This window comes from Paenibacillus sp. MZ03-122A (assembly GCF_024213325.1).
In the GTDB taxonomy this organism is placed as follows: domain Bacteria; phylum Bacillota; class Bacilli; order Paenibacillales; family Paenibacillaceae; genus Paenibacillus; species Paenibacillus polymyxa_B.
This window is the reverse complement of sequence record NZ_JANAVI010000016.1, coordinates 1-103,527: the sequence shown is the minus strand read 5'-3', so window position 1 is coordinate 103,527 and position 103,527 is coordinate 1. Positions and strand designations below refer to the sequence as shown.

Genomic DNA, 103,527 nt, shown 5'->3' with positions numbered 1-103,527 from the left:
GTTGGTTTGCCTTTTCGTTTACTTCCTTATAAGTCAGCTGTTTATCTTCAAACACTACAGCAATATTATTGGGTGTCTTTTCTACCTGCTCTTCAAACAGTTGATGTATAGTCTTATCCTTAGGATACCGGACCTTTGTATCGTTAAAGTCATATAGTATTTTCTGCTTTTCTTCCTGTGAAAGCATATCAATTTCTGACAACCTTTTTCCAGGATAAACCGTTATCTCTTCCAGAACATTAAGGTAATGGGCTGCAAACCTTTCTACAGTCTCTTTCTTGAACAGCCTTGTGGCATATTCCAAATCAAATGCAATACCTTCCTGGGTTTCCCGAGCATTTAATGTCAAGTCAAATTTGGATATTCTAAATTCATTTGTATAGGGTATAAACTTAAGCCTATCTATCTTCAATTCTGATGAGCCGGTATTTTGCAATACAAACATAGTATCAAAAAGAGGATTCCTGCTCATATCCCTCTTTACATTAAGCTTTTCCACCAGTTCTTCAAACTGGTAGTCCTGATTTTCATAAGCCCTTATAGAGTTTTCCCTTACTTCCTTTAGAAACTCAGCAAAGGTCTTTTCTCCCTGGGGATAGTTCCTCATGGCTAAAGTATTTACAAACATACCTATTATGTCTTGTAAATCTGTATGAGGTCTTCCAGCTATAGGGCTTCCCACTATAATATCTTCCTGCCCCGTATACTTAGACAGCAGTATGTTGTATGAAGCAAGCAATGTCATGTAAAGAGTAGCCCCATTATCCCTTGCAAGCTTAATAAGTTTTCCCGTAAGCTCACTGCCTGCTTCAAAACGGATAAAACCTCCGTCAAAGCTTTGAACCGCAGGCCTTTGGTAATCTACTGGCATATTCAGCACAGGAATTTCTCCATTAAATTCCTGGAGCCAGTATTCCTCCTGCTTCTTTATTTTGTCCCCAGCAAATAGTTCCTTCTGCCAAACAGAATAGTCCTTGTACTGTATACGGAGGGAAGAAGGGTTATTTCCTCCATACATATCCATGAACTCATGTACCAGTATATCCATGGACGTACCGTCAGATATGATATGGTGCATGTCAAACATCATGACATGCTTGTCTTTTCCCGTTTTCACAAGGCCTACTCTTAGCAGCGGAGCAATTCCAAGATCAAACGGCTTTATAAATTCTTTTACGATTTCCCCCACTTTTTCTTCGTCAGATTCTAGATACACTACACTAAAACCCACAGGATCATTGATCTTCTGGACGGGTTCACCCTCTATGAAATGGAAAGATGTTCGAAGGGTCTCATGCCTATTTATAAGCTGTTGGAAGGTCTTCTGAAAAAGCTCCAGATCAATACTGCCTTCAACCAGCAAGCTGCCTGGCATATTGTATGCTGTCCCTGCTCCTTCAAACTGATTTAATATATACAGCCTTCTTTGGGCTGATGACATAGGGTAGTATTCCATCTCTTTAGCAGTTTGGATGGATTGATATATACTCTCCTTTGCTTCCTTCATATACCTTGCTATTTCCGCTATAATTGGAGCCTTAAATATTTCCTTAAGAGGCATGTCTATATTGAACTCTTTGTGAATTCTCGCTACAAGGCTTGTAGCCTTTAAAGAGTGTCCACCTAACATAAAGAAGTTGTCATTTCTTCCTATCTTCTTAATTCCAAGGATGTCTTGCCAAATCAGTGCAAGCTTCTCTTCAAATTCGCCTATAGGCGCTTCATACTCTATTCCCGTATTTATATTACCTTCGGGTTCAGGCAATGCCTTCCTGTCTATCTTGCCATTAGCTGTCAATGGCATTTTTTCAAGCTGCACAAAGTATGATGGTACCATGTATTCGGGCAGTTCTTTTAAGAGATGCTCCCTTAGTTCTGATATTGTCAGCTCATTTTCTCCCGCTATATATGCACACAGGTATTTACTGCCCTGATGGTCTTCCTTTGCAATCACCAAAGATTCCTCAATTGAAGGATGCTTTAGCAGTTGTGCTTCTATTTCACCAAGCTCTATCCTAAAGCCTCTTATCTTTACCTGGTGGTCTATTCTACCCAGGTATTCCATTTCTCCATCAGATAATAACCGGACCAGGTCTCCAGATCTATATAACCTCTCTTCCGGCTTGTACGGATTTTGAACGAACTTTTCCTTTGTAAGCTCCGGTCTTCCAAGATATCCTCTGCAAACTCCGTCTCCTCCTACACAAAGCTCTCCGGCTACTCCAATGGGAACAACTTTCATGTTCTTATCCATTACATATGTTGTAAGGGTTGGTATAGGCCTTCCTATGCTGCTCACATTAGATCTAATTTCTTCCTCTTCTATCTCTTTATATGTGACATGCACTGTTGTCTCGGTTATTCCATACATATTGATGAGTCTAGTCTGCGGGTACTTCTTTCTCCATTCCTTCAACAATGCAGGCTTTAATGCTTCCCCTCCGAATATGACATATCTTATCTTAAGTTCTTTTTCTTCATATGATACTTCTTCATTGGCTATATTATAGAAGGCTGAAGGTGTCTGATTTAATACGGTCACCTTCTCATTCCTTAGAAGTCTCAGATACTCTACATTGCTGCGTGCTGTCATTTTAGGAACTACCACCAATCTGCCCCCATATAACAACGCCCCGTACATCTCCCATACGGAAAAATCGAAACTCATAGAATGAAACATAGTCCATACATCATTTTCGTTAAAATCAAACTGCATTTTACTGTTAAATAACAGCCTTACTATGTTTCTATGCTCTATCATTGCCCCTTTGGGTTTACCTGTAGAGCCTGAGGTATATATTAAGTAAGCTAGATCGGAAGGTTTATTTACCTCCGATAAGTTATATTGTTCATCTGAATATTCCTGCTCATCTTCTAAATTTATTACTGTACCTATTGATGTATATTTGTCTATAAAATGTGATTGGGTCAACAGGATCACTGCCCGGCTGTCTTCCAGCATATGACTTATTCTTTCCTCAGGATAATCTGGATCTATGGGAAGATATGCCCCCCCTGCTTTTAATACCCCTAGGATTGCTACTATCATCTCAAGTGAGCGTTCTGCCAGAATACCTACGATACTGTCCGGTTTGACTCCTTTAGCCCTTAATACATGGGCCAACCCATTTGATTTTTTATTGAGTTCACTATATGTAAGCTTTTTACCCTCAAATACCACAGCTACATGATCAGGGTTCTTCTCTGCCTGCTCTTCAAAAAGCTGATGGATAGTCTTGTTTTTAGGATACTGTGCCTCTGTAGCGTTAAAGGTATATAGGATTTGCTGTTTTTCTTCCTGTAACAGTACATCAATTTCCCACAACCTTTTTTCAGGGCATGCCGTTATCTCTTCAAGAACGGTTAAGTAATGGGTTCCAAACCTTTTTATTGTCTCCTTCTTAAACAGCCTGGTACAATATTCAAGGTTAAATGTTATACCTTCTTGACCCTCTACCACTTCAAGCATAAGGTCAAATTTTGCCTTTCTGCCTTCCAGCCAGTTGTTGTATTGTTTGAAGTTTATACCCGATGCTGCAAATTCTGTCTTGTTTGAAGTGCGCAGTGCAAACATAGTGTCAAAAAGAGGATTCCTGCTCATGTCCCTCATGAGATTAAGTTTTTCTACAAGTTCTTCAAACTGGTAGTTCTGATTTTCAAAAGCCAAAAACGCATTTTCCCTTACTTCCTGCAAGAATTGGACGAAGGTCTTTTCTCCCTCAGGATAGTTCCTTATGGCCAAGGTATTTATAAACATACCAATGATACCCTGCAGGTCAGCATGGGGCCTTCCGGCTACAGGACTTCCAACTATGATGTCTTCCTGTCCAGTGTATCTGGACAGGAGTACGTTATATGCAGCCATCAGTACCATGTATAAGGTAGCTCCATTATCTGTTGCAAGCTTATTTAGTTTGACTGAAAGTTCAGGGTTTATTTCAAAGCTTACAGCATCTCCTTCAAAACTTTGTACCGCCGGTCTTGGATAGTCAGTAGGCATATCCAGTACCGGTATATCACCCTTAAATGTCTGGAGCCAGTATTCTTCCTGCTTCTTTATTGAGTCTCCGGCAAACATCTCCTTCTGCCATACAGAAAAATCCTTGTACTGTATCCGTAGTGGCAAAAGGGTCTTCCCTTGGTACAAATCCAAAAACTCACTCATAAGTATATTGACTGATATACCATCTGATACTATGTGGTGCATGTCAAACATCATAACACGCCTGTCTTCGTTCGTTTTTACAAGTCCTACTCTCAGTAATGGAACTTGGCTAAGATCAAAGGGCGTTATGAATTCTTTGACTATTTCTGCTGCTTTTTCTTCATCCAGTTCCAGGTACGTAATACTGAAATCCACGTAATCATGAACCTTTTGTACTGGTTCACCCTCAACCATATGAAATGATGTGCGCAGAGCCTCATGTCTTTTTACTAGCTCCTTGAATGCCTGTTCGAAGCGTACTGCATCAATGTTTCCTTCCAGCAGTACGACGCCTGGCATGTTATATGCAGTACCTGCTCCTTCAAGCTCGTTTAGTATATACAGCCTTTTCTGGGCAGATGACATAGGGTAAAATTCCTGCTCTCTGGCAGAAGGTATTCCAGAAAAGGCATTTGGCGTATATTTTGAAACATCTTTTCCTTTTTCTTTTAGCATCGTCTCAAATAGCTTTCTTTTTTCTGGAGAAAGAGATTCTATTCTTTTCATCAAATTATCCATAACTTCGTCCCTCTTCTCTATTTCATCTCTTTTAATTCCTATTTATAGATTTTCAATCATGCTTAAAATTTCTTCGATTTCCACTGTATCGTTAAGTCTATTTTTAATACTTTTTGCTATTGCCGAAATTGTAGGACCCATAAACACTTCTTTTAATGCAAATTCTATGTCAAATTCTTTATGAACCCTTGATACAAGATTGGTTGCCTTTAATGAGTCTCCTCCTAATTCAAAGAAGTTATCATTTACTCCAATCTTCTGGACTCCAAGGATTTGGCTCCATATCAGTACAAGCTTCTCCTCAATTTCACCGAATGGTGCAGCATAGTCTACCCCTGTATTAATATTTCCATCAGGGGCAGGCAGGGCATTTCTATCTACCTTGCCATTCGCTGATAAAGGCAGTTTTTCCAACTGTACAAAATATGAAGGGATCATGTAGTCTGGCAGATCTTTGGAGAGATACTCCCTTAATTCCGGTATTGTCAATTCACTTTCTCCAACTATATATGCACAGATGTACTTGTTCCCTTGGGGGTCTTCCCTTGTTGCTGCCACAACTTCTTTTATTGAAGAATGTTTTAGAAGCTGAGCTTCTATTTCTCCAAGCTCTATTCGGTATCCGCGGATCTTAACCTGATGGTCTATTCTGCCCAGGAATTCGATATTCCCGTCAGGCAGCCATCTTCCCAGGTCTCCTGTTTTGTACAGCCTTATCCCCTTTTCTTCTCTGAAAGGATCTTCAAGGAATACATGGGCTGTTTTTTCAGGGTCATTTAAATAACCCCTTCCTACACCTGTTCCAGAGACGCAGATCTCTCCTTTTACTCCGATAGGGCACAGGTTCATGTTTTTATCTGTTATATATAGATTCATATTTTGTATAGGCTTGCCTACAGGAATGTTCTCTCCTTCATGAGCAGCTTCCATAGTATATAGAGTAATATCGTCCGCTGCCTCTGCAGGTCCGTAGGCATTAACTACTTTAGTATTTGGACATAGGTCAAACCATTTCCTTACTATGCCGGATTTTACGGTTTCTCCCGTTATCAGCAAGTAATGAAGTTTTTCCGGTTTATTCCCTGTATTTTCCACATACTCAAGCATTAAAGCAAGGTATGAAGGTACCACCTCAAGGACCGTTATGCCATCTTCTATGATCCGATTCGTAAACCTTGCAACATCCTTTACTATTTCATCTGGATAGATGATAATTTGAGCTCCTATGGTTAGGGCTGCAAAGAACTGCCATACAGATACATCAAAGTATTGAGGCGAGTTCTGGGATATTATGCTGTTGTTAGTTATACAAAGTTCCTTTATTTCCGCATGGATGTGGTTTATCATGCCAAGATGCTCTATCATAGCTCCCTTTGGTACACCAGTTGAACCAGATGTATATATAACATAGGCCAAACTATTTATGTCTATATCTAGATCTAGGTTTTCGCCACTTTCAGCCTCAATCTCTTTTTCACACTGGTCAAGGTATATAATTCGGCCTTTATAGTTCTCACTAAGCTGCTGGGTCACATAATCTGATAAGGTCAACACATAGGCAGCTTTAGATTCCTTAAATATATCAAGCACCCTTTGTGTAGGGTATTTTGGATTTACAGGTATGTAAGCCCCCCCTGCTTTCCATATACCAAGTACCGATTCTACAAATAAGGGTCCCCTCTCCAGCATGACAACTACGGCTTCTTCTCTACCAGTGCCAGCCTTTAGCATGTACCTTGCTATCCTGTTTGCCCTTTGGTTGATCTGGCCATATGTAAATCTACGGCCTTCATACGCTACTGCTATATTGTCTGGACGTACTTTCGTCTGCTGCTCAAACAGGTGGTGTACCGTCAGGTGATGTTCAAATTCAACCTTCGTATCGTTAAAGCCGTATATTATTCGCTCCTTTTCTTCTTGGGATAACATATTGATTTCTGATAGTTTTTTTTCAGGGTTTGAGGTTATCTCTTCAAGGATATTAAAGTAATGCTGAACAAGCCTTTCTACCGTCTCCTTCTTAAACAGACGTGTAGCATATTCCATCCATAATATTGTATTATGACCATCTGGTATCAACTGGAATGTTAGGTCAAATTTTGATGTTTTACTTTCAACCGGATATTTGGAATACTTTAATTCACCACGATGTTCCATAATATGCTCATCAGAAGGAACAATATTAAACATAACAGTAAATAAAGGATTTCTGCTTGAATCTCTCTTTACGTTAAGTTTTGTCACAAACTGATCAAACCTGTATTCCTGATTTTCATATGCTTCTAAGGAGCTTTCTTTTACTTCTTCCAAGAACTCAGTAAAGGCCTTATTTCCCTCTGGGAAATTCCTTAATGCCAGGGTATTTATAAACATCCCCAGTATTCTTTCAGTATCAAAATGAGTTCTTGCCGCTATAGGAGTACCAATAATTATGTCTTCCTGTCCTGAGTATTTATACATTAGTGTATTTAATGCCGCAAGAAGTATCATATACACGGTGGCTCCTGTTTGGGAGGAAAGTACATTTAATTTATCCATCAAATGACTGTCTAAATCAAATAGCAACCTATTTCCTTCAAAGCTTTGAAGGACAGGCCTAGGATAATCTGTAGGCATATCAAGGATAGGAATTTCACCCTTGAACCTATTAAGCCAGTATTCTTCCTGCTTTTTGTAAACCTCAGTGCTAAACAAGCCATTCTGCCACTGGGCAAAATCCTTATATTGCACCTCCATTGCCGGAAGGCTTTCACCACTTAATATAGAAACTATTTCATCAAAAGTCCTGATTATTGAAGTTCCATCCGAGACTATATGATGTACATCAAGCAAAAGTATTTGCCTGCTAGCATGGATTTCTATAAGACCTACTCTTATTAAGGGTGCTTTGCTTAAATCGAACGGTCTTACAAATTCATCGATTATTTTCTCTACTCCGTCTTCCTCAGACTCAAAATATTCTATAGTAAAATCAACTTCATCTTGTATCCTTTGCACAAGCTCCCCATCAATCATCTCAAAGGATGTCCTAAATGCTTCATGCCTTTGTATCAATGTTTTTAATGCTTCCCCAAGGGCAACCCTTTCAATCCCACCTTCAAATAAAATTCCCACAGGTATGTTATACCCAATGTTGTTACCCTCAAGATTATTAATGATATACATCATCTTTTGTGCAGATGAGGTTTCATAGTACTCTTTTTCAGAAACTTTAGGTATTCTTTCAAGCTCAGCCTTACCCATATTTAGGGAATCCTGTTCTGAAATCTTTCCCGATTCGTATAGCTTTGATATCATTTGCTCGGAAAGATCGTATATGCTGGAACCCTTAAGAAGTTCTACTATGGAAACAGGTGTTTTAAAGGCAACCTCCATCCTGTTTTTTATTTCGGTGGCCATTAATGAATCCATCCCAAAAACAGTTAGTGGTTGTTTGGTACTTAGATCCTCAGGATTATAACGCAAAACCTTCGCTACTATTGTTTTAATATGCATTTCAACGATATTCTGCCTGCTCTGTATTGGAGATGAAATAATATCCTCCAGGATATCAACATCCACCTTTGATTTATTTATATTCTCTTGTTGTCCTGACTCATCTTGCAAAAGAGTTTTAAGCACATGTGGAGAACTCATGGGTGAGAACCATTTTTCCCCAAACGTTTGCCACGAGAGTATAGGTAGAACCACAGACTGTGCAACAGCTTCTCCAACAAGGTGCTCCATAGCCCTAATTCCCTTTTCTACCGTTACAGATTCTATGGATTTTTGTATATAATACTCCGGATCACGTTCCATAAACCTTGCAGCCATTCCAACCTCTGACCATGGTCCCCAATTGATACTCAGTGCAGGAAGTCCTCTCGATAAACGGTAATGTGCAAGTGAGTCCAAAAAGGCATTCCCAGTTGCATATGCTCCCTGGCCTGGTGAACCAAATACAGAAGCAACTGAAGAAAATAAAATAAAGAAGTCAATAGGCCGTCCCTCTGTCATACGGTGAAGGTTCCATGCACCATTTACCTTAGGCGAAAGGACCCTATAAAAAGTCTCATCTTTACTAACCTCAAGAAATTGATCATCCGTAATACCAGCAGAATGTACAACACCTCGAATAGGAGGCCTTTCTTCCTTATCAAAATCTTTAAAAAATCCAGCAAGCTTTTCCTCATCAGTTACATCCACTGATCCAATATATACTGTTGCCCCCTGGGACTCCAGCTTACGAACAAACTCAATCCTCTCTGCAAGGCTGCTGCCTGGCTCTACATTGTTCCATTCAGAACGTTTTGGAAATTCTCCGCGTCCAAGCAGTACCAGATGTCTTGCTCCCTTGGCAACCATCCACTGGGCTGTAATCATACCTATGCCACCAAAAGCACCTGTAATAACATAACTTCCATCGGGGCGAAGATGTACGGGTACTTGATGCTGCATATCAATCCGCAGTTTATCGATTCTTGCTGCAAGTCTATTCCCATTACGGAAAGCAATTTGGTTCTCTCCATTACCTAAGACTTCTTTTAACAGCATTTCCATTTCACCCGCATTGGCCTCTATGTCAAGGTCTACAAGGCCTCCCCAATTTGAAGGCAACTCATGGTAACCTATGACGGTGCCAAGGCCCCATACCAACGACTGTAAGAATGCAGAATTTGGAGTAGCCCTGTTGATCATTTGGGCTCCTCTTGTAATAACCCACAGCTTAAAATTTAATCCCAGATTTGTGGTTGCTTGTACCAGGTGTTTTAATACAAACAGGTTTTCAAAACAAGCTTTTTCTATAGCTGTATTGCTAACTTCCTGGATCTCAAGGATATTGAGGCTCCACATATATACAATACCTGTTAGCTTCGTTTTAATTTTTGAGAATTCATCAAACAACGCTCTAAGATCCTCAATGCTTCGAGGGTTTATATATATCTCACGCTCTTCATACTGCCAACCAAAATTCTCACCAGGATATACCATAAAGCATTCTTCTCCCCTTTTTTCAAGGAGATTTGCCAGTTCTTTTCCTGCTGCTTTATGATCCACAAAAATAAGCCATGCTCCAGAGTTAGCAGCAGCTGTGCGGGTATCAACTTCTTCACTTTTTAGAAGCTCCCAGTTTATCTCATAAAGATAATCCTTAACTCTTCCAGCATCAGACCCTCCACTATTTCCAAGTTCCTTAGTTCTTATGCCCAGTATTTCGGCGATTAGATTTCCGTCCTCACTATATAGACGGATGTTGGCGTTCAAATTATTATCTTTCCTATCTACCATCTGCGTATGACAAAGCATGACAGGCTCCGGCCTTCCATAAAGCTGCACCCTGTCTATTCCTACAGGTAGGAATGATTGGCCTTCGTTATTTTCATCTTCATTAAGTGGTGCAACTGCCGCAATGGTAACCTGGAAACAGGCGTCCAATACCGCCGGGTGAAGACCGTAGATAGAGCTATCAATCTCCAGTATTTTAGGGATCTCGATCCTGCCAAGAGCTTCGTTATCACCTTTCCATATCTTGTCTATACCTTGGAAATAAGGACCATAATGGAAACCCATTTGATAGAAGGTTTTATAACATACTTCTTTTCCGTATTCTTTGGTACAATTGCCAAGTATTTGAATCAACTCATCTTTAGCAGTGATCTTTATGTTTTGCCGTTTTCTTATTGTGCCGGATGCATTGCATGTCCAAGTCTTATCTTGTCCCGGTATCCTGCTTGAAATCTCGAATTTTGCGGTTTTTGGATCCAAAACCACCTGCACCACAGGTGATACTCCTTGATTTAAAAATAAAGCATTTTCAAACTTTATATCTTCAACTGTATAAAAACCCTCTCCAAAATAGCTTCTGGCACAAGCCATTCCCAGCTCTACATACCCTGCTCCGGGGAAAACTTCTATACCTTGTATTTTATGATCAGAAAGATACGTCATATAGGTAGTATTAAGTTCAATCTCCCATATAGGGCTGGAAGTTTTCAAACGGCGTCCTAAAAACTTGTGCTTATTTTTTCCCTGCCTAAATTCACTTGATTCCTGCGTTTCCATCCAGTATTTATCCCATTGCCATGGATAAAGAGGGAGACTTACAAACTCACCTTGGTACCGGTAAATCTTGTTCCAATCTATAGGGTATCCCAGTGCATATAGATTCCCTAAGTTCTCCAGTATTGAAACCTGTTCGTTTTCATTTCTTTTTATAGAGAACAACTTCTTACCTTCAACGTTTTTAGCTGACAGACAATCAGAAATAGAAGCTGCTAAAACAGGGTGAGGGCCCACCTCAATAAATAAGTTATAATTCAACGAAATCATTTCATACATTGCTGCTTCAAAACGTACCGGCTCTCTTACATTTTTATACCAGTAATGTCCATCACACTCTGTACCCGTCAGCATTTTCCCTGTAACCGTGGAATATATCGGTATCCCGGCAGGCTGGGACTTTATTCCTTTTAATGCCTCCAATAGCTCCTGCTCATATGGTTCCATTTGGTAACTGTGATACGCTACATTGACCTTTAAAAGCCGCGCAAAAACCCCCTTATCCTGCAACTGTTTTTGGATCTGCTCAAGGGCATCAGGATCACCTGACAAAGTTACCGAATTTGGGCTATTGATTGCTGCCATTGAAACACCTTTTATATTCTCATCCAGCAGGGCCACAACTTCTTTTTCTGGTAAACCTACCGCCAGCATTGTGCCCTTGTTTACTGCTTTTTGCTGTGCACGGCTTCTGTGAATACTTACCAACATGGCATCTTCAAGGCTGTAAATTCCTGCAACATATGTAGAAGCCACTTCTCCAACACTGTGTCCTACCACCGCATGGGGTATAATACCCAAGGATTTCCATACTTCAGTCAAACCCACCTGAACAGCAAAATTGGCAGGTTGAGCAAACTGGGGCTGGTCCAGACGTGAATTCTCCTCATCGGCGAGAAGTTCCTCCAGTAGAGACCATCCAGCATACTGACGTGTAAGTTTATCACATTTTTCTATCATATTTCTAAACACAGGGTCTTTTTCAAGGAGCTGTCTGCCCATAGCCCACCATATGGGCCCCATACCTGTATATACAAAAACAGCTTTATTGTACTTTCCTGCCTCAACATTTCCCGCAGACATCCCCTGGCGTGCTTGTCCTTTAATATACGCTTCCAGGTTTCCTGCAAGTTCTTCCTTTGAAGATGCCGAAACCGCTAGTCTATAGTCATGATGGGTGCGCTTTTTGCTCATCATGCTTCCAATATCATATAAAGAAATACTTTCTCCACTTCCATTAATAAAATCAACATACTTTTGCGCATAGTTTTTTAGCGCCTTTTCTGAGCGCGCAGATATGGGAATCATATATGGCCATCCGGTATTTACATTAACTTCAGGAGTACCCTCTTTTTGGAGATCTGTAGCTTCCTCCAAGAGGATATGGGCATTTGTTCCTCCAAAACCGAATGAATTTATGCCAACCAATGCGGGTTGCGGCAAAGGCTCCAGGGTCTGAGGAATTCGTATACATAAATCGTCAAAGGGAATTTTAGGGTTTGGATTCTTAAAGTGCAGATGTGGAGGTATTTGCTTATGCTTTATGATTAGTGAAGCTTTTATCAGTGCGGCAACTCCTGCAGCGGCCTCAAGGTGGGCAATGTTTGTCTTAACAGATCCGACAATACACTTTTTATCTTTTGGCCTGTCTGTTGAAACCACTCGTGCTATTGCATTAGCCTCAATAGGGTCTCCAACCGGAGTGCCGGTGCCGTGAGCTTCAATATATGTTATATCTGAAGGTGATATTCCTGCCTTTTTGTATACCTCCTTCATTAAGTTTTCCTGAGCCTGCCCGTTTGGAACAGTAATCCCGTCTGTGTGGCCGTCCTGGTTTACACCCGATCCACTTATTACGGCATAAATCCTATCTCCGTCTTCGATAGCATCTGACAGGCGTTTTAAAACCACAACGCCGGCTCCTTCTCCTCTTGCATAACCGTTTGCACTGGAATCGAAAGTTTTGCACCGTCCATCGGGAGATAAAAAACCACCCTTACTTTCCGCTATGGTATACTCAGGTGTAGCTATAACACTTACTCCGCCTGCTATTGCGAGATTACATTCATTATTCAATAAACTCCCGCATGCAAGGTGTGTTGCAACCAAAGAGCCCGAACACGCTGTATCTACAGACAAACTTGGACCTCTGAAATCATATATATATGAAATCCTGTTGGACAACATTGTCATCATCATACCCGTTGCCGAATGTGTATCTAAACTTTCAACCGATTCGTTTTTAAATTGTATTGCTTGATAGTCAAGGGTGAAGCCCGCTACAAAGACACCGGTATTGGTTCCTGCTAGCTTGGCCGGATCCAAGCCTCCATCTTCCATTGCTTCCCATGATGTCTCCAGCATCAGTCTTTGCTGTGGATCAAGAAAGGCCGCTTCCCTTGGAGAAATACCAAAAAACAAAGGGTCAAACTCATCTATTTTATCTAAAAATCCACCATGACAGGTGTAATGCTTGCCTGGCTTTGATTTGTCAGGATCATAAAACTTTTCTAAATCCCAGCGGCCTTCGGGTAAATCGGAAGTCATATCTTTTCCCGCAGTCAATGCTTCCCAGAACTCCTCAGGCCCCCTTATTCCTCCTGGCAAACGGCATCCTATTCCTATAATGGCGATTTTATCCATAACTTTCGACCTCCAATACTTTATTTATATTCTCTTGAATAGCTTGTCTGATAATTGAACAACCCTGCTGCAAAAGTTCAAGCTCGATGGTTAACGGAGGCATAAGTTTTATAACACTGTCTTTTCTTCCTGCGCTTTCGATGATTAAACCGTTTTGGTAACATTCCTCTACTACTTTTTGCGTGATTCGCTCATCCTCCACATTGGAAAAATCAATACCCCAAATCAAACCTGCACCCCGAATGGTCAGGCCCTTATGTAATGACAAAATCTGCTTGGTTAAATATTCTCTTACAAATGCTTCCTTATATTTCACAGACTGTTCCAAATTATTCATTTCCCAATATTCCAACGCAGCTGTAGCTCCAATGAAAGCAAGCTGGTTTCCCCGGAACGTACCGTTATGCTCACCAGGCTTCCAGACATCAAGTTCCGGTTTCATCAGCAGAATAGACATGGGAAGGCCATACCCGCTGATTGACTTGGAAAGCAGTACAATATCAGGGATCATCCCGGCACGTTCAAATGAAAAGAACGGTCCGGTGCGTCCGCAGCCAACCTGAATGTCATCGCAAATCAGTAGAATACCGTGTCTGTCGCTAAGTTCCCTCAGCCTAAGCATCCATTCGGGTGAAGCTATATTTACGCCGCCTTCCGCCTGAATGGTTTCAAATATAATAGCCGCCGGTTTTTCGATTCCCGAGTGACCGTCGTTTAGAACGGCTTCCATGTATTCAATAGTATCGAATGAGTCAATTGGACTCTCGGAGTATGGGAAAAAGGTAACATCGGATAATGCTATGCCGGAGGAAGATCTTTTCTGAATGTTGCTGGTAACAGCCAGACTCCCCAGCGACATTCCGTGAAATCCTCCCATAAACGCAAATATACCAGTCCGTTTAGTGATCTTTCGGGCAAGCTTCAGCGATGCTTCTACAGCGTTTGTACCTGTAGGCCCGCAAAATTGAATTTTATAGTTTAACTTTCGGGGTTCCAATATGATCTGCGAGAATTTTTCGATAAATTCACGTTTCGCTTTTGTGTACATATCAAGCCCATGAGTAATACTGTCCGATTCAAGATAAGCGAGTATCTTTTGTTTGATGTATTCGTTGTTATGTCCATAATTTAAAGCTCCTGCTCCTGCAAAAAAATCAACAAATTTCTTTCCGGATTCTGAATAAATCAGTGCACCTTTAGCCCGGTCAAACACATCGTAGAAGTTTCTACAATATGCTCTTACGTTGGATTCATACTGCTCAAAAATTTCCATACTCATAATTCCTCCCTTAAACTGAAGTTAGTGTTTAAACACTAACTTCAGTTTATTTTTCCGGCCCAATCCACATCCATGTTCTCTCCCGGCTTGTGGTGGATGTGCATCGTTGCCTTTGTCCTCCCCCGCCCACTCCCGGTATTACTTACAAAACTGGGTGTACATGTACGGTAGGATTGTAAAACCTGCAAGGGTGGAAAATAAATAACATCTTAGTTCTTACCGCCATAGCCCTTATAAGTAGCGTAAACTGCATCTGCATATTGATTGGCCAGAATAGGACGGCCATAAGAGTCTGTAGCTCCCGGATACCAGTTATCTCCTCCGTTATAGTATAATAAGCCATTATATATGTTGCCGAATCTAGTAATCTTTTCATTTAAAATCAGTCCGCCCAAGCATACCTGATCTTGTTCACTGCCGTGATTATAAGCACGGCCAAATTTTGAACTGAATTGAGATAAATAAGCATTACGTGTGTTTGGTTCTACCTGCATCAATCCGTCGCCGGCTGATGGACTGCCTGGTAAGCCTGCTCCAAAGCTGCTTTCCTTTTTGATCACAGCACTCAGCAATAAAGCAAAATCTCCGCCTTTACCGAATTTATCGCCCGCATTCATTGTGTATGTCCATATGTGGCTTGGAACTTCGGAAGGCTTTGTTACTGAAGGACCTGTTGGTGGCGTTGTTGGCGGTGTTGTAGGTGGCGTAGTTCCGCTGCCGCCTTTCTTCCATAAAGCAGGAACATTGGATGGTTCCCAGCCTACAAGGGAAGTATGTGCCTGAAGACAGGTATAAGTACTTCCACTATATGTTACTGTATCATTTACCGCATATGCAGTATTTGGACGTTCATACAATATTTATACCATAACGAACATTGTTCGTAAAGAACAATGTTCGTTATGTGTTAGAACACCTACATGTTCTAACTTTAGAACTCTCATCTTTTTCGCGCCTCCAAAAGGCGGAATTTAGGAGAAGAGGATATCTTGGTGTCGTGTGAAAGTATATCGCAACGCTCCACTACCCGCCGGATATATATCGCTAGCTCCAGAAGTTTGGGCTTACCGGACGCGCTGGGGTTATGGCGGCAGCCGCAGGACCGATCGATGAGGATCGGACGGATTGACGCGGCATCAATGCGTCAAAGTCAAGAGGCCGCTGAAGAGCTTTCGTAAGCTTTTTTCTGTTGCGGACGGAACCACGAGGCAGCAAGAGCGAGTAGAGAAGTCCCTATTAGTGCGATGATGACCCAGCGGTAACCGTGAATGACGAAAGCAAAATCAACGGCAGAAATCACATTGTTCTTTCCGGAATACAGCACGTTCTTCAGGTGGGCTGGCAGCGCTGCGCCGACGATGGTTAAAGAAAGAGCCGTACTCAGCACTTGACCCAAGTTATATAGCATGGACCGCAGTCCATTCGCCACCCCGCGGCTTTGCTCCGGAACGCTTGACATGACCTCCGTCGTATTGGGGGTAAGGAATAAACCGGTCCCGACCCCGATTAACAACATGCCGCAAGCGGTGACCCCGTAAGAGAAATTTCCACCGACCACGAATAGGAGTAGTAGTAGTCCTGCTATAGAAATAAGAATTCCAAGTGAGGCCAGAACTCGAATGGCCGCCTTCTTAGTCAACATGCCAGCAATCGGAGAAATGACCAACATCCCTATCGTAATTGGAAGGATCCTTAGACCGGCATTAAGCGCGTTTTGGTGGAAGGCAAATTGGTAATAGAGAGCGAAGAGCAGAGCAACCGCCGTACGGGCAAAAGAATTAAAGAATGTAGCGATGTTCCCCATACTGAACGTCCAGCTTTCAAAAAGGCTTAAATCTAGTAGAGGTGATGCTGAACGATGCTCATGCCATAAAAATATAGTAGTAAATATGGCGAATATCGCAAAACCTCCGATCACCTGCTTGTCTCCCCAGCCCAGTTCTCCCCCCTTGGATAAAGCAATGATTAGACCCGCTAAAGCGACAAAGATCATGATGCCTCCATATCCGTCCACTTTTTTATGGAGCTGCGCTAGGGGCTTCACCCTTAGAATCCAGAGCCCCCAGATGAGAGCAATGATCCCGAAGGGAACATTAGACCAGAACACCCACCTCCAGCCTCAGGCGGTCGTGACCACGCCGCCGACGACCGGGCCAAGCACCTGCGCGACGGAAGCGGACAATAAATTCAGACCGAGACCGGTGCCCAGCTGCGATTGGGGAAACGCATCGGTAATCAGCGGTGTTGTGTTCGTCACTACGAGCGCTCCTCCGGCAGCCTGTACGATCCGAAGAAGGATTAGTACCTCTACATTAAAAGCATAACCGAGTAGTAAACTGGATACGGTAAAGATGGCCATTCCTATTAAATACATTCGGCTTCTTCCGAAAATATCCGAAATTTGTCCGAAGATTAAAATCAGGATAGTGTTTACCAGCATATAGGAAAGTAAAATCCAGCTGGAAGCTGCCGCATTCGCATGAAATTGCTGGCTTAATTCCGGCAATGCGACATTAAGCGTTCCGATATTGACCAGAACCAGGAACGCTCCGAGACTGGTTACAGATAAGACATACCAGGGGTACATCCTATCGGACTTGGGACTTCTCTTTTGGGTCATAGAGACCAACCTCCTGAAATAAAAAAACGACCCCTGGAACCTGATAAATCCAAGGGCACATCTCCTTTGGGTTCAAACTTCAGCAAAGGCAGAAATGATTTCCTGTGTTGTCCGAACACGCCCGATGCGTGGAAAAATAAAATTTTTCACGTGATCGTGCTCGGCTTGAGAAAACCCGGTCATGGCATCGATCGCCAAAATCAGCTGATACCCATTCATAAACGCTTCCCGCGCGGTCGTATCCACGCCAAGCCCGGTAGCGATGCCGCATAAGACGATGGTGTCGATTCCCCGGCGACGCAACTGCAGGTCGAGCTCCGTTCCGTAAAAAGCTCCCCATTGCTTTTTAGTAATGATGTGGTCTGTTTCGGCGACCCGCATTTCCGGGACGATTTGATCCCATCCTTCAGGCAGATTCAGTGGTGGTGCAGGCGAATCCAACTTCGGTCTCGGGATATCCTTCAGATCTTTGCTAGATACCCGGACCAGGGCAACCATTGAGCCTTGCTCACGGAAAGCATCTGCCAAGGCGGCAGCGTTAGATACTACCTGCTCGGCGGAATAAGGGGCGTATTGATTACCAAGCCATTTTTGCAAATCAATGACAACTAACGCTGTTTTTTGCGGATCCAATAATTTTTCCATTCTATATGTTCTCCTCACCCTTTGGATTTGACCTGAAGTTTAAAATATTAAACATTTGGTCATTTGACTATGTCCGGCCTGCCTCTCTAGTAGCTCATCATTGTCTCCTAAGATACGCCGATAAGTAAGATGGAGCGCTCTTAGATTATGGGGTGTGAAATATGGCTTCCTAAGTTCAGGCCATAACTTCGATTGAATGCGAGTTAAAAAATTATACAGTCCGCTAGTTCGTATAGGGCCATCATTATGTTTTGAAGCCAGTAAACGAAGTTCCGTAAGGCCATCCCCACCCCACTCTCTTGGAAAAAATATAGGTTCTGATGGGGCAAAATGAATCAATTCGTTAAACCATCTTGCAGCATCGTTCTTCACTAGAGCGTGATGAACCCATTCATAGCCGTTTCGATCGGGTTGATTGCGAATGGTCTTGGTTTTGTGAAAACGAATCCAGGAATTATCCTGCGAATCTATAAATAAAGCATTCTGAAGCAAATTAACTATTTCATGAGGCCTTGCTGCAGTTGATAACATCAACAGGCAAGCCCGCCTATGACGAAAGTCCATCAGAATGTTCTCGTTAATTAAAGGAGTTTGATCGTTCATTAAGGTCTGCACAAGAATATAAGCTTTGGACATACTAAATACTCGTCCATGATCTTTTGACATAACACGTCTAGGTCTTGGCATAATCCGTTCTATGTTGTATGAAGCATTTGTAGTTCTTATAAGCCACCTAAGCCAATGTCGAAGCGCCACTCGGAAAAACGTCTTATCTTCTTGTCCCTTCATCTGGCCAAAAATCTCTGTGTATACTTCTGATATTGAATTCTCGCTTATGTCAGTAAGACCTTTTGATCGACATTTGATTGCAAAATACCGGATGTACTTGACTATCGCTTTCCAATAATTTATGCTGATAGTTTTTTTACCGTATCTGAAAAGTAAATTTCCTTCATCGTCGTAATAATCATCAGTTATTGAATCATTCACACGTTGCCTCAAGTAAGAAAATGCAAAGGTATAGAGACTCTCCTCAAACGGCGTTTGGGTTGGATATATTCCCGCGGCTATCCAGAGACTTCTTTCCGCTTCATCGCAAGGTATGACCGGTTTATTTTCAATCAAGGAATCTGTTTCTTTAGCTAACATCTTACCTAGGAGGGTTAAACTACTTCTATGATATTTAGCGATCTTACTTGCTTTTGCTAATACAGAGGAAGTAATAATATGATTACCCTCTAACCCTTCCTTAAGGGCGTAACCTGCGAACCATAAGCAAACTACAGTTCGAAGCAAAGGAATCCTTTTCTTTGCCTTTTGTAGTTGTTTTTCGCTATCCATCGGATACAATACCGGATAGTATTTATCGTAAAGCGCATCAAAGTACTCAAAATTCGGTAACTCGGGAAAAGGAAATTTATTGAATTCGGTCTTGGTTGGAAATACGATCTCTAAAGGCAAACTGATCCGTTGTAAAAAGGCAAGCAGTAATACGTAATCTCTTTGGGTGCCGGGTAACTTGAAAAATATTGTGGGTTGTACCAAATCCGTTAAGGAGCTTGATAAAATAGGTTCAACCCGTCCCCAAGTCTCTGCCGATCTGTATTGTTCATACTCCGATCTTGTCAGATGCTCTCTACTCTCGAATTGTCCCTTTCGCCTTACAGTAATGGGTCCAAATCTCAGGGATTGCCAAGCTAATATTTGCGACACGATTTCACCTCTTTCCAATCTAAGCTCAGACTAGTCGACTGATAACCTCTATTTGAATCTGTTCGTCACTATAGCCGAAATGCCGAATCATGTCCCCAAGCAACGCTATTTGCGTAGCTAATCCGGCCGCCTTGGCGTTTTTGGTTGTAAAATCCCGACTGCCTCGCATCATGTTCCACATGTCCTTGGTTAATCTGGCCAAAGTATGAAATGCCTGTGCTGCTTCACTTTTTCGTATGGCGAAATGATGACAGGAAAAACACTTTGCCTCAAAAAGGCAAGCCCCCTGTATTAAACATCTTCCTACACCTGTAGGAGCTGGAAGCCCGAATTTTGCAAAGAATTCATCTAAAGATAGCTCTTCAGATCCCAAAGCTTTTATCAATTCGTCAGGCTCAGTTTGTTCGCTGGCAAGTGCTTCGAAGATTCGCCAAATAAACCGTCCCGCAATCTCACCATCCTGATATTTCTTAATAGTAGCAAATAACAATGCTTGACGGGAGAGATTACTTCGTAAGTATCGATTCAGCATGGTTTGATTTTCATGACCTGCAGCAAGTCGTGCTAACTCACTGTTCCCGGTTTCGATTGCAATGTGAGTTATGAGATAGTGTCTGTAACCATGAGCCTTCCCTTTTTTATCTCCATGTCCAATAAATTCTGCTATCTTATCAAAAAACCTATATATTTGTCTTTCATTCAAAATCCAGGGATATTTCTCCAATAGAAAAAGATGCACATACGATGCATCCGCTCTTTCGTTCCGTATCGGTCGGAAGGCTTTATCGCTCGATCTTTTCTGTAAAAATTCGACCGCTCTAAGACCTGCAGAATCAATTATAGGAAATTGGTCGTTACGATGTTTAGCTTTCTCAATACCTGAATATGGGCTGTATAATCCTACCGCTGATGGAGCATTAGGCAATGGCAGCATACATTCTTCAGCCTGAAGATTGAGCAGATACGTTTTACGCACCGGTGATGAGGCAATAATTAACCAAAAAGCGCAACATAAAACTTCAACATCATCTTCGGGATGATAATTTTCAATTGCTTCCTTCATGAGCATCGGGAAGTTTGGGTCATCAAAAGCGAGGCCATCACCGGAATATGTTTCTTCTTGGGCCTCACGATGAATTCCAGAATATAAATCACTGGGCCAGTCAACGTATGTTGGAAAAAATGTATGAGAACCTTTCCCCCAATCAAAGAATAACTTTATGTGTAGAAGATTGTTCCCGGTATACTTAGCTGAAAACTCCTCTCCATCGTTATTCTTTGAAATGTAATCAAACAAATCGAGAAAATCTTCATACTCGAGAGATGAAGCATCCGACTCCCCGTGCTGGTCAAGCCATTTGAAAAATTTATGCAAAGCACTGCCCGCTTTACGAATATAATAGTCTAGCGAATTACTTCGTTTTAAATGCTCGCGAAACTCACGTGCGATATCCCCCCACTTTGGATGCTCACAGCAATCGTCAAACAGTATTCTTTGCCTACGTCTTCCTGGTTCATCCGAATATCCAAGCTCAAAAAGAATGTCCTTTAAACACTTGGCGTTATAACGTTTGTCGTTCGGACGCATTACATCCGCTAACGCTATATCTTCTTCCGTGAAATCGCCCAGCGGTTTCATAACACCTAGAAGGTGTATAGATAGTTTGTTGAACAAACCTATACGGTTTGAGTCTTTTTTGCGGATGTGTTCTGCTTCTGAATTTTTGAGGAGGCCCATTTTGACGGGGAAATCCGACAGATTAACACGACCTCTGGTTGACAGGTAACAAACCAAGTCGTTTCGACGATATTGTGCTACTACATCATTTCCCTTGCAAAAACCTGTATGCCAAGCCCAGAAAATGACATACCATAGGTCTCGACTGTCGCGATGCCGAAAGGTTGGTCTCTCTTCAGGCGGTACAGCTAACCAGTTATCCGGGGCCGGAAATGTAGTAAATAATTGAAGGACGGGATTTTTTATAGAAGAAAATACTTGATTCACATGATTCAAACGCAGCGTGTTTTTTAAAAATTTGCGAAATTCCGATAATGGAGTCCATTCTAGTGTCATTCCGAGTCCTCCTCATGCGCGTGGATTCCCTCTGAGATCTCCGCCTGTCGCATAAATACCCTCCCTAAATGATCTACTTTACCTTTTTCTGTGTCATTATTTGACTCAGGTATCCAATGAATATATGTATCGCGCGTAATCACGACAGAAGAATGCCCCAACCACTTGCTGATCTCTTCGATTGGTCTGCGATATCTTAGGAGAAGTGATGTCGCGAATAAGTGTCGGAAGGTGTGTGGATAGTAGGAACGTAGGTCTACGCTTCCCCCAGTTCGTTGAAATAAGTCATCAGCCAAATTATTATACTTACTGTAAACGCCTTTCTTACTTAATGGCTTCCCTTTTGAATTGTTTGACTCTGATACAAATAGATAGCCATGATCTTCACTTGTGTAATAAGACAAAAGTTCCCGCCGCTGAAGAAGTGCCCAATACAGAAGATCAGTGAACTCCTCTTGTGTTGGAAATCGGATATTTTTCCTGCTAAATGGATCAATTGTTTTGTGAGTTATCAACGCCACGTCCCTGCAGGAAGCCTTCGTTTTCCATCCCGTATCAATGACCCAATTCCCCCGCAACCCGCGTTCTTTTACAAACTGCAAGTTCCCGGAAAGAGACTCGGTTAATTCCTCTCTTGCTGTATGATACACGTTTAAGTTGGAAGGAATTGTTGACGGCTCAATTCGAATCTCAGCTGCTTCACCAGGGCGTAATCCAAAGTAACGCAATATCGCAAAGAGAAGAAGATCCAAAGCATTTTCATACGGATCGATCAATTCAAAGAACATGTCTGCTTCGGTCTCACTAAAGACCTTGTCGTGGTTAATGGGAGAGGCTTGCCTGCTCTTCCCTCCTCCAGGTCCTGCAGTACCGGAATCTCGAGCAATATTTTCCACATCAAACACTATCCGCACCCTACTACCCGCAGTACCCGCTATTAATGAATGATTATCTCTTATTTCTTTTCTCGGAACCTGCTCTAATGGCAGGTATTTAAATCTTGTTGTTCTATCACGCAAGAACTTCAGATATGCACATGCAGTATAGATGATCGGAGCAAGTGCACCAGACGGTACTCACACCAGTTGGTTTTCTTTAAATCGTTATGACTGCTTCGAATTACGGTTGATAGCTTCCCTTCTGCCATTGCATGTTTGTTAAGGGGGATATTCTTTAACATAGACCAATGAATCCCGTGAGTCGCCACCTTTAAATCTTCAAATGGCTTGTAACCTTTTGGAATACATCGAAGGTAATCCGCAAATCCCAGTAATATTACTTCAATAGGATACGGTCCACCTGCTTTTACTTCGATATTATGGATATGTTCAAAATCTTCCTCTAGCCTCCAGAACATCATGTAATCCAAGAACTTTTTCAGATTCTGGGCATGCCATGTAACCGTATTCATTTTTAGCTTTTCCGTTAATAATAGATTCATTAAAAATGTTGTAGCTTCATGATGAGTACTATGATTTGGTTTAACAATAGCGATCACTTGGGTACCTTCTACTTGATGTATGTAATGTAAACCATCAATGTTAAGGGATTTGTAGTATCGGGCATACCCAACCAATCGCATTGTTTCCCCCATTAGCTGTGCTATGCTCAGAAGCTCTTTATACACACACTCCCCCCCTCTCCCAAGCATTTTTATTCATTCCTCTGTATAAGTTGAGTATAGAGGGACCACCCCCACCTCAATTATGTTTCCATAATTTTCTTTAATTCTACACAATACGTTGCATTCTGACAACAATAATTCACCCCCTATCCATAGATAAGATAAGGGGTTTCGAGATTTACATTATTTACTTCCCATTTCTCCTTCCTCTTCTCCAAGATCATACCCTAATAAATAAAAATGATTTAAGAAAGAATAAAGTTCTTTGCCAGACACCTCTTGATTATTATTGGCTAGCTTCAAATGATACTTTATCACGTTCAACTTTTCTTCACTTTTAGAAGGGCTGAAATTGGCTTGAGTTACCTGCCTCTCAAATTCCTCCACATCTTTCGTATGCCGTGCCTGGTTCAATAGCCACTGTACATTATGAAAATCTGTTGCATTCAGTGGACCCGTGATTAGTGCAATAATGTCTTTTTCTTTATTAAAAATTTTAGGATTATTAAAATCACTCCACGCTGCTCGAATGACTTCCGAGAATATTTCATCTCCTTGAGTGATTTTAATCCTATGCTTGATCTGACCAAGTAACTTTCGCTTTCTCTTTGAAGCAGGCTCTTCTATTAATACAATAAAGTCATCAGTATTAAACCCATCAACTCTTCCTTGTAGTTTTATTTCAGTAATAGGCCAAGGAGGCAAACAAGGTGCAACTCCTCCTGTAAGCATTAAGATGACAAAAGAAGCTTGAACGTGGGCCTCAAAATGTCCTCCCCCGCCTCCCGTAGAAATCGGATTACTGAGTTGTTTATCCTTCATATTAATTTGTCCTCACAGAATACTTTGTTTTATAACTTATCAATCTTAACGTAAGTATAAGTCGCAAAACAGTTTTCATCAAATTGCGCTTGTTAATTTTAATATTCAATATTTTCCACAAATCCCCTGCCATCTCCAAGAATTTCAATACACCTCGAAACCGTTTTATCACAAACTCACGAAGTTTAGGGTTATTATCAGCCATTCCGAATTGGAAACTGCTTTGACAACGCTTGTATTGAGTCGTTCTTTTCGCATCTCAAAACCGAAAAGATCTATTTAACTAAACCTCAAACATTATTGGAGCTATAGCAGGATATCCAAAATTACGATTAGATTTACAACCATTGGCGCTTTCAGAAATGGGAAACGGTCGCAGCATAGGGTTGTTTTTTAGGGGTTGTCTACTTCACAAGGTTATGACCAAAATAGCGAATTTTAATGGGACAATGTTCTTGTCCTCGGCATCATCCACGTATTGTCCCATCAAATAATCTTTTTACCTAGCCAGCTAAGCGTTGTTTTCTGGAAATAAAAAAACTGATGATTGGAACCAGCACCTAAACCTTAAGCCTTGATATAAATACTGTAAACTCCTATTACCTGTCGGTTATATTTTACATCCACAAATAATTAACTGTCATCTAATGCGATATATTTTTTTGGAAATTTAAAATGACAACCTTCAGATGAGCGACTGAGCCTCTCCTTCTCGGTTCGGAACCAGGAGAACCGCAACTGCGTCGCGGGCAGCCGGCGCGCAAAGCCTCGTGTTACTGCTTCCGCAGCACCTCCAGCCTATCCTGCGGCCACCATCCAAGACTACGAAGAAAAAGAGAAAAGAGTTATAAGAACCAGAATCTTTCGAAATCCTTTGAATCTTATTAGATGAGTATCAAATCGGCAATGGGATCAAGTTCTTCTCCTCGAGTCGGGACAAGAACTTGTACCGTTAAAGCAAAAAAGGCACTATATTATCGACTTTCAATGGAACTATGTTCTTGTCTCCCGATTTATAGGTTTGCGACAGAAGACAACAGGCACGTTTCTTATTGTAAAATGTATAAAATCTTCAATTCGTCTATGCGCTTCTCAATACTTCCGATGATGATCCTAGATTATAGATCTTCCACTTTCAACTGTGAACGATCAAGCCCGTTATTTAAGGGTTGCTCCTATCGTGAAATGGTTCAATAACCCGAATTGCTTTGTTGGGAATGGGATAATATTCTTATCAAAATCGATAATGAGATAAAGTTCTTGTCATTTGGTTTTGACAAGAACTTTATCCCAAAATAAAAGAGCCGCGATTTTCGCAGCAATTAATGAAATGTTGTGTTACCGCTTTTGCATTCACATATTTCATAGTTTGATCAACAATATCCGCATTGGGTTTGGCCTCGTATTGTCGATATTGTATAAACATGGAATCAAAATGCTGGAACAATTATCACTAAAAAGATTCCGGATGATTTAAAAGAACTATTTAGACATTCAAGTGTTTCTTATATACCAAGTAAGCTAACCTGTTATGCTTAATTTGTGTAAGCATTTTAGCTTTTCTCTTCGAAACAGGTTCCTCAACAAAAACAATTAAGCCATCGGTATTAAACCCATCGATTTTCCCTTGAAGCTTTAATTCGACCACAGGCCATCGCGATAAACAAGGCGCAAATCCACCTGTAAGCATCAATGTAACAAAAGAAGCTTGGATATGAGCTTCAAAGTGTACACCGCCGCTCCCGGATGCAAATGGATTGCTCAGTTGCTTATCTTTCATACATATCAATTCTTTTATATGAGTAATATATTTTCAATTAAAAATTTTTACATATAGAAACTGGTAGTTTACAACAAAGAAGTCGCCAATCTGGCGACGCCTCTGCAGAATCTATAAGCTATTTAAATCAGTAGGCTCTAAGTTTTTTTGATGGTAAGAAATTGTGAACATAGCGAATATCTCCATCATTACTCAAAACGCTCATTCTGATTCTGTTCTCGTGATTGTTCCCATTCATGGACTCTGATAATTTCTTTCTTCAAAATCGGTTCTTTATTTTTGGCCCACTGTGAGACAACTGGATTTTCGTGAATCATAAGGCTTTCTAACAGTGGAAGGCGTTTTACCATTTTATCTGCTAGTGATCCTTCCCATTGATTTGGATGAAAGACATGCATAAATTCTTCTAAAATAACTGAAGGATCAGAATAATGATTGATCAGGAATATTGCTACGGGTGTCCATTGCAATTGATCGGCTACATGCATGTACGGTTCAATAGCCGATGCTATTAAAGGATAATGTGCTTTTCCTTTGATGTTACACCATTCAATAAATGTTTCATGGGGGATGCTTCTCAATGGACTCACCATCAATTGTCCACTGAATATCTGTTCGATGTAGTAATCTAATTCGTTATGATCTCCTATAAATACATCCAAAAATACAAACGGATGGGCCTCAACTAGAGATTTATAAATATAATCAAAGTTGGTGTAAAAAACACGATTATCTGCAATGGCAGTATAGAGTTTTACAGCTAGATGTTTTGCTTTATCAGCAGCATCTTTGTTTTGAAAGCATGATTTAACTATTTCTGATATTTGATATGAATCGCTATTAGTTTCTTGAGAAAAATCGTAACCTAAAACTAATTCTTGGCCCAAAGTGAGTATTCTTGGACTCAATTCATTATTGTTTTGGTGAAATTTCATATTAAAGATATCTATAGCAACGGCCAATCCATTCTGTTTAGAGCTAATTAGTCGAATTAACTCGCAGAATAAGTCTTCGTTATTTAGTTCAGATGTGTGTGTGTAAGCTAGATTCCCGTATAAGTAAATTGGTGCTTTCCCTAGCTGGAGGGATCTTTTTATACGTTCAATTCCATCTATGTCAATTATCACAATCTGAAGAATTGGGAAAACTTCCGAAAGTATCTCGTGATCTATTGCTTCATCTAGTAGTTCTTTAGTGCTGCTGTTATCAGTTGAAGTAAGATAATCCAGAAAGCCTTGTAGCAGTTGATAATTACGTTTATTGTGTTCGATCGTACTTAGTTTTTCAACCATTGTAGCCCATAGTTTTTTGGGATCATTAGTCCCTTTGGCCAGGCCTTGTCCTAATTGAAATACATTTCTTCCATTAGTACTCATGAGATGTATCAACAAGGCATTCAAGGTATCTTCTTGAGAACTAATTTTATAGCCAAAATCTTGCGATAAATCTCTAATCTTAGTCAATGCCTCTTCAGTATCTTTTGCTTCTACTATGTTAAGAAGACTTCCGTGATCGGGCAATGTTAGCAGCATTACTTCATCATATAAATTTTGGGGTCCCAGTAATGTAGCTAATGATTCAAGTCGAAATACAGCTTCTTTTGACATTTTGTCAGAATCAAACCCTATAGTGTTTTTAACAGCATACCAAGCCCCATACCATGGATTTTTAGCCGAAATTTCTCTCACAGCGGATTCTAACGCATTGTAAACTTTTGCTCTAGTCCATATCCCCCTGAATTTTCTACAGAGGATTGCCTTTATCTCAGTAGATATTATTTTTTCTGATAAAACTATTGGCACAGCATATTGAATGAATGTTTCATACCAAGATCTGATTTCATCATTAGATGTTGGATGGTACCCATAGTCTCGGACGTGAGCTCCAAAATCAAAGCTATTAATAGATGTAAAATGCCAAGCTTCTAGTGCTGCATCTAAAAGGGAAAGTCCTAATGCATTTTTTTGCTCTGAATCTGACTCAATTAGATTAGAAATGATTTTTAATCTTTGATCTACAGTAGCGTGTGTTCCAGAAAGATAAATGTAAAATAATGATTTTAATGTACTGCGTATCGAGTTTTTGTTCTCGTTAACATCTTCTGTTAAAGCAAAATGACATAATAATTGAACAGATCTATCAAAAAACTCAACATCATATGCTAAAGACTTTAACAAACTTGTAAAGTAACTAAAATTTTCATTATGACGGGAAAAGAAAGTTGAGTCTCGATCTTGATCTAAAATTTCCTCCATATGTGCTAGGACTAATTCGGGGTGAAGTGGTGCAACATTACCAAGCATAGTCACAGCAGCATTATCGAGTTTGCGAAAATCCTCCAACGGTCCCCCATCTGAGAGCCATTCTTGAGCAACTTTTCGAGCAGTTTGATTGTGATGAAGATAACCAAGCCTTCTGGAAAATGATATTAATAACCTCTTATTAGCACGCTTTTCAAAAACATCTCTTAGTAACGGGAGTGGAAAATTCTCTAATGAGCTCTGTGCTAACCTATTTGCTATAGCATGTGGTAATACAGCTCTCCACGTGCTCCGCTGCTGTACGAGATCTCTCCTCTTTAATTCGGCAACATTTTGATACAGTTCCAAGACACTCATTCCTGCTAATTCAGCAAGAATGGTCATTTCAATATTTCTTGTTGCTTCCGTCTCAATATTAAATGAATAGACGAGTGAACAGATTTCGGCAGCTTTAAGTAACTTTGAGTCTGAATCATGTCGTTGATGAAATAATCTATTAAATAATTCAGAATCCCTTAGGTGGGATATGTTTTCTCCCATCTTTATTGTTCTTGCTATGGCAACAGCAACACGTGCGTTCCCACCAGACATTTCTGCTATTTTTCTTGAGGTTACACTGTTTATATGCGTGAATTTCTTACAAATTACTTTTTCTAATAGCTCTATTGAAGAAGGTTCTAACCGGAAAACAGTTGTTTGTTCGGGCTGATCCTCTCTAACATCGTATTCAACTGTAATTAAACTAATGAGACTATTGTTTGAGTTTAATTTAGTTAGTTGATTATGTAGATCAGGAGGACAATTATCGACTATCAAGATTCCCCGTTTTCCAAGCGATTTAAGTCTTGCAGTAAAGGATTTAGGGTCAGGAAGTGGGGCATCTCCAAGATCTGTATAAAAAGCTAGTGATTTGTTTAGAGCTTTCTCACCAACTTGATCATCAAATAAAGCTTGAGCTAGGCGTGTTTTCCCCACACCTGACAATCCAATTAGCCGAACAGAACTACCAGGACGCTTTAAAATTGTTCTTAGTTCCTGAATACCTTGTAACAAATCCATTCCTTTTGCAGCAATACTTGATGAGTTAGACAAACGAGAGGTTCCATCCAATAGATATCCTCCATCATCACTCTCAGAATGGTCTGCCCAGTTATCAAATGATCGCCATCCTTGTAGAGGTTGTCCAATTTTGTCTCTAACCCATAAAATCATAGAAGGATGGCTTCTTACCCAACTGGCAATACGCTCACGATCATAAAAGTCAACTTTTAATTGTGAAGCGTTGGCATAATCTGAAATAGCATCTTGCATGGCTAATTTTCTGCTACTTAATGCAGAATCCGAAGTAGATCCCTGACTACTTATAATAATGTAAGCTCCCTTATTATCGGCTAAATCTCTTATTACTTCTCTTAGTATTCCTTTTGGCCGCATTTCATCCAAAATGTTGCTCCGAGGCATATCAGGTTTCTTCACTTGAAATGCCGTGTTTGATCTCGGGATGAAACCATCATTATCCATTATTGATTTCACTTCAACACGCACATCTATTCCGCCATCTTTAGCATTTTGATTACCTCCCCAAGTCACTCCTGCTGTCGTGATTTGTGCAGATGTCAGTTCTGCTTCACAAAGAAGGCCTACCAAGGATCTTAGGTCGGTATCATTAAGTTGAGCGATTTCATCACCTGTTATTTCAAGCATACTTATCCCCCGTTTTGTATACACATGTATAGACTTCTTGTGCTTATGACTTGTACTCAATCTATATATTACCATTGAAAATTCAACACTTCGAGAACTATGTTCCACGAAGAGAACATTCTTTTGGTAGTGACGGATTTTAATACTTACTTTGTTTTTCAACAGAAATAACTATCAACCTTTACCCGGTTTTATTGGGAACGGTCAACAATTTAGTTTACGTGGTATTGAGAGCAACCAAACACTATTAGCTCCAGTAATTCTTGCTGATTATATAATGATAATTAAAGCTCTTATGCTAAAATTAGGTATGTTTAATACTATCGAAAAAGAGGACCACATATGAAAATATACGAACGAGACTATACTTACCTTACCGATGAAGAATTGAAGCTGTGGGATGAGAAAAAGGAAGCGGAGAAGGTTGGGAAGTTGGGGGGGAAGTGGATACGCAAAAGTTTGTTCAGAGAGTACCCGAAAGCTGCACGCCATTTCATGAGCCTTTTTCCAAATAACTACCTAGACATTGAAGAATTGAAAAACGAGTCGGAGCTTAACTACTTATGCGAAAAATATGCTGAAATGTTAGATAGTCATGGAACGCCTGAGCGAACAGTTTTAAATTGGATTCGAGAGAATAAATCCTATTTCATAATCGCCTCCATTTTACAAAATTATAACTTTGGTCATCACGATGCCTTCATCTTTCCAGAGCTTAAGTTAGGTACAACTATCCAAGTTGATTTCTTGATAATCGGCAAAAATTCAGGCGGTTATGAATTCGTCTTTGTTGAGTTAGAAGCACGGTACGGGAAAATCACTTTGAGTGACGGTGATTTAGGCGATGCTTTCAGAAAGGGTATTCGTCAAGTAAAAGACTGGTCTGATTGGCTCGAATCGTACTATACATCTTTTCAAGAAGCTATTCTAAAGTACAAGAACGCGGCACAACAATTACCTTTAGAATTTATGGTACCCGACAGGACGAGAATGCATTTCGTCGTTGTTGCAGGCCGTCGGGCAGACTTTAACGAAAAAACTTACCGAACTAAGCGTCGTACCAAAACGGAACAAAAGATTGAACTTCTGCATTGATAATCTTTATGATACTGCTAAGGCAGTTGTTGGGTAAGCAACTTATTAATAACTGCCGATACGTCCACTTTTCTTACACATAAGCCGAATTAAGCTGTTTAGGTAAATACCAAATCAATAATGACACTATGTTCTTGTCCTTTCAGCAACCGGTACAAGTTTTTGTTGTCGACTCCGGACACTAACTTGTACCGATAAAACAAAAAAGCTGCTAAAATAGAGACTTTCGATGATTGGTTCGTCGGAAATGAGATAATATTCTTGTCAAAATCGGAAATGGGATAAAGTTCTTGTCATTTGGTTTTGACAAGAACTTTATCCCATAAAATAAAAAAGCCGCGATTTTCGCAGCAATTAATGAGATATTGTTTTTATCACCCGACATTTATTGACAACAAGTTTGCCGAATTAGAGATTATGACAACAAGTTTCCCCCTTTTCTTATATGACTTTTGTTGGAACAAGCCTAATAATATTTTTGAACTCCATATTTTTGGTATCATTCTTCTTGAAAGGTATAAACTTGTTGTCACTTTCCTCGTGAGGGGTAAACTTGTTGTCATTCTCTTCGGAAGGCATAAACTTGTTGTCACATTTTCAGAACAAAATTATTATTACAAGTAGTTATAAATTACTTTTGTTCTCTATCAAGGTTTACATCACTTATCCATATTATTAACCGCGTTTCGCATTTCTTCATCAGTTAAATGTGTATAGATCATTGTCGTTTGTATTGAAGAATGTCCTAACTGATTTTTTAATCTGGGTACATCATTATTCTCTAAGTGATAACGCGTTGCAAATGAATGTCTCAGAGAATGCACGGTTAAAGCTGGTTTTCCAAAAGCTGTAGCATATTTTTCGATCAGTTTCTCTATGGATCGCTGAGTTAAGCGTCTGCTTTTTCCTTTACGACCTATGGGAGCTGCAATAAACAAAAAGGGTTCGTTTTTTTCTGGGATATATCTAGATTCTCTGATCTGCAGATAATTTTCTAAATCCAGTAGAGCTTGCTTGCTGAAATACACATATTGTTCTTTATTACCTTTGCGTATAACCCTCACTAAAGCTTTAGTCATATCCAGATCTTCAATGTTAATGCCTGCTACCTCAGAGAGCCTAAGACCTGATCCTAAAATGAGGGAAACAATGGCTGTATCTCGTTCACGGTTAAATTGATGGAAATTGAAAATACGTTTATTCTCTTTATTGATTTCTCCGTAATCATGGGCTACAAATAGCCTAAACGATTCAAAATCGTCTTCTCTGAGAATTTTCCCATCAATACGATTGGCAATGGTTTCTTGGCTTTCTTTAACCACATTTAAATCCATTTTGGCCATAACATTGCGCTGGATATATGGCTTTAGGTCACTTGTTTCAGCCTTGTTCTGTAAGTAATCAAATAAGGATTTTAGTGATGACAATTTACGTTAATGGTTAGCTTAGTATTGCCAAGTTGATACTCCAAAAATGACAAGAAATTTTCCACTTCACGAATGGTTAGTTTCTCTAAAGTGACTAAATTAATGTTTTTGCGGCTGTCTGCGGTAAAGTTTTCTGTAACTAACCAATCAAAAAATATAATATAATCGTGACAATAATTAAGAAGTGTTGTAGGTGAAAGCTTGCGTTTTTTACTATCTATAAATTCCGTAACGAACCAAGGTAGTTCAGACAGTTTCTCATCAACGCGGTTCATATAGTGTAATTTCATTTGCTTATCCATATTTATACTAACCTCCTTATGTAATTATAATCTCTCAATAATTATTCATCAAATATGTATTTTACGTAATTTTAATATTCATCTTACATTATGGCATGGTAATTCGGAATATCCCTATGAATAGGAGAATTTTGTTTTTTTTGAGCACACGTTCAACCCAAAGTCTTTTGGCTTCTGCTTTATCTTGAGCTAGCTTGGTTCCACAGTTAAGAAAACCCGCCTAAGCATGGGTTAAAAAGTTCTAAGGCTTAACATCTGTTTTATCATTCTCTGCGATACCGAGTATTAATCTGACTTTACCCATCTATAGAATATAGATAGCATTTCACCTAGATTTCCTGGGCCCCCTGCAGAAAATAAACTGCTCTCGATATTGCAGTGAATCCAGTCATCATCGCTTCTCTCTATTATAAGCGCATTAAATTTTTTGTTTCTAGTTCTGTTTCTTTTAAATTAATTTTAATATGCCATCCTGGGTTATCAAGCGTTGTTATTTTTATTCGTTCTTGATGCTCCCAATCTTCATCGCAGTGTATATAATACCATTCTTGTAACCAAGTTAATATATCCAATCATTACACTCCTTATGGCTTACGTAAATTTTTCGTCACAGGCAAAAAGATTGAATTTTTGGATCATCATAATTACAAATTGCTAAAACTTTTATTTTATCAGTACTTCCATCCTCTAGTAAAACCTCACCATATTCACCTATTTCTGAATAACATATCAGTTTAGCACCTCAGTTTCATTAAGCATTTACTCATCTTGTTCTTTCTAAACTTTGATTTGTTGATTTTCACAGATTGATCTGTTCTAATAAAATTCCCTTGAGTATCCCACTCTTCTAAATGATAATTCTGCAATGAATGGATTTATTTCAGTTTAAGTTCCTTTCCCTAATAATTTTCTATATCGTCCATTGCATCTATAACTTAACATTTCTATACTATGTTTGCCTAAGTTGCTTCCAGTACTTTTCCTCGCGCTCTTCCTGAGAAAGCTTTTCACCATGTTATCCTGTCGTTCAAACAAATTTAATTATCGACCAAGCCCCTGTTCTGCCATAAAAAAACAACTCACCAGGAGTTGTTTTTAATATTCATGCTTCTTTGTAAGAACCCACGTACCTAATCTGTTTAAAATCTTTGGATAATCCATGGATAAATGTATTTCTAATGATCTTTAATATTCATTAGATACTCAACTAAGGTCGCAAAACCAATGATTGAGGAGAAAATTCTTCTTGATGCGCCTTCTTCATGACTTCGCTTTCCGGCCGACGTGTCCGGTTTGAAATTCTTATTTTGCCTGTTATAGATGCGAAGGACATTAGCTCTTGCTTGGTTTGCACCTTATCCGTTTCGTTGCACAGGCCTCTGCCAAGATTTTTAAAGCACACGGATAAAGATTGAAGGCAAAAAAATTCAACTCAGGAGTTATATATATCTCTATTCAGGTTCACAATGTCTTGGTGCGAATATCCCCCAGTAGCTGCCGATAGCTTCTCTATCACTTTATCGCGTTGGAATGGAGCTTTTTCTTTATTTGCTTTTTTTAATGCTTCGGTTAGTTCCTCTTTGGTAAGTTCTGTGCAGTACGCAGGGGTTCCTGGCTGTTGTCGCCACGAATCACTTAAAGATCCGCTATCTACTGGGTCGAAGCCGAGCTCATTTACTACGTTCATGGTTATTTGTTTATGCGACTGGTTATCACCAGCAATCGCTATGGCAAGTCGTCCACTGGTACCTTCGGGAGCTCCTTTATATTCTAACGTATAGGCTAATAAATTGTTGAAAGCTTTAGTGATAGGTCTCCCTAACTGATTTGATACCCAAACACTTTCAACCAACCCATTCTCAATTTCTTCAATTTTATTGTCTCTATACGGATAATAATTTGAAGTGTCAACAACGACTACTTCCTCCCCAACTTTATCTACAATGCTGCGAATGCTTGGCAGTGCGTTGAAAGGGATCGATATGACTAGAACAGCAATGTTTGTTATTACTTCATCTACACTCACTGGTGTACCTGCAAGTTCTTTTCCTTCTAGCCGTTCAATCCCGCGAGCATCTGCAATTTTGACATCATGTCCATTCTCAATTAATTTTTTTGCGATATTCGACGCGATGGGTCCTGCACCTATAATTCCAAATCTCATTTTCATTTCTCCCTATTCTAAAAGTTATTTTACGTCGCTGATCGGGTAGTAAGAAATTATTATTATTATTTATTTTAGACTTCCGTATTGGTAGGGAACTCCCATATTCTCTGTGAAACAAACTGCGGTCCTGCAAAATTGGGACAACCAGTTCCACAAAATCAGCAACTCCATCATAGGCTATATCCGGAACAACCGAGAAGCCGTCACATGCCTCTGCCAAAAACCATTCTTCCAAGAAGTCAGCAACTTGTAAGGGGGTTCCTGCAACTACCGGATGATAGTTAATGACTCCATAGGCAAGTACGTCTCGTATCGATAGCCCTTGTTTAAGCAGCTCTAAAGCTTTGTGTGAACGTGGATCCCGGGGGTTGGCATATGCATTTTTCAACAGGTAGGGTGCTAAAGGTTGATCAATATCTACGCTGTCCACCGATAGTGTTAAACCAACCATGGATCCAAGGTAACGTACCCTGCTAGGAATCTCATCAGGATTAAAACTCATAAGCCGTCTTCGCCGTTCCAAACCTTCTTCTTCAGTTGAACCTAGGGAAAACATAAAGCCTGCATATATCCTGATGTCATCGGGATTTCGGCCGAAACGAGCAGCACTTTGCCGAAGAGTTTGTCTCTGTTCACGGGCAGACTCTATATCATAAGGGTTTGCATAGACACCAGACGCGTACCTCCCCGCCAATTCCAAACCTTCTTCCCCTTCGCCTGCTTGGAAAATAACAGGCTGACCTTGCTCAGAAGGGGGGATTGGCAAAGGACCCCGAGATGCATAATACTGCCCTTCAAGATTTATAGGCTGAATTTTGTCCATGTCGGCAAATTCCCCACCTTTTACATCTAACGTCCAAGCGTCTGTTTCCCAACTCCCCCACAATGCCTGAACAATTTGGGTGGATTCGTGAGCCATGTCATATCGTTATTTGCGACTGGCGATCTGTGCACCAAATTTACCCTCAACTTGTAAAGTATATTTAGCGAACTAACTATAACATGGTGAAATTGAGGTATCCACCGGTGAACGGAGCTTTAATAGGACGGCCTTCATAATACCGATACATAGCCCCACCCACGGAATCACATATTTAGGTAAATTCGTTTGATTAGCTGCCTTAAAGATGGCCTCCCGTTGTTCCGCCGTCAGGATTTATTCGCATAAGAACGAACAGAGGTATGATTTTGAAGTAATTCAAGCGTATTATTCAAAGGATGGGGCTCCGTTTTTACTTAATACCAGCTGCCAACTCATCAACCACTTCTTGTACAGTTTGGATCTTTTTAATTGGTGTAATTCCAGTACCAACAGTGATAATACCACCTTCGCCGTTACCTTCAAGCATACCGATACGGATTACACTTGAACTACCCCCAACCTTAGCAATTTCTTCACGAGATGCGCCCTGGTTATCCATAGCCACCAATTTTTCAGCAAACGGTGTAGGCAACGAACGATAGTAAGCTGGTAAAGTACGGTACAACAACAAATCTGCTGCAGATGAATCCACTATCATTTGCTTTACTGATTGTGCTGCGGGGTTTTCAACAGTAGGAATAAAACGGCTTCCTAAAAAGACACCTTCTGCCCCCAATTCAAAGGCGCTGGCAACACCGCGAGCATCACCGATTCCACCAGCAGCGATAACTGGAATATCAAGCACATCAACGATCATAGGAGTTATTGTAAACGTACCAATGATACTTGTTGGCAATGTTCCACCCTCATCAAATCCAGTAACAACATAAACGTCAACACCCATAGCTTGAGCAGCCTTTGCATCTTCGATCGTTGGAGTCAAAGGACGATAAACAATCTTAATGCCCGCTTCCTTTAATGGGGTAATGATCTTTTCAGTCAATGTTCCTTCAACACCATTAAGAAGAATAACTTGAACACCTTCTTCAATGACAACTTCTAAAATTGGCCAAGTGAACTTCATATCTGCATCAGTAATCAAAGTTGTACCAAATGGTTTATCCGTCAGTTCCTTTGTTTTACGAATCTCGCGGCGCATACGTTCTGCGGTTTCCTCTGGAGAGGTTGTAATTGTCGTTTGACCGGCATTCGGACCAAGAATCCCTAAACCACCCGCATTACTCACGGCAGCAACAAATTCAGCATTCGTAATCCAACTCATAGGTCCTTGTAAAATGGGCTTTTCAATACCAAGAATTTCTGTTACACGATTTTTCATAATTATTATCCTCTCTTTAGCACCTTTATTGGCATAATACTGTAAAGCTTAATTGGTCTGCTCTCCGGGTTATGTTACAATAATCATTAGCTTGCTAATAATATTTGTATTAGTTAGCAGCCTTGGCACTATCATAAGTCCATACGTTTCATTTGCAAAGAAGGCAATTTAAATGAACGTAGTACATATTTTTGTACTTTTAGACTGGGAGCGATATCATGAGGGTATGTAATAAAGGATTTGAAAAAGAGTTTATTGATGAAAAAAGAAATATGTACGCAATAGCCTTTACGCAAAATGTACTTTCGGGGCGATGGAAATATTTCATTATCTGGTATCTGGAAGGGGAAAGACGCCGGTTTACCGAGATAAAAAATTTCCTGAGAGGCTTGTCGCAAGGCTCGCTCACCAAGCAACTCAAGGAGCTGGAGGACGACGGAATTATTCAGCGCGATGTGTATCCGGAAGTTCCGCCACGGGTCGAATATTCGCTGACAGAGAAAGGAAACAAACTGCTGCCTGTCCTAAAGAAGATGGAAGAATTCGGTAAAGCATATGGGGAGAAGCCTGAATTAGATGAAGGATAAAGGCTACCTCCTAATCAGCCAGCACATAAAATCTCGCCATCTGGACCAAATGTATGTTCAGGATTGCTCCTTCAGCCAGCCATTCTAGTCCACCTCAAAAGGAATGGCCTTGCCATTACTTCTAATTGCATAACATATCGAGTAACAGTAAGTTAAGCCAACCTTTGGGGCTAGGCCCAAAATATCGAACCTGGTCAAATCGGCAATAGTACCATGTTCTTGTCCATTGTGGGCAAAGGGACCAAGTTCTTGTCCTTTGCTTAGGACAAGAACTTGTACCGTTAAAAGACAAGAACTTGTACCTATTGGCGTTTTTTGTTCGCCCTCTTTACTTTATTTTAGCATAATAAAAAAAACCTTTGAAAGCGACAGAAATGGTCTAGTGTGTCCTGCATTCTTTCTTTGTCCCCAACTCTTCTAATGAAGCTATTTAAAACCCCTAACAATTAATGTTAGGGGCTAACTTCAAGTGAAACCAGTATATCGCACCCGTCGTGGCCAAAGAATACGTCCAATGATCCATTTATCATTTTACTTTTAAAAAGTGTATAACTCACTTTATTACCAAGGTAAAAGCAAAGCTTATCAAGAACATCGAAAAAAATCCTATTTCAAAATTATTCTTTGCATATTGATAAGTCTAACAAGGCAATTAATTAAAATCTTGCATTAAGTCATCAATCACTGCTTTTACAGTTCTAATCTCTTTAATTGGAGTAATACCTGTGCCGACAGTAATATAGCCATCCACTTTGTTACCCTCTAGCATTCCGATACGCAGACCACTTGCTCCGCCCATTGCTTTTGCTCTTACTGATCACCCCTTGTTCCACCAATTCTGCGAACCGTGCTTGTTCTGCGGGCAACTGTTCCGCAATTTCTTCCTGCGGTGCATCTGGTTGAATTTTGACATGAACGAGAAAACGCATGTTTCACTCCTCCTAATATGTTAATATACTGTAAAATCCAAATCTCATTTATTATAGTTTCACACGATCAATACCAATACTTTCACTACAAGCATCGAGTAGGGTATTTTTATTGAAATAAATGTGGGTACAGGGAAGGAACTCCTCCGGCAAGACCCTGCTGTACCTCCCGACTTGTAGCATCAGTCAACAATCTCGTAGAGGTCGGCTTCAATCCCATCGATTGCGGTTCTAGAGATGTCCTTTGGAGATGATTTAGGCGCATGGATGCCAGCTGTCATGTCCGTGTCCATAAACGCTACATGCAATCCGGCACCCCTAACGTTCTTAGCAGCTAATTCTAAGCGTAATGCTTTTGTTACTCCCCATTGAGCAGATTTTGCAGCTGAATATGCCCCTCCTTCGTCTATATTGATCCAAGATAATACGGATAGGATATTCAGAATCGAACCCCCTCCATTCTTCTCAATCACTGGTGCGAACGTGTGAATCATTGAAAGTGTACCAGAAACATGAGCGTCGAATTACAAATGAATATCATCCAGCTCACCTGTGAGCAGAGAAGCACCCGTTGCTGAACCAGCGTTGTTAATTAGAAGGGTAACATCCCCTGCGATCTCTGCTGCAGCTACCACAGATTTCGGAGCAGTAATATGAGTTATAGTGGAATAGCACCAGGCAGATCGACTGATTCTGGGTTCCTCGCACCAGCGTATACTTTAGCTCCTCTTGCTAAAGTTCAAGAGCTAGATGTTTGCCTAAACCTCGATTTGAACCGCTGATAATAGCAACTTGTTTTGAAATATCCATTTTGCTACACCGAATCATTTAATTAAATACATTTTTATCTCCCATCCAAATAAAATTGGTTCAGCTTCGTTTTACAAGTACCTGCCGTTCTCCTTTGCCATTTCGAATGACAAGCTGCTCTGACTATTCGGTTTGCTTGGAGTGACTGCAGGACTCACGGGTACTCTGTATCGACAAGGTCAGTTGTTGGTCTTCTTCTTTACCTGAACAGGTACGTTGAAATCATCGACGTTAATATGTCCAAACCCGCCTTTGGAGTGGTCAACCACCTTAATGTAAAGCTCCTCGCCGATATAATCCGACGCATCCCAAATCTTTCGTTGATATTCTTCATAATTGGTCGCTGTCTCTTTAAATAACTCTTTGCCGTCCGACGCCCGAACCAGCGTAACATACAAACGGTCTATATCCCGGCCGCCGCTGATAAGGAAGTTGATCTTACCGTTCCCACCAAGGACGAAATTTTGAGATCTTAGCGCTCCTGTCAAGCTGTCGCCGCCGGCTTGCTCGTTGAAGCCCCATAAATGGTAGCCGCCCGGAATTTTATGCGACGGGTTGAAGTAAATGGTGTCCCAGAAGAACTGGGTATTGGTCACATGGACATTCTGGAAGGCGTCTCCTTCCGTAATCCATCCTGTTAAGTCGCCTGTAGCAAAATCATGGTTAGGCAGCTCTGTAATATCCTTATACACGGAGTTATCCCAGTTATCGGGCACATAGACCGGAGCAGCCGGTTTACCCGTTAAGGCATTCATATCCCATACTTGCATAGACTTGACAGTGATATCGCCATCGGCCCAGATCTGCAAGCCCAAGGAGTCGTATCTGCCTACATAGACACGAGTTGTCAGCTTCTTCTTGTAATTTGCAAAGGCTTCAATGACCGAGCGATCGAGAAAGATATGGAGTTTCAAGTTCTCTCCGTCAAGATCTACATATCCTCCTTGAATGCCGTCCACACGCACATCCGGATCAATGCTGCTCTTGGTTCGATCCACATTGAATGTCCCATTCTTCTTGTCGTAGTAAATGAGCGTCTCTTCTTGGCCTTTTTCCGAGCGTCGCACCTTGAGACCGAATTTCTGGGCCTCAAGCGGATCAATCTCCATCACAATCTCTAGCATGTCGCCTTTGACATTTTTAATCAATTGATTGGCACTCTCCAAATTTTTGTCCGAAAAATCAACCCATTTTTTCCCTCGAAGGCTCTGCAGTTCTTTAATCGGTTCGACATGCAATTTATCATGCTTATCGAGACTTAGGGAAAACGGCAAAGATAAATTATGAGCCCATCCGGATTGATATTCGGCTTGCGGTGTTCTTACATTTTGCACCATGGAGAATACGACCGTTCTTTCGTCAGGTGTGACCAGACCGCTCTCTGCGGTTAAATAGCCGTCACCTACATCCATTTTGGAGGGTGCCTCCTGATCAGGAATAAATTTAAAGTTATCCCGGTCCCAGGTCCCGATCCAGTAAAAGACCTCAACATCTCTTTGCACATCGTTCGCTGGAGGAACATGTTCCGGCTTTTCATGGGGATTAATCATGAAAATATATTTTTGCTTGCCCGTACTATCCGTGCCTAACGGCAATAACACTGGCAGCTCCCATACCGTACCCAACTCCGGATAACGGCTTCTGTCACTAACGTATAATGGCCCCTTATATTCCCAATTGTACATATCGTCGGATACATACACCAAAGCTGTGCCGCTTCTAAAGTCTGGAAGGCCAGACGTCACTAACTGATACCACTTGTCCACCTCTTTGTCGTACCATACAAATGGATCGCGGAACTCGTTGTGAATGCCTTTTCCGTTCTGCTCCGTTACTGGTTTAGGATATTTCACCCATTTTTCCAAATAGGGATCGGACAAATCCGCCGGAGTTGCCAGCCCGGTTCTTTGGTTCGGCGACAGGGAGTCGTTGCCGGCGGTATAGAACAGAACGGGATTGCCGTTTCGATCATACGCTGCACTGCCTGACCACGTGCCGTCCGGATCAAGGGTGCCCGCTTCGGGCGCAAGAGCAGGTCTTACATTTTCCCAGTTCACCATATCGTCACTCACCCAATGCCCCCAGTGGATTTGATGCCAGAATGGACCTTGCGGGTTATGTTGATAAAATAAATGGTATTTGCCGTTATAGTAAATCGGTGCATGTGCTTCATTCATCCAGTTTTGCGGAGGCATCGCGTGGTACTGGGGACGGTGCTGATCTCCGTCAAACACACTTGGATCCTCATCAATGTCCGCATTCGGAATTTTCGGAATTGAACCTCCATGAAGCGCCTTCACGCTCTCATATCCAGCAAGTATCTCCTGGTTCGTAAGGGCTTTATTATGCAGCTTCACTTCATCTAAAAGCCCGCTGAACATATTGAAGGAGAACACCCCTGCTAACTCTACAGGTTTATTATTTTTCCCGATGATCAGACTTTCGGTAGATGGTGTGATCGGAACGTTGACGGGGGTTGCTTGGGAAGCCACTTCCTCACCGTTTAGATATAACTTAATTTTTCCATCTTCTTTACTAAAAGTAGCGGCCACATAATTCCACTTGTATTTTTCCAACGGGTGATCCTTTACCCATACCTGAATCCACTGACCGCCGATGCCTACTTGCATCGACCATGTACCGTGCCGATACATACCAAGAGAAAAGCCTTCCGCTTTATCCTGATCGGATTGGTTTACGATCGCAGATAGCTTGTTTCCGTCTCCCCACTCATAGCTACGCGGTGCAACCCATGCTTCGATGGTTAACGCGTCGCTTACAGGCACAGTATCGTTTGCATTGACCTCAATATAATTCGAGTATCCATCGAACAATAAGGCGCCGCCTTTTATTCCGCGCGGAGTCCATCTCGGATCCTTCGATGCCATATACCTGGCGTTGTTAAATACATAGTTCACATCGTGCTTAAGATTGTGTACATTCTCCAACACTTTCTTTCCTGCGCCTTCATCAAGGTTTAAGTAGAAACTGGTACCCACACCACTTGCTTGGAACCCATCAACGGCAATGCTGGCTTCATTGGAATGATCGATGACCTTTACATAAAGCTTCTTGTTGTAGTGTTCCTGTACTTTCCATGAGATTTTCTCGTTCGCGCTGACATCCCCGGTTTTCATAAGCAACGTGTTGCTGTTCGCATCGTAAAGTGCGACATATGCGTCTTCCGGTTTGAGGATATCCAAAATAGTGAAGTTAATTGTTCCGGTTCCCTGAAGCGTGAAAGTATTAGAGGTGATGGAGCGCTTACCTTGCACGGAGGATTTGGCATAGAAGTTCCCTTCTTTGCTCGCATGAGCTTCATCGGTCACTTCAAAAACATCTCCCTCAACCGTCCAGCCATCGAGATTTCCAGTTTCAAAGCTTGGATTATCGATTTCATAGCGTTTGAAATCTGGCTTGATATCCGTCGCAACCATTCCTTCAGCTGGCTCCGATTCATGGTACACGGAGAATGCGTCCGCAAAAATGATTCCCCAATCCGAGGTTGCATTATCGACGACCTCCACATACAGTTTCTTGCCCAATTGTGTGGAAAGATCCGCCTTGTATTGCACCATATTGGCAAGCCGCATGCCCTGCGCAGGATCCGGGAAGCCAACGTCGGCGAATGCGCTATTTCCGTATCGGGCAATAACTTGTCCCGTATCGACTTCCACAATATTTATAAATACCTTGTCTGGGTTCTTCGCACCGCCAAGCTTGAAGCTGATCCAGCCGCTTCCGCCCAGCTCGAAAGTGCTGGAACGAAGTACACCTGTCGCAGATTCGTCATACTTCCAGCCGTTTAAATGATAAGCGCCTTCCTGGTTATACGGTATTTTTTCCGCCCACCAAGTCGTTTCGTCTGTCACGCTATTCGGACCGAACGCATTGCCTTTGACAACGGTCCATCCCGTCAAATCTCCTGTTTCAAATCCAGGATTCCGGATTTGATAGACCGAATCCGTAACTGACAATCCCACGTCATTCTTAGGAATATTCTTGATTTGATAAACCGCATTCGTAACCGACGAGCCTACGTCATTTTTAGGAATGAGCGTGTTCCCAGCAACAGTTCTAGATTCGGCTACTGCGGAGATTCCTGGAACAACAAGCTCGAGCACCATAGCCCATATAAGCATTCCCGATATCCAATATTTTCTTATTTTCACCTTTCTCATTCTAGATCCTCCTTCGAAATTTCTTGCACTTTCAAACATCGATACTTCATTTCGAAATGCTCTCCTAGTACAAAGATGAAAGTCAAGAAGAAAGGAGAAAATATATGAAACGTTTCCAATTAGAGAAAAGCGAAGTTACTTGATCATTTGCTGCATGACCCCATTAGTAAGGAGCGCCTAAGCAATCGTCTTACCAAATGGACTGCATATCCCATATATCCAAGGATTTAACAAACGGTTCTCCATCTCCCCAAATCTCGAGTCCCAAAGCATCCATACGGCTCGGGTACACCCGGGTTGTCAGGCTTTTCAATCCGTTTGCATAGGCTTCGACCATGGAGCGGTCCAAATAAATATGAAGCTTCAGATTCTCCCCAAGTAGCTCCAGCTTACCGCCCTGAACCCCTCTGCACTTTTCTCCCGGATGCAGTGTCGTTTTCGACCGGTCGACCATGAGCATCGCTTGATTCCAATCATAATACAGCAGAGTTTCTTCCTCTCCGTCCGGCGTACAACGGACCTTGATTCCGAATTGTTTGGCGCTGCCGGGCTCCAATTCCAATTGAATCTCAAGCATGTCACCATGAACATCCCTGAGCTGTACATTAGTTTCAGCCAATGACTGGTCCCGAAGTGATAGCCGCTTGGCGCCACGCAGCGATTGAAGCTCCTGAATCGGCTCTATTCCCAGACGTCCGTCATCCCTCAAATACACGCTTAACGGCAAGCCGCCGTTATGAGCCCAGCCCGACTTATATTCCATCTCGGACGTCCGGTCGCCTTGGGCTATCGTAAAGACGATATTTCTGCCGGTCTTCGGATCAACCATTCCGCTCGGTCCGGTAAAATGGAAATCCCCGACGTCAATCAATTGAGGCTCTTCTTGATCGGGGATGAACGAAAGATTTTGCTTGTCAAGTTGCCCGATCCAATAGAACACCTCGACATCCGCTCCCTTCCCCACAGGGCTGACAAGCAGGAGATGTTTGTTCACCCCCTGCTTGTCACTGCCAAGGGGAAGAAGCACAGGGAGCTCCCAGATGGGTCCAAGGTAAGGAAACTTCTGAATATCTGCTTTAAAAAACGGCCCTTTATACGTCCAATTCAGCATATCCTGTGACGCAAATGCCAGTGCTGCTCCACCTTCGATACCGGACCCGACCAGAGCATACCAGCCGTCATCGTCCTTCCATACGAATGGATCTCGGAAATCCCCAAATGCGCCCATTCCCTTCTTCTGCACGATCAACGGCTCTGGATGTTTGACCCACTGAACCAGATCCGGGTTTCCGTCAAGGGTATAAGTGCTTCGGGCAAGCGCTACGCTCTGATTCGGAGAAGCGCTGTCATTACCTGCCGTAAAGAACAAGACAGGAAGTCCGTCAGCATCATAGGTTGCGCTTCCCGACCAGATCCCGTCCGGTGCGAGCTGATCCTTTTCGGGCGCCAGGGCCACGGGTAGATCACGCCAATGCACCAAATCCTGACTTACCCAATGTCCCCAATGGATCTGATGAAAGAACGGCCCCTGCGGGTTATGCTGATAGAACAAATGATATTGCCCGTCAAAATAGATCGGTGCATGGGGTTCGTTCATCCAATGGGCCGGCGGGCTAACATGATATTGCGGTCTGTGCCGATCAAGTAGCAGTGGCGTTCGGTCCAGCTTGATCTCGTCATAGTTTAATTGAGGCCGGTTACCTTCATGAAAGGTATCCAGCACATGCCGATAAGAAGCGGCCACTTCTTCCGCGCTCAGCGCCCGATTATAAATCTTGAGTTCATCAATGATACCGCTAAACATGTGCAGGCTGAACACTTCCGCCAGCAGGCTGCTATGGTTATTCTTGCCGATAAGAAGATCCGTGTCCGTCGCCTCAGCCAGGCGGGAACCACGAGGCACGGCTGCTGAAGCGATTTCACTGCCGTTCAAATACAGCTTGATTTCCCCTTGGTTCCCATCGAACACAGCATTCACGTATGACCATTCATTCTTGGACAGTTCATGGCCATCTGGCGACCAAAGTTCCTTCCAGTCCCCTCCTTCCAGCCCGACTTGGAAGGACCAGGAACCGTGTCGGAACATGCCAAGCAGATAACCTTGCTTGCGATCCAGGTTGTAGCGGTTCACGATGGCGGACAATTTGCCATCATCCCCCCATTCATAGGAGCGTGGGGCTACCCATACTCCAATGCTTAGCGCTGATCGATACTCTGGCTCGGTGTTCTGATTTCCCTCATCGAACGAATGCGCAATGTAAGTCGAATAACCATCGAACAGAAGCCCATTTCCAATTACCCCCTGTCTCCACCGTGGAGGGCAAGGTTTAGTAAACTCCGCTTGGTTAAATACGTACTGGATATTATCCTGGACTTGGGATACGCTCTCCAGAGCGCTTGTACCGGAATCTTCATTGAACGCCCAATACATGATCAATCCCCGATTATCGGTTGCATGGCTCATACTTCAACCCTCCTTAATGTCTGCTCCGTTGGACCATTGGGAATATGAATGGAGTTAAGAGCATGCATATGAAACGAGTTCAGTACAACTTCCCCTGATTTCGCACTTATCTCAATACGATCCATCGGAGCATCAGGGAATATTTGATCCGTCAGTGCAACCAAACCCTCATTCGCGTACACTTCAACCGCGTTGCGATCCAGCCAGATATGCAGCTTGATCTTTCCATTCTCCGGAACCATTCTAGCACCGTGCTTGCACGCAAACGACGGGTGGAAGTCAGTCAGGCCCGATTTCGAACGGTCGATGAATAGCCATTGGCGCACAGGGTCATATCCGATAATAGTCTCACTTTGCCCAGAGGACTTTATTTTGATATGAACCTCATCCCCGGAACGAATGTCGATATCCGCTTCAATCTCAAGCAGAACATCATTCATTTTTTGCGTAAACGGCACCGCCGGCGTAACCTTGACCTCATTCCAGCAGAGCGTTCCTTTTCGCAGCTGCTCTATTTCCCGGACAGGCATTTGAGTCAAAACTACGCCCTCGTCTCGGCTGGTCAATGATAAGACGCGAGGTAAAGTCATTGCGCCTCTCCAGGCTCCGGTAGGCGTTTGGTTGGCATATTTCCAGTTGCTCATCCATCCGATGATCACGCGCCGTCCGTCTTGCTCAGCTATATCCGACCAAGTGACCCCCGCATAATTGTCCCGGCCATAATCCAGCCACAGGATATGACCGGCCGGATTGTCATTGATGAACGTATTTCCGTCGAACTCTCCGATAAAGTATTGCGTACGTGAGCCTTCCGGACAGTTGGGATTATCTCCGATGCTTATGATAAGTACCCATTTGGAATGTCCGCTGTCATCAACCAGCAATTCAAAGAGATCAGGGCATTCCCAAACTCCGTCATGCGAGTCATCAATCTTTCCGAATTCGCCTGACAACGACCATTCACGCAAATTGTCGGAACGATAAAACCGAACGTGGTCTCCCGCGACAAGAGCCATAATCCAGGATTCACTTGGCGAATGCCAGAACACCTTGGGGTCCCGGAAGTCGACCAGATCATGCTCGTCGAGTATTGGGTTCCCCTCATATTTGTGCCAAGTTCGGCCTTTATCACTGCTGTAAGCCAGGCTTTGCCGCTGGCGAGGTTGTCCGGTCTCCGGACAGATGTCTGCATGAGTGAAGAGTGCGATCAATCCATGGGAACCATCGAACAGTCCGCTGCTATTATTCCAGTCAACCACACAGCAACCGGAGAAAATAGCGCCATGCTCATCCGGGAACAGAGCGATAGGCATATGCTCCCAATGAACCAGGTCTTGGCTTACGGCATGACCCCAGTGCATCGGTCCCCATTCATTGCTATAAGGATGGTGCTGATAAAACAGATGATAGACTCCCTCGTAATAGACTAATCCGTTCGGATCATTCAACCAATGGGAGTGAGGTGAAAAATGAAAACCCGGCCTAAATCTATCATCATCGTGCTGTTTATTTGTCTCGATTATCTGGGTAATTTCATCTGTCGTCGGCATAGATTGAAGAGCCCCTTTCCGTGTGGTTACTAATGCACCGCCAGCATTAGCAAAAGTTAGCATACCGATGATTTGCTGTTTGGTCAGCTGATTCAAAGAAACACCGGCTTTCAGTATCTTATATAACAAGCAGCCCAGAAAAGCGTCGCCGGCTCCTGTCGTATCAATGGCCTCTACTTGAAAACCCGGCACATATCCGTCATGACCCGCTAATCGGTAATAGCAGCCTTTTTCCGCTAAAGTTACGAAGATCCCGGCGATGCCGAATTGCTGTTGCAGCTCTAGCGAGCCTTTTTCCACATCAGTTTTACCCGTTATAAAGTGGAGCTCATCTTCCGATATTTTCAGGATGTCGGCATACTTCATGCCCCAAAGGATATTCTGTTTCGCTTCCTCTTTGCTCTCCCATAAAGCAAACCGGATATTTGGATCGAATGAAAGCAGGACTCCTGCCTCTTTAGCCTTCACAACTGCCGCTCTTGTTGCCGTACGGGTCATCGACAAAGAACCAAAGTGCAGTGCATGGCAGTTTTCAATCCTATCGAACGGGACATCCTGCGTGCGCAAGTATGTATCCGCTCCTGGTTTCCGGTAGAAGCTGAACGATCGGTCTCCGTTGTCATCCAGATGGACAAATGCCAGCGTTGTATTGGCTTCATCTGTAAACGAAAGCCCAGACACGTCGATGCCGACGTTCATCAAGGTATCGTGCAGCAAGGAACCGAATTGATCATCCCCAACTTTGCTAATCAATGTCGCTCTAGTTCCTAAACGGGATAGAGCAGCTGCTACGTTAGCCGGAGCCCCTCCAGGATTACATTCAAACTGCTCGTTGCCTCTCGCGGTACGACCTGATGGCGTAAAGTCTATCAATACTTCCCCAATGGTTATTACATCAAGCACAGTTTTCTCCCCACCTATCGTTTGATTATTTATTTTTTAAATTTGCATTATATCGGTCCAGCCCTTTTTGATAGATCTCCATTAATTCGTTCAGCCCCATCTTCTCGAGTGTCTTCACATAGCTGTCCCACTTTTCATCTACCTCGCCATCGACGATGAACTTGCCTCTTTGGGTATTTACATATTTAATAAGTTCTGGCTCGATCCGATTAATTTTATCTAGTTCATCCGGTTCAAAGAAGATGCTCGGATAGTTTTCCTTTTTCATATATGGAGTGTAATATTTTTCCAAATACTCAGCACGCTTCTGAGCTCGGGGTTCCATATCAACAACTTTTCCGAAGTCATCGAAAGTAATGACGCCCGGATTTCCTGTGCCTGGAGCCACTTTTTGACGGAATTCACCTGCGGAGACTCCTTTGGGAAGCGGCAGGTTCACCAATTTTCCTTTTTCGTCCTTCTTGAATACGACATCCAACGGACCCCAGTGAATTTGAGCCGCCATGTAAGGGTCATACTGTTGATCGATCCAACGCATCGTCATTGCCGGATAACGGTTCTCCTTTGTAATCACGAAGCTACCTCGTCCCGGTCCTCCGCCGTTGTTGCGACCAATCATTTGATCTCCATTTGGGCCTTTAAGCGGGGGCAGCAGAGCATAATCCTTACTACGCTCCGGTCCGACAACTTCTTCGACTTCCCACCAAACGTAGGAGCCGAGCGTTTCATCTGGTGTTTTGCCTTTTGCTAAATACTGAGCAGCGTCCTGGGTGAACGATTCACGGTCAATCAGGCCCTGCTTATACCAGTTATCATGAATATATTTTAATGCTTCCTTATATTGAGGTTGCGAAGCGGTAAAGATCACTTTACCTTCGCGGACAATCCGATGTTCCAAATTATCCGGAAGACCGAAAGCTCCGAATATGCCGGCAATGTCACTACACCACTGCATATGCATAAAGCTTAATGGGATTTCATCAGCCTTGCCATTGCCGTTCGGATCCTTCGTTTTAAAGGCAATCAAAGTCTGAGTGTATTCATCCAGCGTCTGAGGTACTTTCAGGCCCAGCTTATCGAGCCAATTTTTATTGATGATGTGAAAGAAGGGGTTGGTATCGAGCTCATTCTCTTCCCACGACGGCAGCCCATAGATGTGACCGTCTGGTGCTGTGATGGCTAGTTTAATGTCAGGCCGACGATCGAGAAGCGCTTTCAAATTAGGCGCATATTTATCAATTAAATCCTCCAGCGGAATGATGGTTCCGTCTTTACCGTAATTGATTAGATCGTAATCTGTGAATCCGGCTCCGTAAAATGCGTCTGGCAAATCTCCGCTGGCCAACAACAAATTTTTCTTCTCTGCAAAGTCAGTGTCTGGAATGTTTTCCCAGTCAATCTTTACGTTTGTTTGTTTTTCCAGCCGCTTAAAAATTTCCATTTTCGAGTAATCCGGCGCTAAAGCAGCTTTCGGGGAGACCATCTTTAAGGTCACCGGTTCTTTAACAATCGGAAGACCGGTTTTATTAAAATTCGCATCCTGATCCGGATTTACCATCTGATTTTTTGACTCGCCACCGCCTCCCGAACATCCGCTAAGTGCAAACACTCCGGCCAGCATTAGAATTCCAGCACTTTTGAATAATTTCATCGTACATAACCTCCTTTATGTCATTCCACAAGCTGAAAACTTCCCTTGCCCTTGTTATATATTTGTCTGAATGCTGGATCTATCGATTCTGTTGCACATTCCCCCTTTCAGGCACCATGACAATGTTAGCCTTTGATCGAGCCGATCATCACGCCTTTAACAAAGTATTTTTGCAGGAAAGGATACAAAATCAGCAACGGTAGACTGGATACCATGATGACACCATATTTGATAAGCTCTGTAACACGCATCTTCGCTGCGTAAGATTCCACGTCTATCATCATGCCCGAGTTGGCCTGATTCTGGACAAGAATGTTGCGCAGAACCAGTTGCAACGGATACTTGTTTTCGTCGTTCAAGTAGATCAAAGCGTCAAAGAAACCATTCCAGAAGCCGACAACATGATATAGTACCATTACGGCTATAACGGACTTAGACAAAGGCAATACAATGCTCCAAAAAAATCTGGTATTGGAACAACCATCGATTGAAGCTGCCTCCCACATTTCATCTGGGATGGTCGACTGAAAAAAAGTCCTTACGATAATGACATTAAACACACCTCCCGCTCCAGGAATAACAAGTGCCCAGATCGTATTCAGCATGTGAAGATCTTTGATCAGCAAATAGGTTGGGATCAGCCCTCCACTAAAAAACATGGAGATCAGTAAAAACCACATAATCGCCGATTTTCCCGCCAGTCCTTTACGAGCTAACGGGTAAGCTGCACATACGGTCACGGCTACTCCGATTAACGTTCCTAGACCCGCATATAAAATCGAGTTGGCATAACCAATCCATATAGATGAATCACTAAATATCCGCCCGTATCCATCCAGCGTAAAACCCTTTGGAAAAAACCATACTTCTCCTGAGTAGATGAGATTGGGGTCACTAAGTGAAGCAATCAGCACAAAATACAACGGGAATAATACAAGCAGCATAACTATGGTCAACATGAAGTAGTTGACGATGTCAAACCACATGTCTCCCTTGCTTTTTCTCTTTAATAATTGATTCAAAATGAACTCCCCCTTACCACAGGCTGGTTTCAGTCAACTTCTTGGCGATCCGGTTGACGGTGATTATCAGGATAATATTTACCACTGAATTAAACAGTCCAATTGCCGTAGAAAAGCTGTATTGTGCCTTTTGAATCCCGATTTCATAAACATAGGTCGGAATGATATTGGAAGTGGCATAATTCAAATCGTTCTGCATAAGGAAAGCCTTTTCAAAACCGATGCCCATAATGTTACCGAGTGCGAGAATCAATAAGATGACGATCGTCGGCAAAATGCTTGGAATATCCACATGCATTACGCGCTTCCATTTGCTTGCTCCATCCATTATCGCGGCTTCATGCAATTCTGGATTGACCCCTGCCAGCGCAGCAAGGTAAATGATGGTAGCAAAACCTGTCTCTTGCCAAACCCCTGATAAAATATACAAAGGACGGAACCAACCTTCGTCGGCCAAAAACATAATGGGGTCTCCTCCGAACAAGGTGATGATGTGATTCACGATTCCGCTGTTTGGAGACAGAAAAACATTAAGCATACCGACGAGCACTACGGTAGAAATAAAGTGTGGTGCGTATATTACAGTTTGTACAATTTTCTTGTATCTTTTGGCCAACATCTGATTCAACATAATCGCTATAATAATCGGAGCTGGGAAGCTAAACACAAGCGATAGAACACTGAGTGTAAGTGTATTCGTCATAATCGTCCAGAAGTTATAGGAATCGAAAAAATCAATAAAGTGCTTAAAGCCTACCCACTCGCTTCCCCAGATCCCCCGACTTGGTGAAAAATCCTTAAAAGCAATTTGTATTCCATACATCGGATAGTACTTAAATACGAGATAAATAATAATGATTGGCAGCAAAAACAGATACAGTTCATAGTCACGTTTGATCTGGTTCCATATTTTGCGATTTGGCTTGATCGTGGAATGATCCAACTCACTAGTTCTTGAATTCACCATTACACTCCCTTTCTTGTAAAAGTATATTTTCATTTTTGAAACGTTTCCAATTTATTATAAGAAAAACGTCAGTCGGTGATCCATACCATAAATCCACCGAATGAGCTGAAGTTTTTCCAATGTAAAAAACTTGCCTAAGATAACGGGAGACGATACATTTGCTGATTCAAACTTATTCCTTCGATCTTTTAACAGAGTAGTCTGATTGTAAAATGAAACGTTTCCAATTTTCTAAAAGAAAAGTCAAGTTTGCATATCCAGACTGTGATCCGACTTTACGAATTAATATCTTTACAATTAAAATCATGTAGTTTCGCCTTGTCTGAAGATAACGGGGAGACGATACACTTGCTGATCTAAAGTTATACCATCGATCTTTTGATACAGTAGTCTGATTGTCAAACGTGCCATCTCCTCCACTGGCTGCCTGATTGTAGACAATATCGGATGAAAATAACGATGATCCTGAATGCCGTCGTAACCGATGACCTTTACATCCTCTGGAATACGAATCCCCTGCCTACCTGCTCTTTCTATATATTTGGCGGCAAACATATCGGTAATAGCGAAAATGCCGTCCACATCCTGATGCTTAGATAGAAATTCGCCAAAATAGGCTTCGTCGTCCACAATAGGATCTGGTTTCTCGTATACAACATAGTCTACACCTAATTTTTTCGCCTCATCAATGAAACCTTTTCTTCGATTCATGGTTTCACTAAAAACGGAAGTTACACTTCCCATAAAAGCCGGTTTCTGGGCCCCTGCTTTAACAAGTTCCCTCAAAGCTAGACGGCCTCCCTCATAATTATCTGAGGTTACACAAGTGATTTTTTTGTTGAAATGCCTATCAATACTTAGAATCGGAATGTCATTGCTTACGCTATTTTCTATATCATTGTAAGTAATGCCGACAATACCAGCTACTTTGTTTTGCCGTAGCATATCCAGGTAATACAGTTCCTTTTCTGGCTTGCCTCCGCTATTACATAACATGAGCTTAAAGCCTTCCCGATCCAACTCATCCTCAATGTAATAAGCTAGTTCAGAAAAAAAAGGATGCCAGATACTTGGAAGCAGCAAGGCTACCATCTTGGATTTCCTCATTTTAAAATTTCGAGCGACTTCATTAGGAAAATAATTCAGTTCTTGTATAGCTTTCTCCACTTTCCTTCGTGTATCTGGTTTTACAGAGCCCGAGTTATTAATAACTCGGGACACCGTTCCCACAGCAACACCAGCTATCTTAGCTACATCTCTAATACTTGGCATTTAACCCCCCCATCTCTCTTATGGGAATTATAATAGCACTAAGTTGGAAACGTTTCAATTATTTTTTGAAGCGCTTTTTTTCTGACTTTTTTCATTGCCTACCCCGCATATGAATTTCGTGCCACCTGATTCAATCACACCTATTCGCTTTTTATTCTATTTTTTTACAAACTTACTCAATGTACTTTTCGAGGCGACACAAACATGTATGGCACGCTCTATAAAATTAAAACTTAATTATTCCAGATTAAGTTGATGCGAATTGTAGATCTTTATTACATTCATGCTTCAACCAATCGTCAACCTAAATCCGAAGAAAAACCGATTGTTCTGGCATCGCTCATGGCTATGGGTACCAATATAGGCTTAACAAAAATGGCTGATGCAACGCCTAGTATCTTAGAATCATTACGTCCGCTGAACCAAGGATAGCATAAAAGCCGGTTACACCCTTAACGTGTGAAACCCGGCTATTTTTGTACTCAGAATTCCTTAGCGTTGTAAATCTGCGTTATGCTGGTGGTACCCCTTCAAGATCGAAACATTCGCAGTATGTGTGTCCGCGACAGTAAGAATTGCCCTACCGAACTACGGATGGACGGAGCACTTAAGAATTAGCAAAAGAAACCCGAAGTCTCATAAAAGACGCGGGTTTCTCGTCAATCTGAGTAGCCTTTAGGACTACTTTTTATTTCCCAATATTAAACCAACCGGGCATTGCTTGAATTACATTCCAGAGTTTTTCTGGAATATTAAGCTGGTCGAGTTTTGAAACGTTCAACTTAGAATCTACCTCGGCTTCTCGTCCATTTGCGACCATTTCAACCCAAGTAGGATTCATAATTAACGCATGCCCAATGGCAACTAGCGGCAATCCTAATTCCACAGCTTTAAGAGCATCATCCGGTGTTATTATGGAACCAGCAGCCATCACAGTTACCTTACCGTTTGCTCTTTCAAGAATTAATTCAAGCCGTGTTTTTTCATCTTGACTATCTACTGGCTTTGAAGACACATTATCTAATGAAGCATGTATATAATCCAAATTCTGTTCAACAAGAATATCGATTAATTCATACGTGTCTTTCATACGTAATCCGTCCACTTTGGAGGATTCTTCAGGTGAAAATCGGTATCCTAAAATGAATGGTTTTGTAGCATGTTTTTCAATGACATTTTTGATTTCGTTAATAATCGCCAATGGAAAACGCAAGCGATTTTCAAGTGATCCTCCCCATTGGTCCGTCCGTTGATTCGTTGCTGGCGACCAGAAGTTTTGAATTAAAAATCCATGTGCCCCATGAATTTCGACGCCATCAAATCCGGCTTCTATCGCTCGTCTTGTTGTGTCTCCAAAAGCACGTACAATCGACAAAATCTCCTCATGTGATAGTTCTCTTGTTTCTGGAGTTGAACCTAAATTAGTAATTTCGGGTTGCAATGCACTCGCACTAACTGCATCCAATTCGGGCAAAGCTTTATTGCCAGCATGAAAAATCTGTAGGATCGCAGGAGAGCCTCCACTTTTCGCTGCCTCAGCTAATTTTCGTAAACTTGGAGTAAATTCATCATTGTACCCGGCGAATTCATTCGTAAAACCCTGTCCATTCGGTGTAACATGAGTACACCCTGTAATGACGAGTCCTACTCCATTCACTCTTTGTTTGTAATACTTTACTTCGTCATCCGAAATGGTAAGATCGTCATTGCTTGACCAGGTTGTCATAGGTGCCATAACAATTCTATTCTTCATTGTTATTCCACTTCTGAATGTGAAGGATTCAAATAACCTACTATATTTTTGATTCATTTCTTTAACCTCGCTATCATATTTTATTTTCTGTTTCAGTGTAGTTGGTTACCGTTACAGTAGGTCAAGGATTTATTTTTATATGATTACATATAGAATTGTTGTGCTTTCATTCTCTTTATGATATATATTTAGTTACAGTAACTGTAACTAAAGGTGGGACAAGTAGATGTTGTATTCAATGACATACGTAGTGGAGAATTTAAATGTATCTGCAAAAACACTTAGGTTTTATGAAGAGCAGGGGATATTACCAAATATATCTCGTGACGAAAAAGGCCGTAGAGTTTATAACCAACAACAAATAGATTGGATTTCTTTTATTCGTTGTCTCAAAGAGACAGGAATGCCTCTTTCAAAAATCAAGGATTACAAGGAACTTTATGAATTGGGAAATAGCACCTTTTTGCAAAGAAAGGAGATGTTGATACAGCATAAATTGGAACTTCAGAAGAAAATTGACGAAAGTTTTAAACACATGGAAGAAATAAACTATAAAATTGCCATGTATGAACTTCAGAAAGAAGAGGTTATGAAAAACCCTAACTATAACTTTAAATGTCACGGTCACGGCCTGGAGATTAAGACGGTGAATTAATGTAATGTATTTCCGCTAACGGGAAACGATAGTTCAATCTCCAACTAAGACTAGGCTGCCGATCAATGTCGGCAGCCTAGCTCTGTCTTTGCACATTAACGTAAACAACCCAACAAGATAAATGTAGGTTTATTCCATACGTTTGAGACGCTGGTATTTCTCCAATCATAGCGAAATTCCCAGAACTTATATTTAACATATTTATCCATCTACTTTGCCCTTGTGACAGCGACGCTGGTACTACCCCTTCTTCGGATGATTACACATAGGGATGCAGCCAATAATAATACACCCTTCTCGTTGTGTTATTAAATCAGCAATGTTTAGCTTGCTAAATATATTAAAAAAGATGGAGAACTCATGATAGATTATTCTCCATTTGTTGCATTAATTGTCTTAATATCAGCCGATCTTCCGTAGAAATGGATTGAAGTAGTTTTTCCTGCTGTTGTCTCCATTTGACCTCAACCGGTGTCTCTAATTCTTTGCCTTTGTCCGTTAGGAAAATGCGCATTATTCTTGCATCTTGTTCATCACGTTTACGATATATAAATCCGTTCTGCTCCAATGATTTAACCATGTTCGTTACCGTAGGCGGTTCGCATTTTAAGTGTTCACATAGTTGCATTTGTGTTACCCCATCACCCAACCACAGACGATACAGCAAATTATCTTGCCCTACATAAAGGTTAAGTTCCCTGAGAGATTCACTATAATTTCGACGCATTTGGGAGGAGATTCGATCTAACGACTGACGAATATCACAATCCACTTGATCTGTCATTAATTCATCATCCCTCGATTCGAATGTTATTTAGCGGGCTAACTATATCACGACGAATTTGATGTGTCAAATTAATTTATGATGAACTTCCTTCTGGTCAAAAAAGTTTCTTCCCTGCTTCATTTTTTGGCATATCCCTGTTTGTGGAGATAGTCCATCATTTGTGGCTGAATACTTCTTTGCAGATGATCATGGATGTGGTCACTCCATCCTTTTACTTTTTTCGCTGAGAAAGGGGCCTTTACAGGTCGATTTTCATAATACTTCAACATGGTCTTATCATAAGTTGCTAATTTCAGTTTATCGAGTGTTTGATACTGGTTTTCATGTAAAACCATGGATTTAGGCAACCTTGGCTTGAGTTCAGGTTTATTTCCAGATGGACTACCAATACATAGTCCCACCAAAGGAATCACATACTTCGGTAAATTCAAAATTTCAGATAATTCATTAATGTTACTTCTCACACCACCAATAAAAACGCCACCAAGTCCAATAGATTCTGCTGCGGTTAAAGCATTTTGCGCCATAAGCCCGGCATCAAATGAACCGATTAAAAGAAATTCTATATATTCAAGGTCAACTTCAGGGGCGATTTGATGATTCCGGTGGAAATCTGAACAAAAAATCCAGAACTCTGCGGCTTCTTCAATATAAGGTTGATTAACCGAAAGTTGCATCACCTTTCTTCGAAGATCTGGATCTGTAATTCTAATAATAGAAACGGCCTGCAAAAGACTGAATGATGATGTTTGATTAGCTACCTTAAAGATTTCTTCTCGTTGTTCTTGTGTCAGTGGTTGATTTGTGTAAGAACGAATGGACGTATGATTATGAAGTAATTTAAGGGTATTATTCATATGAATATCTCCTTCAATGTTATTATCATAAATAAAAGTGTTAGCAAAAATAGCAATGAGGTCTTAGTTATAGGTGGCCTCATATACTAACTCAATACAAAATTGCGTTACATTACAGACAATCCTCCATCAATTCATGATGAGCACCCGTAATATAAGAGGCTTCATCACTCGCAAGAAACAAAGCAAGGTTCGCTACCTCTTGAGACTGACCTAATCTTTTGATGGGGACTTGTTGTGCCCGTTCTTCAATTGCCTTTTCACTTAGAGCTTTAGTCACAATGTTTGTTTGTATAGGTCCTGGTTGAATTAGATTTATCCGAATTTGATCAGTGGCAAACTGTAGGAAAAAAATTTTTGAGATCTTCATCCGATGGTTTTAACAATTTCATCAATCACTTCTTGACACGTTAGAATTTGCTGAATACCACCAGCTGATTCGGATACACTAACGGTCCCATTAACCAGATCGCCATCTAACATTCCTATTTTGAACCCTTCTCCATAATATTTGTATGCTTCTGCAGGCTTTCCTTGATTAATGAGTTCTAACGCTTTTTTGCCCGCTTCTGTAGGAATGGTTCTCAAATGTCCTGTACCTGATTTAAATTCAATAAACTCTTCACTTTTTACCTTAATGATGGCTTTCTTTGTTTCCATACTAGCTGGATTTTCTTTGGTCACTATAAACCTTGTTCCCATATATACACCTTCTGCACCCATAGATAGTGCTGCTTTCGCTCTCCGACCATCTATAATTCCTCCAGCAGCAATAACAGGGATTTTTACAAGTGAAGTGATTTGTGGAACAAGGGAAAGCGTACTAATTTTATAATCACTCATATGACCACCAGCCTCATAACCTGTAACGATAAGGGCATCCACTCCTGTTTTCTCAGCTTCTAGAAGCTTTTCTACAGTCGGACTTAAGTCTCTGTAAACGACCTTAATGTCATGTTTTTTAAGTCGTTTCAGTTCACGATCGACCACATGTTGTCCAATGGCAATAACGTTTTTGACATTTTCTTTAACCAATACATCAAAAACTGTATTAGTAAAGGGGTCTTCTGTAGCCCCTCCCATTGGGAAAATGTAGTTTACTGCAAATGGTTTATTCGTTAATGCTTTAACCTTGCGAATTTCCTTCGTTAGTCGATCTGCCATATCCTCTGCACTTATTGCTTTTTCCGTTTGGCCAGCATTTGGCCCCAACACACCCATTCCACCTGCATTGGAAACTGCTGCAACAAATTCCGCGGAAGTGACCCATGTCATAGCAGCTGAAATAATAGGATACTCTATTCCCAGTAGTTCTGTAATTCGGTTTTTCATCAATGATTTCGCCTCTTGTTTAATTGATTTTTTTATTATTACTTCTTATACCTAGTTTCAGGGTAAGGTAGCCCTAAATTCCCCCGAAGTGTATCCTCCTCATATTCCTTTCGAAATATGCCTTTATCTTGCAATATGGGTACAACCAATTTAATAAAGTCCTCAAATCCTGCTGGATAATCTTGTATAATCAGCAAGACATCCATGACGCCTTCTTGATACCAATGTTCTATTTTTTCTGCAACATTCTCCGCAACTCCCATCAATTGAGGTTTTGGCAATCTATAACCTTTAGGCATCCATGATTCGATTTCTCTTAGCTTTTCTAAGGCTTCTTTTTCCGTTTCACCAACGATGGGGCTATGTGAAGGCATAATCAGTAGATCGTTTGGTGAACGCCCTTGATTTTGCACTTTTCTTTTAAGTTCAGTAGTGAATCTCTTAAGATATTCAAACTGATCTCCAGGAGCCATGATGACTTCGGCATGCTGTGCAGCTATATCCATGAATTCCAAGGAAGTACCGGCTTGAAAGATGACCGGTCTGCCTTGTCGAGATCGACTAACATTTAATGGTCCCTCCACTGAAAAGTAATTCCCGGTATAATTTATTGGATGCATCTTACTCGGGTCATAAAATACCCCACTTTTCTTATCACGTATGAATGCATCGTCTTCGTACGAATCCCAGAGGCCTTCAATAATCTCTAAAAACTCCTTTTTCATGGGATAAAGATCTGCTTTCCTTAAATGGGACCGACTGTAATTGGCTAACCCTCCCGGATTAGAGGTGATCGCATTCCATCCTGCTCGGCCCTTGCTAATCTTGTCGAGTGAGGCTATTTGTCTAGCAACAGTAAATGGATCAGCATATGAAGTAGCTATTGTTGCGGTCAAGCCAATGGAATGAGTCACCATACTCAATGCAGACAAAATAGATACGCCCTCAAACATGCTTAGATAGTGTGGTATCATGCCAGGTCCAATATGACTTACGTCTGCTAAAAAGATGAGGTCGAACCTTCCCTATTCAAGTTGCCTGGCTTTTTGAACGTAGTAATCAATATTTTCACTGGCATCTGCTGGAATAGCGGGGTGTCTCCATCCCGTGTGATTCCAACCAACGCCATCAATAATCCCTCCTATTTTTAACTTTCTTCCTTCCATTGTTGAATGATCTCCCTTTCATGAGGTTCTTTAAAGTTACAGTCAAAAAAGGAAAGCAGGTTATCTAATTGCTCTGGAAAATCATTTACCCCAATAATTCTCTGGACCTTAGCAATGCTCACATGGTCCAGCCATCAGCTGCAGAAGTCCTAATGTTTTGGAGACTTTTCTTAGCATCACTTCCGTAATAGACATGAACGAAGTCTAAAATCGAAAGCTGTAGTCTATTTCCTGTATTCACTTATCAGTAACTCCTTTCTGTGTTATATTTATTTAGCTTACTAAATATAAAAACGCAATCTTAGTTACCCTATTAAACTATAAAACGAAAACAAGAACATTATCCTTTCGCATTTTAGGTTAATTAAAATTAATTGTTTTGGTTTGTTGACACAATCATAAAGTCATTATGTTCATTTGCAAAGAGGGCAATATAATTGAACATAGTACAACTTTTTGTACCTTAAGATTAGGAGTGATATCAATGAGGGTCTGTAATGAAGGATTTGATAAAGAATTTATGGATGAAAAAAGGGATATGTACGCGATAGCATTTACCCAAAATGTTCTTTCAGGACGTTGGAAATATTTTATATTATGGTATTTAAAAGGAGAAACACGCCGTTATACGGATATAAAAAAATTTCTTGGAGGTTTATCACAAGGCTCTCTCACAAAGCAGCTTAAAGAGTTGGAGAACGATGGAGTTATTAAACGTAATGTTTATCCGGAAGTTCCTCCGCGAGTAGAGTATTCATTAACAGGCAAGGGAATCAAATTACTACCGATCCTTGAGAAGATGGAGGAATTCGGTAAGGAATACGGCGAAAAACCTTAATCTGATGAAGTTTCCAAACAAGCCTATTACCGAAATTTTGAATCCAAAGAAAACATTTTTATTTAAGTCTTTGTCCAAACTTCTTCTACGCAATCGTGCGAATGAGCAAGGAAATCATACAACCGATTTCACAGTTAATATGGTTGCCTTTTACGGTCTATATGGTGAACGCAAAAAAGCACATGGAAGCTGTTTATGTTTATGCGTCACAAAGAAAAGCGCGGTAAAATTGCCTACTAAAAACAGAAAAACCCTTATAAAATAAGGGTTTCCAGGCTGTCGAGAAACCCCCTGTTTTTTTGCAGGGGGTTTAAAACTGTCTTAGTGGTCTAAAAACTAGGGTGCTCAGATCGTTTTAAATCGATTTTTGTTTTAAAAGATGCGTCTCCCCATATAAAAATAGAAGTGTCGAAAAGTCCTCTGGACTTTCTCGACACTCTGAAAACCCTTATAAAATAAGGGTTTCTTTGGTTGGTAACTTTGTGTCGATGTACACGTTTGTTCACCTTCATCAATGAACAATTCATAGATTAAAAAATAAACGAACAAAATAGGCATACGAATGCAACTGAAATTATTAAGTTACTTTTTGTTAACTTCATGAAACCCAACTCTAAGTCATACGAACCAATTAAGGTTAATTTTACTACTCGGTGACTAAATGAACAATAATGTATTGATACAGAGTTTTGTAGTATACTGCCCCTTAGTTGAACAAAGACAGCCGATCACGTTGGTCGGCTACCTCTTTGTTTTTTTGAGGCTATCTATCGTTCCTCGTTAGTTGAATAAGCACGCTTTCTTTTATTACACAATATCTTCGTACTGTTCAGTATTTCTATCATTCATCTTTTACTTTTATTATGAGAAGTGTTAGACTAGTATAGATTTTATATACTTATTACCGATTACTAAGATGTGTAATCAATGAAAGGATTTGATGAATGTGGAATCGACTAATTTCAAAGTTATACCTGAAAAACTTAAAGGTAGGACGATTGAAGATGTCGCCATCACTACTAATGCTGTGGTTATTAAATTTACTGATGGTACTTTTTTAGATATCTATCTCGATGAGGCTGCACAAACATTAAAGACATCAACAAACAAGCTGGATAGTTAACTCAACACTTTACACTTTGCTATCATTTTCCCAGCTTCCTCCTTCACAGTTTGCGTCAAATGCGACATAAAACCTCCACTTATCTTGTTCAACTAAACTGCCCGTTAGCTCAATGGGCAGCCGATATTACGGCAGCCTATTACTATGATACCATCGTGTTCTGTTAATTATCTTAATCTCTAGGTGACCTTTAAGGCAAAATGATAAAACGCATCGCCACGAGATTGGTTCTCTACATCTTCGTCCATCCACCATACCCCGTATGAATAAAAATATGTCCCCTATATTCGACCCTAATTATTCAACGATAGAAGAAGTAATTTACTGTATAAATCGATTTCTGTGCTGCGGCATTTACAAGGCTGACATGATGATGTTTGCAAGTTCATCGTTGCTCACATTGACGTTTTGATAAGATGCGTAGCCGCCAAATACATGAAGTCCAAAGTGGCCTTCTGCAAAAGTGCCATCCATTACATCTATGACTTTTTGTCTATCCACATAAACTACAATATGCGGCCCATTCGCTTCTATTTTCACCTTATAAGTTTGACATGGCTGAATGAAAGTCGGTACTTTCGCAAGAACCTGCCGTTCTTCAAATCCTCCATTAATTTTATAGAACAGACGGATCGCCTTCATGTTAGGGTCTAGATTCAGATAGTAACCACTGCGCCCATCCTCGTTAGCCCTGAACAAAATAGAACCTGCCCCTCCTGTTTCACCAAGCATCATGTCTGCTTCATACGTAAAATTCTCAGCCTTCTCTTTAGCGATATAATTCGCATCGCTGAAATAATTACCACGAATCCCATTCTCGCTAACTAACCATGAAGCAGCAGACAGATCTTTGGTCCATCCACTCAGGTTTGTTCGGAACTCACCATCTGTGACTTTAACGAGCACACTAGCGGATGCTTTACCATCCGGAGTAGATACGGTGATCGTGGACTCCCCTTCTTTTTTCGCCTCAATAACCGCCTGTGAATTGTCTATTACGTCTATGGCTATTACTTCTTTATTGCTGGACTCCCACTTAAGCGGTTGAACGCCAAAACCTGGTCTGTACTCGACCATTGCCTGCAGTGTGTCCGACTCCCCTATACCCAGTTCCCGAACCCTCGTATCCATCTTTATCTGAGCTTTTGAATTAATGTCCTCATTCCAGACGGATTGAAGTTGATGCACTTTCAAGGAAACAACGTTCACATTCCCGCCTTTCACGTAAAAACTCATCGCTCTACTGGCTGGATTCGGAAATATAACATCTGAAAAGACGACTTTGCCGCCGTTACCAAAGGCTTCAACGGAAGACTCATCCACAAGAATACGCATCTTGACCCGATTATTCTCCATTTGCATCGGCGCTTCATGTTTTTTATTGAAAAGGCTGGAAAAGTCCGTTACTCCAGATGCAGTTCGGTCCACAAACATTTTACTCTCGCTTGCGGTATAACCCACAACCGTCTTCTGATTTGCACCCTCACGAATGTTAAAGCCGAACTCGGTCACTGTGCTGGCTTCAGGGATTTCAATTTCAGCTTCAATTTCGTAAGCACCTGAAATAATGCCTTTTAGCAGGTTCCCGGAAGAAGGACTCACCCCTTTGTTAGAAGCAAAGTACAACGGTTTACGCAATGATTCCAATTCTTTAATTGGACTTTGTGCCATCCGAATTCCATCTTCGGTCGTTACCAATGATACTTCTCTCGGAATGGTTAGTTCACCTCTCCAATTCGTCGTTGGGAAAGCGAACGGATAGTCCCAATTCGTCATCCACGCCATCATCACTCTGCGATGATCAGGCATGTTAGCAAAAGACATCGAAGCGTAAAATTCTTTACCAAAATCTGTCCTTAGCACCTTACCCGCCGGATTATCATTCACGAATTTACCATCAGCTGTTAAATGACCGATAAAATACTCGGCATCTGATCCACCAGTTTTTGGATTCGCTCCCGTACTGATCATCATAACCCACTTCTTCTGTGACGTTCCGTCTGCCGGAAGCTGGAACAAATCAGGGCATTCCCATACACCTCCGCGGACGTAATCCCCGTATCCCCAATTATCTGTCAATGTCCAGTCAAGTAAATTCGTTGACGTATAGAAACGAATATTATCTCCTCCGGACACAACCATAACCCATCGGTTATTCTCGTCATCATAGATCACTTTCGGATCGCGGAAATCCCATCCCCCAGGGTCTTCTCCGCTCTTACCTGTGTTCTCGATCACGATCGGGCGGTCCTTCGAATATTCCCAAGTGCGACCTTGGTCCTTGCTGTATGCCAGACCTATACGCTGGTTCCCATTCGGGCCATCCGGATTAAAGGAAGTATAATATGCAATAAGGCCCTTGCCTCCTGAATCCCCGAATAAACCGGATGCATTCGACATATCCGCAACAGCCGATCCAGACCAGACATGTCCGTGATCATTCCACGGAAGTGCAATCGGAAGCCGCTTCCAGTTCAGCAAATCTTTACTGACAGCATGCGCCCATGTGCCTCCATCCTGATGGAAGAGATGATATTCTCCTTCGAAGTAGACAAGTCCATTCGGATCACTTGCTGAACCACGTATTGGCGTGTAGTGATACTGAGGACGATATATTTCGTTATAATATTGGCTCGATTCCGTCACATAAGTATCCTGGAAGTAAGCCGTCCCCTGATTGACGACGATTCCGGTATTTCCATTCGTGTAGGTTGAATCTTTCACGTCGATCGCGGCCGTAGTGTATCCGTCCAGGAAGACCTGAATTCGATTTCCCTTTGCCTTGATCTCCACATGATGTTTGGCTCCCATCTGACTCGGATAAGTACGCAGTGAACTTGCAATTATTGTTCCTTTCGTATTCGTCAAACTTACACGGACCTGATCTCCTTCCTTCGTAAGAGTAGCTTCATATCCATCAGATCCATCGGCGGAGGAACGAAATGCGAGAGCCGCAACAGAATCAGGACGAAGGATAATATTCCCTTCATACACAATATCATCCGCCTGTTTGTTATAGATTTGCTGTGCCTTGCTCTCATGTGCTATCGTCCCTCTTTTGCCGCTGATATCAGGCTGCCATTTTCCCTTACTTGCAACCACTGTACCCAAATTACCTTTCAGATCGCTCACCACGATGTTCGAAAACAAGGCGGATCCATCCCATACATGAAGTCCCAGCTTTCCGCTTCGATACGTAATGTCCTGAACATCAATCAAAGGTTTATATTGATTGCCCCAATATACTTTTAGCGAGGAACCCACTGCCTTCACTTTGAGATGATAGATCTGCCCCGCTTCAACAGAAACTTTACGCTCCTCCTTTAATTTCCCATCTCCATTCCTTGCATCTCTTAACCGAATCAGACCTGTACCCGGAATGATTTGGAGCATGTACGAGCTAAAACCATCCTCATTAGAACGGAACAACAACGTGGCGTCTGCCTTTGCATCCCTGATCTTGACATCAGCTTCATAGATAAAATCATCGGACACCGTCTCGGAGATGGCCGTTACATTTTCTTTAGGCTGCGAAGTCAGCAAGATTCCTTCTGAAGTATACTCTAATAACCCTTTCCCTTTCCCTTTCACTTGCCAGCCTGTCAAATTGGTGTTTGATTTGGTAGCGTTTTCAAAAATGGAAAGCTCCTCCTTTGCCTGTTTACTTGCTTCCTGATCAGCGAACACAGCCCAACCCGTAGCCGGATTAGATGTAAAAACGCCAATTGAAGTCAGAGCTAACCCCGTTGCCATCAGAAGACATATTGCGAATTTAGATTTATCTTTCATTCCTTACCCTCTTTTCTAATGGAATTGAAAGTAGCGGTCAGCAACTCGAGCTTAACTGGGCGAGTCCTGGCAGCACAATATAATCAACAATGTGATCCAGTATGACACTAGAGCTTACATAGCCGTTCAGATTCTGTAGCACAGCCTTTCGAATCAACGGGAACAGCTCTTAGCTGACTTAATTCACTTATGGGTGTTTGGATTAAGCAAATTCCCTCCGAATACGTCCTAAGCTGTATCTCTCGGGGGATTGACATGTGACCACGCTATTCTTCTGAAGAAAGAGTGGAAGCATAACGCCAATTGTTCATCCAGCCGACCCAAAACTTTCGTGCGTCCTCGTTCGGAATGCCATCCCAGGTCACGGCCGCCTGCCGGTGGTTCTGAATCGTTTGGATTTTCACGATTTCTATCCCCGACACTTAGCATTAGAATCCACTTTAGTGATATTGGGATCTTCATCCACTTGGATTTTAAATACCTCAGGACATTCAAAAATATCTCTCGATGGATACCCGGAATATCGGAATTGAAATCGCTTGCAAAAGATCATTCCTTAAGATTCGAAGACGTGTAAAATTCTACACGGTCTCTTACGGCAAGAACCCTTACCCACATTGACGATTCGTCATACCAAAACACCTGCGGATCACGAAAGTCTAGCATTTTCGTTGGGAACAAAACAGGGTTACCTTGGCTGTGTATCTTAAGGGGTATGTTGGTAGAACAGGTGGTACTCTCCTTCATGGTAAACCATGCCGTTGGGATCATTCATCCAATTTTCCTTAGGCTAATAGTGTAATTGGGGCTGTATTTATCTTTATAAAAAATATTCACTGATCCTTTTCTGCTACTTATCTCACCAGATAAATGTATTTCTTTAATGTTACTCACCCTCCTTTTAGGTTATTTAGGATCTTAATAGAAGTGATTCAACTAGCTTGGCAACTAAATTGGAATGCGTGCAGAACTGCTTAGTGTACCTGAAAAATGCATCTCTTATGAACCAAAATAATCCAATAGCGTGCAATTGTCAATTTTTTTTACTACATTTCACATATTTTTGGATAAATGAGTTTGTTGATTTTACATTTGCACAAAAATATATTAAATAACTTGAAAATGGCAACTTTTATTTAATTTTATCTAATCGTCCTTCTTTATTTTGTAAACTAAATGTATCTACAAATGTTCACAAGTTCTTGTTCTTTCCGGCAAAGTAACCAAGCTCTTGGTCTCGCCGCGGCAGCTACAACACGTCCGATCCTCCTGCAAACGGTCCGATTTCTTCCCTATCTGGAACCCTCCCTTAAACCAAGCCTAGGTTGCAACCAGGAACGAAAAAAGGACGCTCATTAATCCATGAACGCCCTTGCTTCAGAACTCACAACTTTATTTGACACCTTAGTCACCCTATTTTGACTAAAGGGTGACTAAGATGCTCATGTTTATTTTTCTATTTACCTCTGATTTTTACAATTTTATGCTTCTTCATTCAAGACTAAATATCCACTCATTTGCCTTGAAAAAATATTATTTCTATCGCCTTAAAAAAACGACACTACATATTTTCTGCAGTGTCGTCTTTAATCCGATTATCTTAAGTAATTTAGCGATATAAAATCTTACTTTTCTTTTGCAAATATGAACTGCAATCTTTTCATTGAGTTATTCAGCTTGCCATATATCTTTCAATTTCCAATAGGTCAATTCATTTACTAGTGCCTCTCCACCCTCCGTTATGATTTCTATGCCTAGCAATTTCTCACTCGGATAGATGCGACTTGTCATCGTAGCTTGCCCTTCATTCGCAAACATTTCAATGGATGAGCGATCCAGATATACATGCAATGTCAGCTGCCCCTCAGCATTGAAGGCTGTTTGACGTACTCCATCTGTCTTCTTACCTGATTTAGAACAATTAAGCATAAGTTTCTGCTCCGGAATAGAATATGTGATAAACGTTTCTTCTCGACCTGTTCCACGAAACTTCAAGCCTATCAGGTCTGCACTTGACTTCGTGAGGTCGAACACTACCTTAAGTTCAAGCAGGTCGGCTTCAACTTCCTTAAAGTAACTTCCAGAAATGGCGCCATATTGACACAAAATATGTTCACTTTGACGAAGTAACTTCATTTCTTCTACTGGATTCATCAGTACTTTATTATTGTCACCCAACGTAACTAAACGTGGGACCGTCATTGCTCCACACCAGCCGTCTGCTTTCGTCGGCATATCCGATTCCCACATATCCATCCAACCAATCGCAATGCGGCGACCTTGATCATCTAGAAAAGTTTGTACCGCATAGAAGTCATGACCATTATCCAACTCGATGAACTCTCCATGCTTATATTCATTACTATCATAATTATAATCGCCAACATAATATCCCGTCTGGAACAAGTTATTGTACTTATCTCCCTGCGCATCAATACCTTGTGGGGAGAACATAAATATATGCTTACCGTTCAGTTCAAAGAAATCAGGGCACTCCCACATGAAGCCCATATTCTTATCTCCCTGCAGAAGCACACCATGATAGGTCCAAGTTCTAAGATCAGGAGATGTATATAGAATAACACGCGGCAGATCTTCTTTCGTGCTGTTACCTAGGATCATGTACCATGTATCCTCATGCTTCCATACCTTCGGATCACGGAAATGCTGGGAGCTATCTATCGGAGGTTCAGCGATTACGGGATTCTGCCTTAGTTTTGTAAAATGAATGCCATCTGTGCTTACTGCCACATTTTGATTTTGGAAAAAGATATTGTTTGCTTGATCAATATAGTGATGGCCAGTATAGATCAATGTCAGTTCGCCGTTGCTATCTACTGCGCTTCCTGAGAAGCAGCCATCAAGATCACACGCATCTCCAGGTACTAATGCAATCGGACAATGCTCCCAATGTACAAGGTCTTTACTCTTCACGTGACCCCAATGCATTGGACCCCAGTTCTCATCATAAGGATGATGCTGATAGAAGGCGTGATACTCACCTTTAAATTGAATTAATCCATTGGGGTCGTTAATCCAGTTTGCTGGTGCCATAATATGATAACCTAATCGGTACCGCTTGTTCATTTTCGCTTCTGCCTGTTTCAATGCTTCCTCAGCTTGCTTCGTATTGTTATTATATGTGTTCATCTGTCTTCCTCCTATGCTGTTTCAATATGCTTGTTAGGCTTGGGGTTCAGCTTTTTCGGTTCTTTCTTTAAGGTAAAGATTGAGATTGTTGTAAAGGCAAATACAAAAACACCCATAATCACGTACGTATTTGCAAAGCCTCTAATGTCATAAGACATACCGGCGATTGGCGAGAAGATCGAAGCTCCTACCTGACTCGTAAACTGGTATCCCACCAGATACAAAATCGAAGACAGACGCGTATCGAAATTAGCAGCCAAGTACTTAAATACGGAGATCAGCATGATTGGCAGTTCCAATGCGTGAATCAATTTCATAGCTGAGATACCATAAGGTCCAATAACTAAGCCTGAACCCATGATCCGGAACGCCATCAAGAACCCTGCCAATATCAGACCCTTTTTTGCTCCAATTTTGTTGACAATGAAAGGTGCTAAGAACATCATGCCTGCTTCCAAGAATACTTGTAGGGAATTTAAGTAACCGTAAACTTGATTGCCTAAAGCAACCGTTGAGAACGTCGATGAAAAGTAATTCGGGAACTGCTGGTCATACACATTGTAAACACAGGTAACACCAAGAACATATAAAATGAAGAACCATAAATGCTTATTTGCAAACAAATAGCCGATTTGCTTAAAGTTAACAGATTCTGCTCGCTCCATCTCGGAATCTGTCATTTCAACTTTAATTGTCACCATAATGATAAACAGAATGACAGCAGATACGGATGCAATCCAGAAGTTAATGTTAGGGTTGATATTGAAGAGTTGACCAGCGAAAAATGTAGCTGCTGCCCAACCTAGCGAGCCCCACATACGAGATTTTCCGTATTCAAAGCCATATTTTCGGCTGACTTTCTCGACATAAGATTCGATGGCTCCGATTCCTGCCAAAAAAGAAATACCCAAGTATAATCCACCTATAATGGCGCCGAGAAATACATTGTATTGAAGTAACGGCCCATAGATATAGATATAGAAAGGACCAACAAATAAGAGTAAAGAACTGATTAGAAATAAAATATGCTTCTTCAATCCAATTTTATCAGATATATAGCCATAAAGCGGTTGCATACATAGTGCAAAGATAGCGTTTACAGTAAAGATAACACCTGTTTCAGCACCATTCAGACTGATTTCTTGCCCTAGCCAGATGGAGAACAATGAGTAACTTGCTGACCAAGTAAAGAAGAAAAAGAAGAAATAGGCACTTAGTTTCCAGTACAAGCTCTTTGACTTTCTCATATCGAACGCTCCTCTAAGTTAAACATTTAATGTAAATGAAAGCACTTCCGTATTTACAGATCGATTATATGTCAACCGCTTTCATATGTCAACCGCTTGACATATTTCTAAAAGGAAAAGAGCTCTCCTCTTTGATTTCAATTACTCTAATAAGGATAGCTCCATCTTATATCACAATGCTGAAACTATGAAAATTGTATTAAGCTGTACTAGCTTCAATAAGTTTCACTGGTAGATAGGTTTCTCGCGGGACATCACTAAATCCACCTTCAATTTCTTTAATAAGTAACTCTATGGAAGATCTCGCGATCTCCTGTATTGGTTGCTGAATTGTCGTTAATTCAGGGAGAAGATTGCGGGTTGTTTCTGTTCCGTCATATCCAATTACGCGAATATCTTCAGGAACACGTTTTCCTCTTCTTCTTGCTTCAGCAATAAAAGACGCAGCCACCAAGTCATTACTCGCAAACAATCCATCTACTTCATGATGTTCATCGAGCAAGCGTTTAATCGGTTCATCGTGATTCTGTTGGTGGAAGGGATCGTGTACTTCATAGGTAATTGCCTTTCGACCATACTGCTCCATCACATCTTCATATGCTTTTCTTCTTAAGCTTGCCGGTGTTTCCAATTCAACAGGGCCGTTGATGTGTAAGATATGCTTGCATCCCTTTTCAATAAGCAACTCTGACGCCAGTTTTCCACCCATATAATTATCCGATCCAACAACTGGGATTGAATCGGATAGGAAGCGATCGATCGCAATGACGGCAATATTCTTCTGTTCATAATTTACGATACCTCTGTTGTGTGTACCGACGATAATACCGTCAACTTGATTTCGCATAAGCATATCTACATAAGATTCTTCTTTATCCAACTGATTCAAACTGTTACAAAGCAACAGCTTATAGCCTAATGACGCACAAATATTCTCTATATGAAAAGTCAGCTCTCCGAAAAATGGGTTGCTTGTAGTTGGAATGATTAATCCAATTAGATTTGTTCGTTTACTAAATAATGACCGAGCCACATCATTTGGTAAATAATTCAGTTCCTGCATCGCTTTATGAACTTGATCCTTCGTTTCTTGACTGATATAGCCACGATTATTAAGTACGCGAGAAACTGTAGTTGGTGAAACTCCAGCTAATTGTGCAACATCGTTAAGTTTTGGTTTCATTGATTCAACCTGCCTTCTCTCCATGCCAAGTCTCCAATTATTCTATTATTTTAACATGGTTAAACGTGAAAAAACATCTGACCCTACGAGCCCTTTTCATTCAAATCTGTAATATCATCCATATGCAGTGGTATTTGTTTTGTAGGTTGCTACTGCCTCCTTGAACCATGGATGTTCGCTGCTTGAATGATTGATAACAAGGTCCATGAAACCTTGACTCCCTTTCGGTCCGCTTCTTCCATCAAGGTGCGAAAATCATTTAGACTCCCACACAGCGGGTATACTGATAGTAATCAGTTACATCATATTTATGGTAACTTGGAGACGGATTAGGAGCATAAGCCAGAGGCAGTTGACCTCCAAATCCACCCCGAATGGGGCTTGCCATCGTTTAAGTAATCAAGTTTTTGTGTAATTCCTTTCAAATCACTGTGTCCGTCTTGTGAATATACTTGGTTGAATTATTATCTTGTGGAATATGGATAAATGTATCCATTTAAGTGTATACATCCCGAGATTTTTGTCATTTTATATGGACTAATATATGAACGTACCATAATGGAATGAATCTTATGTGTGATTTCGTAGAAGAAGATGGGGCTGTGTTACCGCTTTTGGGAGGCATGCTTTACATGGGAAACTGGTAGTATACAACAAAAAGCGAATATGATTATTGCATATAGCGTCATCCATCCATGACAATGGTTTGTCCAGTGAGATAACCAATTTTCGGATTGGCAAGTTGGAGCACAAGCTCCCCAACCTCGGATTTTTTACCCAGGCGACCCAGCGGCGTATTCCCGATAATCCCTTCCATCACAGCGACATTTAATGAATCTGTCATTTCCGAAGCGATCGGGCCCGGCGCGATTACATTTCACACTAATATTGTATTTTGCCAGCTCACGGGCTGAAGATTTGGTTAATCCAATCAATCCGGCCTTGGAAGCACCATAATGAGGGCCGAAGCTTCCTCTCCTAAAGCCGCTACAGAGGAAATATTAATAATTCTGCCTTCTTCACAAAGGATCTGTGATAATTTTTGCATGTAAATATGAATCTGGATTTAAAAGTCCAGCTCAATATTTTAATAGGACAAATCAACTCTCGCTATGGAAATCTAGCACAAGCTCTGGATCACTTCTTTTTAGCTCGCACCATATATCAACAAAAGCAAGCGCACAAAAAAATAAGCGAATTGTATATCCTTATAGCTGAGGCTTATTATCACTAAAAAGATTTTGAGACCGCATCGTATTACTACAGACAAGCCTTCCTACTCAATAACAAAAAACCTCAGGGCTCCTTCCAGATGGATAAGGTCCCGGGTTTTAATCATTTATATTTCACTTAATGGTTCAAAACGCTTAATAACGATGACCGCATTGTGGCCGTCAAAGAGGTCAAATCGATTTCAGTTTGATCATAATATATAACTTTTCGATCGCTAACTTAACGAATTTTTTACGCATCTCTAAAGCAGATTTTCCATTCGTTTCGTGGAGGAGTGTCCAGTAACCGTGATTGAATCAATCGTCCAATCTTTGATATGCCTGAATCCCAATTTTCAAGCGCTGCAATCCATCAATTAGTCGTTTCTTAGGGCACGCGTAGTTCAATCGAATGAATTCGTGTCCATTGCCGCCATAAATGGCACCCTCCGAGACATACAGTCCCGTTTCTTTCCTTATAAATTTACACAGTTGACTTGCATTAGGAGTTATGTTTCGGCAATCAATCCAAGCTAAATAAGTGGCTTCCGAATGGATAATTTGGAGCTGGGGCAGTTCACTAGCCAGAAAATGTTCAAGATATTGCTTGTTTGCCATAAGATATTCCAATAAAGCTTGCAGCCAGGGCTCGCCTTCCGTAAAGGCCGAGATTGCCGCTTCAATCGCAAAAAAGTTAGGTTCGGCCACTTCATCGGTATTAATGCCACGGTGTACGAGTTTGCCGATCTCCAGACTGGGCACGATAATACTCGAAGTTTGAATTCCTGCAAGATTGAAAGTTTTCGTCGGCGCCACGCAGGTGATGCAATTTTGGGCGATCTCTTCCGATACGGATGCGAATGGAATGTATTGGTGGCCTGGGTGTGTTAGATCGCAATGAATTTCATCGGAAAGGATAAGGACCTGATGCTTGACGCAGAGCGTGCCGAGTTTCTCAAGAACTTGTGTGTCCCACACTTTGCCTATTGGGTTATGCGGATTGCAGAAAATCATAAGCGTTGTGTCAGGATCGGCTAGCTTCTTCTCCACATCGTCAAAATCAATCGAATATCGGTTGTCTTTGTAAACCAAATCACTTACGAGAACTTCTCGTTGATTGTTCTTTATGGAGTTGTAGAAAATGTTATAGACAGGCGCAAACATAAGCACTTTGTCGCCGGCTTTGGTCATTTTGCGCACGATCGATGATATCGCTGGCACTACACCCGTGCAAAACATAATCCATTCTTTTTGGATCGGATAGTGATGTCTCTTTTCCCACCATCGGGCAACTGCATCATAGTAAGTATCTGGTATCGAGGTATATCCATAAATACGGTGGTTTAATCTCTTTTGCAGAGCATCGACTATAGCCGGCGAAGTCTCAAAGTCCATATCCGCTACCCACATCGGCAGCTCTCCCGGACCAACATCCCATTTATAAGAGTTAGTGAGCAAACGATTCGTCATTTTATCAAAATCAAAGGACAAATCGATCACCTGCTTTATCCAGCTCGTATCGGGTGTAGGCAGCGTTGATTTCTTTGTCATTGATGATGATTTCGCCGATATCCTTCGCTTTGATTTTTCCGGAGATTGGATTCTTCACGCTATCAATTGAGGTCTTGGTTTCCACCTCAATGGTTGAATATTCGAATGCCAAGTCGGTATTCAGAATCGTTCCGTTCTCGATCACGAGACGGTCCATGTAGCACATTCCCTGATTGCTTTCGATGGTGCAGTTGATAAACGTGATGTTCTTCGAATTCCAGCCTAAATATTCTCCGATGATCAATGAATCATAAACGGTGATATTCTCACAATTCCAGAAAGCGTCCTTTGAAATAAGCTTTGCATTGCGAATCTCCATATTCTTTGCTCCGTCGAATGCGTAGTTCCCTGCCAATGTGAAATCGTCGATGGTGATATTTGCGCTATTCATTCCAAAATAATCGCCTTTTGCGGTTACATGATTCAAGTGAATATCTGCGCAATTCCATAAGGTTTCTTGCGCGTTGGGTAGATCGACATTTGTCAGTCGGATCCCGCTCGAACGCCGAAATATCTTTGGTGCCTCTATTACGCTGTCACTGATGGCAATTTGATGTGTATACCATATTCCTGATCGGGCCATTTCAAGGAAAGTGCTGCTACTAACACGAATATTATTGCAATACCATAAGGGATACTTCCATTTGAAAATGCTATTATCGATAGTAATATCGTTGCTTTCCTTCAGTGGGGACTCGCCATCTGCAAAAATAGAATTGGTAATAGTTAGATTGCTTCTTTTGAAAAGTGCTCGTTCTCCAGTAAGCATTTGTTGATCGATCGTTTGCATAATACTGTCTCCAATCACTCAGTACTAGCTTCAAATATTCCCTGACCTCATATTCGTTTGATGAATATCCGCAGACTAGAAACCGAGGGTTCTTGGTTTATGAGAAGCTTCAATAGAAACGGCAGCATTGATGTCTGCCGTTTCTGTGTGTTACTTCATTTATATTAAAGTTTAGTATAATCTTCATCCATTACGGGTTCTAACCAATCTGTTTGTCCTGGTGTAAGAGCTAAGTGAACAAACCAGCTGTCCTTCGTAGCACCGTGCCAATGTTTTACGTTTGGTGGAATGTTTACCACATCGCCTGTTTTGAGTAATTGGGCTGGCTTTCCATCTTCTTGATACCACCCTTCACCGCCAGTAACTAACAACACTTGCCCTGCATGATGAGAGTGCCAGTTATTACGGGCACCGGGAGCAAAGGTTACATTCCCAATTGCTGTATTGAGTGGTGCTGGATCGGTAAACACCATTTGTAAGTATGCGTCACCGATAAAATTTTTTTCGACTTTTTGACCCAATGGGAAGAGTGTGCTATTGCTTAAGTGCTCATTCTTCATTTTTTATCCCTGCTTTCTTATATTTTTATTATTATCCAACGCGATGCTATCGACTTCTTACTTTTCAGGAATCATTAACACTATTGGGCTTGCTCAATCGTCATCGTGAAACTGCCGTTCATTTTTACAAGCTTTTCAACTCCGACCTCAATATGACCTAGCTTTACAAGTCCACTTGAATAACCAAAATCTTGATAAAATATAGCCAAATTGCCCCAAGGAGAATAATAAATAAAATCTCCAACGGAAGGATCGATGCCTGACGGCGCAGCTTCAATGGACAATCTTTTCTCTAGCCTGCTGATTTTTTCGGTTCCAGCATAATCCTCGAAGGTTATAGTCATTGGAAGTCGCTGTAAAAAATCTTGGCTGCTCGGATTATCGTACATGCTTACCATTACTTCCTCGTTGTTAAATATCAATTTTATTTTTATATTAGTTGTTTGATTGGCCACAGTTTTTCCTCCATTGGTATTACCGACACAAGCCATGAGGGTAAGGGTCATCAAAAAAACAAGGGATAGAGAAATCGGTTTCTTCACTAAATTCTCTCCAGCTATTCCGGAATGATTTCATTTAAGCAACTTAAAGTGTTTAATGTTCTCGGAAAACCCATATATGGAAGGCAGTGAGTGATGGCAGTGATCATCATATCCTTGTCATTGCCCACATTCAGATTGCCCCGCACATGTGCCTTGACTTGACTTTCACAACCGCCCAGGCTGCTTAAGATACAGAGGGTCAGCAGCTCCCGTGTCTTCAGATCAAGACCTCCACGAGTATAGAAGTCGCCAAAACAGAAGGCAGAAAGATAGTCCTGTATATGCTTTTGATTGGATGGAGCATTATCCCTATTTTTTTCAATGATATCGCCAAAAATCTCTACCTGCACTGCAAGCCCTTTATCTAACCGATTCTCTTCTTCAACCTGCTTTTGGCATTCGAGAGGTAACACTATATTTTCGGCCTTGAAAACTTCATTAATCTCCGCGATGGCATTTAGCGTTTTGGGGAATCCTAAATAAGGCGCACATTGGTAAATGGCCTCTTTGATTTCTAACGGTGTCAGCCCAACGTTCAGTGCAGCCTGAGTATGGGCCTTGAGCTGTGGCAACGTTTGGTTCGTTGCAAGCACCACCAGAGTAATAAGCTCACGTTGTTTATCGTCCAATTCACCATGATAAAAAACTTCCCCAAAAATGAAGCGGCTCAGAATGTCCTGAAAATCAGGATTAGTAGCGTATGCCGCTGGCACTCCATCGCCAAATAGCTTTTTATACGTCACTTGATTCTTTTCAATTCGATTCATACATTTACCTCTATTTCTAATTTTAGTATAAGCCATTTCGTGGTTCCTCCCTTTCTTTTTTTAAAAATAGTCCAATGAGCGACTTTATTGATGTACATTAGGTGTTGGTTTCGCGCGGTGCCTCCTTGATTGTCGCCTAGTACCAATGGGAGTTATGCTCGTAGTAGGTGCGTACATAGAGTGAGTCGCCAATACTCCTTTGATATGGAGTACATCAAACGGATAATATTTTTATCCCTTTAACCAGAATGATATAGGTAATTATAGATAACAAACTGGTAGAAAAAATAATAATTCCAAAAGGTATAGCGGAATTTTCGCCTGCAATTCCCACAAGCGGAGACGTAACGGCACCTAACGCGAATTGTAAGGTGCCGAGCACGGCAGAAGCGCTCCCTGCAATATGCCCTTGCGACTCCATTGCTAATGTAAAAGAGATGGGTCCAATGATCCCTATGGATAAGGCGAATAAGAAGATCGAAATAAACATAGCTGATAATGCTCCATGTACTAGTACTATAAATAAGACCGCAGCGGAAGATATAAATGACAGTATTAATCCGATCAAAAAAAGTCGACTTTCCGTTACCCGGCCTGCAAGCAGTTTGACGAATTGAGATCCCAAGATAATAGCAAGGCCATTCAACGCAAACAGGATCGAAAACAGTTGCGGCGACACGCCGTATATGTTTTGATAAATAAATGGAGTACCTGCAACATAGGCAAAAACACCTGCGAACAATATGCCATTGACGAGAGCATATCCCATAAAAGACCGCTTTCGGAACAAGCTGTTATAATTCTTCATCAACGAACGGAGACTACTTGGAGCACGTTGCTGTACAGGTAAGCTTTCCTTTAACCCCCATATGGTTATCCCAGTTAATCCTATACCTAGCACCCCTAAAAATATAAATATACCTAACCAAGAGCTGTATGACATGACCGTACTTCCGGCCGTAGGGGAAATTAACGGAGCGACATTGCTTATCATCGTTAGCAACGATATAAACTTAGTCATTTCAATCCCACTAAACCGATCTCGAACAATAGCGCGCGAAATAACGAGTCCGGCGGACGCAGCAACCCCTTGAATAAATCTTAAAAATATAAACCATTCTATGCTTGGTGCAAAAGCGCATCCAATCGAGGAAAGGATAAATAATATCATGGAAATCAACAAAGGCCGGCGTCTTCCATAAATGTCGCTTAAAGGCCCCATTATCAACTGTCCTAACCCTAATCCTAACAGGCTAGTGGTTAAACTCGCTTGAACGGCAGTTGCACTTGTTCCAAAAAAAACAGCGATTTGCGGAAGTGATGCAAGATACATATCGACGGTAAACGGCCCCAGCGCCGAGAATGTGGCCAATATTAGAGCAAAACCGAGAGAATTTTTTTGGGTCTTATATTTCATTCCTTTAACTCCTATGATTGATTAAATGCACATTCTTTAAGCCAACGCATTTGCTTTAGGTTTTGTCGTTTTATTACCCTGTGACAGTATACCCCTCCGATATACAAAGGGTCTTAGATAAATTTCGGAAGATATGTCTTTTCCTTATCCAACTCAAGGGCACACCACTCGGCGTGCCCTTGATATTTTTTTGCTGCAATGAATCCCTATTCGTTCCCCATCGTGCTGATGTCGATGACAAATCGATACCGGACATCCGAAGCAAGTACGCGTTCCCATGCCTCATCAATCTGATTAGCGGAGATAACCTCGATCTCAGGCGTAATGTGGTGTTCAGCGCAGAAATCAAGCATTTCCTGTGTTTCCCGAATACCGCCGATTGCTGATCCAGCAAACGACCGACGATGCGGGATAAGAGAGAATACTTGAACAGGCAATGCCTCCGGCGGCGCACCGACATTAACCAAGGTACCGTCCACTGCCAGCAGTGATAGGTAGGCATTCAAATCAATTTTCGCGCTCACCGTATTCACGATGAGATCAAACGTGCCGGCCAGCTTCTTAAATGTCTCCGCATCGCTGGTCGCATAATAATGGTCCGCTCCTAGTTTCAAACCATCTTCTTTTTTCTTCAAGGTTTGAGATAAAACCGTTACTTCTGCTTCCATAGCATGAGCGAGCTTCACAGCCATGTGTCCGAGTCCGCCAAGTCCAACAACTGCTACCTTCTTGCCGGAAGCAGCACCCCAATGGCGCAGCGGAGAGTACGTTGTGATCCCAGCACATAAAAGCGGAGCGGCGACATCAAGATCAATGCCGTCAGGAATTCGAACCACGAAATCTTCCGTTACGACGATGTGGGTGGAATAACCCCCTTGTGTATATTGTCCATATCTGTCGATAGCTGCGTAGGTACCCGTATGTCCATTAAGACAATATTGCTCCTCTCCTCTACGGCAACTCTCGCACTCTCGACAGGAATCAACCATGCAGCCAACTCCTACTCGGTCACCAACAGTATACTTTGTGACTTCCGAGCCAACCTGGGCGACAACACCGGCGATCTCATGTCCTGGAACGATAGGATATTGGACTGGCCCCCAATCCCCACGAGCGGTATGGATGTCAGAGTGGCAAATACCCGCATACTTGATCTCAATGAGAACATCATGCGGCTTAAGATCTCTGCGCTCAATTGTAGTTAGTAGGAACGGACCTTCCGGACCGAACACAGCACGTGCATTAGCATTAATCATATATAACCTCCAGTGAATACAATTTTATCTGTTAGTCCTTTTTTAGAAATTAGTAATGATTATTCACATTTTTTTATTAACTACCAAGTGAACATCCCTCCTTTCTAAATTTCAGTTCTCCTTTTAGGTAATATTAGTGAACCACAGAGAGCGGATAAACAAAACTTGTTGTTTTATCAACTCACGTCTATTATTATAAAAAAGAAGCCTAAGTTCAATGGTTAAAAAAGCGCAATTTGTTGAAATAACAACAACATCACGAAAAGTGTTCATTATTTTGAGTTGGTCAGGGGGAAAAGACTAAATGATAAAAGTGGATCGGAGAATTCTAAAAACACAAGAATCCTTGAAAAAAGCCGTTATTGAACTGATGGCTGTAAAAAACTTCGATGACATTACCATTCAAGACATTGCAGACCAGGCAAACGTAAACCGTGGTACGATTTATCTTCATTATCAGGACAAATATGATTTGTTGGATAAACTGATCGAATCACACATGAATGAATTAGGCGAAATGGATGAATGGGCATGTAAGCTGGATTGGAGCAATGGACTTGTACCTTTTTTTGAGTATTTTGAGAAAAATTATTTATTTTTTTCGACTATGTTAGCCAGTAAAGGAGCCCCCTCTTTTAGAACTCGTCTTCTTGATTATGTTATGGGAGGATTCAGAGGTGAGATTGATAGAGAAAGTGGAAGAAATGTGGATTTAAATGAAGACGTTATGTTGCAATATGCTGGTACCGCTTATGTAGGGGTAATAGAATGGTGGATTAGAAATGAAATGCCGTATCCGCCACAAATCATGGCTGAACAAGTTGGAGCCTTATTGGAGAGAAGTCTATAGAGGGTTAAATAATGGGTTAAATAGAGTCTATACTGATTGAAGATAACTGCCCGTTAGTTTATCAAAAATGGAGCAGCTCCCAACCGGCAAACTGCTCCATGCTATTTTCAACTAACGTTTCTCGTTTGCTCAATGATATATCAGTAATCACTTCGCCCATTTCCTTGAATTATTCATTTATACCATAATGCACAATATTTTCGTAGCTCAAGCCTTGTTAATCTGATATGTTCAAAATTGAAATACCATTGAAAACTCACTGCCGTCCGGGTTGCTATACAATTTGGTTTACAGAAAAAAGATGTAAATAATATTGTCCTATCTCGGGTACCCATTCCCAAGCTGAACCACCAAATATGGAACCCAAGTCGTTTGGTGGCATTTCTCCAATGCCATCTCTCCGGACATAATAGTGCATGGTACGGATTTTCTTTACTTTTTTTGCTTAGACGGGAAACACTTCCTTTCAAATCGCCGATTCCATCAGCATTACTATCTTGAAAACTACGTGGATATATCTGGTATACAACGATTTCTTTCCACCAATTTTTATTTTTCATTGTTCATTACAACCCTTCCAATACACGAATAGGTGTTTTTATCTCAATCAAGTCACAGCATACAATTACTCTTTTACCGATCCTACAACAATTCCAGTCACAAAATATTTTTGAAGTAGTGGATAAATCAGCAGCAGCGGGATGACAGCGACTACGATTTTGGCCGCATTTAAATTTTTGTTTGAAATTTCAGTCAAGTTGCTGAGTTGTGCTGAGTTGGTGCCAGATTGAAGAAGTTCCGCAATGTTCACGTTAAGGGACTGAATATAAGTCATTAGCGGATAATTGCTGACTTGGGTCATATAGATCAAACCGCTGAAGAAATCATTCCACGTTCCCACGATACTGAATAGTGCTACCGTCGCCAGCGCAGGGATGGACACGGGAACATACACTTTGAACAGGACCTGGAGCGGATTCGCCCCATCGATGAATGCTGCTTCTTCTAGCGCCTTAGGTACAGCGGAGAAGAAGTTCATGACAAGGATGACACTGAATATAGGGACCGCACCCGGCAGAACAAGCGACCAAATTGTATTAAGCATATCGAGGTTTTTGATCAGTAGATAACTCGGGATCATCCCGCCGCTGAACAGCATGGCAAAAATCATGACATTCATATAAATGTTTCTACCTCTAAATTCCCTTTTCGACTTGGAGAGCGGGTATGCCATTAAAATAATAAGAATCATGTTGAGAATAAGTGTAAGCACAACACGTAGAACAGATATGCCAAAGGAACGCCAGAACTGAGCATCATCGATAATTTTCGTATACGCTGCTGTTGTAAAATTGACTGGTACGAGACCTACAGCATTAGCTGACACGGCCTCGCTGCTGCTGAATGAAATCGCAACGATATTCCATAACGGAAGAAGGCAGATCAATGCCAGCAATATGACGATGGCATTGATGACAAACCGGCCAATTCGATCTTTTAGGCTTACAGAATACGGCATAGGCTTTGCCTCCTTAGAATATTTTTCGGTCGGTGTATTTCTTGGCCAAATGGTTGGCGGACAATAGCAAAACAATACCGATCACTGACTTGAACAGGCCAACAGCCGTACCGAAGCTATACTGTCGCCCAACGAGTCCAATCCGATATACATAAGTATCCAGAATATCTCCCGACTCATAGACAACCGGATTATACAGATTATAAATTTGATCGAAGCCGGCACTCAAAATATTGGTTAGACTCATCACTCCCATGAGCAGGATAATAGGCAGCATACCTGGCAACGTAATATGCCATACTTTTCTCCACCAGCTGGCTCCATCCATTCCTGCCGCTTCATACAGACCCGGATCAATCGAAGTAATTGCAGCCAAATAGACGATGGAACTGTAACCGAACTCCTTCCACACGTCTGTCCCAATAATCAACGGCTGGAACCAGGTGTTGCTGCCGAGAAAATTAATATTCTCCAGACCGAAAAAAGCCAAAATTTGATTCACAATCCCATCCAAACTGAACATGTTAACAACCACGGATGCTAGAACTACCCAGGATAGAAAGTGTGGCAGATAAACAATTGTCTGTACGGATTTTTTAACGAATTTGATGCGGATCTCATTTAACAAGATGGAAAAAATGATAGCCATCATGGTTCCCAATAGAATCTTGGCAATGGCAATCACCAACGTATTACTAAAAACCTGTGCGATGTCCGGCAGCTTAAACATATAAATAAAATGCTTCAGCCCTACAAATTCGGAGCCAAACATCCCCTTGGCTGGTATATAATCCTGAAACGCCGTAATGACACCGACCATCGGAACATAGCTGAATACCAGCAAAAACAAAATTCCCGGAAGCATCATCAGATGATACATGGCACCCGTGCCCAACCGACCTTTTGCTTTATCATTTCCCTGTTTCATAGATGGACCCCTTCCTGAAGAAAGGCTGCGTATCGCAGCCCTTCTAGCAGTTCATGATTATTTATTTATCGGATGCGGCCTCGTCTTCAATTTCCTGAATCACCTGGTCACCGCCTTGTTTCTTCCAATTGCTAACGAAAGTATCGAAGTAATCCAGAGATTCTGCACCAGTCACGATTTTGATGAAAGATTCCTGCTCCATCTTGGTCAGATTAGCCCATGTCTGTTTCATGCTTGGTGTAGTTCCAGAGAAAGCAGGTGTCATCCAAACGAATTTGTTTTCCTGTGTCAGTTTGTCGATGAGTCCCACTCCGTTGATACGCGAGTGATATTTCGACCAAGCTGTTATGTTATCCGTATCCATATCGCTCAAGTAGGTTTGGATACTTTCAATATTGTTCTTTGATTCGGTTGTCCGGACCTGATCCAGACTAATCTCCCCTTTAATCCCGCGAACAACGTCAGAGTAATCATCCAGCAGCGAGGTAGCCGAGTTGACTTCAATATTAAAAGGTCTGGTAGAACCGTCTACGCCGTTCTCTTGATACTTGGCGGCTTCTGGCATAGATGTTTCCACATTTTTATCATTTGCCAGTTTATCGTAGAAAAGGTTTACTATTTTAACGGCGAGTTCCGGGTGTTCATATCCTTTTCTCACAACGATAAACTGATTGGCTGGATTGGCGTGTGCCACGTGTACCTTTCCGTCTGCATCCTCCAAAGTGTAAGCCGTGAATTTCGCATTCTTATCCATCTGCTTCACGCTGCTCAGACCCCAGTCGGGAATATGCCATGGTCCAAAAGCAATACCGCTTTGGCCGTTGGTGTACAGTGCCGTAATATCATCAAATGTGCGTGTTCCAAATTGCGGGTCGATGATGCCTCTCTTGAACCAATCTGCCATGACGCCTAACATCTGCTTGGTTTCCTTTGTTGTTGAGCCATAAACAATGCTGCCATCCTTTCCCTTCAACCAGTATTGAGGGAATGCACCCTTGGTGGAGGCAACTCCCAGCATGGTATAGGCGGAACCATTATAGTCACTTGTATTCAGGGTGTTCACAAAAGGAATACCTACCGGTTTCCCGGATTGGCCAGGATCTCTTTTCAGGAATTCCTCGGCCGTTTTCTCCACATCATCCAGCTTGATGGCCCCGTCTCCGTCTGCGTCAAGTTGGATTCCCAGTAAATCCAGCCAATCCTGACGAACCCAGACCATGGTTGGCGCGGAATCTAGGGAAGTAGCCGGAAGTCCCATTAAACGTCCATCTATCGTCGCATTATCTAATGCACGGCCCTCATAAGATTCGTAAATGTTCTTGATGTTATCTGTGGCATACTGTTTGTAAATTTCCGTCATATCTTCAATCAGATCATTATCAACCAGTTCTTTGAGTTCATCCTTGGAATCGACACGCATCATGTCAGGCAGTTCCCCAGAGGCGATGGCGAGAGAAACCTGACGGCTGTAATCTTCTCCGTTGGCTTCAAATTGGTCTTTAATCTGAGCGTTAAACGTTTCTTTGACCAGCCGAGTATACGCGTTGTTCTCATACGTATCTCCAGCCGGCAGTTTCGGGTTGGCTGTAGTCACACGACCCATCGTTACGGTTATTTCGTCTTTATAGGCACTGAATGGGTCTCCCGGTGTTGCCTCATACTTGCCCGCTTCCTCCGCAGTGGGAGGGTTGGAGGAACCCCCACAGGCTGCAAGGGTTGAAATCATCAAGGCAGACATCGACAGCACGGCCAGACGTCTCGTCAACATGTTTCTTTTTATGAACCATTTAGTTCTCATCACATTCGATTCCCCTTCGTTCTGAATATTTCTTTATCATTGTTGTTTGCGCTTTCATTATAAGACTCGGAGAAGACAAATCGAGATAGGGATTGAACGTCTGTTTGGATAGAGAAATGTATACGGTTTCATTCGGGATCATGAAGCCATAGTTGGCTTGTAAGCATTTATCCTACCTACCGACATACATTTGTCTATCCTTATTTACTAATCAAAGTGAAGAACAAAAAAACCGGCAGCTCCTGAAACAGGAATCCGTCGGCTTGATTAATGGATTTATAAAAGTGTCATGTAGAATTTATCGTATCACATTCATGATGGTCTTCAGCGATGATTATGGGCTGCGGTCACCTCCACAGTCACTTGATCGCCCCCTTGTTCCTTCCATTCCTCGACAAATTGATCAAATGAATCGATTGGTTCAGCGCCTAAAATAATTTTCAAAAATGTATCATGTTCCAGTTTCGATAGTTCACCCCAAGCCTTCTCCATCGTTGGAGTTCGTATATAGGTAAGGCTTCGAACTTTATGCATCTGCCGGAGCAAAGAAATTGCGGCTCAGCATAAAACGCGTACCGTACTTGAACTCATCACGAAGGTACAGATTGTTAATTTTAATGATCGCTTCGGGATGAGCATATCCTTTTCGTACCACCAAGAATGAACTTGACGGATTATCCACCTTCACATGGTATGCTCCGTTTGCATCCAGCGGGAGTGCGTATGCTTGCCAGTTCGCCTTCGGCTCGTTCTGCCAAGCGCTCGGAAGGGGCCAGTACCCAGCATAGAAACCTTGAAAGAACATCCCCGCCTGACCGTTAATGACCGTTTCCTCCGCTTCTTTGCGGATGCCCATTTCTGGATCGAGAAGGCCTTTGACGTACATTTCACGCAGCTTCACCAAGGCGTCCTTCGTTTCCGGTAGAACCGAACCGTATACAGGTTTTCCATCTTTGCTCAGCCAATATCCCGGGAAAGATCCATATGCTGCGAAGATCGGCGTTAGATCAAAAGCAAAAGCACTGTTGTTGAAATCGTTATACAGTCCAGTGCTTGAAGCAAGGCCAATCGTATCCCGCTTACTGTTTCCATCCGGGTCATTCTCCACAAAGGCCTTGGCGATAGCTTCCAGATCATCTACCGTTTTCGGCGGCTTCAGTCCAAGACGATCCAGCCAATCCTGTCGAATCCAGAGCATGCTGAAGTCTTCCGCTGTCACAGAAGGAACAGCCATCATCTTGCCATCGAAGGTCACTTGTTCCATAGCCAATCCGTTTGTGCTATCGATAATTTTTTTTATTTCCGGTGATACGCTGCTATTGTATGCCTCGGTTAGATCTTCCATTTCTCCAGCCTTGATCATCTCGTTCAGCTGCACCTGATTTACAATCATGGCATCCGGCAGATCATTGCTGGCGATAGCCAGATCGATTTTCTGACCCAGATTTTCCTTCGACACCTGCCATAATACCTGGACATCAATGTTAAGGTTTTGTTTAATCATCGTTTTCCACATATTCTTCTCAAGTGTTTCTCCTCCGGATAGATCCGCGCCTGTTGGGTCTACCACATATCCCAGCCGGATGGAAACGGGATGTTCATATTTCCCTAATGGATCGGCAGCAGCAGTGTCCGAGATTGTTTTCGTTGGTCCCATTGGTGATTCCCGGAAGTATGGGCTGCTGAAATTTACTGTCACTGTAATTAAGCTGACGACAAGAACACATGCAGCCATCTTCTTAATCATCGCTTTCCCTTCTTTCGCCCGGATTATTGACTCATCTGGGAGAATACGCTATTTATCCCCTCTGCCGAGCTGTCGATATTCGCTTGGCAGCAGACCTGTCAATTCGCGAAAAATTCGGCTGAAATATTTTTCATCCGTATAACCCACTCGCTCCGCAATCCAGAAAATCGTGTTGGTTGTATTCAATAAATACTCTTTAGACTTCTCTATTCGTATAAATCGGGAGTACTCATTAAAGGTTTTCCCCATCAAATCCTTGAAGCATTGACTGAAATAGCTTCGGCTGATGTTCAGTTGTTGGGACAGACCTGAAGCTGTAAAAGCTTGGTCCAAATCATTTTGCATGATCATAATCGCTTTTTTCACGGCGTCTACAATTTCTTGTGAATACGAAGTCTGTTCATCTGCCTTACGAATGCCCACAGAGGTCTGCTTGATCCAATCTTCTACCTCGTACCAGGATTGAAAAGAATGGATCATTGAGATTCTACCCAGCGTGGTCTGAGCAAAAAGGTGATTCCATTCCATAACTATAGAGTATAGCAAACCCATCAGCTGGCCTTTATGCAGTCTTAGTGATTTGAACTGTTCAATCAGTTGGTTGTAGTAACTGTCGTTGTGGGTCCATGGTGATAGGAACCAACTTTGCTTAATACGATCCATGTCTTCATCCTGCGGTTCTATTGGAAATGAGTCCTCCACATTCATCGAAACGGAAATGACAGGATCACAAGGATTGTATGCATAGAATAAGGACGTTTCTGTATAGTTCATAATCCAGTTTTGGATTTGCGACCATGTTCGCTCTTGTACATCGGACAGAACCAGCAAGGCGCCTTGGGGAACTTGATCCAGGTATTCCTTCAGTTTATGGAACAGCTGATCCTCTACGTCCATGGGTGCCGTCCACATCCAGCTGTTCCGTTCAACCTCCCAACGGATCTCATCTACATTGGATGTCAGTTCAATCGGCCAGTTCTGTCCTGACTTGCGATCCAGTGAAACAAGTGCATACACATGGCGATAAAGGACATTGGTCTCACTTAGCAGCGGCAGCTTTCGTCTTGTATTCGCCAGCTCGTCAATCCGGGTATGTATTCGATGCAGCACGTGTTCGAATTGCTCCTTCTCGAGCTGAACTTTGGCTATATAATCGATGGCTCCCAGCCTGAGCGCTTCCTGGATATAATCGAAATCTTGATGCAGTGTTAATACGACAATATGTAGTTCTGGATAGAGCTGTCTTGCAGCTCGCATCAGTTCAATACCTGACATCACCGGCATCGCGAGATCCGTCAACATCAGATCGACCGGTTGGGATTTCAGAAAATCCAGTGCTTTCAACCCGTTACTTGCTTCTCCTACAACCTCCATATTGAACTCGTTCCACGGCATTGCGGAGCTTATTCCTTTTCGTACCAGTTTATCGTCATCCACAATCAACACCTTAATCATCCTCAGACATCTTCTCCTTTGATAGGAAGTATGAGCAGTATACTTGTCCCTGTACCCAATTCACTTTCGATCACCAGTTGTGCTTGATCTCCGTACTGTGCCCTCAACATGCGGTGGACATAATTGAGTCCGATGCCCATCCCTACTTTTTTATGTTCAGCTATACGATTGTTCAGAAGTCTTTGAATCGCTTCCTCAGTCATACCTGCTCCATTATCCTGTATTAAAATATTCAGCGTTTTGGCGAGTGTAACTTCAATTTGAATAAAACCTTCGTCACTCAGTCCATGATAAAGTGAATTTTCAACCAACGGTTGCAGAATAAAACGAGGCACAGGTATTTGTAGCACTTGATCATCCGCTGAAATACGCACGTCAAATTCAAAGTCATATCGAATTTGTTGCAGGATTAGGTACTGTCTTAGCGCATCAATTTCCTCCTCCATCGTGGATACTTGCCCTAATTTACCCAAATTGTAATACAACAGCTTGTTCAAGGATTGCACCAACTTGTCAATCTCCCCTTGTCCGTTCATAACGGCCAGCCAGTGCACAGTATCCAGCGTATTCATCAGAAAGTGAGGATTGATCTGATATAACAATTTTTCCACTTCCAAATCTGCACGGATCTTTTCTTTCTGTTGCACTTCCTTGAACAGGTCGCCGATTTGATGCTGCATATTTGAGAATTCCCCCAGCAGAAAGTCAAACTCGGGAATTTGAGTGCGGATCTGGCTGCCTGCCTTTTGTGGATTCTGAGACATTCCGTTAATTTCCGAATGGAACAGACCCAGTGGTTTGTAGACGGTCTTCCACAGAAGCCAAGCAAGAAATACGGTAAAGCCGAAAAAAAATAAAGCGACCAGTAATATTTGAAGCAACCACTGGTTTTTCTCCTGTTGATACTTAGCCTGCGAAATTACCGATATGACGCTCCAATTCTGAGAGGTGTCCTCCTTAAACCAATGGTAATCACGGGATATTCCATCTTTTGCAGTACCTTTCGATAAGCTGGAGAAATTCTCCCCGACCTTCATCGTTTCTGGAATTTCACTGTAAACAATGTTGCCCTCACCATTCAGGATCAAATGCGATAAAGCTCCTTTGTATTGATTGTAATCCAGTATATCCTGTGTAAGTCGAAAGCCGGATTCGACGTAAATATATACATCGTCCCTTTGAGGCAGTTGTACCTTTCGCATAGCAGATAAAACGAGCTGATCATCAAATCGGTTCATACTGATATGGGGACCATAGTACGCAATGCCATATGATTTGAATAGCACAGGCAAAGACTCGGGGGAAAAACGATCTTTGATGGGAAAGTTAGCGAACTGTGTAGTGCCTTCTTTCTGGAAATAGTATAAGGTCAGACCTATATTCGGATTAGTAAACGTTACAACATTTAACTCATTCTTTAATTCATCTCTAGCCTCAATCAATTCAAATATATTGGAGGAAGGCTTCAAGACTTCATCCAGTTTCTTGCCTAATGTACCGCTATATGACAATTGCTGAGTGACATGATTCAGGTTGTTAATTGAATTCTCCAGTGATGAAGTTACCTGCTGTAGATTGCTCCGAATTCCATCATTGATTTTATTCGCAAAAATGGAATCAATGGTATAGTAAGAAATTACAAATATACTAATAAAGGGGATAAATGCACTGAGAAAAAACAATAGAAAGATTCTTTTTTTAAGTGTCATTCCGATCCATTCTCCTTAGGTAAATGAAACAGCAAGCCCCTGGTTATGGAGCTTGCTGTTTATGAACAACAGCTCTATCAATTATCGTATTCCTCATAGGCAGCGACCTATTTGAAAATTGGTGACATCTCAATCCGTTTCATATTGGAAAAATCAGGATACTTCCATCTCTGTGAGGTCCAATTCTGTTCATAATTATAGATTGATATTCAAATATGTCAAACGCTTTCATGGAATTCATAGAACTTATTCTCTCTTCCTCTTTGCAGACATCGATTTGTCGTGTTTAATTGCTTATTGTAGTCCTTCCGTTCATCACGAACCAAAAAAAGAAGCGACATCGTTCAAAATCCCAACTAAGTTTTTTTCTTGTCTTTACGTGTTTTCTTCTGTTTTCCGCTCTACCTGTTCTTGTTTTGCCAGTGTCTGTCATTCTACTTAGATTTTCTGCATACAAAAAAAGGCTCCCTCCGTTGTTCTTCAAATATATATACTTGCTGAACTCCTTTGTCGGCAATTGTTTTTCCTTAATATCGATTTCAATAAAATTGTTCTCCGGCCAGATTGGGAGCAAACACCAGTAACGCGGCCTGACGATTCATATTTTTCCTTCTTTCTGAGGTTAGCTGTAAACCTCTTGTCCCAGCACCCGATTTACAGCCTTGATAAAGGCAAGATATCCACCATCGGTATCGTTCCGATGAGGAAGTGCCAAAAGCATTGTCTCTTCAACCTGGTTTTCGTCCAACTCATATAGGATTAGAGTTTTCATATAGGTATAAAGATCATCTTAAGATTTAGATGGCAGATGAAAAATAAAGAGACCATGCTCCATAAGAGCATGATCTCTAATTACATAATGGTATTGTTACCTAGCCATCATCTCCAACCTGAAGCATACGGTAACCAACTCCGATATGTGTTTGAATAAACTTTGTTTGAGATGATGTTTTTCTATTTTTTCTCAGCGTTGCCATAATGTCATCCTGTGCCCACCCGCTGTTATATTCTCTCTCAATCCTTAGTATATCATATAAGCAAAATCAGTACCGTTAAGCAAAATCAGTACCGTATTACGAATTTGCCTACAGCATTAAGATTGCATTAAGATCCGATCTTATGTAATAACATCCTTAAAGAAGCAAGAGAACGATACTCCAGATACGTCTCAAGATGGGGCTTGCCTTCCTCCTCATACTAAACTTGATTTTATTTTACAGCCAACCTCTCTTGAGAGATTAGGAGTAAATAAAAGAGGGTAAAAAAAACAATATGTATACGTTTTCAACGAGGCAATCGTTTGCATATAACTATACTCAGAGACATGGTTTTATTTATTTAACAATTTGTCAATGCTTATATTAAAGATAAATTTCTAACGGCTTCCCCATCTGCTCCTTGATCCGTTCACTCCACATTCTTCGTTTAAACATACGCTTTTCTCTGAAAATCCATCTTTTCACTGTTTTTAGCCATTCCCTGACTAGCTTCTTGCAAAAACTCTTCGAATATGTGGAATAAGTTCTCGCTATGCTATTATATTGAAGGAATCATCCCCTTTTTTTGTACTAAAATATAAACCTTTAAAACCTTAAAAATATGTCCCTAGCAATGCATTGACCAGTAAAAGTATGGATGATATAATCATAAAAGGAAAAAATCATTGATATAAAGCCCTGTGTTAATGGGCTTTTCTCATAGTTTCTTTTGTAAGCGCGTACAATGATTATTTTCCATATATACCGTGGAGGAGGCGATCAATGAATCCATTTTATCAAAATAAATGTCTTTCTTTTTTTACTTTTAATGCAACCGATTGCATTATCTCCCCCACTAAATATTATCAGGAGGTTGTTAACTTGCTAAGGAAAAAAACTGGGAGTTTTATTTCTTGGTTAATTATTTTATCACTTTGCTTCAACTTCTTCGGTTTATCCGGCGTAGCTTCGGCCAGTAACACCGATTATACATCCACCTACACGAATTCCACAGCAACTGCCCTTCCATCGACAACCGCTTCTATCACGTCTACCGTAACCGCAACGTATGCACCTACCACAACACCTAAATCAACTCAAACTGGGTTAACGGTTCACTTTAAGAAACCTTCAAGCTGGAATTCAGCGATTCGAATCCATTACTGGAATCTGAATCCGACAACCGTTCCGATAAGCGGGGCGTGGCCGGGAATCCTGATGAAGCCGGATGGAAACGACTGGTACAGCTACACCATTGCCGAGGCGACAGGCTCAAGTCTCATCTTCAATGACAGTAGCGGCAAACAGACGGCCGACTTGTCCCGCAGTGTGAAAGAGGGCTGGTATTACACAGATAACACATGGTATGATACCAGCCCGGAAATGCCTAAAATGCCGGCGATTTCCGCCTCTCCTGTACCCAAAACTTATGATTCGTCCCAAACGGTGACGCTTTCCAGCACCAACAGTGACGATAAGATTTACTATACGATAGATGGTTCGACACCTACGACATCCTCGATCTTGTATACTTCTCCAATCCAAGTTGCGTCCTCTTTGACCATTAAGGCCTTCGGTGTTAATTCAATCGGTCAAACTGGAAATGCATCCTCTTTCGCTTATGTGATTGACCTGAATGCAGATCTGCAAGCTCCGACAATCACAGCGAATTTGCCTGCAGGGCATTCCGATTCCTCAGTGACTGTATCCTTTAACCTGAAAGATAACAAGGCGGCAACGACCAAGGCATACTATACGGAGGATGGTACAGAACCAACCACAAGCTCAAAAGTCTATATCCTCGGCAACGCGCTGGCCGGATTGACTGGACCGTCTATTCTTATCTCCAAGACCACGACATTAAAATTTCTCGTTATAGACGGTGCTGGTAATCAAACCAAACAGAGCTTTGTTTATAATATTGGAACTAAGGGGGATTTTCGGGAAGATACTATTTACTTCGTGATTACTTCCCGGTTCTATGACGGTGATTCGAGCAATAACGTGCACGCATGGGATGATGGAAAGGCGCGCAATCCAGATTCGGACCCAGCTTGGAGAGGGGACTTTAAGGGGTTGATTCAAAAGCTCGATTATATCAAAGCCCTCGGATTCAGCGCCATCTGGATTACACCTGTTGTGCAAAATGCCAGCGGTTATGATTACCATGGTTACCATGCTTTAAATTTTGCCAAAGTAGACCCACGGTATGAATCGGCGGGAGCTTCTTACCAGGATTTGATTAATGCGGCCCATGCCAAAGGGCTGAAGGTTATTCAGGACATCGTCGTCAATCATACGGGTAATTTCGGTGAAGAGAATCTGTATCCCATGTTCAAGAAAGATCCAGCTAATCCCGATACCGCTAACAACTTGGTGAAGACTACGGATAAGTTGCCGCCAAACTATGATTCCATGACACCCGATCAGCAGTATCAGGCAAGGCTCGCTTTAATGAAGTCAGAGGGGACGAACAATAACATTTACCATACAGAGAAAAGTCTCTCCTGGGAATCCTATACTGTTCAAACCGGTCAGATAGCGGGCGATTGCGTGGATTTGAACACGGAAAACCCTGCAGTTAACAAATATTTAATTGATACCTACAATCACTATATAGACATGGGTGTTGACGCTTTCCGTGTCGATACGGTGAAGCATGTAAGCCGGTATATTTTCAATAAATACTATATTCCTGCCTGGAAGACAAGAGGCGGCTCGGATTTCTATATTTTTGGAGAAGTAGCCACTCGTTACAGAGATGTCTGGAACAGTGGAATTCCAGCGATCTCGACGCCATTCTATACTTGGAAAAGCTCAAAATCGTATCCGGGCGATGGAAAGAATGACTACGCCTCCAATAAAGCGTCAGTTGAACAAGAGTGGGCGGACAACTCTACTACAGCAGGACAGCCAACCTCGAACAATGCTTTCTTAAACGGAAATACCTATCATACGCCTGACTATTCGATGAAATCGGGCATGGATGTGATTGATTTTCCAATGCATTGGGCATTCAAGACTGCACAGGAAGCATTCAGTATGAAAGGTGGCGATCAATACTATAATGATGCTACCTGGAATGTAACCTATGTCGACTCGCATGACTATGCGCCCGACCAGGCTCCGGAAAATCAAAGATTTGCGGGCACACAGGACACTTGGGCCGAGAATCTCGATCTGATGTTCACCTTCCGCGGAATACCCGCTATCTTCTATGGCTCCGAAATCGAGTTTCAAAAAGGGGCAACCATTGATACAGGTCCAAACGCACCGCTAAGCAAAACAGGACGGGCATATTTCGGCGATCACATGGAAGGCAATGTTACAGTACAAGATTACGGCAAATACACAAATGCTACTGGCACGCTTGCGGAATCGCTCAATCATCCTCTGGCGAAACATATCAGACAGCTTAATTTAATCAGAAGAGCTGTACCCGCCTTGCAAAAAGGCCAGTATTCCACAGAGAATGTATCGGGCAATCTGGCGTTTAAGAGAAGATATACCGATAGTGCCAAAGGCATTGACAGCTTTGCATTGGTCACGATTTCAGGAAACGCCACGTTTACCGGAATTCCGAACGGAACCTATGTGGATGCGGTGACCGGTGATTCCAAAACCGTTACTGATGGCAAGATTACCCTGACATGCTCCGGCAAAGGAAATGCAAGAGTATATGTATTGAATGGCAGAGGTGGAATTGGAGAAACGGGAACCTATCTGAAGTAAACGGCAGTATGTCTTAGTTAACTGAAGCAACCTCAGTTCGGTATTGCACCGTGCTAAGGTTGCTTCATTAAAAAGTAGATCCAAGAGAGAGTCGGATATTGCTCTGGACTAAATTTCTAAACAACAAGATGCACCAACGATAGCTTCTATGTGTGTACATTCCTCCGTATATTTAATGACCAACAACCAACAAGTATTAACGGGTTATCGCTTCTACCCTGCTCTCTGGAAGCACCTGAAGAGTTGCATTTTGAAGACGGTAACCAGTTGTACTGGTGGTTCATATCCCTCTCAAGGATAGAGACTATCAGATGCTTAATGAATGAAAAAAATGATTTAGATGTTCGGCAAACAATTTAGGATTTTCCATAGCGGCGAAATGCAGTGGCATTTGGGTACCTTCAGTATATATTCGTATGGAAGAAGCAATCGAATTGGTAAACCAATAAATCGATATGTTGGTGAGGATATGATCGAGTGAAAAAGACCTTTCCATATCTCCGTCACAGTCACTCCAACCTTGAAATTTTTCTACGATCCAGCCGGCAAGACCGGCTGGGGAATCGCTTAGTGCAAAAACCAGTGTTTCCGGCTTCGTTCTATGAAGGGCGCTATAAGCACCTTCTCGGTCCAACCACTCAGCTACGATGTCAAAGTAAGCTAGCTCTTCTTCGCTAACAGATGGTGTACTCGAAAATGCAAAGCCTGGCAAAGAGGGAATAATCACGTCAAATGCCTCTTCAGCATGTCCACCATATAGCGACGGAGTTGTTAGATAAGGGATTAGTTCTAACATCTCTACAAATGATCCTGGCCATCTATGAGTCAACAACAGTGGTCGTTCGGATGTCCCTTCACCCCGGACGTGCACAAAGTGTATATCGAAGCCATCCACATGTTCCATAAACTGCGGGAAACGGTTTAACCATGCTTCCTGTTCACGCCAGTTGTATTCCGTGCCCCAATAATCAACTAATCTCTTCAAAAAGGAATAGTCTGTCCCCAGAGCCCATGGTTCTATAGAGAAACTTGAAGGCCATCGAACCTGTTTTAGTCTGATAGATAGATCGTGCAATTGTTGCTCTGAAATTGAAATTTTGAACGGTTCCATTCATTGTTTCCTCCCTTGTAGATTAATTTACGATCAGAAGGGTTCTATTGTATGATGGATCTGTTCATTAATAAAATTGAAATATTCAAAATCATTATCATTTTTATCGATAGAAATTAAACCTAAGGAGAACACCGATAAAAATTAGACACCTTATTACATTTCAGACGATATCGAAATCGGAAGTTATACAGGGGCTGCATCGCAATTGGGATACACTCAGTCCACGATCACTGCCCACATACAGTCGCTTGAAGAAGAGATTGGCGGGGAGCTTTTCACTTACGTAAGAAGGCATTTGAAACTTACTCCATTAGGGAGAGAATTAATACCTCTGGCAGAAGATCTACTGGCTACTCATGACCAGATTAGAAATATACGAAGCAACCAGGAAGTTAAAGGTGTTGTTAAGGTGGCTGCACCAGAGTCTTTAACGATTTCTAGATTAAGTCCGATTATAAGGGAATTCTCTTTGAAATATCCTCATGTCAAATTCATTCTTGCCAACGGTACATGTGAACAAAACCAGGTTGACTTAATCAGTGGACGTGTAGATGTGGCTTTGATGGTTTACCCGGAAATACATCCGGTATAAGCGAGAGAACACCAACCATTTTTTATAACGAATGAAGAAGGTTGTAGTTATCGGACCATGTTTGAAAGATATCTTGTAAAGCATGATATTCATCCATTTCAAACCATGGAGTTATGGAGTATAGAGGCGATTAAACAAACCGGAATCACATTTCGTTAGAATTTTATCAATTAAAACTTTTGACGTTAACGGTCTATGCCAGTGCTTCATGAAATACGCCACGACATAAGGACGCACTACCGGTGAAGTATCACGGACATGCGTGTTCAGATCACAAATACGAACAGGGGCCTTAACGGCAGCCCCCTTCTATTCCGAGCTGTAAGATGAAAAACTGACCCCGTTTAGACCAGCTCCAACCATACCCGCTTCAGCAAGCATCTTACCAACCAAATTCGCTCTCAGCTTTTCAATAAAAGAATAAGCACTTTATCAGGAATATCAATTACGAGCAGGTCTGGAACAAGATAAATAGTTTTTGTATTTTTTTAATCTTTCAGGCAACTCGCCAGCCTTGGAATTAGGTTTTAATGAAACTTTATATAATTCATCCGCGTGCTCGAATTTCCCGGAGATTAGAACATGCGAATGCGCTCTATCTTCCTCCGCAACATTGAATTTAACTTTGCCTTGTTCAACCTCCAAAGTGCCCTTTACACCGCAAATTCCGCATATTGCCGGATAATTATCATCATGATTCCTGATTTCAACGAGTTTGGAATGACAGATTGGACATAAACCAGATTCGCCAATATATTTCGCTTCCGTAGTCGGATTCATTAGTGTTTCAGCCACATGACGACCAGATTGCCTAGCTCTGTTCAATTCATTTTCCTTAAAGACTACTGATCCGGGCAAACCAACCCAATTGACTAGCATTTTGTCTACAACATTGATTTGCATCGGCAGCGTGAAAAGATGGAGCATGGGCAGTGCAAGTGTGTCCCACTCACTCCCCCCTACAGCTATAAGAGAAGCCACTCTTGGTTTAAAGCTTCTTTCATCTGGGCCTTTACCAGTAGTTATTCCTCTTTCTTCGCGTTGCTTCTTGGCAATCATTCGGAAGGCAATGTCATGGGAGGGGCCCATCCGGTCATTCAAAGTCTTCAACAGTCCACTCGGACTCTTCTCATAAATGGCTGAGCTCAAAATTAGCCCGTCGCATTCCATTATTTTTTCTTCAATAAATCCAAAATCATCGTTCTTTATCACACAATCTCCTGAGCCACACTTTTCAAGCAAACTCACTACACAAGCATTACAACCAGTGCAAGGTTTAATTTGCAGGTCATAAAGACGTATAAGCTCTACCTCAGCACCTATCTCTTCAGCACCCATCAGAGCTTCCTTGACAAGGATTTCTGAATTACTCATTCTTCTACCGCAACTGATCCCTAAAATTTTCATTAATGTCCTCCTGCAGTTTATAGTTGTTAGGCATAGATTCTGAAGCAAACACATGCGAGAGTTTCAGCTTTTCCCACTGATTTCGCATAAATTTCCTCACGTAATTCCAAAACCATCCCTTCGCAGAGTCTTCATTTTAAACAATATTACTCATTTTTTGATGAAAGTGTTATTTAGTGCAGCGTGTAATAAATTCAGTATATATAATAAAAACGTTATATCCCATGTGCTGGAATTTAAATATAGTCCGATATAGTGACAATATTTTGTAATATTGCACAAGGATTAAAAAGTTTTTGGAGGCTGCTCTCGTGAAAATTCAAAAAATAATCAGAAAACTTAGCGACTGTTATCTTTCCTTGCCCGAAGAGGCCATGCAAACAAAAGAAATCAGTGAATTTACTATCCTACGGTTGAGTTCCATTTTCCAGGCTAATACCGCTTATATAGGCAAGCTTTCGGATTTGCCAAAGGACTTTCCTACTGACACCCCTCTTTTCTGCATTCAGGATTGCGATGCACTTGTTGAATCTTATACTTGTCTTACCCTTCTGCCAAATGAACTGGATCTGCTGGATCTTTCGGGAAAGATTTCATCTATACTTGCTCATGAGAATCGGCTCATTGAGCATATGCACACTCTAATTTCTGCACTTTACTCAAACAAAGGTTTGCAATACTTGACAAACGAGGCCTCCCGCCTCTTTGGTAATCCGGTAATCATTGTCGACGCAGGCTATAAGTTACTCGCTATGTGTCAAGCCCCTATCCCCAGCCGACCTGATATCGAACAGCAGCGAAATTTGGGATATATTCTTGACAGTAATATTGAGAGCATGAAGAAATCCAATCTGTACGAACTGACCCGTATGGCTCTTATTCCTTATTATTCACGTGATCCCGAGACCAACGACTGTTGGATAACAGCTTTTGTGTATGTACATGGTATAGAATTCGCACAGGTCAGTGTTATGGAGCTGGATCGCAAATTTACAGATATTGATTTTGAACTCGTACAATTTCTTTGTGAGCTGGTTTCGGTAGAATTGCAAAAGAACAACTTTTATAATTGCAATCCAGGAATAATGCATAGTTTTTTGCTTTCCGAACTGCTTACAGGCGAGCTTAATGATGCTAATATTATCGCAATGCGACTGACTCATCTGGAATGGACGCTTACACCTTACCTGAGAGTGATGACCTTGACAGACTTGAAGAACGGCTTTTTTGACGGGAAAGTTCAGCTGGTTGCACAGCATATTATCCAATTACTGCCGGATAGCCGTTGGATCGTATATCAGGGACGTATTGTATTTCTCATTTCCCTTGTTGATTCATCCTGTAAAATCATTGCTGAAGACAAACGAATTCTGGAATTTCTCCAAGTAAACGGACTAACTGCTTCGCTGAGTGACTGCTTTAGTCATTTAACTTTTTTGCGAAAATATTATAAGCAATGCCTAACTGCCATCGAGATTGGTTTCCAACTTAATTCTAACAAACCAGTGTATATGTATGAGGACTATCTCTGCGAGCATATTGGAAAGATCATATCGGAACAGAACGATCTCGCTGACTTCTGCCATCCGGTTATCCAAAAGTTAATTGTTTATGACAATGCCCACAAAACAAGTTTGCTGCCTACCCTTGAAGCCTATCTACAATATGTGGACACTCCAAATATTGCTGCTAAAACACTTTTTATTCATAGAAATACTTTGTTCTATCGAATCAACAGGATACGTGAGCTTTTTGAGATTGATCTAAGCGATGGTGATATTCGCCTGAAACTTCAATTGACTCTTCATTTTCTAAAACTGAAAACACAACGCGACGATCCTAAAGATCAGAGTATAGAAGGGTAAGCGTTTAATTTTTCCAATTCCATCATTATTCAGCTTACCAGCTTTAGGCCAACTGCTGAACCGAGTACCATCGCGATGAACAGAATTCTCGCGGTATTACGCGGTTCACTGTAAAAGATCATGCCCAATATGGCTCCGCCAGAAGCTCCAATACCGGTCCAGACAGCGTAGGCCGTTCCCATTGGTAGTGTTTCCATGGCCAGGGATAGAAACAAGAAGCTCAATCCAAAGCCTGCAAGCAGGTAAAAAGCAGACAGGAAATTCCGATCTTTATGGAGCTTATTAATCATGAGAACTCCCATCATCTCAAATACGCCTGCCAAAATTAGAAATACCCAGTTCATGCGTCAGTCCACCTCTTTTCCTTGTTCTCTTCTCTTTGCTCTGTATTTTGAGCCCTACAACTCCGAGCAGAAGCACCCCAATTAGCAACAATTTAGATCCCTGTACCTCAGCACCAAACAACGAAATTTCAGCTAATACAGTGCCGGCCGTTCCTAACCCGACAAATACTGCATACACCGTACCTACCGGAAGCGTACGGGAAGCCATAATCATGAGTATGAAACTTACTAAAATGGCAACTAAAGTGCCTCCCCACTCTAACCAGCCGCTGGCATGTTTCAGGCCAATGACCCATCCAACTTCGAATAATGCCGCAACTACAACAGATAACCATGTCTTGTTCATTTTGTGCTTCCTCCTTTTTGATAATGCTGCAAATGTAGTATGGATTTATAGCAGCAATAAAAAACCTGAGAGAATACTGCATACAGCAGTTTTTCTCCCAGGCTTTTATCCCTCCGTGGCACAGTACGACGACTGTGAGTTTTCTCTCGGACCAGCCGATATTACATCGCGGAACCCTAGAAAACATTTTCGAATTCAATTATAGTTAACATTATACACATTAGTGAATAAATTACAATATAAAATAATAAGAATTCTTATATCATCCTAAACTTATATCATTGTTTTGGTCATTATGAAATCAATTTGTTCTTCATCACCCATATAAAAGGAGTGTGCGCCAGTTTGAACAAACCCCATTTTCTTATAAAAAGCAATGGCGTTTTCATTTTTTTCCCATACGCCGAGCCAGATTTTCTTTTTATTATGCTCCATTGCAATTTCCATAGCTTTATTTAGCAGATATTTACCAAGCCCATGTTTTTGGGATTTGTTTTTTATATAAATCCTCTCAATTTCGAGCGACTCATCACCCATTTTTTCAGATTGGGCGTCATTCATATTTACCTTTAAATATCCAGCAAGTTCTTCATTAAAATAGATGAAAAAGATTTCTGAAGAGACGTTGGACAATTCATCCTCCAACTGCTGAAAATTAAATGCTCTTTCCAGATAGGCTTTCATATTTTCAGGTGAATTCTGATCTTTAAAAGTATCGTTGAATGTTTCAATACTTATTTCTTGGAGTATTTGTAAATCTTCACGTTTGCACTTTATTATTTTTACATTCACTTAATGTATCGCTCCTTCATGTAAATCAATAATTTCTCTTGTTCCCCTTTTTTACAAATTCCCAGTCTTCCCCTATATTTTCTCTCACTCTTTGAAGAAGATTGAAAATGGTTTCTACTTCTCTTTCCGAAAATCCCTCTAATGCAACGTTATTGGAATAATCATTTTCTCTTTTTATAAAAGGATAAACATTGTTCCCTTTATCTGTTGGAAAGAGTTTTTTAATTTTTTGGTTATGGTTATCTTCTTTCTTTTCAATAAAGCCATTAGTTACAAGTTTTTTTATAGCACGAGATGCAGTTGTTCGATCTACTTTTATCATCTCAGCTAACTTTTCTTGAATGATTCCTGGGTTTTCACATATTCGCACAAGGTACAAATACTGCCCTTTTGTAAGGTCATATTCTTTAAATTCTATATTACTTATAGAATCTAATGCCCTTGCGATCATTCCAATTTCACGAAGTACTTCCTTCATAGTTAACTCCTTCGCACCTATTTTATTGCAAATGCAATAAAAATGATATATATTGAATTTACCTTATTTTTATTGCATTTGCAACATAAAATTATGTTAAAGAGGTCGAGTAAAGTGAGATATGTTTTTTTCGTATTAGGAATTTTTATATTATCCCTTGGAATTTCGTTCACTATACAATCAGACCTTGGGACTTCACCTTTTGATGCACTTCTGGTAGGACTGTCCATAAATGTGGGGCTTACTGTGGGAAGTTGGGAAATCATAATAGCTATAATATTGATATGTTGTAATTCGCTTTTAAAAAGACAAAGACCAGAAGTTTTGGGGTTGTTGACGGCATTTATAACGGGTATTGGAATAGATATGTGGCTTTTATTATTACACAATTTGATAACACCTGAACTATGGTACAGCAAAGTTGTTTGTTTTGGAATTGGTTTAGTCGTTGTAGGATTAGGAACTGCAACATATTTACAGACAAATTTTGCACCAATTCCAGTTGACCGATTAACATTGATCATACAAGAATTTACTAGAACAAATCTATTTTTTTCGAGAACATTCATCTACCTTATATTCTTGATCATAGCAGTCATTTTAAATGGACCCATTGGCATTGGAACTTTGTTAACCGTTTGTTTAGGGGGGCTAATACTCAATTACTTTATGCCACTTACTAAAAAAGTACTTGACCGCATATTAACACACTCTCATACATCACTAATTCATGAGAAAGATAAAAAGAATACTATATAGAATGCTTTTTATCTTTCTCGACTAACCTGATCTGTTAAAATATGTAATATCATAACGTTGATTTCGATACAGAAATGTACTTTGTACTTAAGTTTGTCTAGAAGAATTGGTACTGTTATTTGTCACTCCATTGGTACTTTAATTGTGTCTAATTCATTTTTATAATGTGTTTGTATTTTGAAGGTCAATTAATAAAGGAGTGTAGCTTTATGTTCTGTGGATTATCTGCTTTTCCACTCACCCCCGTTGACGAGACAGGTATTGACGAAAAAGCATTTGTGACACTGATTCAACGATTAGTTGCAGCTGGTGTAGACTCAATTGGTGCATTGGGTTCAACTGGAAATTATGCATATTTTAATCGAGAAGAACGTTTACGTGTGCTTCGACTTGCTGTCCGTTCAGCTGAGGGGATTCCCGTGATGACAAGTATAAGTGCGATTCGTGCTTCTGAAGTACTTCGATTAGCGGAAGATGCACAAAGAGCAGGAGCAAGCGCAGTGTTGCTTGCCCCTGTCTCCTATCAAACACTAACGAATGAAGAAGTATTTTTACTCTATGAACAGGTGACCAATTCACTCTCCATTTCACTTTGTGTATATGATAATCCGAGTACCTCGCATTTCCATTTTAGTGATGAGTTGCACGGTCGGATTGCTGAGCTACCTAACGTTCGTTCTATCAAGATTCCTGGAGTACCTTCTGATCCTGAAGCAGCCAAGGCACACATTAGAAAACTACGCACGACCATTCCTCCCCATGTAACTATAGGAGTAAGTGGAGATTCATTTGCAGTCACTGGCTTGAATGCAGGCTGTGAAGCATGGTACTCGGTTCTCGGTGGTTTGTTTCCAAAGGCGTGCCTAAAAATGACCCGTTTGGCCCAGGACGGTTTTGCTGATGAAGCGGAGCGACTCTCGGCGCTACTTGAACCTATTTGGACGTTATTTCATCAATATGGTAGCCTTCGTGTTGTTTCAGCAGCAGCAGAAATAAGTGGCTTGATCTCAAGTCCCAGTCTTCCTTTGCCCTTACAACCATTGAATCAATCAGCTAGAGAACACTTGAAATTCATAATAAAGGATCTTCAGTCCACAGAAACATTCTATTCACCATTCGGCTAATACCTTTTCGAAGGGGAGACTACTAAGCACGTTTGCAGTAAAATTTTTCGTTATGAGTGTTGGAGGAACAACAGATGTGAGCTTCAATCATAGCATTTTTTTCGGGACTAACGCCTGTGCTTGTTGTCCTGCTAGCTACTTTGCTTTGGGAAGAGACACTTACTTTTAGTGCAGCTAGTCGAATTCTGCATCATTATCCTTCTCGCTTATCGTCGTTAGATACAAGCGAGATCTGCAAGTAGGACATTACCGAGCCTAGCAATGGAGCGTGCTGGCCATCTTGTTTCATAGCTTCACAGACCTTTCCTCGAAACAAGCTTTACTTTACGGAGTATCTATTTTGCCTATGTCGTCAAGAGATATTCCGTTTAACTCTAGCATTGATTGGAGTTATCGTAATTAAAATGATGTTTTAAACAAATTGATGTTTAAACTGCATATGAATTCAACCAGCAATTGTAAATAAAGAAGACCTGCGTTTATTGGGGACTGACCCCCGTTTGTGAGACAGGGATCAAAACACCTTTCAAGTTTAAGCAGCCAGTCGCCTGTAATCTACCGG

General features: G+C 41.5%; 69 protein-coding genes, 8 pseudogenes and 1 riboswitch. Of the genes and pseudogenes, 12 read left to right on the top strand and 65 right to left on the bottom strand.

The window, feature by feature from the left end; genetic code table 11:
* The 13 genes and pseudogenes from NLX74_RS22785 to NLX74_RS22725 all read right to left on the bottom strand — a co-directional run.
* Positions 1-4,723: non-ribosomal peptide synthetase (locus NLX74_RS22785; protein ID WP_254330435.1), on the bottom strand; the 4,723-nt coding region annotated here is incomplete at its 3' end.
* Positions 4,724-4,765: 42 nt separating this feature from the next.
* On the bottom strand, positions 4,766-13,405 hold the full coding sequence (locus NLX74_RS22780) for a hybrid non-ribosomal peptide synthetase/type I polyketide synthase (protein ID WP_025719507.1): 8,640 nt from the start codon (positions 13,403-13,405) through the stop codon (positions 4,766-4,768).
* Positions 13,398-14,678, bottom strand: coding sequence for a diaminobutyrate--2-oxoglutarate transaminase (gene ectB, locus NLX74_RS22775; RefSeq protein ID WP_025719505.1), 1,281 nt, complete (start codon positions 14,676-14,678; stop codon positions 13,398-13,400). Before ectB ends, NLX74_RS22780 begins: the two co-directional genes overlap by 8 nt.
* Before the next feature lie 215 nt (positions 14,679-14,893).
* Complete coding sequence (locus NLX74_RS26055; RefSeq protein ID WP_254330433.1) at positions 14,894-15,541, bottom strand: carbohydrate-binding protein; 648 nt, start codon at positions 15,539-15,541, stop codon at positions 14,894-14,896.
* Between the two features lie 293 nt (positions 15,542-15,834).
* Positions 15,835-17,271, bottom strand: a pseudogene (locus NLX74_RS22765) (MFS transporter).
* 105 nt (positions 17,272-17,376) lie between these two features.
* Positions 17,377-17,949 (bottom strand): hydrolase, encoded by a 573-nt coding sequence (locus NLX74_RS22760; RefSeq protein WP_025723565.1) that lies wholly within the window; start codon positions 17,947-17,949, stop codon positions 17,377-17,379.
* Positions 17,950-17,988: 39 nt separating this feature from the next.
* Positions 17,989-19,662 carry a site-specific integrase gene (locus NLX74_RS22755; RefSeq protein WP_190299356.1) on the bottom strand — a complete coding sequence of 558 codons (1,674 nt, stop codon included), beginning with the start codon at positions 19,660-19,662 and terminating at the stop codon, positions 17,989-17,991.
* A 25-nt stretch (positions 19,663-19,687) separates the two neighbouring features.
* Entirely contained in the window at positions 19,688-21,736 is a 2,049-nt protein-coding gene (locus NLX74_RS22750) for a site-specific integrase (protein WP_254330431.1), read from the bottom strand.
* The gene (locus NLX74_RS22745; RefSeq protein ID WP_254330430.1) at positions 21,733-22,641 is read right to left on the bottom strand and encodes a tyrosine-type recombinase/integrase; all 909 of its coding nucleotides are present in this window, start codon (positions 22,639-22,641) and stop codon (positions 21,733-21,735) included. The genes NLX74_RS22750 and NLX74_RS22745 overlap by 4 nt, the downstream gene beginning before the upstream one ends.
* Before the next feature lie 119 nt (positions 22,642-22,760).
* Complete coding sequence (locus NLX74_RS22740; RefSeq protein WP_254330428.1) at positions 22,761-23,363, bottom strand: hypothetical protein; 603 nt, start codon at positions 23,361-23,363, stop codon at positions 22,761-22,763.
* A gap of 180 nt (positions 23,364-23,543) precedes the next feature.
* A complete protein-coding gene (locus NLX74_RS22735; RefSeq protein ID WP_025723561.1) occupies positions 23,544-24,182 on the bottom strand; it encodes a hypothetical protein in 639 nt (212 codons plus the stop codon).
* Positions 24,183-25,668: 1,486 nt separating this feature from the next.
* Positions 25,669-25,962, bottom strand: a complete 294-nt coding sequence (locus NLX74_RS22730; RefSeq protein ID WP_025723560.1) for a hypothetical protein — start codon at positions 25,960-25,962, stop codon at positions 25,669-25,671.
* A 188-nt stretch (positions 25,963-26,150) separates the two neighbouring features.
* Positions 26,151-29,927, bottom strand: a complete 3,777-nt coding sequence (locus tag NLX74_RS22725; RefSeq protein WP_254330426.1) for a hypothetical protein — start codon at positions 29,925-29,927, stop codon at positions 26,151-26,153.
* Between the two features lie 342 nt (positions 29,928-30,269).
* Between NLX74_RS22725 and NLX74_RS22720 the strand changes: the two genes are divergently transcribed.
* Positions 30,270-31,022, top strand: coding sequence for a Shedu anti-phage system protein SduA domain-containing protein (locus NLX74_RS22720; RefSeq protein WP_254330425.1), 753 nt, complete (start codon positions 30,270-30,272; stop codon positions 31,020-31,022).
* Between the two features lie 659 nt (positions 31,023-31,681).
* Here NLX74_RS22720 and xerS read toward each other — a convergent pair.
* The 5 genes and pseudogenes from xerS to NLX74_RS22695 all read right to left on the bottom strand — a co-directional run bounded on the left by xerS (position 31,682) and on the right by NLX74_RS22695 (position 37,119).
* Positions 31,682-32,751, bottom strand: a pseudogene (gene xerS, locus NLX74_RS22715) (tyrosine recombinase XerS).
* Between the two features lie 285 nt (positions 32,752-33,036).
* A pseudogene (locus tag NLX74_RS22710) lies at positions 33,037-33,323 on the bottom strand (immunity 53 family protein).
* A gap of 860 nt (positions 33,324-34,183) precedes the next feature.
* Positions 34,184-34,915 carry an NADPH-dependent F420 reductase gene (locus NLX74_RS22705; protein ID WP_069291974.1) on the bottom strand — a complete coding sequence of 244 codons (732 nt, stop codon included), beginning with the start codon at positions 34,913-34,915 and terminating at the stop codon, positions 34,184-34,186.
* Positions 34,854-35,837, bottom strand: coding sequence for an LLM class flavin-dependent oxidoreductase (locus NLX74_RS22700; protein ID WP_254330419.1), 984 nt, complete (start codon positions 35,835-35,837; stop codon positions 34,854-34,856). The genes NLX74_RS22705 and NLX74_RS22700 overlap by 62 nt, the downstream gene beginning before the upstream one ends.
* 313 nt (positions 35,838-36,150) lie before the next feature.
* Complete coding sequence (locus tag NLX74_RS22695; RefSeq protein WP_254330413.1) at positions 36,151-37,119, bottom strand: NAD(P)H-dependent flavin oxidoreductase; 969 nt, start codon at positions 37,117-37,119, stop codon at positions 36,151-36,153.
* A gap of 218 nt (positions 37,120-37,337) precedes the next feature.
* Between NLX74_RS22695 and NLX74_RS22690 the strand changes: the two genes are divergently transcribed.
* Positions 37,338-37,706, top strand: coding sequence for a winged helix-turn-helix transcriptional regulator (locus NLX74_RS22690; RefSeq protein ID WP_254330411.1), 369 nt, complete (start codon positions 37,338-37,340; stop codon positions 37,704-37,706).
* A 755-nt stretch (positions 37,707-38,461) separates the two neighbouring features.
* On the opposite strand, the gene NLX74_RS22685 is transcribed toward NLX74_RS22690, so the two are convergent.
* The 9 genes from NLX74_RS22685 to NLX74_RS22645 form a co-directional block, all read right to left on the bottom strand.
* Positions 38,462-38,635 carry a hypothetical protein gene (locus NLX74_RS22685; RefSeq protein WP_165176790.1) on the bottom strand — a complete coding sequence of 58 codons (174 nt, stop codon included), beginning with the start codon at positions 38,633-38,635 and terminating at the stop codon, positions 38,462-38,464.
* A gap of 182 nt (positions 38,636-38,817) precedes the next feature.
* Complete coding sequence (locus NLX74_RS22680) at positions 38,818-39,129, bottom strand: SDR family NAD(P)-dependent oxidoreductase (RefSeq protein ID WP_254330409.1); 312 nt, start codon at positions 39,127-39,129, stop codon at positions 38,818-38,820.
* A 495-nt stretch (positions 39,130-39,624) separates the two neighbouring features.
* Complete coding sequence (locus NLX74_RS22675; protein WP_254330408.1) at positions 39,625-43,626, bottom strand: GH32 C-terminal domain-containing protein; 4,002 nt, start codon at positions 43,624-43,626, stop codon at positions 39,625-39,627.
* A 190-nt stretch (positions 43,627-43,816) separates the two neighbouring features.
* Positions 43,817-46,090: a GH32 C-terminal domain-containing protein gene (locus NLX74_RS22670; RefSeq protein ID WP_254330406.1), complete on the bottom strand. Its 2,274-nt coding sequence runs from the start codon at positions 46,088-46,090 to the stop codon at positions 43,817-43,819.
* Entirely contained in the window at positions 46,087-48,543 is a 2,457-nt protein-coding gene (locus tag NLX74_RS22665; protein WP_254330405.1) for a PfkB family carbohydrate kinase, read from the bottom strand. Before NLX74_RS22665 ends, NLX74_RS22670 begins: the two co-directional genes overlap by 4 nt.
* A gap of 25 nt (positions 48,544-48,568) precedes the next feature.
* Entirely contained in the window at positions 48,569-50,194 is a 1,626-nt protein-coding gene (locus NLX74_RS22660; RefSeq protein ID WP_254330403.1) for an ABC transporter substrate-binding protein, read from the bottom strand.
* A 125-nt stretch (positions 50,195-50,319) separates the two neighbouring features.
* On the bottom strand, positions 50,320-51,216 hold the full coding sequence (locus NLX74_RS22655; protein ID WP_061828394.1) for a carbohydrate ABC transporter permease: 897 nt from the start codon (positions 51,214-51,216) through the stop codon (positions 50,320-50,322).
* Between the two features lie 13 nt (positions 51,217-51,229).
* A complete protein-coding gene (locus NLX74_RS22650) occupies positions 51,230-52,183 on the bottom strand; it encodes an ABC transporter permease (RefSeq protein ID WP_220027953.1) in 954 nt (317 codons plus the stop codon).
* Between the two features lie 303 nt (positions 52,184-52,486).
* Positions 52,487-53,455: a LacI family DNA-binding transcriptional regulator gene (locus NLX74_RS22645; RefSeq protein WP_061828396.1), complete on the bottom strand. Its 969-nt coding sequence runs from the start codon at positions 53,453-53,455 to the stop codon at positions 52,487-52,489.
* A gap of 276 nt (positions 53,456-53,731) precedes the next feature.
* Between NLX74_RS22645 and NLX74_RS25745 the strand changes: the two are divergent.
* Positions 53,732-53,854 (top strand): annotated as a pseudogene (locus NLX74_RS25745) (Tn3 family transposase); the annotation flags it as partial.
* 289 nt (positions 53,855-54,143) lie between these two features.
* On the opposite strand, the gene NLX74_RS22640 reads toward NLX74_RS25745, so the two are convergent.
* Complete coding sequence (locus NLX74_RS22640; RefSeq protein WP_254330397.1) at positions 54,144-55,265, bottom strand: NADH-dependent flavin oxidoreductase; 1,122 nt, start codon at positions 55,263-55,265, stop codon at positions 54,144-54,146.
* Between the two features lie 169 nt (positions 55,266-55,434).
* Here NLX74_RS22640 and NLX74_RS22635 point away from each other — a divergent pair, with 169 nt between their 5' ends.
* The gene (locus NLX74_RS22635; protein WP_254330395.1) at positions 55,435-55,863 is read left to right on the top strand and encodes a MerR family transcriptional regulator; all 429 of its coding nucleotides are present in this window, start codon (positions 55,435-55,437) and stop codon (positions 55,861-55,863) included.
* Positions 55,864-56,221: 358 nt separating this feature from the next.
* On the opposite strand, the gene NLX74_RS22630 is transcribed toward NLX74_RS22635, so the two are convergent.
* The 6 genes from NLX74_RS22630 to NLX74_RS25740 all read right to left on the bottom strand — a co-directional run bounded on the left by NLX74_RS22630 (position 56,222) and on the right by NLX74_RS25740 (position 59,968).
* Positions 56,222-56,647 (bottom strand): MarR family winged helix-turn-helix transcriptional regulator, encoded by a 426-nt coding sequence (locus NLX74_RS22630; protein ID WP_061828400.1) that lies wholly within the window; start codon positions 56,645-56,647, stop codon positions 56,222-56,224.
* Positions 56,648-56,766: 119 nt separating this feature from the next.
* Positions 56,767-57,507 carry an oxygen-insensitive NADPH nitroreductase gene (gene nfsA, locus NLX74_RS22625; protein ID WP_254330393.1) on the bottom strand — a complete coding sequence of 247 codons (741 nt, stop codon included), beginning with the start codon at positions 57,505-57,507 and terminating at the stop codon, positions 56,767-56,769.
* A 112-nt stretch (positions 57,508-57,619) separates the two neighbouring features.
* The gene (locus NLX74_RS25925; protein ID WP_348619731.1) at positions 57,620-57,877 is read right to left on the bottom strand and encodes an SDR family oxidoreductase; all 258 of its coding nucleotides are present in this window, start codon (positions 57,875-57,877) and stop codon (positions 57,620-57,622) included.
* Positions 57,874-58,839 (bottom strand): NAD(P)H-dependent flavin oxidoreductase, encoded by a 966-nt coding sequence (locus NLX74_RS22620; protein WP_254330391.1) that lies wholly within the window; start codon positions 58,837-58,839, stop codon positions 57,874-57,876. The genes NLX74_RS25925 and NLX74_RS22620 overlap by 4 nt, the downstream gene beginning before the upstream one ends.
* Positions 58,840-58,877: 38 nt before the next feature.
* Positions 58,878-59,813, bottom strand: a complete 936-nt coding sequence (locus NLX74_RS22615) for an LLM class flavin-dependent oxidoreductase (protein ID WP_254330389.1) — start codon at positions 59,811-59,813, stop codon at positions 58,878-58,880.
* A 26-nt stretch (positions 59,814-59,839) separates the two neighbouring features.
* Complete coding sequence (locus NLX74_RS25740) at positions 59,840-59,968, bottom strand: hypothetical protein (RefSeq protein ID WP_302057471.1); 129 nt, start codon at positions 59,966-59,968, stop codon at positions 59,840-59,842.
* Between the two features lie 521 nt (positions 59,969-60,489).
* On the opposite strand from NLX74_RS25740, the gene NLX74_RS22610 reads away from it, so the two are divergent.
* Both NLX74_RS22610 and NLX74_RS22605 read left to right on the top strand, forming a co-directional pair.
* A complete protein-coding gene (locus tag NLX74_RS22610; protein WP_061828404.1) occupies positions 60,490-60,843 on the top strand; it encodes a winged helix-turn-helix transcriptional regulator in 354 nt (117 codons plus the stop codon).
* Between the two features lie 946 nt (positions 60,844-61,789).
* The gene (locus NLX74_RS22605; RefSeq protein WP_167669709.1) at positions 61,790-61,966 is read left to right on the top strand and encodes a hypothetical protein; all 177 of its coding nucleotides are present in this window, start codon (positions 61,790-61,792) and stop codon (positions 61,964-61,966) included.
* 354 nt (positions 61,967-62,320) lie between these two features.
* Here NLX74_RS22605 and NLX74_RS22600 read toward each other — a convergent pair whose 3' ends face one another.
* The 16 genes and pseudogenes from NLX74_RS22600 to NLX74_RS22525 form a co-directional block, all read right to left on the bottom strand.
* Entirely contained in the window at positions 62,321-65,755 is a 3,435-nt protein-coding gene (locus NLX74_RS22600; protein WP_254330381.1) for a glycoside hydrolase family 32 protein, read from the bottom strand.
* Between the two features lie 266 nt (positions 65,756-66,021).
* The gene (locus tag NLX74_RS22595; protein ID WP_254330379.1) at positions 66,022-66,177 is read right to left on the bottom strand and encodes a hypothetical protein; all 156 of its coding nucleotides are present in this window, start codon (positions 66,175-66,177) and stop codon (positions 66,022-66,024) included.
* A 127-nt stretch (positions 66,178-66,304) separates the two neighbouring features.
* Complete coding sequence (locus NLX74_RS22590; protein ID WP_254330441.1) at positions 66,305-66,421, bottom strand: hypothetical protein; 117 nt, start codon at positions 66,419-66,421, stop codon at positions 66,305-66,307.
* A gap of 43 nt (positions 66,422-66,464) precedes the next feature.
* Positions 66,465-66,545, bottom strand: a pseudogene (locus tag NLX74_RS26050) (hypothetical protein); the annotation flags it as partial.
* Between the two features lie 878 nt (positions 66,546-67,423).
* Positions 67,424-68,905 carry a glycoside hydrolase family 32 protein gene (locus tag NLX74_RS22580; RefSeq protein ID WP_254330377.1) on the bottom strand — a complete coding sequence of 494 codons (1,482 nt, stop codon included), beginning with the start codon at positions 68,903-68,905 and terminating at the stop codon, positions 67,424-67,426.
* Positions 68,906-68,916: 11 nt separating this feature from the next.
* A complete protein-coding gene (locus NLX74_RS22575; RefSeq protein WP_254330375.1) occupies positions 68,917-70,152 on the bottom strand; it encodes an MFS transporter in 1,236 nt (411 codons plus the stop codon).
* 199 nt (positions 70,153-70,351) lie between these two features.
* Entirely contained in the window at positions 70,352-71,335 is a 984-nt protein-coding gene (locus NLX74_RS22570; RefSeq protein ID WP_235309889.1) for a LacI family DNA-binding transcriptional regulator, read from the bottom strand.
* A gap of 685 nt (positions 71,336-72,020) precedes the next feature.
* Positions 72,021-72,206 carry an SDR family oxidoreductase gene (locus NLX74_RS22560; RefSeq protein WP_367997059.1) on the bottom strand — a complete coding sequence of 62 codons (186 nt, stop codon included), beginning with the start codon at positions 72,204-72,206 and terminating at the stop codon, positions 72,021-72,023.
* A 7-nt stretch (positions 72,207-72,213) separates the two neighbouring features.
* Positions 72,214-72,309 (bottom strand): annotated as a pseudogene (locus tag NLX74_RS25920) (SDR family NAD(P)-dependent oxidoreductase); the annotation flags it as partial.
* Positions 72,310-72,864: 555 nt separating this feature from the next.
* Positions 72,865-74,097, bottom strand: a complete 1,233-nt coding sequence (locus tag NLX74_RS22555) for a MalY/PatB family protein (RefSeq protein ID WP_254330365.1) — start codon at positions 74,095-74,097, stop codon at positions 72,865-72,867.
* The gene (locus NLX74_RS22550) at positions 74,027-74,887 is read right to left on the bottom strand and encodes a DUF3737 family protein (RefSeq protein ID WP_235309815.1); all 861 of its coding nucleotides are present in this window, start codon (positions 74,885-74,887) and stop codon (positions 74,027-74,029) included. The genes NLX74_RS22555 and NLX74_RS22550 overlap by 71 nt, the downstream gene beginning before the upstream one ends.
* Before the next feature lie 164 nt (positions 74,888-75,051).
* Positions 75,052-75,447, bottom strand: a complete 396-nt coding sequence (locus NLX74_RS22545) for a cupin domain-containing protein (RefSeq protein ID WP_250261329.1) — start codon at positions 75,445-75,447, stop codon at positions 75,052-75,054.
* Between the two features lie 80 nt (positions 75,448-75,527).
* On the bottom strand, positions 75,528-75,989 hold the full coding sequence (locus tag NLX74_RS22540) for a cyclophilin-like fold protein (RefSeq protein ID WP_254330364.1): 462 nt from the start codon (positions 75,987-75,989) through the stop codon (positions 75,528-75,530).
* A gap of 14 nt (positions 75,990-76,003) precedes the next feature.
* On the bottom strand, positions 76,004-76,792 hold the full coding sequence (locus tag NLX74_RS22535; protein ID WP_254330362.1) for a carboxymuconolactone decarboxylase family protein: 789 nt from the start codon (positions 76,790-76,792) through the stop codon (positions 76,004-76,006).
* Positions 76,793-76,970: 178 nt separating this feature from the next.
* Positions 76,971-78,173, bottom strand: a complete 1,203-nt coding sequence (locus NLX74_RS22530; RefSeq protein ID WP_254330360.1) for a multidrug effflux MFS transporter — start codon at positions 78,171-78,173, stop codon at positions 76,971-76,973.
* A 206-nt stretch (positions 78,174-78,379) separates the two neighbouring features.
* Positions 78,380-79,429 (bottom strand): NAD(P)-dependent alcohol dehydrogenase, encoded by a 1,050-nt coding sequence (locus tag NLX74_RS22525; RefSeq protein WP_254330359.1) that lies wholly within the window; start codon positions 79,427-79,429, stop codon positions 78,380-78,382.
* Positions 79,430-79,733: 304 nt separating this feature from the next.
* On the opposite strand from NLX74_RS22525, the gene NLX74_RS22520 reads away from it, so the two are divergent.
* Entirely contained in the window at positions 79,734-80,279 is a 546-nt protein-coding gene (locus tag NLX74_RS22520) for a TetR/AcrR family transcriptional regulator (protein ID WP_165179876.1), read from the top strand.
* Positions 80,280-80,562: 283 nt separating this feature from the next.
* Here the strand turns inward: NLX74_RS22520 and NLX74_RS22515 are convergent.
* The 9 genes and pseudogenes from NLX74_RS22515 to NLX74_RS22475 all read right to left on the bottom strand — a co-directional run.
* A pseudogene (locus NLX74_RS22515) lies at positions 80,563-80,839 on the bottom strand (alpha-amylase family glycosyl hydrolase); the annotation flags it as partial.
* Positions 80,840-80,904: 65 nt separating this feature from the next.
* On the bottom strand, positions 80,905-81,798 hold the full coding sequence (locus NLX74_RS22510; RefSeq protein WP_071640877.1) for a carbohydrate ABC transporter permease: 894 nt from the start codon (positions 81,796-81,798) through the stop codon (positions 80,905-80,907).
* 13 nt (positions 81,799-81,811) lie between these two features.
* Positions 81,812-82,726, bottom strand: coding sequence for an ABC transporter permease (locus NLX74_RS22505; protein ID WP_061828414.1), 915 nt, complete (start codon positions 82,724-82,726; stop codon positions 81,812-81,814).
* Between the two features lie 61 nt (positions 82,727-82,787).
* Complete coding sequence (locus NLX74_RS22500) at positions 82,788-84,524, bottom strand: type 2 periplasmic-binding domain-containing protein (RefSeq protein WP_254330437.1); 1,737 nt, start codon at positions 84,522-84,524, stop codon at positions 82,788-82,790.
* 324 nt (positions 84,525-84,848) lie between these two features.
* On the bottom strand, positions 84,849-85,016 hold the full coding sequence (locus NLX74_RS22495; protein ID WP_254330357.1) for a hypothetical protein: 168 nt from the start codon (positions 85,014-85,016) through the stop codon (positions 84,849-84,851).
* A 34-nt stretch (positions 85,017-85,050) separates the two neighbouring features.
* Positions 85,051-86,271, bottom strand: coding sequence for an extracellular solute-binding protein (locus NLX74_RS22490; protein ID WP_254330355.1), 1,221 nt, complete (start codon positions 86,269-86,271; stop codon positions 85,051-85,053).
* A 48-nt stretch (positions 86,272-86,319) separates the two neighbouring features.
* Positions 86,320-87,726, bottom strand: a complete 1,407-nt coding sequence (locus NLX74_RS22485) for a response regulator transcription factor (RefSeq protein ID WP_254330353.1) — start codon at positions 87,724-87,726, stop codon at positions 86,320-86,322.
* A 2-nt stretch (positions 87,727-87,728) separates the two neighbouring features.
* Complete coding sequence (locus tag NLX74_RS22480) at positions 87,729-89,435, bottom strand: sensor histidine kinase (RefSeq protein ID WP_254330351.1); 1,707 nt, start codon at positions 89,433-89,435, stop codon at positions 87,729-87,731.
* Positions 89,436-90,057: 622 nt separating this feature from the next.
* Positions 90,058-90,207, bottom strand: a complete 150-nt coding sequence (locus tag NLX74_RS22475) for a hypothetical protein (protein ID WP_250261338.1) — start codon at positions 90,205-90,207, stop codon at positions 90,058-90,060.
* 1,087 nt (positions 90,208-91,294) lie between these two features.
* Here NLX74_RS22475 and NLX74_RS22470 point away from each other — a divergent pair.
* Positions 91,295-94,144: an alpha-amylase family glycosyl hydrolase gene (locus NLX74_RS22470; RefSeq protein ID WP_254330349.1), complete on the top strand. Its 2,850-nt coding sequence runs from the start codon at positions 91,295-91,297 to the stop codon at positions 94,142-94,144.
* Positions 94,145-94,451: 307 nt separating this feature from the next.
* Here the strand turns inward: NLX74_RS22470 and NLX74_RS22465 are convergent, their stop codons facing one another.
* Complete coding sequence (locus NLX74_RS22465; RefSeq protein WP_254330343.1) at positions 94,452-95,255, bottom strand: epoxide hydrolase family protein; 804 nt, start codon at positions 95,253-95,255, stop codon at positions 94,452-94,454.
* Positions 95,256-95,392: 137 nt separating this feature from the next.
* Here NLX74_RS22465 and NLX74_RS22460 point away from each other — a divergent pair.
* Positions 95,393-95,991, top strand: a pseudogene (locus tag NLX74_RS22460) (LysR family transcriptional regulator); the annotation flags it as partial.
* A 300-nt stretch (positions 95,992-96,291) separates the two neighbouring features.
* Here NLX74_RS22460 and NLX74_RS22450 read toward each other — a convergent pair.
* Positions 96,292-97,257, bottom strand: coding sequence for a flavodoxin family protein (locus NLX74_RS22450; RefSeq protein WP_254330341.1), 966 nt, complete (start codon positions 97,255-97,257; stop codon positions 96,292-96,294).
* A 311-nt stretch (positions 97,258-97,568) separates the two neighbouring features.
* On the opposite strand from NLX74_RS22450, the gene NLX74_RS25915 reads away from it, so the two are divergent.
* Entirely contained in the window at positions 97,569-99,122 is a 1,554-nt protein-coding gene (locus NLX74_RS25915; protein ID WP_254330340.1) for a PucR family transcriptional regulator, read from the top strand.
* A 29-nt stretch (positions 99,123-99,151) separates the two neighbouring features.
* Here the strand turns inward: NLX74_RS25915 and NLX74_RS22440 are convergent, their stop codons facing one another.
* From NLX74_RS22440 to NLX74_RS22425, 4 genes are all read right to left on the bottom strand, one after another.
* On the bottom strand, positions 99,152-99,466 hold the full coding sequence (locus NLX74_RS22440) for a DMT family transporter (RefSeq protein WP_023988641.1): 315 nt from the start codon (positions 99,464-99,466) through the stop codon (positions 99,152-99,154).
* Positions 99,429-99,812 (bottom strand): DMT family transporter, encoded by a 384-nt coding sequence (locus tag NLX74_RS22435; RefSeq protein WP_254330333.1) that lies wholly within the window; start codon positions 99,810-99,812, stop codon positions 99,429-99,431. Before NLX74_RS22435 ends, NLX74_RS22440 begins: the two co-directional genes overlap by 38 nt.
* A 92-nt stretch (positions 99,813-99,904) precedes the next feature.
* Positions 99,905-100,003, bottom strand: a riboswitch (guanidine-I (ykkC/yxkD leader).
* 82 nt (positions 100,004-100,085) lie between these two features.
* Positions 100,086-100,604, bottom strand: a complete 519-nt coding sequence (paiA, locus tag NLX74_RS22430; protein ID WP_235309834.1) for a spermidine/spermine N(1)-acetyltransferase — start codon at positions 100,602-100,604, stop codon at positions 100,086-100,088.
* Positions 100,605-100,629: 25 nt separating this feature from the next.
* Positions 100,630-101,082 (bottom strand): MarR family winged helix-turn-helix transcriptional regulator, encoded by a 453-nt coding sequence (locus tag NLX74_RS22425; protein WP_254330326.1) that lies wholly within the window; start codon positions 101,080-101,082, stop codon positions 100,630-100,632.
* A 114-nt stretch (positions 101,083-101,196) separates the two neighbouring features.
* Here NLX74_RS22425 and NLX74_RS22420 point away from each other — a divergent pair, with 114 nt between their 5' ends.
* Positions 101,197-101,841, top strand: a complete 645-nt coding sequence (locus NLX74_RS22420; protein WP_254330324.1) for a YczE/YyaS/YitT family protein — start codon at positions 101,197-101,199, stop codon at positions 101,839-101,841.
* A gap of 209 nt (positions 101,842-102,050) precedes the next feature.
* Positions 102,051-102,965: a dihydrodipicolinate synthase family protein gene (locus tag NLX74_RS22415; protein ID WP_254330322.1), complete on the top strand. Its 915-nt coding sequence runs from the start codon at positions 102,051-102,053 to the stop codon at positions 102,963-102,965.
* Positions 102,966-103,527: the final 562 nt, after the last annotated feature.

What these genes read in the sequence shown, in the direction of transcription:
- NLX74_RS22780 (WP_025719507.1), bottom strand. Translation starts at nt 13,405, where the DNA reads ATGGATAAAATCGCCATTATAGGAATAGGATGCCGTTTGCCAGGAGGA.
- ectB (WP_025719505.1), bottom strand. Translation starts at nt 14,678, where the DNA reads ATGGAAATTTTTGAGCAGTATGAATCCAACGTAAGAGCATATTGTAGA.
- NLX74_RS22760 (WP_025723565.1), bottom strand. Translation starts at nt 17,949, where the DNA reads ATGGAAAAATTATTGGATCCGCAAAAAACAGCGTTAGTTGTCATTGAT.
- NLX74_RS22750 (WP_254330431.1), bottom strand. Translation starts at nt 21,736, where the DNA reads ATGACACTAGAATGGACTCCATTATCGGAATTTCGCAAATTTTTAAAA.
- NLX74_RS22735 (WP_025723561.1), bottom strand. Translation starts at nt 24,182, where the DNA reads ATGAAGGATAAACAACTCAGTAATCCGATTTCTACGGGAGGCGGGGGA.
- NLX74_RS22730 (WP_025723560.1), bottom strand. Translation starts at nt 25,962, where the DNA reads ATGAAAGATAAGCAACTGAGCAATCCATTTGCATCCGGGAGCGGCGGT.
- NLX74_RS22725 (WP_254330426.1), bottom strand. Translation starts at nt 29,927, where the DNA reads ATGCTTGAAATAACAGGTGATGAAATCGCTCAACTTAATGATACCGAC.
- NLX74_RS22720 (WP_254330425.1), top strand. Translation starts at nt 30,270, where the DNA reads ATGAAAATATACGAACGAGACTATACTTACCTTACCGATGAAGAATTG.
- NLX74_RS22705 (WP_069291974.1), bottom strand. Translation starts at nt 34,915, where the DNA reads ATGAGATTTGGAATTATAGGTGCAGGACCCATCGCGTCGAATATCGCA.
- NLX74_RS22700 (WP_254330419.1), bottom strand. Translation starts at nt 35,837, where the DNA reads ATGGCTCACGAATCCACCCAAATTGTTCAGGCATTGTGGGGGAGTTGG.
- NLX74_RS22695 (WP_254330413.1), bottom strand. Translation starts at nt 37,119, where the DNA reads ATGAAAAATCGTGTAACAGAAATTCTTGGTATTGAAAAGCCCATTTTA.
- NLX74_RS22690 (WP_254330411.1), top strand. Translation starts at nt 37,338, where the DNA reads ATGAGGGTATGTAATAAAGGATTTGAAAAAGAGTTTATTGATGAAAAA.
- NLX74_RS22685 (WP_165176790.1), bottom strand. Translation starts at nt 38,635, where the DNA reads ATGCGTTTTCTCGTTCATGTCAAAATTCAACCAGATGCACCGCAGGAA.
- NLX74_RS22680 (WP_254330409.1), bottom strand. Translation starts at nt 39,129, where the DNA reads ATGATTCACACGTTCGCACCAGTGATTGAGAAGAATGGAGGGGGTTCG.
- NLX74_RS22675 (WP_254330408.1), bottom strand. Translation starts at nt 43,626, where the DNA reads ATGAGAAAGGTGAAAATAAGAAAATATTGGATATCGGGAATGCTTATA.
- NLX74_RS22670 (WP_254330406.1), bottom strand. Translation starts at nt 46,090, where the DNA reads ATGAGCCATGCAACCGATAATCGGGGATTGATCATGTATTGGGCGTTC.
- NLX74_RS22660 (WP_254330403.1), bottom strand. Translation starts at nt 50,194, where the DNA reads ATGAAATTATTCAAAAGTGCTGGAATTCTAATGCTGGCCGGAGTGTTT.
- NLX74_RS22650 (WP_220027953.1), bottom strand. Translation starts at nt 52,183, where the DNA reads ATGGTGAATTCAAGAACTAGTGAGTTGGATCATTCCACGATCAAGCCA.
- NLX74_RS22645 (WP_061828396.1), bottom strand. Translation starts at nt 53,455, where the DNA reads ATGCCAAGTATTAGAGATGTAGCTAAGATAGCTGGTGTTGCTGTGGGA.
- NLX74_RS22640 (WP_254330397.1), bottom strand. Translation starts at nt 55,265, where the DNA reads ATGAATCAAAAATATAGTAGGTTATTTGAATCCTTCACATTCAGAAGT.
- NLX74_RS22635 (WP_254330395.1), top strand. Translation starts at nt 55,435, where the DNA reads ATGTTGTATTCAATGACATACGTAGTGGAGAATTTAAATGTATCTGCA.
- NLX74_RS22630 (WP_061828400.1), bottom strand. Translation starts at nt 56,647, where the DNA reads ATGACAGATCAAGTGGATTGTGATATTCGTCAGTCGTTAGATCGAATC.
- nfsA (WP_254330393.1), bottom strand. Translation starts at nt 57,507, where the DNA reads ATGAATAATACCCTTAAATTACTTCATAATCATACGTCCATTCGTTCT.
- NLX74_RS25925 (WP_348619731.1), bottom strand. Translation starts at nt 57,877, where the DNA reads ATGAAGATCTCAAAAATTTTTTTCCTACAGTTTGCCACTGATCAAATT.
- NLX74_RS22620 (WP_254330391.1), bottom strand. Translation starts at nt 58,839, where the DNA reads ATGAAAAACCGAATTACAGAACTACTGGGAATAGAGTATCCTATTATT.
- NLX74_RS22615 (WP_254330389.1), bottom strand. Translation starts at nt 59,813, where the DNA reads ATGATACCACACTATCTAAGCATGTTTGAGGGCGTATCTATTTTGTCT.
- NLX74_RS25740 (WP_302057471.1), bottom strand. Translation starts at nt 59,968, where the DNA reads ATGGCGTTGGTTGGAATCACACGGGATGGAGACACCCCGCTATTCCAG.
- NLX74_RS22610 (WP_061828404.1), top strand. Translation starts at nt 60,490, where the DNA reads ATGAGGGTCTGTAATGAAGGATTTGATAAAGAATTTATGGATGAAAAA.
- NLX74_RS22600 (WP_254330381.1), bottom strand. Translation starts at nt 65,755, where the DNA reads ATGAAAGATAAATCTAAATTCGCAATATGTCTTCTGATGGCAACGGGG.
- NLX74_RS22590 (WP_254330441.1), bottom strand. Translation starts at nt 66,421, where the DNA reads ATGCTAGACTTTCGTGATCCGCAGGTGTTTTGGTATGACGAATCGTCA.
- NLX74_RS22580 (WP_254330377.1), bottom strand. Translation starts at nt 68,905, where the DNA reads ATGAACACATATAATAACAATACGAAGCAAGCTGAGGAAGCATTGAAA.
- NLX74_RS22575 (WP_254330375.1), bottom strand. Translation starts at nt 70,152, where the DNA reads ATGAGAAAGTCAAAGAGCTTGTACTGGAAACTAAGTGCCTATTTCTTC.
- NLX74_RS22570 (WP_235309889.1), bottom strand. Translation starts at nt 71,335, where the DNA reads ATGAAACCAAAACTTAACGATGTTGCACAATTAGCTGGAGTTTCACCA.
- NLX74_RS22555 (WP_254330365.1), bottom strand. Translation starts at nt 74,097, where the DNA reads ATGACAAAGAAATCAACGCTGCCTACACCCGATACGAGCTGGATAAAG.
- NLX74_RS22550 (WP_235309815.1), bottom strand. Translation starts at nt 74,887, where the DNA reads ATGCAAACGATCGATCAACAAATGCTTACTGGAGAACGAGCACTTTTC.
- NLX74_RS22545 (WP_250261329.1), bottom strand. Translation starts at nt 75,447, where the DNA reads ATGAAGAATGAGCACTTAAGCAATAGCACACTCTTCCCATTGGGTCAA.
- NLX74_RS22535 (WP_254330362.1), bottom strand. Translation starts at nt 76,792, where the DNA reads ATGGCTTATACTAAAATTAGAAATAGAGGTAAATGTATGAATCGAATT.
- NLX74_RS22530 (WP_254330360.1), bottom strand. Translation starts at nt 78,173, where the DNA reads ATGAAATATAAGACCCAAAAAAATTCTCTCGGTTTTGCTCTAATATTG.
- NLX74_RS22525 (WP_254330359.1), bottom strand. Translation starts at nt 79,429, where the DNA reads ATGATTAATGCTAATGCACGTGCTGTGTTCGGTCCGGAAGGTCCGTTC.
- NLX74_RS22520 (WP_165179876.1), top strand. Translation starts at nt 79,734, where the DNA reads ATGATAAAAGTGGATCGGAGAATTCTAAAAACACAAGAATCCTTGAAA.
- NLX74_RS22510 (WP_071640877.1), bottom strand. Translation starts at nt 81,798, where the DNA reads ATGCCGTATTCTGTAAGCCTAAAAGATCGAATTGGCCGGTTTGTCATC.
- NLX74_RS22505 (WP_061828414.1), bottom strand. Translation starts at nt 82,726, where the DNA reads ATGAAACAGGGAAATGATAAAGCAAAAGGTCGGTTGGGCACGGGTGCC.
- NLX74_RS22500 (WP_254330437.1), bottom strand. Translation starts at nt 84,524, where the DNA reads ATGAGAACTAAATGGTTCATAAAAAGAAACATGTTGACGAGACGTCTG.
- NLX74_RS22495 (WP_254330357.1), bottom strand. Translation starts at nt 85,016, where the DNA reads ATGGAGAAGGCTTGGGGTGAACTATCGAAACTGGAACATGATACATTT.
- NLX74_RS22490 (WP_254330355.1), bottom strand. Translation starts at nt 86,271, where the DNA reads ATGATTAAGAAGATGGCTGCATGTGTTCTTGTCGTCAGCTTAATTACA.
- NLX74_RS22485 (WP_254330353.1), bottom strand. Translation starts at nt 87,726, where the DNA reads ATGATTAAGGTGTTGATTGTGGATGACGATAAACTGGTACGAAAAGGA.
- NLX74_RS22480 (WP_254330351.1), bottom strand. Translation starts at nt 89,435, where the DNA reads ATGACACTTAAAAAAAGAATCTTTCTATTGTTTTTTCTCAGTGCATTT.
- NLX74_RS22475 (WP_250261338.1), bottom strand. Translation starts at nt 90,207, where the DNA reads ATGAAAACTCTAATCCTATATGAGTTGGACGAAAACCAGGTTGAAGAG.
- NLX74_RS22465 (WP_254330343.1), bottom strand. Translation starts at nt 95,255, where the DNA reads ATGGAACCGTTCAAAATTTCAATTTCAGAGCAACAATTGCACGATCTA.
- NLX74_RS22450 (WP_254330341.1), bottom strand. Translation starts at nt 97,257, where the DNA reads ATGAAAATTTTAGGGATCAGTTGCGGTAGAAGAATGAGTAATTCAGAA.
- NLX74_RS22440 (WP_023988641.1), bottom strand. Translation starts at nt 99,466, where the DNA reads ATGAACTGGGTATTTCTAATTTTGGCAGGCGTATTTGAGATGATGGGA.
- NLX74_RS22435 (WP_254330333.1), bottom strand. Translation starts at nt 99,812, where the DNA reads ATGAACAAGACATGGTTATCTGTTGTAGTTGCGGCATTATTCGAAGTT.
- NLX74_RS22425 (WP_254330326.1), bottom strand. Translation starts at nt 101,082, where the DNA reads ATGAAGGAAGTACTTCGTGAAATTGGAATGATCGCAAGGGCATTAGAT.
- NLX74_RS22415 (WP_254330322.1), top strand. Translation starts at nt 102,051, where the DNA reads ATGTTCTGTGGATTATCTGCTTTTCCACTCACCCCCGTTGACGAGACA.